Annotated in this window: 106 protein-coding genes and 1 pseudogene (1 of these 107 only partly in view); 59 read left to right on the top strand and 48 right to left on the bottom strand. The window is 61.7% G+C overall.

Going from position 1 to position 113,820, the window contains the following annotated elements; genetic code table 11:
* Positions 1-209, top strand: partial view of a tRNA1(Val) (adenine(37)-N6)-methyltransferase gene (locus ACM5SV_RS29920; protein WP_222015627.1) — the end only. 562 nt of this gene lie to the left of the window's left edge; 209 of the gene's 771 nt are visible here — the last part of the coding sequence; its start codon lies beyond the left edge, outside the window; it ends in the stop codon at positions 207-209.
* Between the two features lie 30 nt (positions 210-239).
* On the opposite strand, the gene ACM5SV_RS29915 is transcribed toward ACM5SV_RS29920, so the two are convergent.
* Positions 240-1,580, bottom strand: a complete 1,341-nt coding sequence (locus tag ACM5SV_RS29915) for an Nramp family divalent metal transporter (RefSeq protein ID WP_012756252.1) — start codon at positions 1,578-1,580, stop codon at positions 240-242.
* Positions 1,581-1,749: 169 nt separating this feature from the next.
* Here ACM5SV_RS29915 and ACM5SV_RS29910 point away from each other — a divergent pair, with 169 nt between their 5' ends.
* The 11 genes from ACM5SV_RS29910 (at position 1,750) to ACM5SV_RS29860 (ending at position 16,361) form a co-directional block, all read left to right on the top strand.
* Complete coding sequence (locus tag ACM5SV_RS29910; RefSeq protein WP_221992649.1) at positions 1,750-2,610, top strand: S49 family peptidase; 861 nt, start codon at positions 1,750-1,752, stop codon at positions 2,608-2,610.
* Positions 2,611-2,628: 18 nt separating this feature from the next.
* The gene (locus tag ACM5SV_RS29905; RefSeq protein ID WP_003556931.1) at positions 2,629-2,820 is read left to right on the top strand and encodes a membrane protein; all 192 of its coding nucleotides are present in this window, start codon (positions 2,629-2,631) and stop codon (positions 2,818-2,820) included.
* A gap of 366 nt (positions 2,821-3,186) precedes the next feature.
* The gene (locus ACM5SV_RS29900; RefSeq protein WP_017993106.1) at positions 3,187-4,143 is read left to right on the top strand and encodes a glycine--tRNA ligase subunit alpha; all 957 of its coding nucleotides are present in this window, start codon (positions 3,187-3,189) and stop codon (positions 4,141-4,143) included.
* 95 nt (positions 4,144-4,238) lie between these two features.
* The gene (locus ACM5SV_RS29895) at positions 4,239-6,062 is read left to right on the top strand and encodes a DUF2207 family protein (protein ID WP_409936792.1); all 1,824 of its coding nucleotides are present in this window, start codon (positions 4,239-4,241) and stop codon (positions 6,060-6,062) included.
* 114 nt (positions 6,063-6,176) lie between these two features.
* A complete protein-coding gene (locus ACM5SV_RS29890) occupies positions 6,177-6,728 on the top strand; it encodes a LemA family protein (protein WP_012756255.1) in 552 nt (183 codons plus the stop codon).
* Positions 6,729-6,887: 159 nt separating this feature from the next.
* Entirely contained in the window at positions 6,888-8,150 is a 1,263-nt protein-coding gene (locus ACM5SV_RS29885; RefSeq protein ID WP_222015624.1) for a 3-phosphoshikimate 1-carboxyvinyltransferase, read from the top strand.
* A 38-nt stretch (positions 8,151-8,188) separates the two neighbouring features.
* Positions 8,189-10,123: a DUF2207 domain-containing protein gene (locus ACM5SV_RS29880; RefSeq protein WP_221970907.1), complete on the top strand. Its 1,935-nt coding sequence runs from the start codon at positions 8,189-8,191 to the stop codon at positions 10,121-10,123.
* Between the two features lie 65 nt (positions 10,124-10,188).
* Positions 10,189-11,466, top strand: a complete 1,278-nt coding sequence (gene purD, locus ACM5SV_RS29875) for a phosphoribosylamine--glycine ligase (protein ID WP_221970903.1) — start codon at positions 10,189-10,191, stop codon at positions 11,464-11,466.
* A gap of 99 nt (positions 11,467-11,565) precedes the next feature.
* Positions 11,566-12,027: a plant virulence effector HPE1-like domain-containing protein gene (locus ACM5SV_RS29870; protein WP_222015622.1), complete on the top strand. Its 462-nt coding sequence runs from the start codon at positions 11,566-11,568 to the stop codon at positions 12,025-12,027.
* A 428-nt stretch (positions 12,028-12,455) separates the two neighbouring features.
* Positions 12,456-14,276 carry a methyl-accepting chemotaxis protein gene (locus ACM5SV_RS29865; protein WP_419425467.1) on the top strand — a complete coding sequence of 607 codons (1,821 nt, stop codon included), beginning with the start codon at positions 12,456-12,458 and terminating at the stop codon, positions 14,274-14,276.
* Between the two features lie 261 nt (positions 14,277-14,537).
* The gene (locus tag ACM5SV_RS29860; protein ID WP_222015617.1) at positions 14,538-16,361 is read left to right on the top strand and encodes a methyl-accepting chemotaxis protein; all 1,824 of its coding nucleotides are present in this window, start codon (positions 14,538-14,540) and stop codon (positions 16,359-16,361) included.
* A 78-nt stretch (positions 16,362-16,439) separates the two neighbouring features.
* Here the strand turns inward: ACM5SV_RS29860 and ACM5SV_RS29855 are convergent, their stop codons facing one another.
* Entirely contained in the window at positions 16,440-16,928 is a 489-nt protein-coding gene (locus ACM5SV_RS29855; protein ID WP_113545790.1) for a DUF523 domain-containing protein, read from the bottom strand.
* 58 nt (positions 16,929-16,986) lie between these two features.
* Complete coding sequence (gene glyS, locus ACM5SV_RS29850; protein WP_128407966.1) at positions 16,987-19,101, bottom strand: glycine--tRNA ligase subunit beta; 2,115 nt, start codon at positions 19,099-19,101, stop codon at positions 16,987-16,989.
* Positions 19,102-19,320: 219 nt separating this feature from the next.
* Between glyS and ACM5SV_RS29845 the strand changes: the two genes are divergently transcribed.
* The 5 genes from ACM5SV_RS29845 to ubiA all read left to right on the top strand — a co-directional run bounded on the left by ACM5SV_RS29845 (position 19,321) and on the right by ubiA (position 25,728).
* Positions 19,321-21,627: a Tex family protein gene (locus ACM5SV_RS29845; protein WP_222015614.1), complete on the top strand. Its 2,307-nt coding sequence runs from the start codon at positions 19,321-19,323 to the stop codon at positions 21,625-21,627.
* Positions 21,628-21,760: 133 nt separating this feature from the next.
* Positions 21,761-23,020 (top strand): SAM-dependent methyltransferase, encoded by a 1,260-nt coding sequence (locus tag ACM5SV_RS29840; protein ID WP_128440049.1) that lies wholly within the window; start codon positions 21,761-21,763, stop codon positions 23,018-23,020.
* A gap of 67 nt (positions 23,021-23,087) precedes the next feature.
* Positions 23,088-23,669, top strand: coding sequence for a histidine phosphatase family protein (locus ACM5SV_RS29835; protein ID WP_128407969.1), 582 nt, complete (start codon positions 23,088-23,090; stop codon positions 23,667-23,669).
* Positions 23,670-23,797: 128 nt separating this feature from the next.
* On the top strand, positions 23,798-24,610 hold the full coding sequence (locus ACM5SV_RS29830) for a MipA/OmpV family protein (RefSeq protein ID WP_017993118.1): 813 nt from the start codon (positions 23,798-23,800) through the stop codon (positions 24,608-24,610).
* Between the two features lie 158 nt (positions 24,611-24,768).
* Positions 24,769-25,728: a 4-hydroxybenzoate octaprenyltransferase gene (ubiA, locus tag ACM5SV_RS29825; protein ID WP_222015612.1), complete on the top strand. Its 960-nt coding sequence runs from the start codon at positions 24,769-24,771 to the stop codon at positions 25,726-25,728.
* Positions 25,729-25,776: 48 nt separating this feature from the next.
* Here the strand turns inward: ubiA and ACM5SV_RS29820 are convergent, their stop codons facing one another.
* A complete protein-coding gene (locus ACM5SV_RS29820) occupies positions 25,777-26,754 on the bottom strand; it encodes a threonine ammonia-lyase (protein ID WP_128407970.1) in 978 nt (325 codons plus the stop codon).
* Between the two features lie 89 nt (positions 26,755-26,843).
* On the opposite strand from ACM5SV_RS29820, the gene ACM5SV_RS29815 reads away from it, so the two are divergent.
* Positions 26,844-27,305, top strand: coding sequence for an Lrp/AsnC family transcriptional regulator (locus tag ACM5SV_RS29815; RefSeq protein ID WP_012756270.1), 462 nt, complete (start codon positions 26,844-26,846; stop codon positions 27,303-27,305).
* A 169-nt stretch (positions 27,306-27,474) separates the two neighbouring features.
* On the opposite strand, the gene ACM5SV_RS29810 is transcribed toward ACM5SV_RS29815, so the two are convergent.
* A complete protein-coding gene (locus ACM5SV_RS29810; RefSeq protein ID WP_003556960.1) occupies positions 27,475-28,041 on the bottom strand; it encodes a DUF6101 family protein in 567 nt (188 codons plus the stop codon).
* 300 nt (positions 28,042-28,341) lie between these two features.
* Between ACM5SV_RS29810 and ACM5SV_RS29805 the strand changes: the two genes are divergently transcribed.
* Positions 28,342-31,677 carry a DUF1217 domain-containing protein gene (locus ACM5SV_RS29805; protein ID WP_012756271.1) on the top strand — a complete coding sequence of 1,112 codons (3,336 nt, stop codon included), beginning with the start codon at positions 28,342-28,344 and terminating at the stop codon, positions 31,675-31,677.
* Positions 31,678-31,727: 50 nt separating this feature from the next.
* On the opposite strand, the gene ACM5SV_RS29800 is transcribed toward ACM5SV_RS29805, so the two are convergent.
* From ACM5SV_RS29800 to ACM5SV_RS29790, 3 genes are all read right to left on the bottom strand, one after another.
* Positions 31,728-33,155 (bottom strand): FAD-binding oxidoreductase, encoded by a 1,428-nt coding sequence (locus ACM5SV_RS29800; protein WP_012756272.1) that lies wholly within the window; start codon positions 33,153-33,155, stop codon positions 31,728-31,730.
* A gap of 131 nt (positions 33,156-33,286) precedes the next feature.
* Positions 33,287-34,261 carry an L-threonylcarbamoyladenylate synthase gene (locus ACM5SV_RS29795; protein ID WP_017993123.1) on the bottom strand — a complete coding sequence of 325 codons (975 nt, stop codon included), beginning with the start codon at positions 34,259-34,261 and terminating at the stop codon, positions 33,287-33,289.
* Between the two features lie 58 nt (positions 34,262-34,319).
* Positions 34,320-34,928, bottom strand: coding sequence for a DUF6656 family protein (locus ACM5SV_RS29790; protein WP_003556968.1), 609 nt, complete (start codon positions 34,926-34,928; stop codon positions 34,320-34,322).
* 47 nt (positions 34,929-34,975) lie between these two features.
* On the opposite strand from ACM5SV_RS29790, the gene ACM5SV_RS29785 reads away from it, so the two are divergent.
* The 3 genes from ACM5SV_RS29785 to ACM5SV_RS29775 all read left to right on the top strand — a co-directional run bounded on the left by ACM5SV_RS29785 (position 34,976) and on the right by ACM5SV_RS29775 (position 37,326).
* A complete protein-coding gene (locus ACM5SV_RS29785; protein WP_017993125.1) occupies positions 34,976-35,248 on the top strand; it encodes a hypothetical protein in 273 nt (90 codons plus the stop codon).
* A gap of 98 nt (positions 35,249-35,346) precedes the next feature.
* Complete coding sequence (locus tag ACM5SV_RS29780) at positions 35,347-36,591, top strand: aromatic ring-hydroxylating oxygenase subunit alpha (RefSeq protein WP_012756275.1); 1,245 nt, start codon at positions 35,347-35,349, stop codon at positions 36,589-36,591.
* Positions 36,592-36,834: 243 nt separating this feature from the next.
* On the top strand, positions 36,835-37,326 hold the full coding sequence (locus ACM5SV_RS29775) for a BA14K family protein (RefSeq protein ID WP_222015610.1): 492 nt from the start codon (positions 36,835-36,837) through the stop codon (positions 37,324-37,326).
* A 232-nt stretch (positions 37,327-37,558) separates the two neighbouring features.
* Here ACM5SV_RS29775 and ACM5SV_RS29770 read toward each other — a convergent pair whose 3' ends face one another.
* A complete protein-coding gene (locus ACM5SV_RS29770) occupies positions 37,559-38,554 on the bottom strand; it encodes a transporter (protein WP_113545797.1) in 996 nt (331 codons plus the stop codon).
* A gap of 210 nt (positions 38,555-38,764) precedes the next feature.
* Between ACM5SV_RS29770 and ACM5SV_RS29765 the strand changes: the two genes are divergently transcribed.
* Entirely contained in the window at positions 38,765-40,543 is a 1,779-nt protein-coding gene (locus tag ACM5SV_RS29765; protein ID WP_113545798.1) for an acyl-CoA dehydrogenase, read from the top strand.
* Positions 40,544-40,552: 9 nt separating this feature from the next.
* A complete protein-coding gene (locus tag ACM5SV_RS29760; protein ID WP_017993129.1) occupies positions 40,553-41,308 on the top strand; it encodes a crotonase/enoyl-CoA hydratase family protein in 756 nt (251 codons plus the stop codon).
* A 60-nt stretch (positions 41,309-41,368) separates the two neighbouring features.
* Here the strand turns inward: ACM5SV_RS29760 and ACM5SV_RS29755 are convergent, their stop codons facing one another.
* Genes ACM5SV_RS29755 through ACM5SV_RS29745 form a run of 3 tightly spaced genes read right to left on the bottom strand, consistent with a single transcriptional unit; the run spans position 41,369 to position 44,414 of the window.
* Positions 41,369-42,379 carry an MBL fold metallo-hydrolase gene (locus ACM5SV_RS29755; RefSeq protein ID WP_222015608.1) on the bottom strand — a complete coding sequence of 337 codons (1,011 nt, stop codon included), beginning with the start codon at positions 42,377-42,379 and terminating at the stop codon, positions 41,369-41,371.
* 2 nt (positions 42,380-42,381) lie between these two features.
* On the bottom strand, positions 42,382-43,632 hold the full coding sequence (locus ACM5SV_RS29750; protein ID WP_419425466.1) for a class I SAM-dependent RNA methyltransferase: 1,251 nt from the start codon (positions 43,630-43,632) through the stop codon (positions 42,382-42,384).
* Positions 43,629-44,414, bottom strand: coding sequence for a TlyA family RNA methyltransferase (locus tag ACM5SV_RS29745; protein WP_245460724.1), 786 nt, complete (start codon positions 44,412-44,414; stop codon positions 43,629-43,631). Before ACM5SV_RS29745 ends, ACM5SV_RS29750 begins: the two co-directional genes overlap by 4 nt.
* A gap of 93 nt (positions 44,415-44,507) precedes the next feature.
* Between ACM5SV_RS29745 and ACM5SV_RS29740 the strand changes: the two genes are divergently transcribed.
* Both ACM5SV_RS29740 and ACM5SV_RS29735 read left to right on the top strand, forming a co-directional pair.
* Positions 44,508-45,506, top strand: a complete 999-nt coding sequence (locus ACM5SV_RS29740; RefSeq protein ID WP_017993133.1) for a DUF4424 domain-containing protein — start codon at positions 44,508-44,510, stop codon at positions 45,504-45,506.
* A 219-nt stretch (positions 45,507-45,725) separates the two neighbouring features.
* Positions 45,726-47,660, top strand: a complete 1,935-nt coding sequence (locus ACM5SV_RS29735) for a methyl-accepting chemotaxis protein (RefSeq protein ID WP_222015606.1) — start codon at positions 45,726-45,728, stop codon at positions 47,658-47,660.
* A 264-nt stretch (positions 47,661-47,924) separates the two neighbouring features.
* Here the strand turns inward: ACM5SV_RS29735 and dxs are convergent, their stop codons facing one another.
* The 5 genes from dxs to ACM5SV_RS29710 form a co-directional block, all read right to left on the bottom strand.
* Complete coding sequence (gene dxs / locus ACM5SV_RS29730) at positions 47,925-49,841, bottom strand: 1-deoxy-D-xylulose-5-phosphate synthase (RefSeq protein ID WP_221970890.1); 1,917 nt, start codon at positions 49,839-49,841, stop codon at positions 47,925-47,927.
* 244 nt (positions 49,842-50,085) lie between these two features.
* Positions 50,086-51,009 (bottom strand): pirin family protein, encoded by a 924-nt coding sequence (locus ACM5SV_RS29725; protein ID WP_222015605.1) that lies wholly within the window; start codon positions 51,007-51,009, stop codon positions 50,086-50,088.
* 138 nt (positions 51,010-51,147) lie between these two features.
* Positions 51,148-51,915 carry an SDR family NAD(P)-dependent oxidoreductase gene (locus ACM5SV_RS29720; protein ID WP_128408043.1) on the bottom strand — a complete coding sequence of 256 codons (768 nt, stop codon included), beginning with the start codon at positions 51,913-51,915 and terminating at the stop codon, positions 51,148-51,150.
* A gap of 85 nt (positions 51,916-52,000) precedes the next feature.
* On the bottom strand, positions 52,001-52,252 hold the full coding sequence (locus ACM5SV_RS29715) for an exodeoxyribonuclease VII small subunit (RefSeq protein WP_003545921.1): 252 nt from the start codon (positions 52,250-52,252) through the stop codon (positions 52,001-52,003).
* Positions 52,253-52,254: 2 nt separating this feature from the next.
* On the bottom strand, positions 52,255-53,190 hold the full coding sequence (locus ACM5SV_RS29710; protein WP_128408042.1) for a histone deacetylase family protein: 936 nt from the start codon (positions 53,188-53,190) through the stop codon (positions 52,255-52,257).
* A 287-nt stretch (positions 53,191-53,477) separates the two neighbouring features.
* On the opposite strand from ACM5SV_RS29710, the gene ACM5SV_RS29705 reads away from it, so the two are divergent.
* Together ACM5SV_RS29705 and ACM5SV_RS29700 are read left to right on the top strand one after the other, a co-directional pair.
* A complete protein-coding gene (locus tag ACM5SV_RS29705) occupies positions 53,478-53,879 on the top strand; it encodes an acyl-CoA thioesterase (RefSeq protein ID WP_128408041.1) in 402 nt (133 codons plus the stop codon).
* Between the two features lie 730 nt (positions 53,880-54,609).
* The gene (locus tag ACM5SV_RS29700; protein ID WP_128408040.1) at positions 54,610-55,032 is read left to right on the top strand and encodes a hypothetical protein; all 423 of its coding nucleotides are present in this window, start codon (positions 54,610-54,612) and stop codon (positions 55,030-55,032) included.
* A gap of 148 nt (positions 55,033-55,180) precedes the next feature.
* Here the strand turns inward: ACM5SV_RS29700 and ACM5SV_RS29695 are convergent, their stop codons facing one another.
* Positions 55,181-55,831: a GntR family transcriptional regulator gene (locus ACM5SV_RS29695; RefSeq protein ID WP_222015604.1), complete on the bottom strand. Its 651-nt coding sequence runs from the start codon at positions 55,829-55,831 to the stop codon at positions 55,181-55,183.
* Positions 55,832-56,008: 177 nt separating this feature from the next.
* Here ACM5SV_RS29695 and ACM5SV_RS29690 point away from each other — a divergent pair, with 177 nt between their 5' ends.
* From ACM5SV_RS29690 to ACM5SV_RS29670, 5 genes are all read left to right on the top strand, one after another.
* On the top strand, positions 56,009-57,397 hold the full coding sequence (locus ACM5SV_RS29690; protein WP_128408038.1) for a malonyl-CoA decarboxylase: 1,389 nt from the start codon (positions 56,009-56,011) through the stop codon (positions 57,395-57,397).
* Entirely contained in the window at positions 57,394-58,908 is a 1,515-nt protein-coding gene (locus ACM5SV_RS29685; RefSeq protein WP_222015603.1) for a malonate--CoA ligase, read from the top strand. The genes ACM5SV_RS29690 and ACM5SV_RS29685 overlap by 4 nt, the downstream gene beginning before the upstream one ends.
* 96 nt (positions 58,909-59,004) lie before the next feature.
* Positions 59,005-60,351: an SLC13 family permease gene (locus ACM5SV_RS29680; protein ID WP_128408036.1), complete on the top strand. Its 1,347-nt coding sequence runs from the start codon at positions 59,005-59,007 to the stop codon at positions 60,349-60,351.
* A gap of 275 nt (positions 60,352-60,626) precedes the next feature.
* The gene (locus tag ACM5SV_RS29675; RefSeq protein WP_222015602.1) at positions 60,627-62,171 is read left to right on the top strand and encodes a methionine--tRNA ligase; all 1,545 of its coding nucleotides are present in this window, start codon (positions 60,627-60,629) and stop codon (positions 62,169-62,171) included.
* Between the two features lie 167 nt (positions 62,172-62,338).
* Positions 62,339-62,554 carry a hypothetical protein gene (locus ACM5SV_RS29670; RefSeq protein ID WP_113545772.1) on the top strand — a complete coding sequence of 72 codons (216 nt, stop codon included), beginning with the start codon at positions 62,339-62,341 and terminating at the stop codon, positions 62,552-62,554.
* Positions 62,555-62,705: 151 nt separating this feature from the next.
* Here ACM5SV_RS29670 and ACM5SV_RS29665 read toward each other — a convergent pair whose 3' ends face one another.
* The 6 genes from ACM5SV_RS29665 to ACM5SV_RS29640 all read right to left on the bottom strand — a co-directional run bounded on the left by ACM5SV_RS29665 (position 62,706) and on the right by ACM5SV_RS29640 (position 67,281).
* Positions 62,706-63,845, bottom strand: coding sequence for a PAS domain-containing sensor histidine kinase (locus tag ACM5SV_RS29665; protein ID WP_222015601.1), 1,140 nt, complete (start codon positions 63,843-63,845; stop codon positions 62,706-62,708).
* Positions 63,842-64,633 (bottom strand): alpha/beta fold hydrolase, encoded by a 792-nt coding sequence (locus ACM5SV_RS29660; protein ID WP_222015600.1) that lies wholly within the window; start codon positions 64,631-64,633, stop codon positions 63,842-63,844. The genes ACM5SV_RS29665 and ACM5SV_RS29660 overlap by 4 nt, the downstream gene beginning before the upstream one ends.
* Before the next feature lie 129 nt (positions 64,634-64,762).
* Positions 64,763-65,296, bottom strand: coding sequence for a GXWXG domain-containing protein (locus ACM5SV_RS29655; protein WP_222015598.1), 534 nt, complete (start codon positions 65,294-65,296; stop codon positions 64,763-64,765).
* Positions 65,297-65,410: 114 nt separating this feature from the next.
* On the bottom strand, positions 65,411-65,974 hold the full coding sequence (locus ACM5SV_RS29650; RefSeq protein WP_012756299.1) for a biotin transporter BioY: 564 nt from the start codon (positions 65,972-65,974) through the stop codon (positions 65,411-65,413).
* A 24-nt stretch (positions 65,975-65,998) separates the two neighbouring features.
* Entirely contained in the window at positions 65,999-66,607 is a 609-nt protein-coding gene (locus ACM5SV_RS29645) for an energy-coupling factor transporter transmembrane component T family protein (RefSeq protein ID WP_017993154.1), read from the bottom strand.
* A complete protein-coding gene (locus ACM5SV_RS29640) occupies positions 66,607-67,281 on the bottom strand; it encodes an energy-coupling factor ABC transporter ATP-binding protein (RefSeq protein WP_128440065.1) in 675 nt (224 codons plus the stop codon). The genes ACM5SV_RS29645 and ACM5SV_RS29640 overlap by 1 nt, the downstream gene beginning before the upstream one ends.
* 346 nt (positions 67,282-67,627) lie before the next feature.
* Between ACM5SV_RS29640 and ACM5SV_RS29635 the strand changes: the two genes are divergently transcribed.
* A complete protein-coding gene (locus tag ACM5SV_RS29635; RefSeq protein WP_419425465.1) occupies positions 67,628-68,818 on the top strand; it encodes a winged helix-turn-helix domain-containing protein in 1,191 nt (396 codons plus the stop codon).
* Between the two features lie 183 nt (positions 68,819-69,001).
* On the opposite strand, the gene ribB is transcribed toward ACM5SV_RS29635, so the two are convergent.
* The 3 genes from ribB to ACM5SV_RS29620 all read right to left on the bottom strand — a co-directional run bounded on the left by ribB (position 69,002) and on the right by ACM5SV_RS29620 (position 74,618).
* Complete coding sequence (gene ribB, locus ACM5SV_RS29630) at positions 69,002-70,105, bottom strand: 3,4-dihydroxy-2-butanone-4-phosphate synthase (RefSeq protein ID WP_012756303.1); 1,104 nt, start codon at positions 70,103-70,105, stop codon at positions 69,002-69,004.
* Between the two features lie 12 nt (positions 70,106-70,117).
* Complete coding sequence (aroC, locus tag ACM5SV_RS29625; RefSeq protein ID WP_012756304.1) at positions 70,118-71,215, bottom strand: chorismate synthase; 1,098 nt, start codon at positions 71,213-71,215, stop codon at positions 70,118-70,120.
* A 223-nt stretch (positions 71,216-71,438) separates the two neighbouring features.
* A complete protein-coding gene (locus ACM5SV_RS29620) occupies positions 71,439-74,618 on the bottom strand; it encodes an EAL domain-containing protein (RefSeq protein WP_113545769.1) in 3,180 nt (1,059 codons plus the stop codon).
* A gap of 256 nt (positions 74,619-74,874) precedes the next feature.
* On the opposite strand from ACM5SV_RS29620, the gene ACM5SV_RS29615 reads away from it, so the two are divergent.
* A complete protein-coding gene (locus tag ACM5SV_RS29615) occupies positions 74,875-75,135 on the top strand; it encodes a DUF1344 domain-containing protein (RefSeq protein ID WP_003569889.1) in 261 nt (86 codons plus the stop codon).
* A gap of 298 nt (positions 75,136-75,433) precedes the next feature.
* Here ACM5SV_RS29615 and ACM5SV_RS29610 read toward each other — a convergent pair whose 3' ends face one another.
* From ACM5SV_RS29610 to ACM5SV_RS29595, 4 genes are all read right to left on the bottom strand, one after another.
* Positions 75,434-76,024 carry a histidine phosphatase family protein gene (locus tag ACM5SV_RS29610; RefSeq protein WP_012756307.1) on the bottom strand — a complete coding sequence of 197 codons (591 nt, stop codon included), beginning with the start codon at positions 76,022-76,024 and terminating at the stop codon, positions 75,434-75,436.
* A gap of 23 nt (positions 76,025-76,047) precedes the next feature.
* Positions 76,048-76,866 carry an enoyl-ACP reductase FabI gene (fabI, locus tag ACM5SV_RS29605; protein ID WP_012756308.1) on the bottom strand — a complete coding sequence of 273 codons (819 nt, stop codon included), beginning with the start codon at positions 76,864-76,866 and terminating at the stop codon, positions 76,048-76,050.
* Between the two features lie 121 nt (positions 76,867-76,987).
* Positions 76,988-78,205 (bottom strand): J domain-containing protein, encoded by a 1,218-nt coding sequence (locus tag ACM5SV_RS29600; protein WP_222015594.1) that lies wholly within the window; start codon positions 78,203-78,205, stop codon positions 76,988-76,990.
* A 265-nt stretch (positions 78,206-78,470) separates the two neighbouring features.
* The gene (locus ACM5SV_RS29595) at positions 78,471-78,929 is read right to left on the bottom strand and encodes an RT0821/Lpp0805 family surface protein (RefSeq protein ID WP_012756310.1); all 459 of its coding nucleotides are present in this window, start codon (positions 78,927-78,929) and stop codon (positions 78,471-78,473) included.
* A 65-nt stretch (positions 78,930-78,994) separates the two neighbouring features.
* On the opposite strand from ACM5SV_RS29595, the gene pdxH reads away from it, so the two are divergent.
* Positions 78,995-79,615, top strand: a complete 621-nt coding sequence (gene pdxH, locus ACM5SV_RS29590) for a pyridoxamine 5'-phosphate oxidase (RefSeq protein WP_012756311.1) — start codon at positions 78,995-78,997, stop codon at positions 79,613-79,615.
* 5 nt (positions 79,616-79,620) lie between these two features.
* Here pdxH and ACM5SV_RS29585 read toward each other — a convergent pair whose 3' ends face one another.
* Positions 79,621-80,658, bottom strand: a complete 1,038-nt coding sequence (locus ACM5SV_RS29585) for a polysaccharide deacetylase family protein (RefSeq protein ID WP_017993160.1) — start codon at positions 80,656-80,658, stop codon at positions 79,621-79,623.
* A 250-nt stretch (positions 80,659-80,908) separates the two neighbouring features.
* On the opposite strand from ACM5SV_RS29585, the gene ACM5SV_RS29580 reads away from it, so the two are divergent.
* Both ACM5SV_RS29580 and ACM5SV_RS29575 read left to right on the top strand, forming a co-directional pair.
* Positions 80,909-82,192 (top strand): D-alanyl-D-alanine carboxypeptidase family protein, encoded by a 1,284-nt coding sequence (locus ACM5SV_RS29580; RefSeq protein ID WP_012756313.1) that lies wholly within the window; start codon positions 80,909-80,911, stop codon positions 82,190-82,192.
* Between the two features lie 83 nt (positions 82,193-82,275).
* Entirely contained in the window at positions 82,276-82,593 is a 318-nt protein-coding gene (locus ACM5SV_RS29575) for a MazG nucleotide pyrophosphohydrolase domain-containing protein (RefSeq protein WP_012756314.1), read from the top strand.
* A gap of 19 nt (positions 82,594-82,612) precedes the next feature.
* Here the strand turns inward: ACM5SV_RS29575 and maiA are convergent, their stop codons facing one another.
* From maiA to ACM5SV_RS29555, 4 genes are all read right to left on the bottom strand, one after another.
* On the bottom strand, positions 82,613-83,257 hold the full coding sequence (gene maiA / locus ACM5SV_RS29570) for a maleylacetoacetate isomerase (protein WP_222015592.1): 645 nt from the start codon (positions 83,255-83,257) through the stop codon (positions 82,613-82,615).
* Positions 83,258-83,278: 21 nt separating this feature from the next.
* Positions 83,279-83,770, bottom strand: a complete 492-nt coding sequence (locus ACM5SV_RS29565; RefSeq protein ID WP_017993163.1) for a GNAT family N-acetyltransferase — start codon at positions 83,768-83,770, stop codon at positions 83,279-83,281.
* 17 nt (positions 83,771-83,787) lie between these two features.
* Positions 83,788-85,203 carry a metalloprotease TldD gene (gene tldD, locus ACM5SV_RS29560; RefSeq protein ID WP_222015590.1) on the bottom strand — a complete coding sequence of 472 codons (1,416 nt, stop codon included), beginning with the start codon at positions 85,201-85,203 and terminating at the stop codon, positions 83,788-83,790.
* A gap of 404 nt (positions 85,204-85,607) precedes the next feature.
* On the bottom strand, positions 85,608-86,273 hold the full coding sequence (locus tag ACM5SV_RS29555) for an invasion associated locus B family protein (RefSeq protein WP_222015588.1): 666 nt from the start codon (positions 86,271-86,273) through the stop codon (positions 85,608-85,610).
* Positions 86,274-86,589: 316 nt separating this feature from the next.
* Between ACM5SV_RS29555 and coxB the strand changes: the two genes are divergently transcribed.
* The 6 genes from coxB (at position 86,590) to ACM5SV_RS29525 (ending at position 91,898) form a co-directional block, all read left to right on the top strand.
* On the top strand, positions 86,590-87,474 hold the full coding sequence (gene coxB / locus ACM5SV_RS29550) for a cytochrome c oxidase subunit II (protein ID WP_012756319.1): 885 nt from the start codon (positions 86,590-86,592) through the stop codon (positions 87,472-87,474).
* Between the two features lie 17 nt (positions 87,475-87,491).
* The gene (ctaD, locus tag ACM5SV_RS29545) at positions 87,492-89,195 is read left to right on the top strand and encodes a cytochrome c oxidase subunit I (protein WP_012756320.1); all 1,704 of its coding nucleotides are present in this window, start codon (positions 87,492-87,494) and stop codon (positions 89,193-89,195) included.
* Between the two features lie 67 nt (positions 89,196-89,262).
* Positions 89,263-90,213, top strand: a complete 951-nt coding sequence (locus tag ACM5SV_RS29540; protein ID WP_012756321.1) for a heme o synthase — start codon at positions 89,263-89,265, stop codon at positions 90,211-90,213.
* Entirely contained in the window at positions 90,213-90,353 is a 141-nt protein-coding gene (locus ACM5SV_RS29535) for a hypothetical protein (RefSeq protein ID WP_012756322.1), read from the top strand. The genes ACM5SV_RS29540 and ACM5SV_RS29535 overlap by 1 nt, the downstream gene beginning before the upstream one ends.
* On the top strand, positions 90,350-90,958 hold the full coding sequence (locus ACM5SV_RS29530) for a cytochrome c oxidase assembly protein (RefSeq protein ID WP_012756323.1): 609 nt from the start codon (positions 90,350-90,352) through the stop codon (positions 90,956-90,958). Before ACM5SV_RS29535 ends, ACM5SV_RS29530 begins: the two co-directional genes overlap by 4 nt.
* Before the next feature lie 61 nt (positions 90,959-91,019).
* Positions 91,020-91,898, top strand: a complete 879-nt coding sequence (locus ACM5SV_RS29525) for a cytochrome c oxidase subunit 3 (RefSeq protein ID WP_012756324.1) — start codon at positions 91,020-91,022, stop codon at positions 91,896-91,898.
* A gap of 494 nt (positions 91,899-92,392) precedes the next feature.
* Here ACM5SV_RS29525 and ACM5SV_RS29520 read toward each other — a convergent pair whose 3' ends face one another.
* Complete coding sequence (locus ACM5SV_RS29520; protein WP_222015586.1) at positions 92,393-93,034, bottom strand: chloramphenicol phosphotransferase CPT family protein; 642 nt, start codon at positions 93,032-93,034, stop codon at positions 92,393-92,395.
* A 235-nt stretch (positions 93,035-93,269) separates the two neighbouring features.
* Between ACM5SV_RS29520 and ACM5SV_RS29515 the strand changes: the two genes are divergently transcribed.
* From ACM5SV_RS29515 to rnhA, 5 genes are all read left to right on the top strand, one after another.
* A complete protein-coding gene (locus ACM5SV_RS29515) occupies positions 93,270-93,650 on the top strand; it encodes a DUF983 domain-containing protein (RefSeq protein ID WP_003545995.1) in 381 nt (126 codons plus the stop codon).
* Positions 93,643-94,398 carry an SURF1 family protein gene (locus ACM5SV_RS29510; protein WP_017993170.1) on the top strand — a complete coding sequence of 252 codons (756 nt, stop codon included), beginning with the start codon at positions 93,643-93,645 and terminating at the stop codon, positions 94,396-94,398. Before ACM5SV_RS29515 ends, ACM5SV_RS29510 begins: the two co-directional genes overlap by 8 nt.
* A 240-nt stretch (positions 94,399-94,638) precedes the next feature.
* Positions 94,639-95,640, top strand: a complete 1,002-nt coding sequence (gene ispH, locus ACM5SV_RS29505; RefSeq protein ID WP_011650764.1) for a 4-hydroxy-3-methylbut-2-enyl diphosphate reductase — start codon at positions 94,639-94,641, stop codon at positions 95,638-95,640.
* A 68-nt stretch (positions 95,641-95,708) separates the two neighbouring features.
* Positions 95,709-96,674: a homoserine kinase gene (locus ACM5SV_RS29500; protein ID WP_128440075.1), complete on the top strand. Its 966-nt coding sequence runs from the start codon at positions 95,709-95,711 to the stop codon at positions 96,672-96,674.
* Positions 96,671-97,126: a ribonuclease HI gene (rnhA, locus tag ACM5SV_RS29495; RefSeq protein ID WP_011650766.1), complete on the top strand. Its 456-nt coding sequence runs from the start codon at positions 96,671-96,673 to the stop codon at positions 97,124-97,126. The genes ACM5SV_RS29500 and rnhA overlap by 4 nt, the downstream gene beginning before the upstream one ends.
* 47 nt (positions 97,127-97,173) lie before the next feature.
* Here the strand turns inward: rnhA and ACM5SV_RS29490 are convergent, their stop codons facing one another.
* On the bottom strand, positions 97,174-98,067 hold the full coding sequence (locus tag ACM5SV_RS29490; RefSeq protein WP_222015584.1) for a LysR family transcriptional regulator: 894 nt from the start codon (positions 98,065-98,067) through the stop codon (positions 97,174-97,176).
* Positions 98,068-98,322: 255 nt separating this feature from the next.
* Between ACM5SV_RS29490 and ACM5SV_RS29485 the strand changes: the two genes are divergently transcribed.
* Together ACM5SV_RS29485 and ACM5SV_RS29480 are read left to right on the top strand one after the other, a co-directional pair.
* Positions 98,323-99,519: a carboxymuconolactone decarboxylase family protein gene (locus tag ACM5SV_RS29485; protein WP_222015581.1), complete on the top strand. Its 1,197-nt coding sequence runs from the start codon at positions 98,323-98,325 to the stop codon at positions 99,517-99,519.
* A gap of 25 nt (positions 99,520-99,544) precedes the next feature.
* The gene (locus ACM5SV_RS29480) at positions 99,545-100,111 is read left to right on the top strand and encodes a flavodoxin (RefSeq protein WP_222015579.1); all 567 of its coding nucleotides are present in this window, start codon (positions 99,545-99,547) and stop codon (positions 100,109-100,111) included.
* A 170-nt stretch (positions 100,112-100,281) separates the two neighbouring features.
* On the opposite strand, the gene ACM5SV_RS29475 is transcribed toward ACM5SV_RS29480, so the two are convergent.
* From ACM5SV_RS29475 to ACM5SV_RS29465, 3 genes are all read right to left on the bottom strand, one after another.
* On the bottom strand, positions 100,282-101,367 hold the full coding sequence (locus ACM5SV_RS29475) for a zinc-binding metallopeptidase family protein (protein WP_222015577.1): 1,086 nt from the start codon (positions 101,365-101,367) through the stop codon (positions 100,282-100,284).
* A gap of 149 nt (positions 101,368-101,516) precedes the next feature.
* Positions 101,517-101,708 (bottom strand): CsbD family protein, encoded by a 192-nt coding sequence (locus ACM5SV_RS29470; RefSeq protein WP_003584739.1) that lies wholly within the window; start codon positions 101,706-101,708, stop codon positions 101,517-101,519.
* A gap of 114 nt (positions 101,709-101,822) precedes the next feature.
* A complete protein-coding gene (locus tag ACM5SV_RS29465; RefSeq protein WP_012756333.1) occupies positions 101,823-102,428 on the bottom strand; it encodes a YqgE/AlgH family protein in 606 nt (201 codons plus the stop codon).
* 141 nt (positions 102,429-102,569) lie between these two features.
* On the opposite strand from ACM5SV_RS29465, the gene ACM5SV_RS29460 reads away from it, so the two are divergent.
* Complete coding sequence (locus tag ACM5SV_RS29460; RefSeq protein WP_222015575.1) at positions 102,570-103,421, top strand: protein-disulfide reductase DsbD domain-containing protein; 852 nt, start codon at positions 102,570-102,572, stop codon at positions 103,419-103,421.
* Positions 103,422-103,536: 115 nt separating this feature from the next.
* A complete protein-coding gene (locus tag ACM5SV_RS29455) occupies positions 103,537-104,022 on the top strand; it encodes a peroxiredoxin (RefSeq protein ID WP_011650769.1) in 486 nt (161 codons plus the stop codon).
* Between the two features lie 99 nt (positions 104,023-104,121).
* On the opposite strand, the gene ACM5SV_RS29450 is transcribed toward ACM5SV_RS29455, so the two are convergent.
* The 7 genes and pseudogenes from ACM5SV_RS29450 to ACM5SV_RS29420 all read right to left on the bottom strand — a co-directional run bounded on the left by ACM5SV_RS29450 (position 104,122) and on the right by ACM5SV_RS29420 (position 107,638).
* Positions 104,122-104,475 carry a DoxX family protein gene (locus ACM5SV_RS29450; RefSeq protein WP_222015573.1) on the bottom strand — a complete coding sequence of 118 codons (354 nt, stop codon included), beginning with the start codon at positions 104,473-104,475 and terminating at the stop codon, positions 104,122-104,124.
* 11 nt (positions 104,476-104,486) lie between these two features.
* Positions 104,487-104,702 carry a hypothetical protein gene (locus ACM5SV_RS29445; RefSeq protein WP_313903248.1) on the bottom strand — a complete coding sequence of 72 codons (216 nt, stop codon included), beginning with the start codon at positions 104,700-104,702 and terminating at the stop codon, positions 104,487-104,489.
* 101 nt (positions 104,703-104,803) lie between these two features.
* Positions 104,804-104,875, bottom strand: a pseudogene (locus ACM5SV_RS29440) (nuclear transport factor 2 family protein); the annotation flags it as partial.
* A gap of 143 nt (positions 104,876-105,018) precedes the next feature.
* Positions 105,019-105,753 (bottom strand): SDR family oxidoreductase, encoded by a 735-nt coding sequence (locus ACM5SV_RS29435; protein ID WP_017993175.1) that lies wholly within the window; start codon positions 105,751-105,753, stop codon positions 105,019-105,021.
* Positions 105,754-105,863: 110 nt separating this feature from the next.
* Entirely contained in the window at positions 105,864-106,451 is a 588-nt protein-coding gene (locus ACM5SV_RS29430; RefSeq protein WP_222015571.1) for a TetR/AcrR family transcriptional regulator, read from the bottom strand.
* A 132-nt stretch (positions 106,452-106,583) separates the two neighbouring features.
* Complete coding sequence (locus ACM5SV_RS29425; RefSeq protein ID WP_011650770.1) at positions 106,584-107,159, bottom strand: peroxidase-related enzyme; 576 nt, start codon at positions 107,157-107,159, stop codon at positions 106,584-106,586.
* Positions 107,156-107,638 (bottom strand): CMD domain-containing protein, encoded by a 483-nt coding sequence (locus ACM5SV_RS29420; protein ID WP_017993178.1) that lies wholly within the window; start codon positions 107,636-107,638, stop codon positions 107,156-107,158. The genes ACM5SV_RS29425 and ACM5SV_RS29420 overlap by 4 nt, the downstream gene beginning before the upstream one ends.
* Before the next feature lie 160 nt (positions 107,639-107,798).
* Here ACM5SV_RS29420 and ACM5SV_RS29415 point away from each other — a divergent pair, with 160 nt between their 5' ends.
* Genes ACM5SV_RS29415 through ACM5SV_RS29390 form a run of 6 tightly spaced genes read left to right on the top strand, consistent with a single transcriptional unit; the run spans position 107,799 to position 113,334 of the window.
* Positions 107,799-108,797: a LysR family transcriptional regulator gene (locus tag ACM5SV_RS29415; protein ID WP_017993179.1), complete on the top strand. Its 999-nt coding sequence runs from the start codon at positions 107,799-107,801 to the stop codon at positions 108,795-108,797.
* Entirely contained in the window at positions 108,794-110,284 is a 1,491-nt protein-coding gene (locus tag ACM5SV_RS29410; RefSeq protein ID WP_128407857.1) for an NAD(P)-binding domain-containing protein, read from the top strand. The genes ACM5SV_RS29415 and ACM5SV_RS29410 overlap by 4 nt, the downstream gene beginning before the upstream one ends.
* Complete coding sequence (locus ACM5SV_RS29405; RefSeq protein ID WP_017993181.1) at positions 110,277-111,017, top strand: amino acid ABC transporter ATP-binding protein; 741 nt, start codon at positions 110,277-110,279, stop codon at positions 111,015-111,017. The genes ACM5SV_RS29410 and ACM5SV_RS29405 overlap by 8 nt, the downstream gene beginning before the upstream one ends.
* Before the next feature lie 16 nt (positions 111,018-111,033).
* Positions 111,034-111,858: an amino acid ABC transporter substrate-binding protein gene (locus ACM5SV_RS29400; protein WP_012756344.1), complete on the top strand. Its 825-nt coding sequence runs from the start codon at positions 111,034-111,036 to the stop codon at positions 111,856-111,858.
* A gap of 56 nt (positions 111,859-111,914) precedes the next feature.
* Entirely contained in the window at positions 111,915-112,622 is a 708-nt protein-coding gene (locus ACM5SV_RS29395; protein ID WP_222015569.1) for an amino acid ABC transporter permease, read from the top strand.
* Between the two features lie 19 nt (positions 112,623-112,641).
* Positions 112,642-113,334, top strand: a complete 693-nt coding sequence (locus tag ACM5SV_RS29390) for an amino acid ABC transporter permease (protein ID WP_012756346.1) — start codon at positions 112,642-112,644, stop codon at positions 113,332-113,334.
* Positions 113,335-113,820: the final 486 nt, after the last annotated feature.

Below are 113,820 nucleotides of genomic sequence, written 5' to 3'. Positions count from 1 at the left end.
GCGGCCGGCGCTTCGGCGGCATCGAGATCACCGCTATCCACCCGCGTCCGGGTGAAAACGCCGTGCGGATACTGGTGACCGCGATCAAGGGATCGCGGGCGCGGCTGTCGCTGCGTGCGGCCCTCATCATGCACGAAGAGGGGAGCCACAAGTTCTCCCCCCTCGTCGATGATTTTAACAATGGCCGGGCGGCCTACGCCAGGCTTTAGACTGGCGCCACACTTTTCCTGAAAAATGCTTCAGCCGGTGACGAAGTCGAAGAGCAGCTTGACGTTCAGCCCGGCGATGACGATCGCGATCAGATACGCAACCCCACTCAGCCAGCGCGGTGCCACGAGTTCACCCATCTTGGCTTTGTTGGCGGTGAACATCACCAGCGGGAAGACGGCGAAGGAAAGCTGCAGGCTGAGCACCACCTGGGTCAGGATCAAAAGCTCTGCCGTGCCCTGGTCGCCATACCAGATGGTGACGATCGCTGCCGGCACGATGGCGATGGCCCGGGTAATCAGGCGGCGCACCCACGGCTTTAGCCGAATCTTGAGGAAGCCTTCCATGACGATCTGGCCGGCAAGCGTCGCCGTCACCGTCGAGTTGAGACCGCAGCAGAGAAGCGCGATGCCGAACAGCGTCGGCGCGATGGCGAGGCCGAGCAGCGGCGACAGCAGCGAATAGGCATCGCCGAGTTCGACGACGTCAGTCTTGCCGTGCGCATTGAAGGCGGCGGCAGCCAGGATCAGGATCGAGGCGTTGATCAGCAGCGCGAAACAGAGCGCGACGGTCGAGTCGATCGTCGCAAAGGTGAGCGCCTCCCTCTTTTCGGGAACCGTATGGCCATAGGCCCGCGTCTGCACGATACCGGAGTGGAGGTAGAGATTGTGCGGCATGACGGTCGCGCCGAGAATGCCGAGCGCCAGATAGAGCATCTCGGGATTGGTGACGATCTCCGTCGTCGGGAAGAAGCCGGTGAGGACCGCGCCCCATTGCGGGTCGGCCAGCAGTATCTGCACGCCGAAGCAGACGGCGATAACGCCGAGCAGCGCGATGATGAAGGCTTCCACCCAGCGGAAGCCGAGCTTCTGCAGGAAGAGGATCACGAAGACGTCGAGCGCGGTGATCAGCACGCCGAGTTCGAGCGGGATGCCCATCAACAGGTTGAGGCCGATCGCCGTGCCGATCACCTCGGCGATATCGGTGGCGATGATGGCGATTTCCGCAAAGGCCCAGAGCGGCAGCGAGACATATTTCGGAAAGGCGTCGCGGCAGGCCTGGGCGAGGTCGCGGCCGGAGGCGATCGCCAGGCGCGCGCAGAGCGATTGCAGCACGATCGCCATCAGGTTGGAAAGCAGAGCGACGGTGAGCAGCGCATAGCCGAATTTCGAGCCGCCGGCGAGCGAGGTCGCCCAGTTGCCGGGGTCCATATAGCCAACGGCGACCATGTAGCCCGGTCCGGCGAAGGCTGCCGCCCTTCGCCATCTCGAGCTGTGACGCCCAGTACCGACGGTGCGGTAAACATCCGACAGCGACGCTTCTCCGCGTTCGTGCCGCCAGCCGTTCTTTGCATTCGGATTGAGGGCGTCCATGCGATTTCCACCTGTTTTATCGTCAGCGCACTATGACGAATTAGAATGATAATGCAAGTCATTCGCAATAACAAATTCAAACCCGCTATTTTCAGGAACGCGGCCATTGCGTTTGCCGTTCCAGCGCATACATGGAGGCGATCGTGCGACCCGAAGCGAAGGATGGAAAATGGCCGGATTCTTGAGAAAACTGCTGCCGAAACGGTTCCGCAAGGACGGCATCACCATTCCGGTCGTCCGGCTGCAAGGGGCGATTATCAGCGGCGGCGGCCAGTTCCGACCGACCCTCAATCTCGCCAATGTCTCTCCGGTTCTGGAAAAGGCCTTCGCCATGAAGGACGCGCCGGCGATCGCCATCTCCATCAATTCGCCGGGCGGCTCGCCCGTCCAGTCGCGCCTGATCTTCACCCGCATTCGCGAGCTCGCCCGTGAGAAACAGAAGAAGGTTCTGGTCTTCGTCGAGGATGTCGCTGCCTCCGGCGGTTACATGATCGCGCTTGCCGGCGACGAGATCATTGCCGACGCCACCTCCATCGTCGGCTCGATCGGCGTCGTTTCCGGCGGTTTCGGCTTTCCCGAACTCTTGAAGAAGATCGGCGTCGAACGCCGCGTCTATACGGCGGGCGAAAACAAGGTGATCCTCGATCCCTTCCAGCCGGAAAAGGAAAAGGATATCGAGTATCTGAAGAGCCTGCAGCTCGAAATCCACCAGGTCTTCATCTCCATGGTGCGCGAACGTCGCGCCAGCAAGCTGAGGGACGATGCGACGGTATTTTCCGGCCTGTTCTGGAGCGGCACGCGCGGCCTCGAACTCGGCCTCATCGATGGCCTCGGCGACATGCGCCAGGAGTTGAAGAGGCGCTACGGCCAGAAGACCAAACTGGAGCTCGTCACCGCCGGCCGCGGCCTGTTCGGCCGCCGGATTCCAGGTGTGTCGCCGGTTTCGCTCGAGGGCGCTGCATCCGGTCTCGCGACAGGGCTTGTCGAAGCGGCGGAAGAAAGAGCATTGTGGAGCCGTTTCGGGCTTTGAAGGGAGCAAGAGAGGGGCATGCCGCAGTTAATTACTATTCTGATCCTGGTCTTCTCAGCCTGGTGGCTTTACCGCCGCTTCGTCTCCGATGCCCGCAAGCTCGCCGAAAAGTCGCGCCGTGCTGAAAAAGAGCGCCAGACCGGCGCGATCGGCACGCTGGTCAAGGACCCGGCGACGGGAGAGTACCGGCTGAAGCGCGAGGGAGAATAAGAGGCGTCGCCACTCATTTGCCCCTCATCCGGCAATGGCTCCGGGCGCTCTGCAGGTGGAAGCCCCCCTCTGCCCTGCCGGGCATCTCCCCCACAGGTGGGAGATCGGCAAGTGGCTAAGGCTTCCCCAAACAACGGAACGCCTGCGCGGAGCCGTTATGAAAGCCGGCACATTCCCCCCAGCCGATCTCCCCCTTTGTGGGGGAGATGTCCGGCAGGACAGAGGGGGGCACCCCCCACAGCACAAGAAAGAATTCCTCTTCCATATCGGCATTCGATGGCTCTCCGCCGCTGCAAAAGTCTTGACCCCCGCCGCCCTCCATGGCACCTGTCGCGCCGATAAATCCCAAGCAATCGGTGCCGTTCGATGTCAGCTATCCCAGACCATATGAACCCGAAGCGCTCCTTCCAGGCGCTGATCCTGACCCTGCATAATTACTGGGCGGACAAGGGTTGCGCGGTGCTGCAGCCCTATGACATGGAAGTCGGCGCCGGCACCTTCCACCCTGCCACCACGCTGCGCGCCCTCGGCCCCAAGCCCTGGAAGGCCGCTTACGTCCAGCCGTCGCGGCGCCCGTCCGACGGCCGCTATGGCGAAAACCCGAACCGGCTGCAGCATTATTACCAATACCAGGTCATCCTGAAGCCGAACCCTGCAAATCTGCAGGAGCTTTATCTCGGCTCGCTGGCGGCGATCGGTCTCGATCCGCTGCTGCATGACATCCGCTTCGTCGAGGATGACTGGGAAAGCCCGACGCTCGGCGCCTGGGGCCTCGGCTGGGAATGCTGGTGCGACGGCATGGAAGTCTCGCAATTCACCTATTTCCAGCAGGTCTGCGGTATCGAATGCTCGCCGGTCGCTGGCGAATTGACCTATGGTCTCGAACGGCTCGCCATGTATGTCCAGGGCGTCGACAATGTCTACGACCTGAACTTCAACGGCCGCGACGGCGACGAAAAGATCAGCTATGGCGATGTCTTCCTGCAGGCCGAGCAGGAATATTCGCGTCATAATTTCGAGTTCGCCAATACCGAGATGCTGCACCGCCATTTCGTCGATGCCGAGAAGGAATGCCGGGCGCTGCTCGATGCCGGCGCCCCCGGCGACAACGCCAACCAGCGCCTGCACAAATGCGTCTTCCCGGCCTATGACCAGTGCATCAAGGCAAGCCATGTCTTCAACCTGCTCGACGCCCGCGGCGTCATCTCGGTCACCGAGCGCCAAAGCTATATCCTGCGCGTTCGCACGCTTGCCAAGGCCTGCGGCGAAGCCTTTCTGCTGACCGACGCCGGCGGCGTCAATCTCTCGAAAGAGGCGGCGTAAAAGCCGTCTCGAAAATTTCCGTCGCTTCCGTCGCTCCGCTTCTTTTGTATTGCGCAAACCGCCCCCACATTGTCTTGTGGGTGTTGCGATCACGTATGGCTTCGGTATCTCTTTTGAAGAGCGGTATTCTTTACTTTAAACTTTTGTATGAAAATTCCGCCCCCAGGATGTTGCGCCTTTTAGCATGGCCCATCTTATGCGCCATGCTGTTCGTCCTGACTTCGTGCAGCAATTTCGACAAAGAATTCACCGTCTATTCGGCAAACACTACGATCGAAGTCTATACCGACGGCAGTGCGTTTGTGTCGGAACACTTCGACATTTTGGTAAAAAAGGCGGAAAATTACGGCGGCGTCTACGTTGATATCCCTCAACGTTTCACGGATGCGTCAGGTGGTGTTCACTGGCGCGATTTCGAACTGGCCGCAGCCCGGCGTGACGGAATCGACGAATATTATTTCAAAGAAAACAATGTGCCGGGCTATTCGGTTTACATAGGAGCGGAGCACTGCAAAAGCTGTTCTGCAGATCTGCTCACCGGTGTTACAAAGATCCAGATCGCTTACTGGCTCGGACGCCTGGTTCGTCAGGAAGGCGATCACGAGGTTCTCTTCCTGCCGGCCTATATGGGCCGCGTGCACGGCCAGGGAGCGAAAAAAACGCTTACTCTGAAGCTGCCGCCGGGCGGAACGGTACGCCCCTCGCAACAGGATCGGGCGGCGGGCTATGACATTACGCGGAGCGCACCGAATGAGATCTTGGTATCTATTCCAGTAGGTAAAGCGGATCGAAAGCTGCCGGACATCGAGATCGAATATCCCGCAGGGACCTTTGTGACCGTAACGAGCGGCGAGCGGGTGCAGTGGTGGCTTTCCGATCACTTTCTCCCATTCATAAGCATTTTGGGACCGCTCATCGCCGGTCTGTTTGTCCTCACGAGATTGGGGCAGGGCTGGCGATTGCCTGCACCTTCAATTGCTGGCGATAGCAAAAAGACGGAGAGCATCTCGCCTGCTTTAGCCGCCTATGTGTTTTGGAACTGGAAGCCGGATACTGCAAAGGCGGCCTTCATGGCGTCTGTCTGCCATCTCGCAACGAAGAGACTGCTTCGCATTTCTGGCCTTGGGGAGAATGCTGAAGCTTCGGATTTGTCTGCCAGGCAGGTGCGCAAGAAGGGCAAGGTGGCGCGCGCCAGATGGTATGGTCTTCCAGCTGTGACACGTTCGGTATTTGGTCGAATTGAAGGAGAGCGGCCCGTCAATGATCGGCGCACCGTCGTATATGCCCTGTATGGTTTCGAACGTGACTTGCACCAGATAGTCGCCGAGGAATATTGGAAAGTTAGAGGCGGCGCAGATCGAGCAGCGTTGACGACTTCGGCTACAATTCTAGTTCTTGGCATTGCCACTGCCTATTTGTCGGGCCTCTTGATTTTTTCCGCGGCCATCTGCGGGATATTGCTCATTGTTTTTCTGGTGGTAACAATGTTCCGCCATCCAGAGCGGTTTCCCGTGGCCACCGGCACCTCCGAGCAGTTCAAACAGGCGATTAGTTTGTTTGTGGGTCTTCCGGCGATACTGATTGTTGCACTTTGCTATATCGGCACGACCGAGGTGATCGGCGAACAGCAGCCATATCTGGTGGCGATCTTGCTGCACATTGCCGGCATTATCGCCGTTTTGGCGATGCTGCGCATGCCAACGTCGAAGCAGCGGCAGATCCGCAATAACATCCTCAGTTTGCACCGTTATTTCCACGGTGAGATCGATTGCCCGCCAATGTCGATCGAATGCTACGAGCACCATCTGCCCTTCGCCGTCGCGCTTGGTGTCGAGCAACGCTGGACCGAACGTTTCAACCTCTGGCGAGAGAGCGAGAAGATGGATGCCTATGCTCCGGATTGGCGAACAAGTTCTTAGACGAGCGGTATTTTCAAAGTCTGATCGAAATCAGTCAAAGAATGACTGCGCCAAGATGACTTTGTTATGCCGAATCACTAACGTGCGATCATCAAATCGGGGGAGCTCATCTGCATGTATGTGATACTCGCTATTATCGTTGTCATCGCTCTCTATCTCGTCTTCATTTACAACGGCCTGGTTCGCGCGCGACAGATGGCGGAAGAAGCCTGGTCGGGCATCGACGTCCAGCTCAAGCGCCGCGCCGACCTGATCCCGAACCTTATCGAGACGGTCAAGGGTTATGCCGCCCACGAAAAATCGACGCTCGAAGAGGTGGTTGAGCTCCGCAACAAGGCGCAGGCCGTGCCATCGGGCGATGTGGCCGGCAGGGCGCAGGCGGAAGGTCTGCTCGGCCAGGCGCTCGGCCGCGTCATCGCGCTTGCCGAGGCCTATCCGGATCTCAAGGCCAACCAGAACTTTGCCGAGCTGCAGGCCTCGCTGGAAACCATGGAAGGCGAACTGCAGATGGCGCGGCGTTATTACAATGGTGCGGCCCGCGACCTGAACGTCAAGGTCGAAAGCTTCCCGTCCAATCTCGTCGCCGGCCAGTTCGGCTTTGCCAAGCGGGAATATTTCGAAATCACCAACGAAGCCGACCGCGCCGTCCCCACCGTGAAATTCTGACGATCCGGCATTTTGCCTTTGCCAGAAAGCGATTAAGAGCAAGGGCAGATTGCGGCCGGCTTGAGCATGTCGCGCAAAACCAAAGACCTGAAGGGTGGGCCAAGCGAATCTGAAAGATCGCGACGCGCTTCAGGGTCGCCCCATGGACGGAAGAACAGCATGACACGCACAGCCAAACTCACGATCATTCCGCCGGGCAGGCCGCTTTCGGGCCGCGCCATGCCGCCCGGCTCCAAGTCGATCACCAATCGCGCGCTGCTGCTTGCCGGCCTTGCGAAGGGCACGAGCCGGCTGACCGGGGCGCTGAAGAGCGACGATACGCGTTATATGGCCGAAGCGCTGCGTGCCATGGGTGTTACGATCGACGAGCCTGACGATACCACCTTCGTCGTCACCGGCAGCGGCAGGCTACTGCCGCCGAAGGCGCCGCTCTTCCTCGGCAATGCCGGCACGGCGACACGTTTCCTGACGGCGGCTGCGGCTTTGGTCGACGGCACCGTCATCGTCGATGGCGACGAACATATGCGCAAGCGCCCGATCGGGCCGCTGGTCGAGGCGATGCGAACGCTCGGCATCGACGTGAGTGCCGAGACCGGCTGCCCGCCGGTCACCGTCAAGGGCACCGGCCGCTTCCAGGCCGACCGCATCCGCATCGATGGCGGCCTGTCCAGCCAGTATGTTTCGGCGCTGCTGATGATGGCGGCCGGCGGCGACCGGCCGATCGACATCGAACTCGTCGGCGAGGATATCGGCGCGCTCGGCTATATCGATCTGACCACGGCGGCGATGAAGGCTTTCGGCGCCAAGGTCGAGAAGACCAGCCCGGTCACATGGCGCGTCGAGCCGACCGGCTACCACGCTGCCGACTTCATCGTCGAGCCGGATGCCTCGGCCGCGACCTATCTCTGGGCCGCCGAAGTCCTCACAGGCGGCGCGATCGATCTCGGTGTTCCCTCCGACGCCTTTTCGCAGCCGGATGCGCGCGCCTATGACATGATCGCCAAATTCCCGCATCTGCCGTCGGAGATCGACGGCTCGCAGATGCAGGATGCCGTTCCCACCCTTGCCGTGCTTGCCGCCTTCAACGAGACGCCGGTTCGCTTCGTCGGCATCGCCAACCTGCGCGTCAAGGAATGCGACCGCATCCAGGCGCTCTCGACCGGCCTCAACCGCATTGTTTCAGGCCTTGCCCGCGAGGAGGGTGACGATCTGATCGTGCAGTCGGATCCCGCACTTGTGGGCCAACATCTGCCGGCGGAGATCGACAGCTTCGCCGACCACCGCATAGCTATGAGTTTCGCGCTGGCCGGCCTGAAGATCGACGGCATCACCATTCTCGATCCCGATTGCGTCGGCAAGACCTTCCCCGCCTATTGGCGGACGCTGGCCACCCTCGGCGTGACCTATCAGGACAAAGATTGACGAAACGCGCAGCCGAGGCTGCCGGCGGGGAGACAGGGATGGGGCGTCGGTTTTTCGGATTTTGCTTTGCACTGCTGTTGATGCTCGCCGCCCCGGCGGCCTTTGCCGCCGAGGTGATCGACAGTTTTGCCTCCGACATTACGCTCGAAAAAAGCGGTGCGATGACGGTGACGGAAACGATCACCGTCAATGCCGAAGGCAATCAGATCAACCACGGCATCTTCCGTGATTTCCCGCTCTATTTCACCGATGCCGCGGGTCGCCGCCGCAGCGTCGATTTCGATATGGTGTCGGTCCAGCGCGACGGCGATAACGAGCCCTGGCACACTGAATCGATATCAGGCGGCATCCGCATCTATGCCGGTTCTGCCGACGTGACCGTGACGCCGGGCCGTCATCGATACGTCTTCACCTACAGGACCAATCGCCAGATCCGCTATTTCGACGATCATGACGAACTCTATTGGAACGTCACCGGCAACGGCTGGATCTTCCCGATCCGCTCGGCCACGGCGACGGTGAAGCTGCCGCCTGATGTCGGCGCGACGGAGACGACCTTCTTCACCGGCCCTGAGGGAGCCACCGGAAAGAATGCCCGCGTCAGCGAGAGCGGCGCTGGCTTGGTCTTTTCCACCACCGCGCCGCTTGATGCCTACGAAGGCCTGACCTTTGCGATTCGCATGCCGAAGGGGTCTATCGATCCGCCGAGCGCGGATATGGAAAGCACCTGGTGGCTGAAGGACAACCGCAATTATTTCATCGGCTTCGGCGGTCTGCTCCTGGTTTTGGCATATTACACGCGCTCCTGGCTGAAGGTCGGCCGCGATCCTGCCCGTGGCGTCGTCGTGCCGCGCTGGGACGCGCCTGATGGTATCTCGCCGGCGCTGGTCAACTATATCGACAATAAGGGCTTCTCCGGCGAGGGCTGGACGGCGCTGTCCGCCACCGCGCTCAATCTTGCCGTCCGCGGTTACGTCAAGCTCGAAGACCTGAAGAATTCGATTGTCATCCAAGGCACCGGCAAGCCACTCGGCAAGGAGAAATTCCAGGCCGGCGAAATCGAATTGCTGAAGGTCGCCGGCGGCGCCGGTTCGACGCTGACGATCGACAAGGCCAATGGCGAGCGGGTGAAGTCCGTCGGCCAGGCCTTTCGCTCGGCGATCGAGAAAGAACATCGCGGCAAATATTACAATTCCAACCTCGGCTATACCGCCGGCGGCATCGTGCTCAGCGCCGCAGCCCTAGTGATCCTGTTCGTCTTCGGTTCGCTGGCGCCGGATACCATCGCGCTGATGCTGATCCCGATCGCCATTTCGGTCTTCGTTGCGGTGTTCGCCGCCGGCCTCGTCAGGTCGCTGCATCGCGGCAAGTCGCTGTTCGGTAAGATCATCGCCATCATCTCCGCCGCGATCGGCGTCTTCGTCGGCATCAGCATCCTGGCGGCCATGGTGCTGGCGCTTGCCTCGTCGCTGGTGGAACTGCACGAAACGCCGATGCTGTTTGCCGTCGGCGGCATCGTGCTGCTCAACATCCTCTATGTCTTCATCATGGGTGCACCGACCCCGCTCGGCGCCAAGATGATGGATGGCATAGACGGCCTGCGCCAATATCTGACGCTTGCCGAGAAGGACCGGATGAACACGGCCGGCGCCCCTGAAATGTCGCCACGGCATTTCGAGACGCTGCTGCCCTATGCGGTGGCGCTCGGCGTCGAAAAACCCTGGTCACGCACCTTCGAGACCTGGCTTGCTGCAGCCGCTGCCGGTGCGGCTGCAGCCTATGCGCCCGCCTGGTATGCCGGCAATTTCAACAGCGGCAGCTTTTCCGATCGTATCGGTGGGTTTTCCTCGTCCATGGCCTCGACCATCGCGTCGACGATACCCGCGCCGCCGCCCTCAAGTTCATCCTCCGGTTTTTCCGGCGGCGGCTCGTCCGGCGGCGGTGGCGGAGGTGGGGGAGGCGGGGGCTGGTAAGCTTTCCCGCTTGACCTTTCGGCCCTTGGCCCTTAACCGCCAGACAGAAAAGGAAAGGGTCGCGCATGAAGGTTCTGTTGATCGGATCGGGCGGACGCGAGCACGCGCTCGCCTGGAAGCTGGCGCAATCGCCGCTGATGAGCGAATTCTACGCCGCACCCGGCAATCCCGGCATTGCCGAACACGCCGTGCTCGTGCCGGTTGACATCGAGGATCATGAAGCGGTCGTGGCCTTCTGCAAGGACAAGGCGATCGATTTCGTCGTCGTCGGCCCGGAAGCGCCGCTGGTTGCCGGCCTCGCCGACCGGCTGCGCGCCGATGGCCTGGCGGTCTTCGGTCCCTCCGCTGCCGCAGCCCAGCTCGAGGGTTCCAAAGGTTTCACCAAGGATATCTGCGCCCGCTACGGCATTCCGACAGGCGCCTACCAGCGCTTCAACAATGGACCGAAGGCCAAAGCCTATATCCGCGCCGAGGGCGTGCCGATCGTCGTCAAGGCCGATGGTCTTGCCGCCGGCAAGGGCGTGACGGTTGCGATGACGCTCGATGAAGCTTTGGCCGCGGTCGACGACTGCTTCGAGGGCGCCTTTGGTGCTGCCGGCGCCGAAGTCGTCGTCGAAGCTTATCTCGATGGCGAGGAAGCGAGCTTCTTCTGCCTCTGCGATGGCAAACATGCGCTGCCGCTCGCAACCGCCCAGGATCACAAGCGGGTGGGCGAGGGCGATACCGGCGTCAATACCGGCGGCATGGGCGCCTATTCGCCGGCGCCTGTGATGACCGCCGAAATGGTCGAGCGCACCATGAAAGAGATCATCGAACCGACGATGCGCGGCATGGCCGAGAGTGGTCATCCTTTCTCCGGTGTCTTTTTCGCCGGGCTGATGATCACCAAGAAGGGGCCGGAGCTGATCGAATACAATGTCCGCTTCGGCGATCCCGAATGCCAGGTGATGATGATGCGGTTGAAGAGCGATCTCCTGCCGCTGCTGCTCGCCACCGCCAACGGCACGCTCGATCAGGTCAAGGCCGAATGGAACGAGGATCCGGCACTGACGGTGGTCATGGCCTCGAAGGGTTATCCGGGCGCCTACGACAAGAACACGCCGATCCTTTCCCTGCCGGACGCAGGCAAGGGCGAGAAGGTGTTTCATGCCGGCACGGGTCTGAAGGACGGCGCGCTGGTTGCGACCGGCGGCCGTGTGCTGAATGTCACCGCGTCAGGCGGCACGGTCGCCGAGGCCAAGGACCGCGCATACGCGCTGCTTGACAGGGTGAGATGGGAAAACGGCTTCTGCCGGCGCGACATCGGCTGGCGGGCGATCGAGCGCGAAACTGGCTCGGTATGAGTATAAACCGGCCCGTTCTTTAAATTTTTACCCTTTCCCCTGACGGGATGGAAACAAAGCTGCGCTAATTTGCTCCCAAGATGAGACGGAGTGGCATTGATGCGTCAGATTTTCCTCGGTGCGGCAATCCTGCTGATGGCAGGCCCTGTGATGGCGTCCTCGATAGAGGTGGTCGGCAAGACCGCGCCGCGCGCTGAAAGCAGCATCGTCACCGAAACCTGCGCCCATTGCCCGCCGCTGCAGGCCGAGCTGACCAAGAAGGACTATACGGTGCCGGAGCTGAAACCCGGCGTCCTCCAGGCGAGTGAAGTCCGCGATGTCGGCGGCGAAAAGAAGATCTATCGCACCGAAGGCTGGATGGGCGGCTCGCCGGTCGTCTTCGTCAGCAAGGCGACGCCTGAATCCATGATTGCGGCCGCGCCGCCGGCGGCGCCGGTAGACGGCATCGACATGAATGCGACGACGGCGGCCGTCATTGGCGGCGACGCCAGGCCTGTTGCAGCAGCCATGACGGAACAACCGGCAGCTCTTAACGCTTCCGAATTCAAGCTGCGTTTCTAGGAGCAACCTCCAGGAAAAGTGCGAAGCGATTTCCGTCCGGAATTGCCCAAAACAAATAAGTTCCCTGCCCCTGCCTGATCAAGGTTTCGATCGATTGGGGTCCCACCACCGGTGGACCGAATGCACCCTCGATGAGCAGCGAGGGTGCATTCTTGTTTATGCGCAATCACAAGCTGAATTATTGAAGTTGGATAGAAGAAATGCAACTTACGAAATTATTCGAGAAGTTATATTTCAATCGTCACAAGTCATGCAAATAGATGCCATGACCCGTTAAAACATAATTCAGCCATCCACTCTAATTTTACCAATCGAAAGGCCGGAGGACGCATGATTGCGCTAGCTGCGCGGGCGATATGAGACGTCCGCAGGTCGGGAGTTGCCCGATCCGGAATTGTTTCTAATTCAGCTGCTTTGCGAGGCAAATCATGAAAAAGCTCAAGATTGCGCATCAACTTTTTGCGCTGATCGGCGTCCTAATGGCTGCTTTTGCAGTCGCCACCTATTTCGAAATCCGCACCTCCGAACAATCAATTTACGACGAGCGTTTCGACATGCTGCGCACACAGGTCGAATCGGGCATCTCCGTTCTCAATACCTTCTATGAGCGCGAGAAGGCCGGCCAGATGACGCATGAGGCCGCCCAGACGGAAGCCTTCGAGATCCTGAAGCGCGTCAGCTTCCAGCCATCCGGTTACCTCTTCGGTTTCGACTACAACGTCGTTCAGCTTTTTCATCCGAGCCCGGTCAATCTCGGCAAGGACATGAGCGGCCAGGTCGACAAGACCGGCGCGAAATTCAGCCAGGCGCTGGTCGACAACGGCAAGGCCGGCGGCGGCCGCACCTTCTACTATTGGACCAAACCGGGCCAGCCGGAAGACCAGGTCTTCCTCAAGGGCGGTTATTCCAAGGCCTTCGAGCCCTGGAAGATCGTCGTCGGCACCGGCGTCTATCTCGATGACTTGCAGCAGAAGGTCAATGCGACGATCTGGAAGGCGCTGACCGCTTCGCTGATCGTCTTCGTCTGCGGCATCGCCGCCGCCGTCTTCTTCATCCGTGGCATCTCCCATCCGCTGAAGGACATCCACAATGCCCTGCAGTCGGTCGCCGAAGAGGATGTTTCGATCAGCATCCCGCATACCGGCATGAACAACGAAGTCGGCATGATGGCGAAGGCGACGCAGTCACTGCAGGAAAAGATCAGGGAGCGTCATGCGATGTCCGATCGCGAGGCGGCCCAGCAACTGGCGCTGGAAAGCGAGCGCGAAAACAATCTGCGCCAGCAGCAGGATGAAGCAACGCTCCAGGCGAGGGTGGTGGCGACGATCGGCCAGGCGCTGGAGATGATTGCCCGTGGTGATCTCACCGTCCGCTGCGCCGATCTCGGCCAGAAGTATGCCGCCCTTCGCGACAACTTCAACGATGCGCTGTCGCATCTCGAGGCCGCCATGGCCAAGGTCAGCGCCAAGGGCACCGATATCGGCACCAGCAAGGAAGAAATCCGCCGCGCCTCCAACGAACTGTCGCAGCGCACCGAGCGCCAGGCCGCCAGCCTGGAAGAGACTTCGGCCGCCCTCGACGAACTCACCGTCGCCGTCCGTCAGACGGCTGACGGCGCCCATGAGGCGAGCAAGCGTGTCCATTCGGTCAGCACCGAAGCGACCCATAGCGATGCGATCGTCACCCAGGCGATCGAGGCGATGAGCGGCATCGAGAAATCGTCGTCGGAGATCACCAAGATCATCGGCGTCATCGACGAGATCGCCTTCCAGACCAACCTGCTTGCTCTCAACGCAGGCGTCGAGGCAGCCCGTGCCGGTGAATCCGGCAAGGGTTTTGCGGTTGTCGCCCAGGAAGTGCGTGAACTTGCCCAGCGCTCTGCCGCTGCGGCCAAGGAGATCAAGGACCAGATCGCCCGCTCCTCCAGCCAGGTGGATCATGGCGTCCGTCTGGTCGGCGAGGCAGGCGAGGCGCTGAAGCGGATCTCCGACCAGATCAAGGCTGCCAACGAGATCGTCGCCAAGATCGCCCACAGCGCCTCCGAACAGGATACGACGCTGCGCTCGATCTCCTCGTCGATGAACCAGCTCGACGCCGCCACCCAGCAGAATGCCGCCATGGCCGAAGAGACCACGGCATCGGCCGAGACGCTGGCCACCGATACCGACGAGCTGATCGACCTCATCCGCGGCTTCCGCGTCAGTGCACCACAGCACCGCCAGGCCGAACCGATGCGCCGAGCCAGCTGAAAATTTGAAAACAAGCGATATTCGACCGCCGGATGAAAATCCGGCGGTTTTGCTTTGTAAGCACCCCCGGATTTTTAGGGAAATGCACGTCGCGAATAATAAAATTAAAGCTTTTTTATAGGGTGGGCATCAATTGTTACTTTACCCGGTCGCAGCATGTTTATTTTAGCAGCGGTAGACGCGTCTTCTTTTTCGGCGCGCTCGCACAGGCGGTAGAAAACCGCACCGGAATGTATTCACCCATTCCCGTTGCGAGGCGTCATGAAAAATTTGAAGATATCAAAACAGCTCATATTGCTGGTCGTCGGCCTGATGGTGGCGTTTGCAATCGCCACCTCCCTGCAGATCCGCTCCTCGGTCAATGCGATCTACAACGAACGCTATGACATGCTGCGGGCGGAGGTACAGTCTGCGGTCTCTGTTCTCAAAATCTACCAGGCAAAGGTGACTGCCGGCGAAATGACGCTGGAAGATGCCCAGAAGCAGGCCTACGCCACGGTCAATGCAATGAAATACGACCCCGATGGTTATTTCTTCGGCTATAGCTACGACATCCAGATGATGTTCCACTACGATGCCGCGAAAATCGGTCAGGTCAACAAGGGTCAGCCGGACAGCAAAGGAAAGCTCTATCGAGAAGAGCTGGTCAAGCTCGGGCAGCAGGGCGGCGGTCTCGTCGAATATTATTCCACAGCCAAACCAGGCCAGCCCGCCGGCGATTTTCGCAAGACGGCCTATGCACAGGCCTTCGATCCTTGGAAGGTCGTCGTCGTCACCGGCGTCTACATGGACGATCTCGATGCTCAGATAAACAGCACGATCCTGACCGCGCTCTCCGGCAGCATCGTCCTGTTCTTCCTTGCCATGGCCGCCGCCTACGTCGTCATCCGCGGCATATCGGGACCTCTCAACAACGTCCATGCCGCCCTGAAGGCTGTCGCCGAAGAGGATGTCTCCATTGCCATCCCGCATACCGGCATGAACAACGAAGTCGGCATGATGGCGAAGGCGACGCAGTCACTGCAGGAAAAGATCAGGGAGCGTCATGCGATGTCCGATCGCGAGGCGGCCCAGCAACTGGCGCTGGAAAGCGAGCGCGAAAACAATCTGCGCCAGCAGCAGGATGAAGCAACGCTCCAGGCGAGGGTGGTGGCGACGATCGGCCAGGCGCTGGAGATGATTGCCCGTGGTGATCTCACCGTCCGCTGCGCCGATCTCGGCCAGAAGTATGCCGCCCTTCGCGACAACTTCAACGATGCGCTGTCGCATCTCGAGGCCGCCATGGCCAAGGTCAGCGCCAAGGGCACCGATATCGGCACCAGCAAGGAAGAAATCCGCCGCGCCTCCAACGAACTGTCGCAGCGCACCGAGCGCCAGGCCGCCAGCCTGGAAGAGACTTCGGCCGCCCTCGACGAACTCACCGTCGCCGTCCGTCAGACGGCTGACGGCGCCCATGAGGCGAGCAAGCGTGTCCATTCGGTCAGCACCGAAGCGACCCATAGCGATGCGATCGTCACCCAGGCGATCGAGGCGATGAGCGGCATCGAGAAATCGTCGTCGGAGATCACCAAGATCATCGGCGTCATCGACGAGATCGCCTTCCAGACCAACCTCTTGGCGCTGAACGCCGGCGTCGAGGCAGCCCGTGCCGGTGAATCCGGCAAGGGTTTTGCGGTTGTCGCCCAGGAAGTCCGTGAACTTGCCCAGCGCTCCGCCGCTGCGGCCAAGGAGATCAAGGACCAGATCGCCCGCTCCTCCAGCCAGGTCGACCATGGCGTCCGTCTGGTCGGCGAGGCAGGCGAGGCGCTGAAGCGCATCTCCGACCAGATCAAGGCCGCCAACGAGATTGTCGCCAAGATCGCCCACAGCGCCTCCGAGCAGGATACGACGCTGCGTTCGATCTCCTCGTCGATGAACCAGCTCGACGCCGCCACCCAGCAGAACGCCGCCATGGCCGAAGAGACCACGGCATCGGCAGAGACGCTGGCCACCGATACCGACGAGCTGATCGACCTCATCCGCGGCTTCCGCGTCAGTGGCGAAAGCGCTGCCCCGGCCATGCATCAGGGTCGCCGCGCCGCATAAACGGCGCGGGGACAAAAGCGTTTTTATCACCAAATTTTTAGCGGCCGTCGGTTCTCCGGCGGCCGTGCCTTTTGAGGCTCATTGCCCGATGCGTTCGATCAGCCGCTCGATCTCGCGATCGGAAAACACTTCAACGCCGGCTGCTTTCAGCGCCGCCGCCGTCACGCCGTTGCCGGCCTGCTTGCGGCCGGAAAACGTGCCGTCATAGATGAAACCGGAGCCGCAGGACGGGCTGCCGTCGATGAGCAGCGCATAGTGGCAGCCGGCCTGCCGTGCGAGCGCCACGGCATTTTCCGCCGCCAGCAGGAACTCTTCCGTTACGTCGGCGCCCGTCAGCTCGACAACCCGCGCCGTGCCGGCCAGCACATCCTCGCCGGTCGCCGCTTCTGCGATCTCCGCCGGCGGCCGCGGCACCGTCATGCCCGCCGACATCTCCGGACAGATCGTCACCAACCGGCCTTCGGCCCGCCAACGCTCGATCGCCGGATGAAGCAACGGCTTCGCCCGCCCGTCATAGCGGACGGCCTGGCCCATGAGACAGGCGCTGACGAGAATCTTGCTCTGCATATCTGCTTGAATACAGCCGGAGCCGCGGCAATGCCAGACCGCCGATGGCGGCCGAATATTAGCCCGAGATCTTCGAGAAATCCGCAACCGTTCCCGTCGCCTCGCGGATCAGCCGCAGCAAGGCGAGACGGTTGGCGCGGATGGCGGCGTCCTCGTCGTTGACGAGCACGTCTTCGAAGAAGCGGTCGACCGGGCCGCGCAGCTTGGAGAGCGCTTCCATTGCCGAGCGGAAGTCTTCCCCGGCGACGGCGTTCGACGCATCCTTCGAGGCACTGGAGATTGCGGCGAACAATTCCTTCTCGGCATCGAGCTTCAGAAGCGCTGGCGAAACGCTGTCGGCGATCACGGTGCCCTTCTTTTCCTCAGCGGCAAGCAGCTGCGTCGCCCGCTTGGTGCCGGAAAGCAGGTTCTTGCCGTCTTCCGAGGTGATGAAGGCCGTCAGCGCTTCGACGCGGCGCGCCACCATCAGCAGGTCGTCGGCATCTGAAGTCAGCACGGCGTCGATCAGATCGTGGCGGGCGCCCTGGTCGCGCAGATAGACCTTGAGACGGTCGTGGAAGAAGGAGAGCAGGTCGCCATCCTTGGTCGTTGCCAGCAGCGGCAGGCGGATCCTTCGCTCCAGCAGGATCCTGACGACACCGAGTGCCGCACGCCGCAGGGCGAACGGATCCTTCGACCCCGTCGGCTTTTCGTCGATCGCCCAGAAACCGATCAGCGTATCGAGCTTGTCGGCAAGGGCGATGGTGATCGCCACTCTGTCCTCCGGCACGCGGTCCGACGGACCCTGGGGCTTGTAGTGGTCCTCTATCGCTGCGGCAACGGAGGCGTCCTCACCCTGCAGCACCGCATATTTGCGGCCCATCAATCCCTGCAGTTCCGGGAATTCGCCAACGGCTTCGGTGCGCAGATCGGCCTTGGCGAGCACGGCGGCGCGATCGATGAGAGCCGCGTCGGCGCCGGTGATATCAGCCAATTCCTTGGCCAGCGTGCGGATGCGCGCAACACGCGCGCCCTGTGTGCCGAGCTTGGCATGGAAGGTCACATCAAGCGCATCGAGCTTGGCCATGCGCTGGTCGAGGGGCTTCTTCAGGTCGAGGCCGAACTTTGCTGCCGAAGCTTCCAGCGTCTCGAGATCGGGCAAGTTGCCCTGGTCGCGCTTCCAGAAATGCAGCGCATCCGAAAGCCGGGCCCGCACCACCTTGCCGTTGCCGTGGACGATTTCCTTGCCGCCGTCGCTTGCCTGGATATTGGAGACGAGGATGAACTTGTTCGACAGCGTTTCGCCACCCTGCGGCCGCGTCACGAAACACTTCTGGTTGGTCTTGATCGTCAGCCGGATGATTTCGGAGGGGATCGAGAGGTAATCCTCCTCGAAGCTGCCCATCAGCACCTGCGGCCATTCGACGAGGCCGGAGACTTCCTCCAGCAGGCCTTCGTCTTCCACCAGCTCCAGCCCGTTGGCAAAGGCGATATCGCGGGCGTCGTGCAGGATGATGTCCTTGCGCCGCTCGGCATCGAGGATGACCTTGGCCTTTTCCAGGTTCGCCGCATAATCGTCGAAGCGCCGGACGGTGATCGCCTCGGGCGCGTGGAAACGATGGCCGTAGGTGATGTTGGAGGCGGTGATGCCGTCGATCTCGAAGGGGATCACGGTGGTTTCTTCATGCTCCGGGCCGAAGGTGCAGACGATCGACTGCAGCGGCCGCACCCAGCGCAGCGCGCCGGGCTTCGACGAGGCCTTGCCCCAGCGCATCGATTTCGGCCAGGGAAAATCGCGGATGATGCCGGGCATGACATCGCTGACGATCTCTTCCGTTGCGCGGCCGGGCTTGGAGATGACCGCGACGTAGAAATCGCCCTTCTTCGGATCGCTGACCACCTGCGCTTCGGAGACGGAGGAAAGGCCGGCGCCGCGCAGGAAGCCTTCGATCGCCTTCTCGTTGGCGTCGGTGCGCGGTCCCTTGCGCTCCTCGCGCACATCGGCCGAGCGCGCCGTCAGTCCGTGAATGTCGAGCGCGAGCCGCCGCGGCGTCCAATATTCGCGCGCGCCCTCGTAGGACAGACCCGCTTCGACAAGCGCATCGGTGACGAGCTTCTTCAGGTCGCCGGCAGCCTTGCGCTGCATGCGGGCCGGAATCTCTTCGGAGCGGAGTTCGAGAAGAAGGTTTGGCATGTCGAATTTCCTTGCCTCCCGCGACAGGGGAGGGATGGCATGGGCGCCGGGTCAAAACGTTGCTTCTGCTAGCAAAGAATGGCGCATCTGCACAACCGCAAAATCGCCGCCTTTCCGGCATGCTTATCCTGTGGATCGGCGCTCGGCCGTAAACTCCAACATTGCCTTGCCGCTTTTCGCCGCTATGGTCCCGCCACCTCTGACGAAACAGGAAATCCCATGGCCGCAGACCTCCGTTTTCTCGCAGCCCGCATCTCCGCCGAAATCAACGCCCGGCCCGAACAGGCCAAAGCTGCAATCGAGCTGCTCGACGAAGGCTCTACCGTGCCCTTCATCGCCCGCTACCGCAAGGAAGTGACGGGCGGGCTGGATGATACGCAGCTGCGCAATCTCGCCGAGCGGCTGGTCTATCTGCGCGAACTCGAAGCTCGGCGCGACGCGATCGTCGAATCGATCACCGGCCAGGGCAAGATGACCGACGAGCTGATGACCAAGGTCGCAGGCGCCGAAACCAAGGCCGAGCTTGAGGATCTCTATCTGCCCTACAAGCCGAAGCGCCGCACGCGCGCCGAAATCGCCCGTGAACGTGGCCTCGGCCCGCTCGCCGAGACGATCCTCGCCGACCGCGCCAGGGAACCGGCGGTATTGGCCGAAGGCTTCGTCACCGCGGATGTGCCCGATGTGAAGACGGCGCTCGAAGGCGCGCGCGACATCATCGCCGAAGGCATTGCCGAAAATGCCGACCTGCTCGGCAGGTTGCGCGCCCATATGCGCCAGGCCGCGCTGCTGAAGGCGAAAGTCGTTGATGGCAAGCAGGCGACCGGCGAGAAGTTTTCCGATTATTTCGACCATTCCGAACGCTGGGCGACCGCCCCCGGCCACCGCGCGCTCGCTATGCTGCGCGGCTGGAACGAGGAGGTGCTGACGCTGACGATCGAGGCCGACGCCGAGACGACCTCTCCGAACAAGCCGGTCGAGCGCATGATCGTGGCCGCCTACGAGATCGGTACCAGCCGTCCCGGCGACCGCTGGCTGATGGAGGTCGCGAGCTGGACCTGGCGCGTCAAGCTTTCCACGTCGCTCTCGCTCGACCTGATGCGGGAACTGCGCGAAAGGGCCGAAGAGGAGGCGATCCATGTCTTCGCCCGCAATCTCAAGGATCTGCTTTTGGCTGCACCCGCCGGCTCGCGCGCGACGATGGGTCTTGATCCCGGCATCCGCACCGGCGTCAAGGTCGCCGTCGTCGACGGCACCGGCAAGGTGGTGGCGACATCGACCGTCTATCCCTTCCAGCCGAGGAACGATGTGCGCGGCGCCCAGGTCGAGCTCGCATCGCTGATCCGCAAGCACAATGTCGAGCTGATCTCGATCGGCAACGGCACCGGCAGCCGCGAAACCGAAAAGCTGGTGGCCGACATGCTGGCCGAGTTGCCGGCGCCGAAGCCGACCAAGGTCATCGTGTCGGAAGCCGGCGCCTCGGTCTATTCCGCCTCGGCGACCGCAGCGGCTGAATTCCCCGATCTCGACGTATCACTGCGCGGCGCCGTCTCCATCGCACGCCGCCTGCAGGATCCGCTGGCAGAACTCGTCAAGATCGAGCCGAAGTCGATCGGCGTCGGCCAATATCAGCACGACGTCGACCAGCAGAAGCTGTCGCGTTCGCTCGATGCCGTGGTGGAAGACGCAGTGAATGCCGTCGGGGTCGATCTCAATACCGCGTCTGCGCCGCTGCTGTCGCGCGTCTCCGGCCTCGGCCCGTCGATCGCCGACGCCATTGTCCGCCACCGCGACAGCGAAGGCCGTTTCGAGACGCGAAAGGATCTTCTGAAGGTCGCCCGCCTCGGCGGCCGCACTTTCGAGCAGTGCGCCGGCTTCCTGCGCATTCCGAACGGCAAGGAGCCGCTCGATTCCTCCTCGGTCCACCCGGAGGCCTATGGCGTCGCCAAGAAGATCGTCGCTGCCTGCGGCCGCGATCTGCGCGCGTTGATGGGCGATAGCGCGGTGTTAAAATCGGTTGATCCGCGCCAGTTCATCGACGAGAAATTCGGCCTGCCGACGGTCAGGGACATCATTGCGGAGCTGGAAAAGCCCGGCCGCGACCCGCGTCCGAGCTTCAAGACCGCGACCTTCGCCGAGGGCGTCAACGAAATTTCCGACCTCAAGCCCGGCATGGTGCTGGAAGGCACGGTGACCAATGTTGCCGCCTTCGGCGCTTTCGTCGATATCGGCGTGCACCAGGATGGCCTGGTACATGTGTCCCAACTTGCCGATCGCTTCGTCAAGGATCCCCACGAGGTCGTCAAGGCGGGCGATGTCGTCAAGGTGCGGGTTGTCGAAGTCGACGCCAAGCGCAAGCGCATCGCTCTCTCTATGAAACGCGATGACGGTTCTTCAGCGCCGCCGCGGGGTGATTCTCGCGCGAACCAGGGTTCCCGGCCGCAGAACGAGCGCCGGCCCGCGGCCGCGAAACCCGAGAGCCAGGGCGCTTTCGGCGCGGCACTTGCCGAAGCGATGAAGCGAAAATAAGGGTTTAGCCGGCATTTCGGCAAAAATGCAACAGTTTGGCAGCGTTCTGAACAGAGTGCTAAATCCGGCGCTTGTAAGGCGAAAGAGAGCTACTAAGTTGATGTGACCATCCTGTCACATTTGCGAGGCGTCCATGGCGTCGGCATTCTTATCGATCGTCGAAAAAATCATCCGCAAGGGTTCGTTGAAACTTACCATCGCCAATGGCGAAACCCACACTATCGGCGACGGCACCGGTGAAACCGTTGTCGCCCGCCTTGCCGATCAGGAGGCCGAGGACGCCATCCGGCGCGACCCGGCCATGAAACTCGGCGAAATGTACATGCAAGGCCGGTTCATTCTCGAACAGGGCAACATTTACGATTTCCTGTCGCTCGTGAAGCAGAACACCACCAACGAGATCTTCGATTTCAAGATGGCGGCACTGCTCCTCGGCCGCATTGCCAAGCAGCAGCTGAAGAGCCGTGTGCCGGTCAATCGCAACAAGCACAATGTCGCCCACCATTACGATCTGTCGGCCAAGCTCTTCGATCTTTTCCTCGACGAGGACTGGCAATATTCCTGCGCCTATTTCGAGCCGCCGGGCATTGGTCTCGACGAGGCACAGCTCGCCAAGAAACGCCATATCGCCGCCAAGCTTCTGCTCGAGCCGAACCAGCGTATCCTGGAGATCGGCTCCGGCTGGGGCGGCATGGGCATGTACCTGACGGAGGCGACCGACAGTGCCGAGTTCACCGGCATCACACTGAGTGAGGAGCAGCTCAAGGTCTCGCGTACGCGCGCCGAAAAACGCGGCCTTGCCGACCGGGTGCGGTTCGAACTGCAGGACTACCGCACCATGACGGGCAGGAAGTTCGACCGTATCGTCTCGGTCGGCATGTTCGAACATGTCGGCATCGGCCACTACGGCAATTTCTTCCGCAAGGTATCGGATCTCCTCGACGACAACGGCGTCATGGTGCTGCATTCGATCGGCCGCCCGAAGCCGAGCTTCGGCACCAATGCGTTCATCGAGAAATACATCTTCCCGGGCGGCTACATCCCTTCCGTCGGCGAGGTCGTGCCGCCACTTGAGAAGGCCGGACTGCTGGTCAAGGATATCGAAATCCTGCCGCTGCATTATGCCTATACGCTGCGCCATTGGCGCGAGCGTTTCGTGGCGCGCAAGGCCGAAGCGGTGGCGCTTTACGACGAGCAGTTCTTCCGCATGTGGGAGTTCTATCTGGCCGGTTCCGAAATAGGGTTCCGCTGGGACGAGCTCTTCATCCTGCAGATCCAGATCGCCAAGAACCAGTTCGCCGTTCCCGACAATCGCAATTACATCGCGCGCAATGAAGCAAAGCTGAAGGAATTCGAGGCGGGGCGCGCTCCGCTCGAAAAGGTGACGTTCTGATCCCGCGGAAGTGCCGCTTCCGCTGGCGGTTTTGCCAAGGGACGGATTCTCATGAAAGGACGTGCCGATGAGCAGTGCGTTTCCCGAGATCTACCTGGTCCGCCACGGTGAAACCGAATGGAGCCTGTCCGGGCGCCATACCGGACGCAGCGATATTCCCCTGACGGCGAACGGCGAGGCCGCCGCTCGCAAGCTCGCCGACCGGCTGGCGGGCCTTGCCTTCTCCGCCGTCTGGTCGAGCCCGTCCGAGCGGGCCCGCAAGACCTGCGCGCTTGCCGGATTCGGATCGGGCGCGGTGATCAAGGACGATCTCGCCGAGTGGGACTACGGCGCTTACGAAGGCATCACCACCAAGGCGATCCTTGCCGACCGTCCCGGCTGGCAGCTCTTTCGCGACGGTTGCCCGAAGGGCGAGTTCGCCGCCGATGTCGGCGCCCGCGCAGACGCCGTCATCCATGCGCTTCGCCAAACGGCCGGCACCATCCTGATCTTCTCGAGCTCGCATTTCCTGCGTGTGCTGGCCGCCCGCTGGCTTGGCCTTCCGCCGGAAGACGGCTCCCGTTTCGTGCTCGATACGGCCAGCATCAGCGTGCTCGGCTACGAGCACGATCTGACCGAGCCGGTCATCCGCCGCTGGAACCAGAGATAGCGCTGGCATCCGTCATTTTTGCCTGTGTCATCTCGCTGCCGTGGTTAACACTGGGGTAACGAGATCAGGATAAATGTAGCGAACGCCGCCCTCCGCGGCTTTGTTTTTGCGTTTTCTGGAGTGCGGATGTGTCTCATCGATCAGTCGTATCGATCTCTCTGGCTATTGCCCTTTTCTCTGCTGGATCGGCGGTCGCCCAGGAAAGCGGCCAGCACTTCTGGTCCGGCGACTGGTACCTGAGCGTCGGCGTTGCCGGCTTCTCCGCCCCGAAATTCGAGGGCTCGTCGCATAATGAATTCAAGTTCAGCCCGCTGATCTCCGTCGGCCGCCAGGGTGCTGGCCCGCGTTTTTCCTCGCGCAACGACAATCCCTCCTTCGCCCTCATCGACAAGGGCGCCTTCCGCGCCGGCATCGTCGGCAAATTCGTGCCGTCGCGCGATGACGGCGACAGCAGCCAGCTGAAGGGCTTGAAGAAGGTCAAATGGGGGGCGGAAGCCGGCGGTTTCGTCGAAGTCTACCCGACCGATTTCCTTCGCGCCCGCGCCGAAGTCCGCCAGGGCATCCGCTCGCATGACGGCATCGTCGCCGACCTCGCGGTCGATGCCTTTACCGATATTGCGCCCGACCTGCAACTATCAGGCGGCCCGCGCGCGACATTCGCCACCAGCGGCTATTACGACGCCTACTACGGCGTCAACGCCAAGCAGGCGGCGGCAAGCGGCCTTGATCCCTATAAGCCGTCGTCCGGCATCCAGTCCTATGGCGCCGGCACGGCGCTGACATGGAAGGCGACGGAAAACCTCTCGGCAAGTTCTTTCCTCGAATATAAGCGGCTGGCGGGTCCCGCCGCCGACAGCAGCCTCGTGCGCGACCGCGGCTCGAAAAACCAGGTCCTGATCGGCGTTTCGGCGACCTATAAGTTCAATTTTTCCCTGCAGTGATTGACAGCGCCGCGGGTCATTTCAGATGCGTGGCGCTGTAACCATTTGAATTGCAGTGTAATTTCATCCCGGGATCGATTCTGATCTAGGGATGATGCAAGTGGCAGCGCAATGATCGCTTCTTGACCGGATCGGCGGCCCGCCGCTAGATGAGCGGCATGCACGATACCGGCGACTTCAACGATCGCGTCTCCGACGCACCTTCCGATAACTGGGTCTACCGGATCCTGCCGCCATGGCTTTGGCCCTATGCGCAGCTGGCGCGCTGGGATCGCCCGATCGGCTGGCAGCTCTTGATGTGGCCGTGCTTCTGGTCGGCGACACTTGCCGCCAATGCGGCGATCGGCGAGGGGCTCTATTCCGGCAGCCTGCTGGTGTCTCACCTGTACCTTTATTTCATCGGCGCGGTCGCCATGCGCGGCGCCGGCTGCACCTATAACGATCTCGTCGACCACGAGATCGATATGGAAGTGGCGCGTACGCGGTCACGTCCGCTGCCCTCCGGCCGCGTCACCCGCCGCCGGGCGAAGATCTTCATCGGCTTGCAGGCGCTGGTCGGCCTGTTCGTGCTGTTGCAGTTCAACTGGCTCAACGTCTTCCTCGGCGTGCTCTCGCTCGGGATTGTGGCATTTTATCCCTTTGCCAAACGCTTCACCGACTGGCCGCAATTCTACCTCGGGCTTGCCTTCTCCTGGGGCGCGTTGATGGGTTGGGCCGGGATTTTGGGCGGCCTCTCCTTTGCCGCCATCCTGCTCTACGCCGCCTCCGTCGCCTGGACGATCGGCTATGATACGATCTATGCGCATCAGGACAAGGAAGATGACGAGTTGATCGGCGTCCGCTCCACCGCGCGCCTATTCGGCGACAGGACGCGGCAGTGGCTGATCGGTCTTTACGGACTGACGCTGGCGCTGATGTTTATTGCTTTCGTTCTCGCCGGCGCCAATCTCATCGCCTTTCTGGGTCTGCTCGGTGCGGCCGGCATGTTCGCCTGGCAGATCGTCCGGCTCGATATCGATGATGCCGACCAGTGCCTGGCGCTCTTCAAGTCAAACAACCGCGTCGGCCTGATCATCTTCTTCGGCCTCTTCGTCTCGCTGCTGTTTGCCATTCCCTGATTGGGACGAACCGGGCGCGGGCGCCTGTCCCCAGATAGGAGGATTGGTCTAGCAGGCATTCGTGTTGTGCTTTATGGCAGATGGAAGCCATGCCTTGATCTGTTGATCCGTGAGGTTAGCACCACACAACATAGTCGCTACACGGCAGCCTTTCAGGGCAGATGCCTGCTCAAGAATAGCAGCGAGCCCGGCTGCTCCGGCTGGTTCGACGAGACGCTTCCATGTGTCATGAGCAAATCGCATTGCATCGAGAAGCTGATCGTCATCCACGAGAACGACGTCATCGATCGTGTCTTTAAGCCAGCCGACGGCCGACGGGACGGGAATCCGCACAGCAATTCCATCGGCAATCGTGCGTGCCTCCGGCGTTGAGATCACGTCACCCGCATTGTAGGACAGTGCCATGCAAGGTGCGCCCTTTGCGGCGACTGCGACGACCCTTGTTCGCGGTGATCGTGATTTGAACCAGCATCCTATTCCGGCCGCCAGAGCACCGTTGCCGAGCGGTATGAAAACGGCGTCGATATCTTCGACCTCTTCAGTCAGCTCCGCCGCAATCGTTCCTGCTCCTTCGGCAATGGCTGCGCTCGCTCCATCCTCGACGAACTGCAGCTTCCGTTCGGCGGCGTAGATTTTGGCGGCCTCCTTTGCAGCGTCAAAATCTTCTCCGGCGAGAAAGACTTCTGCCCCAAACCGGCGCATGGCTTCGATCTTCAACGGATTGGCGTTGATACTGGCGAACACGACCAGAGATCGCCCATGCCGCGCGGCATTGTAAGCAAGCCCCTGGCCGAAATTCCCGGCTGATGCCGTGACCAGAGGAGTTCTGTCTCCAACGACGTCGGCGAGAAAATACCCCGTCCCGCGCCCCTTGAAGCTGCGGATGGGATTTTCCGTTTCGTCCTTGGCGACGAGTGACAGCGCGAGCCTATCGGCACGCAACAAGTTGGTGTTCAGGAAAATCGGATCGATTTTTTTGCGTGCATCGTCGATTTTGGCGGCTGAAAGAGGTGTTTGTTTTGTCATGGGCAGATGATAGGAATTTTCGGCGCGGAAAAACCGCGCTCGTGACAAATTTATAGCGGAATTTCTGCTTATGGGCTTGGTTATACGCTGTGGATGATATTGATCGAACTATTCTGTCGATGCTGCAGGAGAATGCCGACATTCCCGGCAAGGTCATTGCTGACGCGGTCAATCTCTCACCTTCGGCCGTCGAACGGCGGATCAGCAAACTGAAGCAGGATGGGATCATCGAGAGGATCGTTGCGGTGGTCAGTCCGAAAGCCGTCGATCGCACACTGTCCGTTCTGGTTGAGCTTGAAATCCAGAACGAACATCGACACACGCTGGAGCAATTCCAGCGGTGGTTGGACCATGCGCCTGAAGTTCAGTCATGCTGGTATGTCACCGGCGACATGGACTATGTCCTGCTCGTGGCCGTCCGCAATCTTGAGGAATATAATATCTTCATTGAGCGGCTTATGGGCGAGCAACAGGCGCTCGTGCGAAAATACAAGAGCCTGATCGCACTCAAAACGGTCAAGCACGGATTGGGACTTTCCGTCCTTGAATGAGGGGATTTTTACTGGCTACGCAGTGATCCTGTCAAAATTCATCCCGCGGTGCCGATTGAGATTGAAGCGACAGTTTGCGGCCGAGTTCGACAGCGTCGCAAAACGGGCATTCCGCGACAGATGAGTGCGCAGAATGCCCGCCAATGAGCGTCCGGTGTCGCGATTTCGGTCAGTTGCGGGCGATGATTTCCTTGCCCTCGATCTTCATGGCGACGCCCAGCCGGCCGGTGGTGCGGCGCACGAGGAAGCGCGGACGGCGATTGGCGAAGTAGGAATGACGGCGGCGCGGCTTGAGATCGCTGGTGCGTAAGGCGCCGATGTGGTCTTCGAGCGGCCGGGCAACGCCGTCGGCCTCGACCATCAGCATCGGAATGCGGAAGGCTTCCGACCAACTGCGCCAGTCGGCGGCGATATCGCTGAGATCATGGGCGACGAGCAGCGGAATGCAGAGCTCCGGATCGGTGTGGTGAAGCTCCAGCGTCACGGTGACTTCGCCGTCGCCATGGTCGATGGCGCGGGCGGCGACACCTTTGAAGACGCGCTTGGGCAGCGCAATCGAGAGCGGCAGGCCGCTGGAGGGGAGGACCTTGCGCAGGACCGCGCCGCGTTCGTCTATGGTGATATTGACGTCATCCGAACAATCATGGATGGCGTAGCTGACCTGTTGGGGAAAGCGGGACGGATCGAGACGTAACGTCGTGCCAGCCCAAGCGGGCTTCATAACGGGATTGTTCATTTCATTCTACCCTTGTCTTACCTGAGAGCCGATTTCCGGTCTTCTCCTTGGGACTTTTCGTCCTCTATGGCCGACAATAGGCAGCCGCCCTTCCGTACAGCTTAAAAATTGCGGTTAAGAAAACTTTGCCTCCTCTGATGGTTATCAAAACCGAATCCGGCAGGGTTTCCGGAAGGTGAACGGTGTGGTGTGCTGGAACGATGCATCCGGAGGTAAGCCTCAGGTAAGCTTTCCGTGGCAAAATGTGCTCACCAGCATTTCGTCGTTCTTTTAGAGATTTTGCCAAAAAGGGCGCTTTTCATGATCACGGCTTCCCTCGCTTACACGATCCTGTCGCGGGATATGACGTCGAGCCTCAACAAGGTTGCGTCGCAGGCGACGGTCAAGAAGGATGCCCAATATTACGCCGACCATATCAACAAGGTCACATCCGTCGACGACTTCCTCGGCGACTACAAGCTCTACAGCTATGCGATGAAGGCCTATGGCCTCGAGGACATGACCTACGCCAAGGCCTTCATGAAGAAGGTGCTCGAGAGCGATCTCACCGATCCCAACAGCTACGCCAACAAGCTTTCCGATACACGCTACCGCGAGTTCGCCGCCGCCTTCAATTTCAACGAGCCGGCCAAGGACGTGCAGACGGACGCTCAGGAGGACGATCTCATCGGCCTCTACAAACAGTCCTTCATCGATGCCGACAAAGCCGCCAGCGCCGAGAGCAGCTATTACGGCACGGCGATCGACGGCGTGACGACCGTCGACGATCTGGTCAACAACACGCGGCTGCGCACCTATGTGCTGAAGACCTTCAAGATCGATCCGACCTATGCGTCGAAGGATTTTCTGCGGCAGGTGCTGACAAGCGATCTCAGTGACCCCACCAGCGTCGTCAATACGCAGGGCGGCGACAAGTACAAGGCGCTTGCCGCCCAGTTCGGTTTCAACGCCGACGGCACCGTCAACGGCACGGCGCAGACCGCTGCGCAGAAGGCCTCGGTCATCGAGACCTACACCCTGAATTCCCAGTCTGTCATCATCGACAATTCGGTCGGCTCGGATGTCTACTATGTCGGCAAGACGGCGGCAGACTACAACAAGGCCTATTACACGGCGAAGATCGGCACGATCACCAATGTCGACGATCTGGTCGCCGACAAGCGCCTGACATCCTACATCACGACGGCCTACAGCATGGGCGCCGACTTCACCGCCGCAGCACTGCGCACGGTGCTGACCGACCCCGGTTATGCCCAGCTGATGGGCTTTACCAATGTCTACAATGCTTTCAACTTCAAGGCTGACGGGTCGACCTCCAGCACGGCGCGCGTCCAGACGGTCGATCAGGCAAACAGTCTGCAGGCGGCCGCATCGGGCACGAAGAACTATTATACCGTCACCTCGCAGTCGAGCGGCATCACCAATGTCGACGCCCTGCTGGCTGACAATGTGCTGGCCCGCTACATTAAGGATGCCTATGGTCTCGGCACGAGTTTCAGCAATGCCGACCTGAAGAGCATCCTGACCGATTCGACCTATGCCGCGGCCCAGGGCCATGCCGATCTCAATGCCGACTTCAACTTCCAGGCGGATGGCTCGATCAACGGTTCCGTGATTCAGACTGCGGCGCAGCGGAAATCGACCACCGACAAGTCGGCGGCGAACGCAGCGCACTTCAACAGCATGATCGGCAATGTCACCAATGTCGATGACATCATGTCCGATGCTGTTGCGGTCAGCTATATCAGAAACAGCATGCAGATCGCCGATAGCGTCTCCGATGCGACGTTGAGGACTTTCCTCGTCGACCGTACGGCTGCCAGCGCCCAGGGCTACAGCGACGTTCACGATCTCTTCAATTTCAAATCGGATGGTTCGGTCCCGACCCTTTACGCCTCGCAAAGTGCGACGCAAAGTGCCAGCACCACCAGCAAGGCCAGCGATGCGGCGGTCTATTACCAGGCAACCATCGCCGGCATCTCAAACGTTGATCAGTTGCTGGCGGACCAGAAGCTGAACAATTTCGTCCGCAACGCCTTCGGCATCCCGTCGACCGTCACCGACGTCGCTCTTCGCAATATCCTGACCGATCAGAGCGGTACCGGCACCTATGCCGATGTCGCCGGCGCCTTCAACTTCAAGGCGGACGGCACGCTCGAAGACGGCTTGCAGGCGCAGACGGCCACCCAGATCAGCAGCACGAAATTTGCCGCCGAAGCGCGCACGGACGACTATTCCGCGCGGATGGCGACGATCGCCAATGTCGATGATCTGCTCGCCGATTCCGCCATCACCAATTTCCTGAAGAGCACCTACAATCTGCCTTTCGATATCTCGGACGCCGATCTGAAGAGCATCCTGACCGATGCGACGGCCGCTGCCGCCGCCGGCCATGCCGATCTCAATGCCGACTTCAACTTCGCTGCCGACGGATCGCTTCCTGTCGTCAGCTCGGTCCAGACGGCCGACCAGGCACAGACCACCAACGACAATTACGCGGCGCGTTATGACGACGAGCGCGACGAGGCGCTCGACGAGGTCGCATCCAACTACCAGAAGCTTATGGCCGACAGCAGCAGCCTGCTGAATTTCTCCGACGTCAAGAGTGTCAATGATTTCCTGCGCAGCAATTCGGCCGCCGATTTCAGCAAGAGCAATGACAATCTGCCGGATCTCTACCATGTGGCGCTGCAGGCCTTTGGCCTGACCGACCAGGACGTCCCGCGCTCGATGATGCGCAAGGTCCTGACGAGCGATGCCTATGATCCGGATGGTTATATCGCCTCGCTCAAGGATGAACGCATCACCAACCTTGCCCGCGCCTTCAACTTCGGCCCCGACGGCAAGGCGGCGTCACCTTTCCAGGCGCTTCCCGATGCGACCCTGGCCAAATACGCCACCGACTATAAGTCGCATATCACCATGCTGATGAAGGATGGACCGGTAAAGGACAAGGCAGCAAAGGATGCGACGGCCGAGGTCGACTATTTCGCCAAGGGCATGGCAAAGGTGAAGTCGCTCGACGATTTCCTGGATGACAGCCGCCTGACCGACCTGGTGCTGAAGGCGAACAACCTTGACCCCAAGGATTACGACAAGGCCACGCTGAAGAAGATCTTCACCTCCGATCCTGACGACAAGAAGAGCTACCTCAACACCAAGGCCGATGCGCGTTTCCAGGATATCGTCGCCGCCTTCAACTTCGACAAGGACGGCAATCTGACCCGCGCCAAGATCGGCACGATCCAGAACAAGGCGGCCGAGGAGCACACCCAGGAACTCTACGTCCAGCAGACGATGGAAGCCCAGCAAGGCGAAAGCAACGACGGCGTCCGCCTGGCGCTCTATTTCGCCCGCAAAGCCCCGAGCATCACCTCGATCTATTCGATCCTCGGCGACAAGGCGCTCTATCAGGTCATCACGACAGCCTACAACCTGCCGTCGCAGATATCGGGCATGGACGTCACCAAGCAGCGCGATCTCCTCAGCCGCTTCGTCAAGCTCGAGGATCTCCAGGATCCGAAGAAGGTCGACAAGCTGCTGCGCCGATTCACCGCGATGTACGACGTCCAGAACGCTGCCCAGCAGTCGCCGGCGCTGATGATCCTGACCGGCGGCGGCACGCAGCAAAGCTGATCGCCCCAACCTGCTGCACGCAGCAGGTTTGATCGCTCTGACCGTCAACCTCACGGATCGAGGCTGACAACCTTTCCCGGGTTCATGATATTGGCGGGGTCGAAGGCGCGCTTGATGCGGCGCATCAGCTCGATTTCAATCGTTGGACGGATCGCCGCCAGTTCATCCCGCTTCAGCTGGCCGATGCCGTGCTCGGCCGAGATCGAGCCGCCATGCGCCAACACCAGCCCATGTACGATGTGGTTCATCTCGCGCCAGCGAGCGATGAAGGCGGCCTTGTCGGCGCCGAGCGGCTGGGAAATATTGTAATGAATATTGCCGTCGCCCATATGGCCGAAGGCGCAGATGCGGGCGCCCGGCATCGCCGCCATGACCGCTTCTTCGGCCTCGGCCATGAAATGCGGGATCCTCGACACCGGCACGGAAACATCGTGCTTGATCGACCCACCTTCCGGCTTCTGGGCATCCGACATGCTTTCTCGCATGTGCCAGATCGCCTTCTGCTGCGCTACCGATGCGGCGATTGCGGCATCCAGCACCAGCCCGGCCTCGAAACCCTGTTCCAGCACCCCGTTCATCATCCGCTCCGCCGTCTCGGCCGAATCCGACGTCGAAATGTCGATCAGCACATACCAGGGATAGGCCGTTTCCAGCGGATCGCGCACGCCGTCGATGTGGCGTGTGGTGATCTCGACCCCGAAACGCGGCATCAGCTCGAAACCGGTCAGCGAGGCGCCGCAGAGGCTGGAGGCCAGGTTGAAGAGGGCAAGCGCATCCGTCACCGAATTCAAGCCGGCGAAGGCCACCTGATGGCCGAGCGGCTGGGGAAAGAGCTTGAGCACCGCGCCGGTGATGATGCCGAGCGTGCCCTCGGCGCCGATGAAGAGATCGCGCAGGTCGTAACCGGTATTGTCCTTTTTCAGGCGGCGTAAACCGTCCCAGATCTCGCCGGTCGGCAACACCACTTCGAGGCCCAGGCAGAGCTGGCGCATATTGCCATAGGCAAGCACGGCCGTACCGCCGGCATTGGTGGAAAGGTTGCCGCCGATGCGGCAAGAACCCTCCGAGCCGAGCGACAGCGGGAAAAGCCGCCCATGCGCCTCGGCTGCCTTCTGCACCTCGGCCAGGATGGCGCCGCCATCGGCCACCAGCACGTTCGCCACCGGATCGACATCTCGGATCTTGTTCATCCGCTCGAGCGACAGGATGATATCGGACTTGCCCTGACGCGGCGTCTGGCCGCCGACGAGGCCGGTATTGCCGGTCTGCGGCACGATCGCCGTTCCGGTCTCCGTCGCAAGCTTCATGATATCAGAGACCTCCTCGACCGAGCCGGGCTTCAGGAGGAGCGGGGAGGAGCCGTGATAAAGCCCGCGGTTTTCGATCAGATGCGGTGCAAGATCGGCCTCGCTACGCAGCGCGTATTTTTCGCCGACGATGGCAGCGAAGCGATCGAGGAGTTCGGTGGAAATGCTCATTCGGGCTCGGTCCTCCATCGTCATCTACAGCGCCGCGCGTCTTTTCAGACGCGCTTAGGACGCTGTAGCACTTTGAATTGCTGCATAATTCCTAAATCGATTCCGATTTAGGAATTATGCAGCAGGTCTTTTCAGTCGCGGGGTGCAGCTGCCCGCTGCAGCCGGTCGTTGATCGCCTCGCCCAGCCCCTCCTCGGGAATCGGCGAAAAGGCGATGCTCTGGGCGCCGCTGGCATCGGCCCGCTTCATGTAGTCGAAAAGGTTGGCCGCCGCCTCTGCCAGATCGCCGCGCGGGCTGAGATCAAGCACGATCCGTGCACTCTCCGCGCCGGAGACCGCAGCACTGCCGAAGGCAATCAGTGCCTCACCGGGTTCTACCGCCGTCGCATTGAGACGCACGGAAGCACCTGGCGCATAATGCGAGGCGAGCATGCCTGGCGCCTCGATCGCCGCCGATGCCGTTCTCGCCCGCAGCAGCGGTTGGCCTGCGACGCGCTCGATCTCGCGCGCCGCCAGTCCACCCGGGCGAAGCAGCCTCAGCCGGCCGCCCTCTGCCTTGACGATCGTCGATTCGACGCCGACGGCGCTTGGGCCCGCATCGAGGATCAATGGGATTCTTGCCCCGAGATCGGCTTCGACATGGGCGGCACTCGTGGCGCTGACCCCGCCTGAGGTGTTGGCGCTGGGGGCTGCGAGCGGCCGTCCGAAGGCGCCTATCAACGCGCCTGCGAAACCCTTCGGCACACGGATGCCGACGCTGTCGAGCCCGGCGGTCGCCAGCGAATGGATCGAACTCAGAGGCTTCAGCGGCAGTACCAGGGTCAGCGGCCCGGGCCAGAAGGCTCTGGCGAGCGCCCGTGAGACCGGGTCGAATTCGGCATGCTCTTCGGCCATGGCGAGGTCGGCCATATGGCAGATCAGCGGATTGAAGCGCGGCCGTCCTTTTGTCTCGTAGATGCGGGTGATGGCTGCAGGATTTGTGGCGTCGGCCGCCAGGCCGTAGACGGTCTCTGTCGGGATGGCGATGGCAAAGCCGTCGGCAAGGGCGGCGGAGGCCGCCTCCAGCGCTGCCTGCCTGTCTGCCGTGATATCGATCGTGCGTGCCATGTCCTGCCCGTGTTAGTCTTGGCAGTCATTAGGCTTTCCGCCGCCCGCGATCAATCGCTTAAAGCTGCCGGATGATTTCGCGCAGCTGTTCGTTGCGGGCGCCGAGCAAGAGGATGTTGCGGATCGCTGCCTGCGGATCATGGGTGCGGAAGAGCAGGCCGTTGCCGCGCACCGACCGGTCGATGGTCATCTTTTCGGCGGAGTTTTCGCCGGGTTTGATCGCGACGGCGAAATACATGCGGGAATAACCGACATCGATGCGCTCGAAGAAATTATCGTTCTCGCCGATGTCGGAATAGAAATTGGAGATGTAGAAGGCCCAGCTGACCTCTTCGTAATGGGCGAATTTCGTCCGCGCGGCGGTGACGTGGCAATAGCCGAGATGCGGGCTGTCCTCCAGCGTCCGGTGAAAGATCATCTTCGGAAACTGGATCGAGTGGTGAAAGCCGTTGATGTGCTGATGCGTCTTTTCGCCGGCCACCTGCAGCTTGCGGCCGGTCTTTGCCGCGACCTCATCATGGGTGAAATAGCGTTTTTCCTCGGCCAGCCAGTGCCGCCTCTCGCGGGGGATGCGGCCGGTGCGCAAAAACTCGGAATGCGCGGCAATCAGCTGCGGCTCTTGCAGTTTACCTGCTTCTTTCGCGTCGAAATAACGGAGTTTGGCCATGGTTCGCGTTCTTCGGTCGGTCTGAATCAGCAGCAGGATAGGACCGTATGCTTAAGGCGATGTTAAAAAACGGCCGCGGCAGCCGGATGCCTGAGGGGCAAATGCCGGCAGGTGTCGCAAACGCGACTGATATCGATATCAGGCAGCCGACCTCTTTGCGGAGCGGGTCTTTACGCCATGTCGCAATTGACGATAATTGCCCGGAGAGTCGGGCGATGTCATCGACGGGGATGGGCAGCCTTAAGCCTTGCCGCATCCTGTCGTCAATTTCGAAGCCGATGTCGCATTACAACCAAGCGGCAGGCAAGCTCGGTGCTTAAATGACGCCATGAACAATTCTCCCGAAGGAGAAGGAAGCGGGCGCGCTTCCGCCGGCCTTCCCACTCGAAGGCGGCACCGGGTGCACGAGGACATGAAGATGGATATTCGCAGCAACGTTTTGCGTCAGCTCAAGAGCCGCCGTGAGGGCTTCAGCCTCGAACAGCCGTTCTATATCGACGAGGATTATTTCCAGCTCGACATGGAGATGATCTATTATCGCGATTGGCTGTTCATCGGCCATGATTGCGAGCTGCCGAAGCCGGGCGCTTATTTCACCGTTCAGATCGGCAGCTATCCTGTCGTCATCGTCCGCGGCCGCGACAATGTCATCCGCGCCTTCCACAATAGCTGCCGCCATCGCGGCTCGCGCGTCTGCACCAAGGAGCACGGCTCCTCCGTGCGTCTCGTCTGTCCCTATCATCAATGGACCTATGATCTCGAAGGCAAGCTCGCCTTTGCTCGCCACATGGGCGATGATTTCGACAAGACCGGCTTCAACCTGAAGCCCGTCCATTGCGAGATCGTTGCAGGCTATGTCTTCATCTGCCTTGCCAACACCGCCCCGGATTTCCAGCCGGTGCGCGACAAGATCGAACCCTATGTCGCGCCGCACCGGATCAGTGAGAGCAAGGTCGCCTTCCAGAGCACGATTATCGAGAAGGGCAACTGGAAGCTTGTCTGGGAAAATAACCGCGAGTGCTATCACTGCGCCGCCAATCATCCCGAGCTCTGCCGCACCTATCCCGAAGCCCCGAGCGTCACCGGCACGGATGGCGGCGCCGACGATCCCGAGATCGCCGGCCATTGGGCGCGCTGCGAGGCCGCCGGCCTGCCGAGCAAGTTCCAGATTTCGCCGGACGGCCAGTTCCGCACCGCCCGCATGCCGCTGATCGAGGATGCCGAGAGCTACACCATGTCGGGCAAGCGCGCCGTCCAGCGCCAGCTCTCCGACGATATTTCGATCAGCCATATCGGCGCCATGCTGCTCTTCCACTACCCGACGACGTGGAACCACCTGCTCGGTGACCACGCCATCTCCTTCCGCGTGCTGCCGCTCAGCGCCAACGAGACAGCGGTGACGACCAAGTGGCTCGTCCACAAGGATGCCGTCGAAGGCGTGGATTATAATCTCGAAGAACTGACCCACGTCTGGACCGAGACCAACGATCAGGATCGCCGCATCGTCGAGGAAAACGCCTTCGGCATTCACTCGCCCGCCTATGAACCCGGCCCCTATTCCGCCTTGCACGAGGGCGGCGTCATGCAGTTCCTCGAATGGTATTCGAACTTCATGGTCAACCGTCTGCAGGGCGACCAGGCGAAAATCTCCGCCGTTGCCTGATCTCGCTAAAGCATTCGCGCAAAGACGTGCAGCGGTTTTGCGGCAGCGACATCGGAAAACTAGGACCTAAGGTGTGGCAGCGAATCTGAAAGATCGCGACGCGCTTTAGCTGCGCCGGTTAATCTCCGGTTCAGTTCAGGTTGTTTAAAAGGGAGAGCAGCCGGCCCCGGGCCGCTTTCGGAACCATTCCGGCGCGAAAGCGTTGCTAGGCAGGCGGTTATCGCTGTTGAATGGGAGAGAAGAATGTTCGGTTTGAGTAACAAGATCGCGACCGCAGTTCTGGCGGCCGCCGTGGTGCTGACGGGCTTTGCGCCGTCGCAGGCAATCCAGATGCCCACCGCCCCGCAGGTGGAAAAATCCTCCGCCGTCGAGAACGTGCAGTACCGCCGCTATTATCGCCCCGGTTACCGTCCTGGCTACCGTCCTGGCTACCGGCCTGGCTATCGTCCCGGCGCCTATTACCGGCCCGGTTATTACGGCGGCTATCGCGGCTATTCCTATTACCGCCCGGGATACCGCCGTTATAACGGCTACTGGTATCCGCTCGCCGCCTTCGGCGCCGGCGCGGTGATCGGCGGCGCTATCGTCGCGCAGCCGCGTTACGTCGAGCCTGCGCCCCGCATGGGTTCGAGCCACGTCGCCTGGTGCGCCAACCGCTACCGGTCCTATCGCGCCTACGACAACACCTTCCAGCCCTATAACGGCCCGCGCCAGCAGTGCTATTCGCCGTATTGATAAACGTGCTGTTCTCAAGAAACGTCTGCCCCTCACCCTAACCCTCTCCCCGTAAAAACGGGGAGAGGGGACGTGCCCCGCGAGAGGTTGGTGGGAACGGAGATGAGGCGGCACATCCCCTTCTCCCCGCGCGCGGGGGTCCGAAGGACGGGTCGAGACCCGTGGCTCGACCCCGGTGGTGGCGGCAGCCGGATGAGGGGCTGCGCGCCCTCAGAATGCCGGAAATTTCACCTCAAAGAATATCCACCCGCCGCAGCAGCCACCAGGCAAAGGCAATGGAAGCGACGATAAGGGCGACGGCGTATTCCGTGCCGTAATTGCCGACGGCGAAGGGCAGGTTTGCGGTGTTCATGCCGAAGAAGCCGGTCACCAGCGTCGGCGGCAGCAGGAAGGCCGTCATGATCGACAGCAGATAGAGGTGGCGGTTGGTTTCGGAGGATTGTTTCGAATCGATTTCTTCGTGCAGCAGGCGTGCCCGGTCCTGCAGCGCATAGATATCGTGGTCGACCGTTTCCAGCCGGCTCGTCAGCCGCCGCGCCACGTCGTCGAAGCCGAAGGGCATCTCGTCGTCGTCGGCCGCCGCCGCCCGGCGCATCAGCGCCAGCACGGTGCGCAGATGCCGATGCAGCCTGACCACGGTGCGCCGCACCGGCGCCAGGCGTCGGCGTTCATCGCGCTGCGCGCTGTCGTAGACGATATCCTCGATCTGGTTCAGCTCCTCGGTGAGCTCGATGACGATCGCGATCAGCGTGCGCTGGAACTCGATCACCAGCAGTTCGAAGAGATCGACCGGCCGGGAAAATTTGCCCGGATTCTTCTCGATCAGCGCCCGCGCCCGCTCGACGCTGCGCAGCGGCTGCAGCCTTGTGGTGATGAGGAAGCGGTCGGACATGGCGAAATGCAGCCAGCCGAGATTGTTGGTATCCTCGGCGAAATCGCGCTGACAGTCGACGAGCGTGCCATAGAGCATCTGCTCGTCGACGGTGATGGCCGCATGCGTGTCGCGCGTCGTCAGCGCCGATTTCGCGTCCTCCGTCAGCCCCTCCAGCGTATCGAGCAGGGCCGGCACACGGGCGTCGACAAGGTTGAGATGCAGCCAATAGAAACAATTGTCGGCGGTCAGTTCCGCCACCGTCGCACTGTTGTTCAGTCGCACCGCGGTCTTTTCTTCGGGCGAGAAGCGATAGCCCCAGACGAAACCGGGTATGTTGACGGGCAATGTGTCCATTGTTCGCCGGTCCTTTGCGAAGGCGATGTCTTCCCTTAGAGATTGTTCATGACGTCCATTTGTCCAAAGGTGCAAGAGCAAAGCACCATCTCAGGCGAATTATCGCATGGCGCCTAAGGGAAATCGAAATTGACGTTTACGTAAAAATCAATTAGCCCTTGCCTCGGAGGAGCTTTGCCGCGCGCGAGGCCGGTCTGCGGAGGAAAAACCATGTACAAGGCGCCCGTCGAGGAAATAGCGTTCACGTTGAAGCACGTAGCGGGCATGGGCGAGGCGATTTCAAAAGGGCTGCTCGGCGATCTCGGCGAAGATCTGGTCGACGCCATCCTCGCCGAAGCGGGACGTTTTGCCACAGAGGAAGTGGCGCCTCTCGCCGAAATCGGCGACCGCCAGGGCGCCCGCCTGATCGATGGCGAGGTCCGGCTGCCGGATGGCTGGCGCGATCTCTATCGCCATTGGATCGCCGGCGGCTGGAACGGCCTGACGGCGCCGGAGGCCTTCGGCGGCCAGGCCTTGCCGCATATGCTGAATGTCGCAGCACTCGAAATGTGGAATTCCGGTTCCATGGCCTTTGCGCTCGCTCCGACCCTGACGATGGGCGCCATCGAGGCGGTCAGCTCCCATGGCAGTGCTGCGCTGAAAGACACATATCTGGAGAAGATGGTCTCCGGCGAATGGACCGGCACCATGAACCTGACGGAGCCGCATGCCGGCTCCGATCTCGGCGTGCTGAAAGCCCGCGCCGAGCGCCGCGATGACGGCAGCTACCGCCTGTTCGGCCAGAAGATTTTCATCACCTGGGGTGAGCATGACGCGGCCGACAACATCATCCATCTGGTGCTCGCCCGCCTGCCGGATGCGCCGGCCGGCACACGCGGCATCTCGCTCTTCCTGGTGCCGAAATTCCTGGTGAACGACGACGGCTCGCTTGGGCCCCGCAATGATCTGTTCTGCCATTCGCTGGAGCACAAGCTCGGCATCCATGGCTCGCCGACCTGCACGATGATCTACGGCGACGGAAAATTCGGCAGTGAAAAGGGCGCTGTGGGATGGCTGGTCGGCGAGGAGAACAAGGGGCTGGCCTGCATGTTCACGATGATGAACAATGCCCGCCTTGCCGTCGGCATGCAGGGCGTGGCGATCGCGGAGGCCGCCACCCAGAAGGCGCTCGCCTATGCCAGGGAACGCACCCAGGGCAGGGCACCGCGTTCAGGCAGTGCCGGCATGAGCCCGATCGTCGAACATCCCGATGTCGCCCGCATGCTCCTCACCATGAAGGCGCTGACGCAAGGGGCGCGCGCCATCTCCTATGTCTGCGCCCATGCGATCGACATGTCGCACCGGGCAGGTGACTCCAGCCGCCACTGGCAGGAGCGCGCCGCCCTTTTGACGCCGATTGCCAAATCCTTTTCGACGGATGCCGGCGTCGACGTCGCCTCGCTCGGCATCCAGGTGCATGGCGGCATGGGTTTCATCGAGGAGACGGGTGCGGCGCGTTATCTCCGCGATGCCCGCATCGCCCCGATCTACGAGGGTACCAACGGCATCCAGGCGATCGACCTCGTCACCCGCAAGCTGCCGCTCTCCGGCGGCGATCAGGTGAAGGGCTTCATCGCCGAGCTTAGAGAGATCGCCGACGACGTCCGCCGCTCCAATCTCGATCGTTTCGGCGAGACCGCTGTCAGGCTCGACGCGGCGATCGTCGATCTCGAACAGGCGACCGCCTGGCTGATGAAGACGCTTGCCGAGAACAGCACCGCCGAGGCGCTCTCGGGTGCCACCCCCTATCAGCGCCTGTTCGGGCTGGTGCTCACCGGCTGTTATCTTGCCAAGGGTGGTCTCGCCGAGGCAGCCGATGGGGCAGGTGAAAACCGCATCGCGCTCTGCCGCTTCGCCGCCGAAAACCTGCTTGCCGAGACCGCAGCCCTGCGCGACCGCGTCGTCAATGGCGCGGCAAGCCTTGCTGCCGCCCGCATCCTGCTTGCCTGAGGAGACCTTATGACCGATCACATCATCGTCGAGCAGCCTTCTGCCTATCCCGGTGTCCAGCTGATCCGCTTCAATCGGCCGGAAAAGAAGAATGCGATCACCCGCGCCATGTACCGCATAATGGCCGATGCGCTGAATGCGGCCAATGCCGATCCCGGCATCCGCGCCACCGCTTTGCTCGGCACCGAAGGTTGCTTCTCGGCCGGTAACGACCTGAACGATTTTCTTGCTGCCGCGATGGGCGGCCGCGGCCTGGAGCAGGAAATCCTCGATTTCCTCTATGCGCTGGTGAATGCCGAAAAACCCGTCGTCTCGGGCGTCGACGGCCTGGCGATCGGCATCGGCACGACGATCCATCTCCATTGCGACCTGACCATCGCCTCCAGCCGCAGCCAGTTCCGCACACCCTTCGTCGATCTGGCGCTGGTGCCGGAGGCCGGTTCCAGCCTCGTCGCGCCGCGGCTGATGGGTCATCAGCGCGCCTTCGCCCTGCTGGCGGCCGGCGAAGCATTTTCGGCCGAGGAGGCGAGGGAAGCGGGCCTGGTCTGGAAGATCGTTGAACCTGGCGAGGTCGATTATCTGACTTTGGCTACGGCTGCAAAGCTCGCGGCCAAGCCGCCGGAAGCGCTGCGCATTGCCCGCGATCTCATCCGTGGCGATCGTGGCGAGATCATCGCCCGCATCGACGAGGAGGCCCGCTATTTCTCCGCGCGGCTGAAAAGTGCCGAGGCGCGGGCCGCCTTCGAAGCCTTCATGCGTCGCTGAGCGCCGCCTGGCATCGCTTCGCGGCGATCGACACCAACACCAGGAGCAAACGGATAGCGATTAGACCGCCGGCACATTGAATACCTCGCCGGCCCTGAGCGGCCGGAACCGTTCCGGGGGGATCTCGTGCTCGCTCATGGCGTCTTGCAACGCTCTTGCCGGCGCATCGACCGCTTCATTTGTCAGTTGGAAGGTGGCGAAGTGATGCCCGGCCACATAGGCCGCATTTGCCAACTTCATCCCGGCCACCGCCTCCTGCGGATTCTGGTGCTGCCCTTTCATGAACCATCGCGGCTCATAGGCGCCGAAGGGTAAAATGGCCAAACGAAAGCCGCCATGTTTCTGCTGTGCCGCTTTGTAATTGATGCCGTCGTGAAAGCCCGTATCTCCGACGTGATAAATTTTTCCGGCTGGAGTCGATAAAACGAACGACGCCCAGAGTGCCATCCGCCGATCGGCGGTTCCGCGAGCGGACCAATGGTGCGCAGGCTCCGCATCAATGCTTATTCCGGCGTGCGAAATGCGCTCGCCCCAGTCCACCGACGTCGTCTGCATATTGGGCACGGCGCGGCGAATGATCGTGTCATTGCCGAGTGGCGTCACGACACGCGGCCGATGCTTCGCACCCAACCGCCTGAGCGTTGCGATATCGAGATGATCATAATGATTGTGCGATACCAGCACGAGATCAATTGGCGGCAGATCATCGAAGGCGATGCCCGGTTGGACGACGCGCCTGGGTCCGGCAAAAGCGAAGGGACTCGCGCGCTCTGACCACACCGGGTCGGTGAGGATATTGAGCCCAGCGACCTGCACGAGCATTGTTGCATGACCAACCATGGTCACCCTTAGATCCTCGCCGTCTACGCGTGGATCCGGCTTGGCCGCCGGGTATGGACTTGGGACCGACTGCGGCCAGCGCTCACGTCCACCGCCGAATTGCCACCGCAGCAGATCACGGAAACCAAGGGGCTCAATACCTTCGGGATTGAAGAAATGTGTGCCGTCGAAGTGATCGGACACGGGGCCGTTATAGTAGGGGTTGCGTCTTTTGGTCTTTCCGACAGGCACGCCTATTTCTCCAGCGTCGCCACCACCTCGACATGCGAGGTCCAGAGGAACTGGTCGATCGGCGTCACCCCGGTAATGCGGTAACCGCCCTCGACGAGGATCGCGAGATCCCGCGCCAGCGTCAGCGGATTGCAGCTGACGGCCACGATCTTCTTCACGCCGGAGCGCGCGAGCTCCTGGCACTGGAACTCGGCACCGGCGCGCGGCGGGTCGAAGACGACGGCGTCATAGGGCTTGAACTCCGGCGTCATCAAAGGACGGCGAAAGAGATCGCGCTTTTCGATGGTAACCGGCTTCAGCCCTTGTGTGTTGCGCGCGGCATGATCGAGTGCTGCGAGCGCCTTTGCCTCGGCTTCGACGGCGTGCACGCGGCCGATCCGCGCCAGCCGCAGCGAAAACGTGCCGGAGCCGGCAAAGAGATCGGCGATCCGCTTCGACTTGCCGGCATGGGCTATGACCAGCTCCGCCATCGCCTCTTCCGCCGGCTTCGTCGCCTGGGTAAAGCCGCCTGGCGGCGGTGAAACCTGGACGCCGCCGAATTCGACCATCGGCTTCGACGGTTCGACGAGGATTTCGCCGTTCAGCGAAACACGGGCGATGCCGCGCAGGCTGAGCGCGGTCTCGATTGCCTTGCGCCGCTGCGGGTCGGAGAGTTTCTTCACGTCGTCGACGGAGATGTCCAGGCCGGAAAGCGTTTCGAGCACGGCGACGCGGAAGGGTTCGGCACTGGTCGCCAGCGATGCAGCAATCGCCCTGATCGCCGGCAGCCGGGCGATGATCCCTGCCGACGAGATCGGACATTCCTCGATGGCGACGATATGGTGGCTTTCGGCCTGGTTGAATCCGACCAGCATGTCCTTCTCGGTCTTTCGCGCCGCAAACACCACCCGCCGGCGTTCGCCCGGCCGGGCCGGAACGATCTCGCCGACCTCTGATGTCAGTCCCTTCGATTTCAGCGCGTCGATGACCAGTTGGCGCTTGAAGGCGCGGTAGGGCGCATCTGCCATATGTTGCAGCGTGCAGCCGCCGCAAGTGCCGTTGACGCCATCCGGACCGAAATGCCGGCAGGGCGGCTCCTGCCGGTCGGGCGAGGGCGTGGTGATCGACATGATCGTGCCCTGGCTCTTGACCCGGGCAATCGCCACCGTTTCCCCGGGCAGGGAAAAGGGCACATAAACAGGCCCGCCGGCGCTGCTGGCGATGCCGTCGCCCTGGGCGCCGAGCTTCTCGATCGTGACGGTTTCGGTGCTCACGGTTTCAATCCTGCCAGAAGGAATTCTTGATTGCCGTCGCCGCCGGAAATCGGGGAGGGGATGAGGCCGAGGCTTTTCCAGCCCATGTCCTCGACGAACCAGCGCTCCAGTTCCGCCGCGACGGCGGGAGCAGACGAGGGGTCCTTCAGCATCCCGCCCTTGCCGATCGCCTCGCGCCCGGCCTCGAACTGCGGCTTGACCAGCAGCACGGCGACGGCGCCCGGTTCGGCGATCTCAAGTGCCGGCGCAAGCGCCAGCCTCAGCGTGATGAAGGAGACGTCGGAAACGATGAATGTCGCGGGATGGCCGATATCCCCTGCCGTCAGGTTGCGGGCGTTGAGGCCTTCCCTGTTCGTCACCCGTGGATCGCTTGATATGCGCGGATGCATCTGCCCATGACCGACATCGATCGCGGTGACATGCGCAGCGCCCCGCTGCAGCAGCACCTCGGTGAAGCCGCCGGTGGAGGCACCGACATCGAGACAGTGATGGCCGGCAGGATCGAGCCGGAAATGGTCGAGTGCTGCGGCAAGCTTCAGTGCGGCGCGCGAGACATAGTCCTGCGCCGGATCGTCGATCTCGATGGCCGCGTCCGCGCCAAACAGCGCGCCGGCCTTCGTAACCACCTGGCCGCCGATCCTGACGGTGCCGCGCTGCACGGCGTCGCGGGCGCGCGAGCGGCTGGCAAAGAGGCCGAGAGAGACGAGAAGCTGGTCGAGACGTTGGGTGTTTTGATCTGACATCGGCTGTGCATGACCGGCAAAGCCGCCGGTTGCAAGCATTTTGTTCCCAAGACCGTCATTGACGCTCAAAAGCTTTCGGCGATAATCCTCCCGCGGCGATCGCGGGGCGTGCCGCAGACACGGGGGTGTTCCATGCTGAAGCTCTTCACTCTTCTTGTCGCGGCGGGGATCGCATCGCCCGCGCTCGCGAACGACACTATGGCCGAGGTCAAGACCGGCGGGCTGATCTTTGCCCAATCCGACGATGTCAGCATGGCGGAAGAGGATCTCTTCATCTCCGCTTCGGAAGTGCGTGTCGACTACGTCTTCGAGAACAGCTCCGACAAGGATGTCGAAAGCCTGGTCGCATTTCCGATGCCTGACATATCAGGTCAGGTCGACAACAATTCCGCCATCTCCGATTATGACAGCGATAATTTCCTGCATTTTTCCACCGTGCAGGACGGCAGCCCGATCACCGCCAAGCTGCAGCAGCGCGTCGTCTCGCTCGGCATCGACGTGACTGACGAGTTCACCAAGCAGGGCATTCCCGTCCTGCCCTATAGCCAGAAGACGACCAAGGCGCTTGCCAAGCTCCCCGAAACCGTCCGCAAGGACTGGATCGCCCGCGGCCTCGTCTATCCCATGGGCGCCGGCGATGCCGCCGGGGCCGATCTCGTGCCGCTCTGGACGCTGCGCTCGACCTATTGGTGGCGCACCACCTTCCCGGCAAAGAAGAAAGTCAGCGTCGCGCACCGTTACAAGCCGGCCGTCGGCGGCACCGTCGCCATCAGCTTTCTCGAAGGTGGCGAGCCGAAGGGTGAGCGCTTCGAGGAATATTCCCGCAAATACTGCCTCGACGGAGATTTCGTCAGGGTTGCCCAGCAGCGTGCGCGGGAAGCCGAGGCCGGAGGTGCCAACTATACCGAAAGCTGGATCTCCTATGTGCTGTCGACCGGCGCCAACTGGGCGGGGCCGATCAAGCGCTTCCAGCTGACGATCGACAAGGGCAAGCCCGGCAGCCTCATCAGCTTCTGCGGCAGCAATGTTCAGAAGATCGGCCCGACCACCTTCCGGATGACGGCCCAGGATTTCGATCCCGCAAAGGATTTCGACATCCTGATCCTCAATCCTCCAGAAACGGCACAATAATCCGTAGGCCCGGCCGCTGTTGCGGTGCACAAATTTAAACAAATTTAAAGCCTGGCCATATAGGTTCAGCGTGATTGTAGCGGTTCATCCAAGCCGCTCGGCGCCATGAAGGCGCAAGCGTTTCCACGCCGATCATGTTCTCAAGTTCAAACATTCCGGCGGTTGCGTCTCGTGCGACCTGCCTTTCGCCGCGTCGACTGTCGTCAGGAGAAATCACCGATGTCCGCCAAAAACATATCCTTGAACGGTAAACTTGCGGCCACGTTCGCAGCCCTCATTCTCATTTTCGTCGCCATTTCCGCTTTCGTTTATTCCAAGGCGACGGCGTCCGCGGCCGCTTCTGCTGAGCAAGAAAAGTCCGAGCTGCTCGTCAACCAGATCGACGATGCGCTGCAGGCAATGCTGGAGCAGGCCGTCAACCTGCGTGGCTTCATCCTCTTCCGCAGCGACAGCACCTATGGCGATGTCTTCACCAACCGCGAGCGCATGCTGAAGGCGATTGCCGCTGCCAAGCAGACGGCCGCCGGCGAGCCGCAGCTGGTCGAGATGATCGACGGCATGCAGAAGGCCGCCGACCTCTATTTCCACGAACTTGCCGAGCCGCAGACCAAGGCTCGCAAGGAAACCGACATGCCGATCGAAGAGGTCGTCAAGATCGGCGTCAACGCCACCAAGGGCCAGCTCGACGGGTTCCGCCAGGCCTCAGCCAAGATCAAGGCCACCGCGCGTGAAAAGTCGAACGCGCTCGCCGAGATCCGCGCCGATGCCAACAGCGATCTGAAGACGACGCTGCTTGCCGGCGGCATCCTCGCCTCGCTTGCCGCTGCCGTTCTCGCCTGGCTGATGTCGCGCACCATCGTCCGCCCGGTCGTCGGCATGACTGCGGCCATGGATCGCCTCGCCGGCGGTCAGAACGACATCGAGGTTCCCGCGACCGACCGCGGCGACGAAATCGGCCGCATGGCTCAATCCGTCCTGGTCTTCAAGCAGGCGGCGATCGAGAAGCTGCGTCTTGCCGGCGAGACCGACCGCATGCGCGACGACGCCGAACGCCAGCGCCGGGCAGGCGACGAGCAGAAGGCGCGCGAGGAAGGCGAGATCCGCTATGCAATCGACGCTCTGGCGGGCGGCCTTGCCGAGCTTGCCAATGGCGATATGGCCGGGCGTCTCCAGACGCCGTTCGCGTCGCAATATGACAGCCTGCGCAATGACTTCAACCATGCTGTCGAAAAGCTGCAGGCAGCACTGCAATCGGTCGGCCGCAACGCTTCGGCGATCAATGCCGGCGCCGGCGAAATCCGCTCGGCCGCCGACGATCTTGCCCACCGCACCGAGCAGCAGGCTGCCGCCGTCGAACAGACCGCAGCAGCGCTTGAGGAAGTGACAACAACCGTCCGCGACAGCGCCAAGCGCGCCGAGGATGTCGGCAATCTCGTCGAGCGCGCCCGCCTCGGCGCTGAAAAGTCAGGCGAGGTCGTCCGCAAGGCCGTCTCCGCCATGCAGCAGATCGAGAAGTCCTCGGGCGAAATTTCCAACATCATCGGCGTCATCGACGACATCGCCTTCCAGACCAACCTTTTGGCTCTGAACGCCGGCGTCGAAGCCGCCCGTGCCGGTGATGCCGGCAAGGGCTTTGCCGTCGTCGCCCAGGAAGTGCGCGAGCTCGCTCAGCGCTCGGCTAAGGCCGCCAAGGAGATCAAGGCGCTGATCACCACCTCGGGCGAACAAGTCGTTGCCGGCGTCGGCCTCGTCGGCGAGACCGGCAAGGCGCTGGAGGTCATCGTCTCCGAGGTGCAGGAGATCAACCACCACGTCAGCGCCATCGTCACTGCCACGCGCGAACAGTCGATCGGCCTGCAGGAGATCAACACCGCCGTCAACAACATGGACCAGGGCACGCAGCAGAACGCCGCCATGGTCGAGGAGCAGACCGCGGCAAGCCATGCGCTCGCCCAGGAGGCAAACGCTCTCGAAGAATTGCTGCGCCAGTTCAAGCTCGGCCAGGCGGCCCCGGCGCCGCGCGCAAGCGTTGCCGGCACGAGCTCCCGGCCGGTCGCCTCCCCGGCCCACGCCCTGACCCGCACCGTCGCCAAGGCCTTCGGCGGAAGACAGGCGAGTGCTGCGGCCGTGAAGGAAGACTGGACGGAGTTCTGAGAGAGCGCCCTTCTTGGGGACGTTAAATGAAGAGGGCGGTGCAGTGATGCGCCGCCTTTCTTGTTGGGCTGAGCGGCATGAGTGGGAGCAGGTGGCTGCCCCTCACCCTAACCCTCTCCCCGTAAACGGGGCGAGGGGACTTGCCCTGCAAGACGTTGGCGAGGGACAGAGAGGTCGCGGCATATTCCCTTCGCCCCGTTTACGGGGAGAAGGTGCCGGCAGGCGGATGAGGGGCCATCACACGGCACCACCCTCGCAATTCACCTATCCCGCAACCCCAACCGCAACGCCGCGCCCCAGCGCCCTGAACACCGTCGAGACGATGCCGGCGCGGTCGAGGCCGGCGTGGGCGTTCATGGCTTCGGGCTTGGCCTGTTCCATCCAGATGTCGGGCATCACAAGCGAGCGCAACTTCAGGCCGTTGTCGAGCAGGCCTTCGGTGGCGAGGAAGTGCATCACGTGGCTGCCGAAGCCGCCGATCGAGCCTTCCTCGACGGTGATCACGATCTCATGGTGGCGGGCAAGCTGGCGGATCAGATCACGGTCGAGCGGCTTGGCGAAACGCGCATCGGCGACCGTCGTCGAAAGCCCGGCGGCATCGAGATCCTCGGCGGCCAGCAGACAATCGGCAAGCCGGGTGCCGAAGGAGAGCAGCGCCACCTTGGTGCCTTCCTTGACGATGCGGCCCTTGCCGATCTGCAGGATTTCGCCGCGCGCCGGCATGTCGACGCCGACGCCTTCACCGCGCGGATAGCGGAACGAGATCGGTCCGCCATCATAGGCGACGGCCGTGCGCACCATGTGCTTGAGTTCGGCCTCGTCGGCCGCCGCCATCACCACGAAGCCGGGCAGGGTGGTGAGGAAGGCGGTGTCGAAGGAGCCGGCATGGGTCGGCCCGTCGGCGCCGACGAAGCCGGCACGGTCGATCGGGAAACGTACCGGCAAGCCCTGGATCGCCACATCGTGCACGACCTGGTCGTAGGCGCGCTGCAGGAAGGTGGAATAGAGGGCCGCGAACGGCTTGTAGCCTTCCGCTGCCAGGCCGGCGGCGAAGGTCACAGCATGCTGTTCGGCAATACCGACGTCGAAACAGCGCGACGGATAGGCCTCGGCGAGCTTGTCGAGGCCGGTGCCGTTTGGCATGGCGGCGGTGATGCCGACGATCTTGTCGTCGAGGGCGGCTTCCTGCACCAGCGCTTCGGCAAAGACGCTGGTATAGCTCGGCGCATTCGGCTTCACCCTTGCCTGGGCGCCGGTGATGACGTCGAATTTGTTGACGCCGTGATATTTATCGGCCGCGGCTTCCGCCGGCGGATAGCCCTTGCCCTTCTGGGTAACGACATGGATCAGCACCGGTCCGCGCCCATTGTCGCGCACGTTGCGCAACACGGGCAGCAGGTGGTCGAAGGAATGCCCGTCGATCGGGCCGATATGATAAAAGCCCATCTCCTCGAACATCGTGCCGCCGGTGACGTAGCCGCGCGCATGCTCGACGGCGCGGGTGATCGCCCGGTCGATATTCTTGCCGAGATAGGCCGTCAGCTTCTTGCCGAAGTCACGAAAGCCCATATAGGTGCGCCCCGAGGCAAGGCGCGCGAGATAGGCGCTCATGGCGCCCGTCGGCGGCGCGATCGACATGTCGTTGTCGTTGAGGATGACGATCAGGCGCGCATCGAGTGCGCCGGCATTGTTCAGCGCCTCATAGGCCATGCCGGCCGACATCGCCCCGTCGCCGATGACGGCGATGACGCGGCGGTCTGATTTGTCGAGGTCGGCGGCAATCGCCATGCCGAGGCCGGCCGAGATCGAGGTCGAGGAATGCGCCGCGCCGAAGGGATCATATTCGCTTTCCGCCCGGCGGGTGAAGCCGGACAGCCCGTCTTCCTGGCGCAGCGTCCGGATGCGGTCACGCCGGCCGGTGAGAATCTTGTGCGGATAACATTGATGGCCGACATCGAAGATCAGCCGATCATCAGGTGTGTCGAAGACGCTGTGGATGGCGATCGTCAATTCGACGACGCCGAGACCGGCGCCCAGATGGCCGCCGGTGCGCGACACCGCATCGATCATTTCGTCCCGGACTTCGCGGGCAAGCTGCGGCAGGTCGCGATCCTCGAGCTTGCGCAGGTCGGCGGGATAGATGACCTGGTCGAGCAGGGGGGTCTTCGGCAGTTGTGTCACGGGCGGGCGCTCTTTCTTGCTTTTCCTTGTTCCGCTTTATTCGATTAGATTGCGGCAAAACAAGTGCATTTCAGGAACCGAAGGTTTTTACCTTAGAGCATGATGCCGAAAAGTGTGAGCGGTTTTCGGATAACATCATGCTCCCACTGTTAAAGCATGGTGCCGAAAAGTGTGAGCGGTTTTCGGCGGAGATCCAGCTCTATTTCTCGATCCGATCCGGAGGATTCGGATCATCGGGATCCATTTAGCCTTCCGGCAAAGGCACGAATTCCTCTTCATCACCCGGAACGATATCGAAGCGGCCGGTGCGCCATTCCTCCTTGGCCTGTTCGATCCGCTCCTTCGAGGAGGAGACGAAATTCCACCAGATATAACGTTTCGAATTGAGCGCCGCGCCCCCGAAGAGCATCAGGTGACAGCCATCGCGGCCGGCTTCCAGCGTGATCGCATCGCCCGGCCGGAAGACCAGCAGCTGGTCGGCGGCAAAACGATCGCCTGATATGACGACCTCGCCCGACAACACATAGACGGCGCGCTCCTCATGCGCAGCGCCGAAGGGAAATTTGGCGCCGGCCTGCAGGTCGAGATCGACATAGAGCGTGTCGGAGAAAACGCCGACCGGCGATGTCATGCCTTCGAACGAACCGATGACCACACGGCCGCGCACGCCTGCCGTCTCGATCAGCGGCATGGCGGATTTTTCCGTATGGGCGAAGGCGGGATCGATCTCCTCCTTGTCGTCGGGCAGCGCCAGCCAGGTCTGCAGCCCCGACATCAGCAGCGGATGGCCACGCAGATTGTCGGGCGTGCGCTCGGAATGGACGATGCCGCGGCCGGCCGTCATCAGGTTGATATCGCCGGGACGGATGACCTTTTCGGTGCCGAGGCTGTCGCGATGGCGGATCTCGCCGTCAAACAGATAGGTGACCGTCGACAGCCCGATATGCGGATGCGGCTTGACGTCGAGCGCCTCGTCCGGCTTCAGGATCGCCGGGCCCATCCGGTCGAAGAAGATGAACGGCCCGACGAGCCGCCGCTGCCGGCTCGGCAGAGCGCGGCGCACCTGGAAACCGCCGATATCGCTGGTGCGCGGGATGATCAGGTTCTCGATCGCATCGCAGGCGAAAGCATCGCCGGGCAGGGGGTCTTTACCGGGAAAGAAGGACATGGGGATCTCCGATCGCTGCAGTGCCGAGCGTCATTGACCACAGATAGCGCCTGGAGCGCCGCGCGTCCAATCGGACGCACAAAGGACGCTCCAGCACTTGAAAGCGCGCGGCGTGTCCAATCGGATGCGCGGCGGGGCTCAGATCGCGGTAAAACCGTTGTCGACGAAGAGATGGGCGCCGTTGACGAAGCTCGACTCGTCGCTGGCCAGATAAAGGGCGGCCCGCGCGACGTCTTCGGGCTCGCCGATCCGCCCCTGCTGGGCGGCAATGGCCGCATCCGAAACATCGACGCCGAGCGCCTGCAGGTCGGCCACCTCGCGCAAGCCATGCGGCGTGCGGATGAAGCCGGGGCAGACTGCGTTGCAGCGGATGTTGCGGTCGCGGAATTCCACCGCGATGGCGCGGGCAAACATATGCACGGCACCCTTGGTCGTGTCGTAAAGCACTTCCATCGGCGTGGCGGCGACCGCCGAGATCGACGAGGTGCAGACGATCGACCCGCCGCTGCTTGCAATCATCTTCGGCAGCACGGCCTTGGTCATCAAAAACATCGAGCGCACATTGACGGCGTGCAGCCAGTCCCATTCCTCGACGGTTGTTTCGAGAAACGGTTTGATGACGATCGTCCCGGCATGATTGAAGAGCACGGTCACCGCGCCGTAACGCGCCTCGACGCCTGCGACGGCGGCATTGACGGCGGATTCGTCCGAGACATCGGCCGTCCAGCAATCGGCCTCGCCGCCGGCATCGCGGATCTGCTTCACGGTCTCTGCGGCTGCATCGCCATTGCGGTCGATGATCGCAACACGCGCGCCTTCCGCCGCAAAAAGCTTCGAGGCGGCGCCGCCCATGCCGGTCGCGCCGCCCGAGATAATGGCGACCTTGCCCTTCAATCTGTCCGACATTTCCTTGTCCCCTCATCGTTTTGGATGGGATCATAGATCGGTCCGAAGCCGATAGCCAAGCATCTTCAAAAGGGAGTTTGCTGTCTCAGGCGCCGTCGAGCGGCTCGACGCCCTGCGGCTTGCCGGCGCGGTCGAGCCGGATCTTCTCGATGCGGTTCTCGGCGGCCGAAAGCAGGGTCTCGCAATGTTTCTTCAGCGCTTCACCGCGCTCATAGATCTCGATCGATTCATCCAGCGCCACATCGCCGCGTTCCAGCCGGGCGACGATGCTTTCGAGTTCGGCAACTGCCTTTTCGAAGGAAAGGCCGGACACCTCCGGCTTGGCGCTGTCAGTCATTCTCAACCCTTCATCATTCTCAGAATATGCATGCCCGCCGATTCGGCGAGTCCCTCGAGATCATAACCGCCTTCGAGCAGGCTGACGACCCGGTTCTTCGCGTACCGGTCCGCCAGTTCCAGCACGCGCCCGGTCGCCCAGTCGAAATCCTCGCCGGTCAGATTGATCTGCGCTAAGGGGTCGCGGTGATGCGCGTCGAAGCCGGCGGAGATGATGATGAGGTCCGGCCGAAAATCGTCAAGCGCGGGCAGCACGCGCGATTTGAACGCCTCGCGAAAATGGTCGCTGCCGACATTCGGCGACAGCGGCGCATTGACGATGGTGTTGTGCGTGCCCTTCTCATCCTTGGCGCCGGTGCCGGGATAGAGCGGCATCTGATGCGTCGAGCAGAACAGCACGGAAGGATCGTCCCAGAAGATATCCTGCGTGCCGTTGCCGTGGTGCACGTCCCAGTCGACGATGGCGATGCGCTCGGCGCCATGCGTTTTCTGCGCATGCCGGGCGGCGATCGCCGCATTGTTGAAGAAGCAGAAGCCCATCGCCGTCATCTTCTCGGCATGGTGCCCCGGCGGGCGGGCGGCGACGAAGACATTGTCGGCCCGGCCGGTAAAGACGTCGTCGACCGCCGCCATTGCCCCGCCAATGCCGGTCAGCGCCGCCTGCAGGCTTTTGCTGCTGGCATAGGTATCGGCTTCGATCTGGTTGATCTCACCCTCTTCCTCGGGGATCTCTCGCATGACGGCGATCAGATGTTCTTCGGGATGGGCCAGCAGCACCGCATCCTCATTCGCCTGCGGCGCCTGCCGGCGCTCCAGCCGCTCGAAATTCGGATGTTCCAGCGCGACATTGATGGCGCGGATCCTGTCCGATCTCTCCGGATGGCCGGCGGGCGTCACATGTTCCAGGAAGATCGGGTGTTCATAAAGACGGGTGCTCATGAAGACACTCTATCGGTCGCTTATGTCATGTGCCACAGCAGATGGGGCATCGCCTGACGATTTCAACAAGTGCTCTTGCCGCGCCCTCCGACAGTTGGCCTACTACACTGTTTCATTTGCGCCGTTTCCGTCGAGCCGGTCCATTGCAGCGGCGCGGCATCTTTTAAGGTGTGCAAAGGATACTGTAACACTTTGAACTATTGTGTAATTTTATCCTTAAGCCGGTTCCGGTATAAGAAATTATGCAGTAGTGTTGCTGTGGGGAACTCAGTAGGGCAGATCTGTTGATGAGTCAGTCGAAACGCCCGGATGTGGCGGAAATACGCGTGCCGTTTCGCGATGTCGATATGAACGGCCGGATGTTTCTGGCCTCCTATATTTCCTATGCCGAATCCGTCCTTGCGAGCTTCTGGTCGTCACGGCCCGATGTCGATGACGAACCGGTCTATAGCCCCAGCAAGGTTTCCTGCATGCTCCACCGTCCGCTGCACTATGACGAGCCGGCAACCTTCACCGCCACCATCGACAAGATCGGCATGCATTCCATCGGCTTCCTCATTTCGATCGACACCGGGGAGGAGCGTGCCGCCGAGGTCGAGATCATCTGGCAGGCCCGCACCCGCGAGGACCAGTCGCCGGCTTCGCTGCCGGAGGAAACGCGCGACTGGCTTTATCGCTTTTTGGATTAGGGCGTTATGCGGGCGGCGGGATGTGCTTTCTAAAATCGATTTCGCTGCCGAGGCCGTGCGAAATTATCTAGCAGATGACACGCCTTTTCCCGCGCGGACGCAGATAGGTGATACCGACGGCGTAGCCCAGTCATCGAAGTCACTTTTCTTCCGGGCAACGAGTATTTGACGAGTAATTCGTAGAAATACTTGGGGCGCCGGCAATGCTGGTTAACTGCACGGATATCTCTCTCCCCACTGCGTCAGAGAAACGGGACGTAATTGTCGAAATACGCTTTGAGCCGGCCATAAAAGATACGATCTGGGTTCGGGGGTCACCCATCTCGATCTGGCGCCGCATGACTAATGCAGCGAAGTCATCAAGTCCGCCACTCTGGAGCGTTAGTATCGAGGCGACTCTGTCCTCACAAACGAACAGACGGAGATTCGTGTCTCGAACAACCCGTTGGTGAGGTAGTTCAGATGATAGCGGCTGAAGGCTCCAACCGTTCGACTCGGCGTTCCGTCGAGCTTCGACAAATGAACTGTCCAATTCGAAGCCCTTGAGATCGTCAGTGGCTTTGGCGGCTCCAACGCTCATAAGCACCGTTCCCGCAAGGACACACATCAAGAGATTCCTCATTCCTATCCTCGCGGCTGCGGTGGTGATTAATTCGTCGTTCGAAAGGTTCTTCCAAAGGTTTGAGCTCCATGTCAATTGTTCCAACCAATCTTCGAGAGGAGCCGTTCGGTGAAGCGAATTTCAATACTCGCTACTGCCCTGTTACTTGTGTCCGTCAGCGCTGCTTGGAGCGATGATGAGCCTCCCCGTCCCTATCAAGGTCCTCTCTTCTTCAACGGCGAGGGTTACGTCAGCACGCGCTTTATAAGCGCAATCGCACCGCTAGGTGACGGTTCTCCCATCTATGCGGGTGCCAAGCCGGGGGGCGGAAAGGTACTCGCAGTGCTGCACTCAGAGCCTGGTCCAGGAGTTCGTGCCGTTCATGTCGTTCCGAATGAAGACATCGTGGTAGTGGTGATCGCGCCGAAGCGCACCGGTCTTATAGGATGGAAGGGCTGGATCAGATTTACGGTTGTGACCGAACGCTTTCCGGACGGAAACGAGGTCTCTCGGACGTTTCCAGCCTTCCTCGAGAAAGTCGACAGCAAGTAAGCCGATTTTGGAGTTGCTCCCGGTCTGATCTCTGAAGCGACTGGATGAGCCAGAATCCGCGCAAAGCTAAATAAGGGATCGTGCAGCGGTCTTAATCTCCGTCACGGACAGCAAATCAACGCGATCCTGCTTATGTCACGCGGTCCAATCATCTGGCCGCCATGCTCGCGACCAGATCGCTGAACCTCTCGCCCTGAATGCCGACATGCGTCCGCAGCAGCCGGCGGGCCTCGTCTCCATCTCCGGCAAAGATCGCATCGACGATGGCGCAATGTTCTGAGAAGGACGTCGACAGGCGGTTGCGCACGCGCAGCTGGAGGCGGCGATAAGGCCGCAGGCGGCGGTGCAAATGCACACATTGCTCCTCAAGGAAATCGCTTCGGCCGGCTGCATAGATGGCCTTATGGAATTCCTCATTGTCGTAATAATAGGCGTCGCTGTCGCCGGCCGCAGCTGATTGCTCGCAGCGGCTGTGGGTGGCCGTGATCGCTTCCCGGGAGGCCTTGTCCAGCCGTCGTGCGGCGAGCGATCCGGCCAGGCCCTCCAATTCGGCCATAACCTCGAACATTTCATAGACGCGGTGCGGCCCCGGATCGATGACGATGGCGCCTCTGCGCGGTCGAATTTCGATGAGGCCGATCGCATCAAGCTGCATCAGCGCCTCGCGCACCGGCGTGCGGGAGACACCGAAACGCGTCGCAAGCACCATTTCGTCGAGCCGCTCACCGGGGGAGAACTCGTTGGAAAGAATTGAGTTTTCAATCTCATCACGAAGCCATCGGCCGACATTCTCGGACATTCGTCTCACTTCCTTCATACATAAACGTAATTCTTGTATACACGATCATTGATCTAGTGTACGAAGAATGGCATTCTATATACTACCGGTGAAACCCGACAATGGGAAGCAGCCGTCAAAGCAGCCCGCGAAACCAGCCGGCCCCACAGAAGAGACCAGCGAAGAGAGGAGAATGGCATGTCTGAGGCTTCCTTCTTCACCGACATGCTGCAGAGCATCACCGATCGCGGACGCCAGCTTCTGTTTTCCGGCTCGCGCGCCACGCAGGTCGCAGCCAAGGCCGATCTTCAGACACTCTGTGAAATGCTGCTATCGAGCCGGGGCGAAGCCTCGGGCATGGCGCTTGCCGCCGAGATCCTCGATCGCTGGGGGGCGCTCGAAAGCGAAGGCGCGCAGGCATTCCTCGATATGCTGCATGAAAAGTTCGGCCCCGACACGGCCAGGCTCGACCAGGCGATCGAAAACTACCGCACCGATAAAAGCTCTGCCGCGGTCATTGCTCTCCACCAGGCAGCCGAGCCGCGGCGACAGGAGCTTCTGCGCCGATTGAACCACGCGCCGAACGGCACCGCCAAGCTTGTCCGGATGCGTGAGCAGCTGCTGGCTTCCAAAGACCAATCCGAAGGTTATCACGCGCTTGACGCCGACTTCACGCATCTGTTCGGCTCCTGGTTCAATCGCGGCTTTCTGACGCTGCGGCCCATCGACTGGTCGACACCGGCCTACATCCTTGAAAAGATCATCAAATACGAAGCCGTGCACGAGATCGCCGGCTGGGAGGAGTTGCGCCGTCGTTTGGCGCCGGCCGACCGCCGATGCTTTGCCTTCTTCCACCCCCGGCTGGTTGACGAGCCGCTGGTGTTCGTCGAGGTGGCCCTCACACGATCGGTGCCGAGCGCGATCGGCGATGTGCTCGTCGAGGGCAGGGAGCAGATCAATGCCGACGAGGCGACGACGGCTGTCTTCTATTCGATCTCCAACTGCCAGGATGGCCTGCGCGGAATCTCGTTCGGCAACTTCCTGATTAAGCAGGTCGTGGAAGACCTGCGCAGAGACCTGCCCGGTCTGAAGAATTTCGTCACGCTGTCGCCCGTGCCGGGTTTTGCCCGTTGGCTTGCCAAGGCGCGCCCGGAAACGCTGACGGCGCTGGACGACCCGAACTGGCCCGACAACGAGAAGACGGCAGCCGAAGTGGAGCGCGTGTTGCTGCCGCTTGCAGCGCGCTATTTCCTGACCGAACGGACGCCGGAGGGCCGCCCCGTCGATCCTGTCGCCCGCTTCCATCTCGGCAACGGCGCTCGACTGGAAAGACTGAATTTTCTAGGCGACCGCTCGGCCAAGGCGATGCAGCAGGCCCATGGTCTGATGGTCAACTACCTCTACAAGCTCGACGATATCGTGGCCAACCACGAGGCCTTAGCGCAGCGCGGCGAAGTGATTGCCTCGCCTGCCGTCAAAAGCCTGCTCAGCCAGAACGAAGAAAGCCGCCGCGGCGGCAATGGCCAGCAAGGCTCCCGGCCATTCCAACAAATAGTGAACTCAACGCTTGGAGGAGGGCGAAAGTGAGCAACCATCTTTTCGACGCCATGCGGGCGGCTGCGCCCGGTGACGCACCGTTCATCCGGATCGATAGTACGCGCACATGGACCTATGATGACGCCTTCGCTCTTTCTGGCCGCATTGCCGGCGCGATGGACGCGCTCGGCATTCGCCCCGGCGACCGGGTGGCGGTGCAAGTCGAGAAGAGCCCCGAGGCATTGATCCTCTATCTCGCCTGTCTTCGAACCGGCGCCGTCTACCTGCCGCTCAACACCGCCTATACGCTGGCCGAGCTCGATTATTTTATCGGCGATGCGGAGCCGCGTTTGGTGGTTGTTGCGCCGGCTGCCCGGGAAGGCGTGGAGACGATCGCCAAGCCCCACGGCGCGATCGTCGAAACGCTCGATGCCGATGGCAGCGGCTCGTTGCTGGATCTGGCACGCGACGAGCCGGCCGACTTTGTCGATGCCTCGCGCGCCGCCGATGATCTGGCTGCGATCCTCTACACGTCGGGAACGACCGGACGTTCCAAGGGGGCGATGCTCACCCATGGGAACCTGCTCTCGAACGCCCTGACCTTGCGGGATTATTGGCGCGTCACATCAGGCGACCGGCTGATCCATGCCTTGCCGATCTTCCACACGCACGGGCTGTTCGTCGCCACGAATGTCACGCTGCTCGCCGGCGCCTCGATGTTTCTGCTGTCGAAATTCGACGCCGGCGAGGTCGTTTCGCTGATGCCGCAGGCAACCATGCTGATGGGCGTGCCGACCTTCTACGTGCGCCTGCTGCAAAGTCCGCGCCTCGACGAACAAGCGGTCGCCAATATCCGCCTGTTCATTTCCGGTTCGGCTCCCCTGCTTGCCGAAACCCATACCGAGTTCCAGGCGCGCACCGGTCACGCCATTCTCGAGCGCTACGGCATGACGGAAACCAATATGAACACGTCGAACCCCTATGAGGGGAAACGCATTGCCGGAACGGTCGGTTTCCCGCTGCCTGATGTGACGGTGCGCGTCACCGATCCCGCCAGCGGGCTCGTGCTGCCGCCTGAAGAAACCGGCATGATCGAGATCAAGGGGCCGAACGTCTTCAAGGGTTATTGGCGCATGCCGGAAAAGACGGCGGCCGAATTTACCGCCGACGGTTTCTTCATCAGCGGCGATCTCGGCAAGATCGACCGGGACGGCTATGTCCACATCGTCGGCCGCGGCAAGGATCTTGTGATTTCCGGTGGATACAACATCTATCCGAAAGAGGTCGAAGGCGAGATCGACCAGATCGAGGGTGTGGTCGAGAGTGCTGTGATCGGCGTGCCGCATCCCGATTTCGGAGAAGGCGTAACGGCTGTCGTCGTGCGCAAACCCGGCGCTGTCCTCGATGAAAAGACCATCGTCAGCGCCCTCCAGCAACGTCTCGCCCGCTACAAACAACCCAAGCGCATCATCTTTGCCGAGGACCTGCCGCGCAACACGATGGGCAAGGTTCAGAAAAACATCCTGCGGCAGCAATACGCCGATCTTTATACCAGGAAGTAAGACGGCTGCGCCCTCTGGGAGGAGGGTGCGCCGACATCCAGCATCAGTCTTGAACACAACAACTACGGCGCTGGAGGCGTCGGAGGGAGGGGAATCATGGGTATTGAACTACTGGCCATAGGCCTGCTGGTCGCCATGTTCATCATTGCGACGATCCAGCCAATCAACATGGGTGCGCTCGCCTTTGCCGGCGCCTTCGTGCTCGGCTCGATGGTCATCGGGATGAAAACCACCGACATTTTCGCCGGCTTTCCGAGTGACCTGTTCCTGACGCTCGTCGCCGTCACCTACCTCTTCGCCATAGCGCAGATCAACGGCACGATCGACTGGCTCGTCGAATGTGCCGTCCGTCTGGTGCGCGGGCGGATCGGCTTGATTCCCTGGGTGATGTTCCTGGTCGCCGCCATCATTACCGGTTTCGGTGCACTTGGGCCTGCTGCGGTCGCCATTCTCGCACCCGTCGCGTTGAGCTTTGCCGTGCAGTACCGCATTCACCCGGTCATGATGGGTCTGATGGTGATCCACGGCGCGCAGGCGGGCGGATTTTCGCCGATCAGCATCTATGGCGGAATCACCAACCAGATCGTTGCGAAGGCCGGCCTGCCTTTCGCGCCGACCTCGCTGTTTCTCTCCAGCTTCTTCTTCAACCTGGCGATCGCGGTGCTGGTCTTCTTCATTTTCGGCGGCGCAAAGGTGATGAAGCAGGACGCCGCATCGCTTGGCCCCTTGCCCGAACTCCATCCCGAGGGCGTATCGGCGTCGATCAGAGGTCACGGCGGCACGCCGGCAAAACCGATCAGGGAGCATGCCTATGGCACGGCGGCCGATACCGCGACGACGTTGCGCCTGAACAATGAGAGAATTACCACTTTGATCGGCCTGACGGCGCTCGGTATCGGCGCCCTGGTTTTCAAGTTCAATGTCGGCCTCGTCGCCATGACCGTGGCTGTCGCCCTGGCGCTGCTGTCACCGAAGACCCAGAAGGCGGCAATCGACAAGGTCAGCTGGTCGACCGTGCTGCTGATATCAGGCATCATCACCTATGTCGGCGTCATGGAGAAGGCCGGGACTGTCGACTACGTGGCGAACGGTATATCCAGTCTCGGCATGCCGCTGCTGGTGGCGCTCCTGCTTTGCTTTACCGGTGCCATCGTCTCGGCCTTTGCATCCTCGACCGCGCTGCTCGGCGCGATCATCCCGCTTGCCGTTCCATTCCTCCTGCAAGGACACGTCAGCGCCATCGGCGTGGTCGCGGCGATCGCGATCTCGACGACGATCGTCGATACCAGCCCATTCTCCACCAATGGCGCGCTTGTCGTCGCCAACGCGCCGGATGACAGGCGTGAGCAGGTGCTTCGACAGCTGCTGATCTATAGCGCCCTGATCGCGATCATCGGCCCGATCGTCGCCTGGTTTGTGTTCGTCGTGTCCGGGTTGGTGTGACGGCGGGCTGCGAGGAAGCATCGCTTTCCGCTGCAGGGTTCCGGATCGCTGCGGCCAACGCATCCGGATCGAAGAGTACGCTTGTCCGAAACGGCTCTTGATGCTAGGAAAATTGCATGGACAACACCCTGATCAGCACCTTTGTGATGATGATGCCGCGCTCATAAGCGTGGCGGGTTTCGTGCGTCCAGAATGCACCAGCGACCGCCCTCGAGGCGGTCTTTTCATGGGTCGATCCGTCTCGCGGGGCAAACAGCCTTCGAAAGGAAACGCCGATGAACACGATCTACATCACCACCTCGATCCCCTATGTGAATGCCGCACCGCATGTCGGCTTTGCCCTCGAACTGGTCCAGGCCGATGCCTATGCCCGCCATTTCCGGCTTCTCGGTCAGGACGTCCGCTTCCAGTGCGGAACCGATGACAACAGCCTGAAGAATGTCAGGTCGGCGGAAGCCGCGGGATTGCCCGTGAAGGACTTCGTGGACGCAAACGCCGACAGGTTCGAGCGCCTTGGCGGCCTGCTCGATATCTCCAACGAGGAATTCGTCCGCACGTCGCGCGATCCGAGGCACATCGCCTGCGTCCACGCCTTGTGGAGGGCATGCGCCGGACATGGCGACCTCTATCGCAAGGCCTATGAGGGCCTTTATTGCGTCGGTTGCGAGCAATTCTACGAGCCGTCGGAACTCGATGACGGGCGTTGCCCTGAACACGGCATTGCCCTTGAGACCATCCGCGAGGAGAACTGGTTCTTCCGTCTCTCCCGATACGGCGACCGGCTGCTAGAGCTTGTCGAGACCGGAAAGCTTCGCATCGTTCCGGCCCATCGGCGCAACGAGGTCCTTGCCCTGTTGCGGCGCGGCCTGACCGACATCAGCGTGTCGCGCAGTGCGGAGCGGGCGCGAGGCTGGGGTGTTCCCGTGCCCGATGAAGATGAGGTCGTCTACGTCTGGTTCGATGCCCTGGCGAACTATCTCACCGGTCTCAGCCACGGGTCCGATGAAATCCTCTTGCCGCGCTATTGGAACGGCGGCCAACGCATCCATGTCGTCGGCAAGGGCATCTCCAAGTTCCACGCCATCTACTGGCCGGCCATCCTGTTATCCGCAGGCCTGCCGCCGCCATCGTCGATCCTCGTGCACGGCTACGTCACGGTGGATGGCAAGAAGATCGGCAAGTCGGCCGGCAACGGCATCGATCCGGAACGCATCATCCAATCCTACGCAACGCCGGACGCCCTGCGATATTACCTGCTCCGGCATATACGCTCGGCAGACGATGGCGACTTCTCGGCCGAGCGTCTGGAAGCCGCATGGTCGGGAGAACTTGCAGGACAGCTCGGAAATCTCGCCAACCGGGTGCTTGCGCTTCTGTCCACGTCGTTCGACGGGATCGTTCCGCCCGTGCCGGACAGCGCGTTCGTGGAGGAGGCTGCCCGCCTTCCGGCGAAGGTGGCTGAAGCGTTCGATGCCTACGAGCTCCATGTCGGCCTCGCCTATATTTTCGCATTCATCGGCGAGGCGAACAGGCGGTTTACAAAACGCGCACCATGGGCGGATGCAAAAGCGCTGCTTGCCGATCTCACGCCGGAGGATCGGAAGGCGACCGCCGCCCGTCTCGGCTCCTCGTTGGCCGAGCAGGTCTACGGCCTTGCGATCATCGCCCGCTGCCTCCTGCCGTTCTTGCCAAGCTCGGCCGCAAAGCTACATTCCAGGCTGGGAATACCGTCTCCTCGCCTCTATCGGGACCCCTTGATCGTGACGGACGTCAAAGCCGCCCCACAAGCCGTGCTCTTTCCGCAAAGAGCGTCAGCTTAAAGGGGACCAGCCCGAGATCCTCTGCGCTGCAACTGAGGCAGCGCAGAGTTTTGACGTGATCCGGCATGTCATGAAAGTTTCATATTCGGGCTATTTCCGGGAGCGGGAAAATAATCTATTATTTTAGTCAGGAAACGAGATTTCCCGAAACAACGAAAGGATACTGATTGGAGACATTTTTTGTGGTTACCGTGCTCGTTGGAGGCTTCGCACTGATCTTTGCGCTGATCGCAAGGGCAGAAAGAGGCGCCACCACCCAGACCACCGCAAACACCAAGCGCAGGTGGGGCAATTCGGGAGGCGATGGAGGTGGAGGCTGGTTTGATGCCTCAGGCGACGGCGGCTGTGATGGCGGTGGCGGAGATGGTGGAGGAGGAGACTAAATCAAACTGAAATCGATAGAATGCCCGACCGCCTCAAGGCGGTTTTTTGTTGCCCGGATTTCGGGCGGGGCGAGATGCCGACCGGCTTCTGCGCCAGGCGCGCACCGACAGCAAGGAATAGCCGCTTACGCTGGCCGGCTGTGCGGCCCTATCAATCCAACGGCATTACAAAGGTGAAGCGCGTCTCCTTGTCATCGGAACTGACCGTGATCGTCCCGCCGTGGGCGCGGGCGATTTCCGAAGCGATGTGCAGACCCAGCCCCAATCCTCTTTGACTTGTGCCGGCTTCGCCTGTGAAGAAAGGCTGAAAAAGCCGTGTCATCGCGTCGCTGGAAATCGGAGCGCCGCCATTGGCGATCCAAAGCTCCAACCTTCCGTCGACAGTTGCCGCCGAGAGCCGCACGGGTTCGTCCGGTGTCCCATGGGTCAGGGCATTCCCAAGAAGATTGGACACCAGCTGGCCTATCCGGCCGCTGTCGCAGTTTATCGGCCCATCGAATTCGATAGTCACCTCAATTGCGCGGTCGAGATGACTGAAGCGAAGTTCTTCGATGACCTGCCGCAAGAGCGGCTCGAGATGCTCCGCCCGCCTCTCGAGCGTGATGCCGCCACCCAATCGTCCGCGCGCGAAGTCGAGGACGTTATCGATAAGGGCGGACATGCGAACGACGCTGCCCTGCATCAAATCGAGAACTTTAATCGCCCGATCGGTCTGCTTCTCTTTTCGCAGCATGCGCGCCGCGGCTGCAATCGAGGCAAGCGGGTTGCGCAGGTCGTGGCCGAGAACAGCGATGAACTCCTCCCGCAACTCGGCGGTTTGCTGTTCGAAGGCGAGTTTGGATTTGATGGTGGCGCCGGCAGCATCGGCGGCTGCGCGCGCGTCGACCAGGTCCCGCTCATAACGGCGACGCTCGGCAGCCTGGAACATCGTCACGCGGGTGAAAATCAGGGCGCCGTCTTCTGCACGTCTTTCCACGGCATTGGCGAGCACAGGCAGCTTTCTGCCGTCCACTGTGACAAGATCGAGGGCCACCTCGTTGAAAAACCCTTGCATGCGCAGCAAAGGCGCAAAATGGGTCTCGTAGAATATACGGCCCGAGGTGTTGAGCAGGTCGTGAAGTCGTTTGCCGAGGAGTTGCTCGGCAGGGATGCCGATCCAGGTCGACAGCGTTCTGTTGACCTTGACGATGCGCCCGTCCGGCTGCAGCGAAAGATAGCCGCATGGCGCGTTTTCGTACAAGTCCTCGAGGTCCTCAGCCGGCATGGCGACCTGCATATCGGCACCGGTCATCGGACGAACCGCCGGATTGCCGATATGACCTCGTCGGGAGCGCTGAGGTTAGGGCAGTGGCCACTCGCATTCAGCACGACCAATTGGCTGTTTGGGACCTGCCGATGGACGAATTCGCCGACCTCTTCGCAGGCGATGACATCATTCCGGCACTGAAGGATCAGCGTTCTGGCGGTGACTTCAGGAAGGTCGCTGCGATTGTCCGACGTGAATGTCACCCGTGCGAAGGCCTTGACGATCTCCGGATCGGTGCGGCAGAAGCTATTTGTCAGTTCTTCGCTGAGTTCCGGTCGATCGGGATTGCCCATGATGGCGGGCGCCATCGCGGCAGACCACCCCATATGGTTGTCGTCCAACGACGTCAGCAGTTCGTCTATATCCGCCGCGCTGAAGCCGCCGATATAGTCACCGTCGTTGATATAGCGCGGCGACGGCCCGACAAGGACCAGGCTTTCAAACAGTTCCGGTGCCTGCAGCGACGCGATGACGCCGATCATCGCGCTGACCGAGTGCCCGACGAACACCGTTTGCGTCAGGCCGAGCGCGCGGCAAATTTCCACGAGATCATCCGCATAACCCGCCAATGAAGAATATTTCCGGGCATCATAGGCCGTGAGATCGGATCGTCCTGCGCCGACATGATCGAACAGCACCGTCTTGAAGTCGGCCTCAAAAGCCGGCGCCACGAAGCGCCACATATTCTGGTCGCACCCGAATCCATGCGAAAAGATCATCGCACGCTGGCCATCGCCCCGGACTTGAACATGATTTCGATCGATGACGGTCATCTCGCCCTCTTCCCTGCTTTCATAACATGTTCCGCCTGTTTTGGATCGAGGAAAGATCAGCCCGGCAACGGTTCGATGGCTCTGTGCCGCGATTTTCCCGAGGCAGCCGCCCGGCCATTTGCGGCATGCCTAGTCCATCACTTTCCGGAGTTCGAAGAAGAATCGCCGAGGGTCGCCGCGCAGGCACATCATTCCGGCAATCCCGTCATCGTCAATCCTCCGAAAGTAGTCCACGATCGGCTGTTTGTCGTAGATCATCGCAGCCGTTTCGATGCCGTCGAGCGCCTGAAGCCGCAACGAAGCGGTCGTGCCTCTCGCTCGAAGTACCTTCTGCAGGTACGAGAACCCGTGGCGGGCGACGAGCGTCCGGCCAAGGGGCGCCATCTTGATCGCCAGCTCAACACGGAGGAAATTTGGCTCGATCGCCACGAGCCGGCCCGGTCTCCAGTTGAAGAGCAGGGCGTCCGCCCGCATGTCGGAATGGAAGCGCTTGCCAAACCAGTTGAGATTTTCGAGCACGCCGTCCAGTGGATGGCCCGACTGAATACCGACGCCGCTCCAAAGGCCGACCATGTCCTTCGGCTGGACGGGCTCCAGCGAGCGGAACCAGGCAGCCATCTCCTCCTGGTCGCCTCGCATGGTTTCTCCTTCAACGACGTTCATTGTGGAAAAATGAAAAGAAGGTTTGGAAAGTTCCCGTTCATGCGGACCGGTCGGAAGCCCAACGGCCCCCGAAGGGGCCGTTGGGGTATTCGCCAGACAAGACCGGCCTATGCGTCAGGCGCGCGACGGCAGCAGGGGATAGCCGACCATGACGGCGCGGCCAAGCAGGGCTGCGACGAAAGCCTTGATCACATCGCCGGGAATGAAGGCCATCGAGCCGACGAAGGCTTTCGTGAAGCCGAGGCCGGCGACGGTGGCGAGATAGGTGATGCCGAAGGCGTAGAGCACGACGATGCCGCCGGCCATGGCGGTGAGGAAGAAGCTCACCGTCTGCACCAGGCCAGATTGCTGATGGTTGACCAGCCGTTCGCTGAGATAGCCGGTGACGAAGGCGGCAAAGATCCAGCCGATCAGGAAGCCGGCCGTCGGCGACGCGAAGATGGCAAGCCCGCCGCGGCCGCCGGAAAGCACCGGCAGGCCGATCGCCACCAGCACCAGCACGATCAGCACGGCAATCGCGCCACGCCGGGCGCCGAGCACGACGCCGGCCATCATCACGCCGAGGGATTGGGCGGTGATCGGCACCGGAATGAAGCCGAGCGAGATCGGCGGCAGCAGGCCAAGCGCCACGATGATCGCGGCAAAGAGGGCGGTAAGAACGAGGTCGCGAGTGCTCATCATGAATTCCGTATTTATCAATCGTTAACTCACATGCCGCCGAATGCCGCGCGCGTCAATCGCCGCGGCGATATTATCCGCATCCTTAAGGGTCAAGATGATCAACGGCGCAAGCAGCGTCGTCGGCCGGACCTTCAGCCCGCGTGCCTTATGCGCCTCGCGGATCGCCTGATAACGCCCGACGATCTCAGGCACAAAACGCAGCACCAGCCCGAGCGCCAGGCCGATATCGTCGGCCTGCACCCAACCGGTGCGTTCGAGCGGGCGGGCAAGCGCCGTCACCTCGTCGATGAACTCGGTGATCGACGTCGTCGCCGTCACGGTGGCGGCAAGCAGCATTAGCGCCGTCAGCCGCAGCAGGGGCACGAGCGCTTCCTGCCAGGGATTGAAGATGAGGTTGAAGAGTGCGACGACCGCGATCGTCAGGAAGACCGGCCGCAGCCGCCGGAGCCCATCCGCAAACGGCAGGCCGATCATCCGGTAGAGAACCGCCGTCAGCAGCACGGCGATCGACAGCAAGACGAGGTTCCCGCTGATGAACAGCACGACGCCGAAGACCGTTAGCGACAACAGCTTTACCCGCGGCGAAAGCCGGTGCATCACGCTGTTGCCTTCGACATAGAGCGATTGCATCAGGCGGCGATCTCCTTGTAGCGGGCGATCGCTTCGGCAGCCGGTGCATCGGCGGCAAGCCGCCCTTCATGAAACAGCAGCACTCGCTCGAAATCGGCGATCAGCTCCAGATCATGCGTGATGATGATGGCGCTTTCCGGGAGCCCGGCGATAATCCCTTCGACCAGCGCCCGGTTCTTGAGGTCGAGCTGGTTGGTCGGTTCGTCGAGGATCAGAATGCCGGGCCCCGTCGCCAGCACCGAGCAGAGCGCCGCCACCTGCAGCTCGCCGCCGGAAAGCTCGTGCGCGCGCCGATCGGCCAGCGCCTCGGCGCCGAAGCGGGCCAGCACGCCCTCGACCTTCGCCTCGATCTCCGCCTTGCTGAAGCCACGCCGCTTCAGCCCGAAGGCGATATCGTCTTTGACGATCGGCAGGATGATCTGGTTCTGCGGCGACTGGAAGATGAAGCCGACATCGGCCACCGCAGTCTTTTCGTCGTTCGTATCGCGGCCGTTGACGGTGACGCGGCCGACCGATGGTTTGTTCAATCCGTTGATCAGCCGCGCAAACGTCGTCTTGCCCGAACCGTTCAGCCCGATGACGCCGATGCGTTTCCCACTGATGTCAAGCGTCAGCGGCTGCAGCGCCACTCGTGCCCCGAAACTGACCCCGGCGCCTTCGAAACGAATATCCAAACCAATCCCTCGCATTTTTCACCGGAGGAGATTGCCGATACCGGCCCCTCATCCGCCTGCCGGCACCAGCCGGGGTCGAGCCACTCGTCTCGACCCGTCCTTCGGACCGCCGTAAACGGGGCGAAGGGGTTAGACCGCGACCTCTCCATTCCCCACCAACCTCTCGCAGGGCACGTCCCCTCTCCCCGCGAGCGGGGAGAGCGTTAGGGTGAGGGGCAGCCATTGGCGCCAACCTGACAGCAGTGCTTCTACACGGGGAATCGAGGATGATGAAAGCGCAAATCTTGCTGTCGATATTGGGTCGATATCGGGTGGCTAGGAAGATTTTCCGGATTATGATGCAGCTATGACGAATCTGCTTTCCAATTCCGATGCCCGCCGTGTCTTCCTTGCCAAGCAGGGCCTCAGCGCCCCGCCGAACCGCGCCCTGACCAAGGCCGGCCTGCTGCAGCTCATCCATGAACTGGGTTTCGTCCAGGTGGACAGCATCCAGACAGTGGAGCGGGCGCATCATCAGATCCTGTTTTCCCGCAACCAGACCTACAGGCGCGAGCATCTGACGGCGCTGCTCGAAAAGGACGGCGCGCTGTTCGAGCACTGGACACATGACGCCTCGATCCTGCCGAGCGCCTTTTTCGTCTATTGGAAGCACAAGTTCCGCCATCAGGAGCAGGTGATCGTCGAACGCTGGCGCAAATGGCGCGGCGAGGGCTTCGAGGCGGCGTTCGCGGAGACCTATGAGCGCGTTGAGCGCGACGGCGCGATCCTGGCGCGCGACATCAAGGCCGATGGCCACGTTTCCGGCGGCTGGTGGAACTGGCATCCGAACAAGACGGCGCTCGAATATTTCTGGCACACCGGCAAGTTCGCCATCGCCGGCCGCTCGAATTTCCAGAAGATCTATGATCTGGCGGAGCGCGTCATCCCGGCCGAATTCCGCGAGCCGGAGGTGAGCCGCGAGGAATTCGTCGACTGGGCATGCCGCAGCGCGCTCACCCGGCTCGCCTTCGCCACCCATGGCGAGATATCAGCCTTCTGGAACCTGGTCTCGCCCGATGAGGCCAAGGTCTGGGTATCAGCCCATCGCGACGAACTGATCGAAGTGCTGATCGAATCGGCGCTCGGCGGCAAGGCGCGCCCATCCTGGGCCTTTGCCGATTTCCTGTCGACGCTCGACACTTACCCCGGCGCGCCGCCGCGCATCCGTGTGCTCAGCCCCTTCGACCCGATGATCCGCGACCGCAACCGCACCGAACGCCTGTTCGGCTTCTTCTACCGCATCGAGATCTTCGTGCCCGAGCCGAAGCGCGAATACGGCTATTACGTCTTCCCGCTGCTCGAAGGCGACAGGCTGATCGGCCGCATCGACATGAAGGCGGATCGGAAAAAGTCGACGCTCGATGTCAAGCGGCTCTGGCTGGAGCCGGGTGTGAAGCCGTCGGCCGGGCGGCTGGAGAGGTTGGAAGCGGAGCTGGAGCGGCTGGCGCGGTTTGCGGGTGTGGAGAAGGTCGTGTTTCTCGAGGGGTGGAGAGGATAGTCGAACTACCCTCACTCCCTCATCCCTGTGCTTGTCACAGGGATCCAGCGCACCCAAGTCCTTGGGTGCGGGAAACTCTATTCGTAGAAGCAAATGAGTCATTCACGGCGCGGACGCGCCGTGGCTGGATTCCTGTGACAAGCACAGGAATGAGGGATGGCGAGGGTCCAAGCCCACGCCCGATCAGCAGATCTCCGTCGTGCTGATCTTGATGCCGAAACCTTCGAGGCCGACATAGTGGCGCTCGCGGCTGGTGAGCAGCTTGATCGAGCTGACGCCGAGATCCTTGAGGATCTGTGCGCCGAGGCCGATTTCCAGCCATTCGCTGTCGCGCGTCTGGGCTTCGGCATGGGCTTCGCGGCCCTGGTTGCGGGCCTTGCGGCCATTATCGTGGTGGCCGACGCCGACCGAGCCTTCGCGCAGATAGACGATGACGCCGCGGCCTTGCTCGGCAATCTTCTGCATGTAGAAATCGACCGGGCTGTTCTTGCCGAAGAGATCCTCGGCGACATTTTCCGGATGCAGGCGGACCGGGATGTCGACGCCGTCGCGGATATCGCCGAAGACGACGGCGAGATGCTGCATCGGATCCCAGGGCAGCGAATAGGTATGGGCCTTGGCCTTACCGAACGGCGTCTCGATGTCGAAGCTGGTGCCGAGTTCGATCAGTGTTTCCTTGCGCTGGCGATAGGCGATCAGATCGGCGACCGAGACGAGCTTCAGCCCGTGCTGTGCGGCGAAATCGACCACCTGTGGGCCGCGCGTGACGGTGCCGTCGTCGTTGACCAGCTCGGAGATGACGCCGATCAGCGGCAGGCCGGCGAGCTTGCAGAGGTCGACGGCGGCTTCCGTATGGCCGGAGCGCATCAGTACCCCGCCTTCGCGGGAAACCAGCGGGAAGATGTGGCCGGGACGGACGAAATCGGAAGCGCCGACATTCGGATTGGCGAGGTTGCGCACCGTCAGCGTCCGGTCGTCTGCCGAGATCCCAGTCGACGTGCCGTGCTTGAAATCGACCGAGACGGTGAAGGCCGTCGTATGGGCCGAATCGTTTTCCGCCACCATGGCATTGAGGTTGAGGCGCTTGGCCTCTTCCTTCGGCATCGGCGCGCAGACGATGCCGGAGGTGTGGCGGACGATGAAGGCCATCTTCTCCGGTGTGCAATGCACGGCGGCGACGATCAGGTCGCCTTCGTTCTCGCGGTCATTGTCGTCCATGACGACGACCATCTCGCCGGCCTCGAAGGCCCGGATGGCGTCGACGACGCGCTTCTGGTCATAAGACATGGGCGAGCGCTCCTATTTCAGACGGCCGGTCTGGCCGCGGTCGCGAAGATAATGGTCGGCGACGGCGCAGGCGACCATCGCCTCGCCGATCGGCACGGCGCGGATGCCAACGCAGGGATCGTGCCGGCCCTTGGTGCGGATATCGACATTCTTGCCCTCCGCATCGATCGACTGGCGTTCGGTCAGGATCGAGGAGGTCGGCTTGACGGCGAAACGCGCCACCACCGGCTGCCCGGTGGAGATGCCGCCGAGAATACCGCCGGCATTGTTGGAAAGGAAGATCGGCGTGCCGTCATTGCCCATGCGCATCTCGTCGGCATTGTCTTCGCCTGACGTTTCGGCGGCGGCAAAACCATTGCCGATCTCGACGCCCTTGACGGCGTTGATCGACATCAGCAGCGAGGCGATATCCTGGTCGAGCTTGGCATAGATCGGCGCGCCGAGGCCGGCCGGCACACCTTCGGCAATCACTTCGATGACCGCGCCGATCGAGGAGCCCTTCTTGCGGACGCCGTCGAGATATTCCTCCCAGACCGGCACGATCGCCGCATCGGGCGAGAAGAACGGGTTCTGATCGACCTGGTCCCAGTCCCAGTTGCGGCGGTTGATCTTGTACTTGCCGATCTGCACCAGCGCGCCGCGCACGGTAACGCCTGGTACGACAAGGCGGGCGATGCCGCCGGCGGCAACCCGCGCAGCGGTCTCGCGCGCCGAGGAGCGGCCGCCGCCGCGATAGTCGCGAATGCCGTATTTGAGGTCGTAGGTATAATCGGCATGGCCGGGGCGGTATTGTTTCGCGATCTCGCCGTAATCCTTGGAGCGCTGATCGGTATTTTCGATCAGCATCGAGATCGGCGTGCCGGTGGTCGTCATCGTCTCGCCGTCGGCGTCGAGCATGACGCCTGATAGTATCTTCACCAGATCGTCCTCGCGCCGCTGCGTCACGAAGCGGGATTGGCCGGGCTTGCGCTTGTCGAGCCAGACCTGCAGGTCCTTGAGCTTGAAGCTGAGCCCCGGAGGGCAGCCGTCGACGACGCAGCCGAGCGCCGGACCATGGCTTTCGCCCCAGGTGGTTACGCGGAAGAGGTGACCGAATGTATTGTGCGACATGTGTTCCGACCGGTGGCGCGCCAAAGCCGGTCGCGCCATTGCTTGAATAGGCGCGACACTCATAGGCCAAAAAAACGCCGAGGCAAAAGCCTTTCTTTGCGCCAAACCGGCAGCTCAGGGAATGCTGTTTCCGTTCGTTGTCGGGGATGGGCGGCGCATCCGGCCGCCACTCTCTTTGCGCAGGCGGGGAGGGGGCAGGGCGAGGGCGATCGGCAGGCAGCGATCAGGACGCCAGCCGCCACCCCGTTCCGGTCGCTTCCGCGGTGAAATCGTCGAAGGAGAGCGGCTGCGAGAAGGCATAGCCTTGCAGGATGTCGCAGCCGAGATCGCGCAGCAGCGCGGCATGTGCTGCCGTCTCCACCCCTTCGGCCACCGTCTCGACGCCGAGTGAGCGGGCGATCTCGATGATCGAGCTGACCAATGCGCGCTCCTGCGAGGCATTGACGATCGGCTGCACCAGCTGGCGGTCGATCTTCAGCCGCTTCGGCTTCAGCTTCAACAGGCTGACGATCGAGGTATGGCCGGTGCCGAAATCGTCGATCTCGATATCGATGCCGAGCGCCTTGATGCGCTCGAGATTCTGCGAGACGACGTCCTCGCTCTCGTCGAGGAATATCGATTCCACCAGTTCGAAGGAGAGCTCGCCCGGACGGATATGCAGGTCGGCGAGCGATTCCAGCAGGCTGCCGTCATGCAGCCGTCGGGCCGAAACATTGACAGAGACCTTGGGCACCACAATGCCGCGCGCCGTCCAGCGCATCTTGTCGTGCAGCGCAGTTTCCAGCACGATCCGGTCGAGCATCTGCACGACATTGATCTCGTCGGCGATGCGCAGGAACTTGTCAGGCGCGAGCCACCCCTTGGAGGGGTGCTTCCAGCGCACTAGCGCCTCGACGCCGGTGAGTTCCATCGTCCGGGCGCAGAATTGCGGCTGATACCAAGCGGTGAATTCGCCATTGTCGATGCCGGCGAGGATCTCGTCGGCCGTGCGCTTGGTGTTGATGATATCGGCCTGGAGATTGTGATTGAAGAATTCGAAGCGGTTGCGGCCCGTGCTCTTGGCGCGGTAGAGCGCGATATCGGCATTGATCAGCACCTTGCGCGCATCGACATGGATGCCGTTGGCAAGCGCAATCCCGATCGACACGCCGCAGCGGCAGGAAAAACCCTGGAAATCGATCGGCTGGCGCATTTCCTCGATGATCCGCGTCGAAAGCTGCGCCATCTCCTTGTCGCCGACGTCGAGGGCGAGGATGACGAATTCGTCGCCGCCGATGCGCGCGACGATGTCGCTGCCGCGGACATTCTTGGCGAGCACCTTCGAGGCGTGTACCAGCATCGCATCGCCGGCGGCATGGCCGAGCGTGTCGTTGATGTCCTTGAAGCGGTCGAGGTCGATGTGCAGGATCGAGAATTTCTGCCGCTGCTGGCGGCCGTCATGGGTCAGACTTTCGAGCGCGATGTCGAGCTTGCGGCGGTTGGCGAGTGCGGTCAGCGGGTCGTGCAGTGAATTGTGCTCGATCCTGTTTTTGACAAGCTCGAGCTCGATATTCTTGGCGACCGCATCGTCTTTGGCGGCTTTCAGCCGGATCGTCATCAGCACGTCTTCGGTGGCGTCGAAGGCGATGCCCATGATCTTCATCTCGCTAGTCCCCGTCTGGTGGACCTTGCCGACCGAGCGCACATAGCGCACCGAGCCGTCGTCGACGATCACCCGGCAGACGAGGGTGTGCGTATCGCCGTTGTGCTTGAAGTGACGCGCGCTTTCGAGCGCCAGGCTCCTGTCCTCGGGGTGGATGCGGCTAAGCCAGATCTCCTCGGTCATGAAGCCGTTGCGCGGTGTAAGCCCATAGAGTTCGTGCATCCGCTCGTTCCAGATCGAGCCGCCGAGGCCAGGCCGCGCCTCCCATATGCCGCACTGATAGGAATTGAGCGCCAGGTCGAGCCGGCTGGAAAGCTCGGCGAGCTCGCCCTCGCGGCTCGAGAGCTCGTCAAGCGCCAGCTCCAGCTCGGCATTCTTGACCTCGCTCATATCCTTGGCCTTGCGCAGCGTGTCGGTGATCTCCGCATCGGCGGTCACGTCCCAGACGATGCCGATCGTCTTGCTGACGCCGGCTGCATCCGTATAGAAGGCGCCGACCGAGCGCAGATGGCGGATGCCGCCGTTGCCAAGCAGGATGCGGTACTGCGCCGTGCAGGCAGCGCCGGCAATGCTGCAGCTGAAGAAATGCACTTCGGCAGTTTCACGATCCTCGGGCAGGATCGCCGCCAGCCATTCGTCGAGCACCCGGCTTCCTTCTTTCGCCGCTTTGCCGTGCAGAGCCGCGGCACGGGCATCCCAGAGCAGACTGCTCGAATGATCCTCCAGCTCCCAGATGCCGATATTGGAGGATTCCAGCGCCAGGTTGAGCCGCTGCGACAGTTCCAGCAATTTTGCCTCGCGGGTCTCCAGCGCGGTGATGTTGCGATTGCGCTCGCCGAGCAACAGGGTCGCGAAGAAGATCGGCACGATGATGATGAAGCCGGCGGCAAGGATGATCAGACGCAGCTCGGTGCGGTTTTCGGGTATCGCGTTCCAGCCGCTATTAGGGACCGCGGAAAGCTCCCACTTGCCGCCGGCAAAGCCGATCTTCTGGCGCATCGGATTCTTGTCATCGATATCGGACGAACCGAAGAACGGCGGCGGCAAAGCGGCGTTGGTCGCGGCCGCCGCGCCGATATCGCGGATGGCGATCGAAAGATGGCCGAGATGCGGATAACGCTCACGGTTTTCGCGGTCGCGCGCCGGCATCAGCCCGGTCGCCTGGTAAAACATTTGCTGGTCGATGGCGACTTCGACCGCCCCCCAGATCCGCCGCTGGCCGTTCTCCTTGACGTAAACCGGGAAGAAGATGGCAAAGGCGTCGCGGCCGTCGGTGCTGATCGGGCCGTAGAAGCGCGCCGACTGGTCGCCGGCCGCGCCAGTCATCACTTGGCGAAAGAAGAGAGTTTCGCGCACGTCGCGGCCGATCCGCTCATTGCCGGATTGCGGTGGGTGGATGTCGCGGATGATGAAATCAGGCGCGACGGCGATATGAATGAAAGACGGGTTCTGGATTAGCAGCCAGTTGATCTGGCGCTCCATCTCCTCTCCGTTGGCCGCGCTGACGGAGATCAGGTTCGTCAGATCGCGCACGACGCTGAGGTCCAAATTGATCTCGGCCATCACCCGGGCGCGGATCAGGTTGGTCTCGTTTTCCGTGCGGATATGAAGTTCGCGCACATGAGACGCAGTATTGGCCCGGTCGAGCCCGAAGCCGACCATGATGACGACGAGGGCGACGAGCGACGAAACCAGAAACGAAACGCGGGTATTCTTCAACACGCGCCGCAACTGCTTGCTGTCGCTGAGCCTGGATAGCAAAATGAAACTCCCCTGTTGGCGAGCAACTGTAGGACGCGCGGGTTAATTTACGATTGCCCGCCGGCGATGCCGAAAAATCGTGTGAAGGGAAAAACCGCGGGTTAACGCGGCATCTTGATTATATTTAAAATCCTATTCATCAATTGGGCGGGAAAAGCCTTTCTTACGGGCAATTTTCGCCATATTCAGGAGCTTATCTGTGGCCAGTCATTTTTTCGTGCAGCTTATCGTGCAGCGTTTCAAAAGGATTGTCGCCATGCGTTTCGTCGTCGCCACGCTTTTGGCAACAGCAAGTTTCCTGTCACCGATGAGCGGTTTTGCCGAGAGCGCCGATGTCGAGGCGACGATCAAGAAGGTCGACACGGCCAACCTCGTGCTGACGCTCGATGACGGCAAGACCTATCAGGCGCCCGAGGAATTCAATTTCGACGGCCTCGAAGCCGGCGTGAAGGTGATCGTCTTCTACACCGAGGTCGACGGCAAACGCGTCATCAACGATCTCGACATCGTTAAATAGGCAGTTCTCTGGAGAATAATCGAGTGAGATACGCGCAGTGGCTGCCCCTCACCCCAACCTTGCCGGGGTCGAGCCACTGGTCTCGACCCGTCCTGCGGACCCCCGTAAACGGGGCTAGGGGCCGTGCCCTGCGAGAGGTAAGCGAGGAACCGAGAGGTTGCGCCTATCCACCTTCGCCCCGCGCGCGGGGAGAAGGTGGCGGCAGCCGGATGAGGGGCTGGTCCCGGCAATCTCCCTGGGCAGCACAGGCCCGAACAGCTCGTTCGCACCCCCAATCCGACCTAGCGCCCTGCAATACCTACAGCCAGACGATCGTCCGCTCCGTGGTTTCGATCCGGATGATCCGGTCCTGCGGGATGGCGCCTTCGGCAGCGGTGCTTTTCGGCAGGTCGGCGATCGCCTGGAACAGCGTGCGGATGACACCGCCATGGGTGACGCAGACCGTCGGACGATCGACCGAGTTCAGCCATGAGCCAGTGCGCCAGGAGAGAATTTCGTAGCTTTCCGCATCATCGCCGGGTGGGATGAAATCCCATTTGGAGGCATTGCGTTCCGCCACCCGCTCGCGCTGCGTCGCCTTCAGCTCCTTGATTGTCGAGCCTTCCCAGTCGCCGAAGGAAATTTCCACCAGCCTTGGATCGGTGCGATAGGCAAGCGGCGGCAAGCCCATGGCAATGCGCATGATTTCCATTGTCGCGCGCGTGCGCTGCAGCGGGCTTGCGACGAAATCGAATTGGTCGACCGTGTCGCCGAGGATCTCGGCAAGCGCGATGCCGTTCTGCCGGGCCTGTTCCAGGCCCGTGGCATTCATCGGGATATCCTTCTGACCCTGCAGGCGGCGCTCGGCATTCCAGGCGGTCTGGCCGTGTCTGATCACATAGATAAGCACGGTCTCGCATCCATATGGAGAAATCAGTCCTTGATGACGGAAATGTCGGGCGCGTCGACCGCCTTCATGCCGATGACATGATAGCCGCTGTCGGCATGGTGCACTTCGCCGGTGACGGAGCGCGACAGGTCCGACAGGAGATAGAGGCCGACATCGCCGACTTCCTCGATGGTGACGGTACGGCGCAGCGGCGCGTTATATTCGTTCCACTTCAGAATATAGCGGAAATCGCCGATGCCGGAGGCGGCAAGCGTCTTGATCGGTCCGGCCGAGACGGCATTGACGCGGATGTTCTGCGGTCCGAGGTCGACGGCGAGATACTTGACGCTGGCTTCGAGCGCGGCCTTGGCGACACCCATGACATTATAGTTTGGCATCACCTTTTCGGCGCCGTAATAGGTCAGCGTCAGCATGGCGCCGCCATCCGTCATCAGCTTCTCGGCGCGGCGTGCGACCGAGGTGAAGGAATAGACGGAGATCTGCATCGTCTTGGCGAAGTTGTCGGCCGAGGTGTCGACGTAGCGGCCGGTCAACTCGTCCTTGTCGGAAAAGCCGATCGCATGCACGAGGAAATCGATCTTGCCCCACAGCTTCTCGACGTTCGCGAAAACCTCATCGATGGTGGCTTCATCGGCGACGTCACAGTGGCCGACGAGCGTCGCGCCGATTTCGGCGGCGAGCGGCTCGACACGCTTCTTCAGCGCATCGCCCTGATAGGTAAACGCAACTTCTCCGCCGTGCGCATGAATGGCCTTGGCAATACCCCACGCAATCGAACGATTGTTGGCGACACCCATGATGACGCCGCGTTTGCCTGCCATGAGGCCGGATGCTTGAGCCATATTTCGCTCCCTAGGATTCTGATCGATCCTGCCTATGGCATAGGCCGTTAATCGGTTCAAGCTTGGCCGGGATCATCAACTGTTAGGGATCGTAATAAAGGGTGCGAATGTCATAAAAATTTCATAGGAACAGGCCTTCGCGCATGCTCCGCATGAGATCGGTGACTTTGTCGTCGGGTTTTTCCCACAAGATAATGCGCAATTCGACGACCAGATCGCCTCTGCCGCCCTCTTCGCGGGGCAATCCCTGGCTGGGAATTCTAATCGTCTTGTCCGAGCCCGACCATGCGGGGATCGTCACGTTCAGCGGCCCGCTCGGTCCTTCGATGCGCGCCTCGGTGCCGAGCACGGCATTTTCGATGCTGAGCGGCAGCACGGCGTGCAGATCGAAACCGTCGACGGTGAAGCGCGGATCGGACGCAATGCGAATGTTGATGACGGCGTCGCCGCGCTGCATGCCCGGCAGTTTGAAGCCCTGTCCCTTAAGCCGCACCTCGTGGCCGTCGGTCGTGCCTGCCGGCAATGCAAAGCCGATTTCGCGGCCCTCCGGCAGCGACGCGGTGATCCAGCCGCTCTTCAACACGTCGTCGATCGTGACCGTCGCCGTCGTCACCTCATCCGGTGCCTTGTCCAGGCCGGTATCCTTGGCGCCGGTGAAACGGCGCACCAGGTTTGTCAGGATGCTGAGCGGCAGCGACAGGTTGGCGGCGGCATTTGGCCCAACTTCGCCCGATTCCTCATCGCCCTTGACCTCGGCCTCGGCGGCATCGCCATCCATGCGCCTGCCGGGATCGGCCTGGGCGTTTTGGGTCTGTTGATTTTGCGCCTGCTGATATTGCGCCTGCTGGGCGCGAGCCTGCGCCTGGCCGCCGGCCGCAGCCCGGGCCTGGGCACCGAAAATGCGATCCACCATCTCGTCGGCGGCCTCAACGGAACCTGCCTGTTGTCTGTTGCCGTCGGCGGCAGCCTTCTGGGCGGCGCGCGCCAGCTCTTCCATCACGCGCTCGGCATTGGCCTGTGCCGCCTTGGCGCGCACGGCCGCCTCGCGGGCGGCCTGGCGCTGCTGCATGATCGTCTGTTCGTGTTTCTTGGCTTCGGCCATCCGCAGGGCATTGTCGAACAGGCTGCGTTTGCGCGGGTCTTTCAGCGTTTCATAGGCGCGGCCGATCTCGGCGAACCGGGCCGTCGCCGTCGGATCGTCCTGATTGTGGTCGGGATGGGCTGATTTGGCCATGTTGCGCCAAGCCGCCTTGATCTCGTCTACTGCCGCGTCGCGCTTGACGCCCAGAATTTTATAAGGATCGCGCATGTTAAAACCGCCGGTGTTGCGATGCGGCAAGCCTCGTCCTTGCCCGGCATCCCCGTCCAATAAAACGTGTGTAGCGCCACCCGCCACAAAGGCAGGAACAGCCACTCTCAACGCCGATCCTGCGGCGGAGTTGCTAATCACTTGTTATTTCTGGGCAGAGATGTGGGGTGTTTCGCGGTAAATGGTTAGCTCTTTGCTAAGCATTCGGCCGAAAGCGGTCGCACGTTAACCTGTTGGTGACGGCGCTGCGCGTCTTTTCGAACGCGCAAAGGGACGCTGTAATAGTTTGGGAGGATCAGCTCTCGGGCTGGAAGCTCAGAAGCTGCCAGTTGCCGCCGCCGACGAGGCAGGTCTTGCCGTAAAATTTGGCGATGCCGACATAGGAATGGCGGGTGGTGCGGAACTGGCGGCAGACCTGGCCGGACTCATTGTTCTCGACGATCGTATCGATGACGCCGGCACTGCCCGTCGATGCATTCGCCCAGGGAAGCGGCTGGCCCTCGAGCCTTTGCACGTCGGCCGAGGTCACGGCGTTGCGCACGGTCATTTCGTCGGAAAGCGTGTCGGTGCTCGGCGGGGTCTGCGGCACGGTGCCGGTTGCCACCGACCGGTCGACCTTGGCGTCACTCAAGAAATCCATACCGCCGCCGACGCAGCCGGAAAGCGACAACATCGCGGTGCCGATGACAAACAACGCGCGGCTGCGTCGCCGCAGGCCCTTTGTATGGCGAGATGACTTTGTTATGACTTCCACCCTGCATCCTGTCCAGTTATCAAAAGCTGGGCGAGTTTTGAATAATCCGGGGCATTTGAACCAATATGTCGGCAAACGAGTTAACAAGCGGTGACTTTACCGAAAGTGGCGAACCCTTCAAGCTCTTTGCCGAATGGCTGAAAGAAGCCGAGGCTTCCGAGCCCAATGACCCCAATGCGGTGGCGCTGGCAACGGTCGATGAGGATGGTCTTCCCAATGTCCGCATGGTTCTCCTGAAGGGATTCGACGATGACGGTTTCGTCTTTTACACCAATTTCGAGAGCCAGAAAGGCCGCGAAATTCTTGGCCAGAAAAAGGCTGCCATGTGCTTTCACTGGAAAAGCTTGCGTCGCCAGGTGAGGCTGCGTGGCCCCGTCGAGATCGTTACCGATGCCGAAGCGGACGACTATTTCAAGACGCGGGCGCGCGGCAGCCGCATCGGCGCCTGGGCTTCTAAGCAATCCCGTCCGCTGGAAAGCCGTTTCGCGCTGGAAAAGGCGGTGGCCGAATATACCGCGCGTTATGCCATCGGCGAGATTCCGCGCCCCGCCCACTGGTCGGGCTTCCGCATCCGGCCGACCTCGATCGAATTCTGGAAGGACCAGAAATTCCGTCTGCATGACCGTGTCGAATTCCGCCGGCCATCACCGGAAGGTGAATGGGACAAGGTCCGGATGTATCCGTAACGGGCTTATCGGCCCATCAGCTTCAGCGGTATGCCGGAGGCGAGAGCCGAGACGTAACGTCGCTTCTGGTAGAATCCGTTGAGCGAAATGCGCGGGAGATAGCCGGTCAGCTTCGCTGCCGGCAACCCGGGCTGCGTGGTGACCGCAAGGGTAAAGCCGAGATTGCGAGCGATGCGCGCCTCGCGGGCGGTCGCAGCCGCAGGCGTGCCGTAAGGATAGGCGATCGTCTCGGGACGAATACCGGTCACCGCCTCGAGGTAATCCGCCGAAGCTTGCATTTCGATTCGCGCTTCGGCTTCCGGCAGCCGGGCGAGCGCCCGATGGCTGATCGTATGGGCGCCGAGCGTTGCGAGCGGATGTGCCGCCAGCCATTGCAATTGGCCAGGGCCCATCACCAGCTCGCGGACGATATCCGTCGGCTCGATGCCGTTTTCGCGCGCTAGCAGATCGATGGCGGCAACGGCGCGCGCCTCGTCGGAGCGGTGGACGTAGGCGGCAAAGCGATCGAAGGCGTGCCATTGCTGTTGCGGACTATCGAGCACAAGGCGCTCCATGCCGCGGCCGAAATCGAAACGGATTTCGGCCGCCCGGCGCAGGAGGATCGCCAGCGTTTCCCACCAGATGCTGTGAGAGCCTTCGGCAAAACCCTTGGCGACGAATACCGTGAACGGCGCCTGATGCCGCTCGAACACCGGCAGCGCATGTTCCAGATTGTTGTTGTACCCGTCGTCAAGCGTGAAGGCCGCGAAAGGCTTTGCGCCTTCCGGCTCCGCCAGCAGCGCCGGCACCTCGGCGAGCGGCACGAAGCGATAGCCCTCTCGCCTCAGCCGCCGCAGCGCCACGTCGAGAAACCGCGGGGTGATTTCAAGATGCGCATTCGGCTCGAAGGCTTCGGCCACGTGCGGGCGGACATGATGCAGCGTGAAGACCACGCCGCGCCCGCGTGCTTCGCGCATCAGCCCGGCCGAGGCCAGCAGCCAGGAAAACTCGAGCCCGGCGCCGATCGCCAGTCGCTTGCCCAATCGCTTGAATTGTCCCGTCATGCGGCGCCCCGTCCCCTGCCTTTTCCGGAAACTAGCAAGTGCGACTTAAGCCTTGCTGAATCCCGGTTCAGCACAGGTCTTTGATTTCCTGTTAACCAAAACGATGAAAAGACTAGAAAAATGATAGGCGTTGCCTCAAAGTCGCGCCAAACTTACGGCTTCTGTCACATTACGGGACAAAACGCCGATCCTATCGCGGGCCAATGCATGAAGGGCCTGCGCATCAGGGCCAGCATATGAGGGGAAGTGCATGAGAAAGCTTTGGGCCGCTGTTTTGACCGTAACGCTTGCCGTTTCGGCGCCTCTTGCGGCTCTTGCCGGCAACGCTTCGCTAATCCTCGATGCCCGGACCGGCAAGGTTCTCGCCGCTGAAAACGCCGATACGCTGAACCATCCGGCCTCGCTGACGAAGATGATGACGCTCTATCTCACCTTCGAGGCGTTGAAACGCGGCAAGATCGCCTGGGATACCCCGATCAAGATGTCGAAATACGCCGCCTCCCGGCCGCCGACCAAGCTTGGCGTCAAGGCGGGCGGCACGATCACCGTGCGCGAGGCGGTCTATGGCATGATCGTCAAATCGGCCAATGATGCCGCCTCCGCCATGGGTGAGAAGCTCGCCGGCTCGGAAAGCGGCTTTGCCCGGGTGATGACGGCCAAAGCCCGCCAGCTCGGCATGAGCCGCACCGTCTTCGTCAACGCATCCGGCCTGCCGGACGGCCGTCAGGTGACGACGGCGCGGGATATGTCGACGCTCGCCATCGCGCTGATGAAGAACTATCCGAACGAATACCGGCTGTTTTCGACGGCCAGTTTCAATTTCCGCGGCCGGACGGTGCGCGGTCACAACAATCTCATGTACCGCTACCAGGGCATGGACGGCATCAAGACCGGTTATACCAATGCGTCCGGCTTCAACCTCGTCAGTGCCGTCAGAGACGGCAACCGCCGCGTGGTCGGCGTCGTGCTCGGCGGCCGCACTGCCCGCAGCCGCGACGCCAAGATGGCTGGTTTGCTCGACCGTTATCTCGGCCGCGCCTCGTCTTCCGGCGGCGCAAGGCTGGTGGCGAGCGTCGGGGCGAAAGAAACGGTCGAAGTCGCCTCCGCCGCTGACGCTTCCGATGTTCCGGTGCCGTTCAACGCACCGCGGCAAGTCGACGATCTCGCTGCGAAAAGCCTGGCCTATGCCGATGACGCCGTCGTGCCGTTGGAACGTCCGGTCGCGATGGACGAGATCCTGAACGCCGGCAAGACGCCGAAGACATCAGCAGAGAAGACCAATGGCGACTGGCAGATCCAGATCTCGGCCGCTCCCAGCGCCGATGCGGCGCGTGCGCTTCTCGCCCAGGCAAAGTCCGAAGCCGGCGCGCCGCTCGTGTCAGCTTCGCCCTATACCGAGGCGGTCGGGCAGGGGGCCAACAAGATCTATCGCGCCCGCTTCGTCGGCTTCGCCAGCAAGGATGCCGCCGTCTCGGCCTGCGATGCGCTCAAGCAGCGCTCCTATGACTGCATGCTGCTGCCGGATCGCGGCTGATCGCCGCCCGGAACTTTGGGCAATCCCGTTCTGGACAATTGTTGGGAATCAGCGTCTCCTCCATAAACAAAAGGAGAACGTCTATGCTGCGCCGTCTCGCCGATCAGTTCGAAACCTCGTCCGCGGCCTATGCCGCAGCCAACGGCATCGAGCGTGACCCCGACTGGTTTTTGTTGAAGCTGCAGGAGGAGGTGGGCGAACTCACCCAGGCCTGGAACCGCCTGACCGGCCGCGGGCGCCGCAGGGACCGGACGCCGGAGGAACTCGACCGCGATCTCGCCGACGAAACCGCCGACCTGCTCGGCCACATCCTGCTCTTTGCCCGCCGCAACGATATCGACCTTGCCGCCGCCATCGAGCGGAAATGGCGGTTCCAGCCGGCGCTGACGTCGAAGGGCTGATGCAATACCGCCCAATGGTTTAGGCAGGGCTACCCGTCTTCGGAAAATCCGGCTGCGCTTCCGGCCTTGCTGATCGGAAGGCGTCGAGCGTCACACACCGCTGCTCGACCGCAAGCAGCAGCGGGTAGGCTAAGAGATCATGGCCGAGACGGCGGGCATTGCTCATCTGCGGGACGAGATGCAGATCGGCCCAGCCGGGACGCTCGCCGAAACAGAAGGGCGACGGGCTTCGACGCTGCGCAAGCGTCTCTTCGAGCGCTGCAAAGCCGAGCCCCAGCCAATGCTGCAGCCAGCGTTTCACCTCCGCCTCGCCGCCGCCGAGTTCGTCGCGCAGGAACTGCCGGACACGCTGGACGGTCAAAGCGTGCATCTCCGACGCGATATGGGCGGCAAAACCTCTCGCCTCTGCGCGCAACGCGGGATCCTCGGGCAGGAGGCTCGGATCGGGATAGGTCTCTTCGATATAAGCGAGAATGGCTGACGATTGCGGCACGATATGGCCGCCGATATCGAGCGCTGGCAGTAGCCCTTGCGGATTGAGCCGGCGATACTCGCCGGGCTCTAGCGAGCTCACAGGCACATAGCGATAGGTAATGCCCTTGAGGTTGAGGGCGATCCGCACCCGTTCCCCCGCCGAATTCTGCCATCGCGAAATCAGCCGCATCATGATCTTCCCGAGGTGGAGTCAGCCGACCTTATGGCGGTAGAATTTGCTGTCCACCGCCATCAGCGGGAAGGCGCGGGGCAGGGCGCTCTTGGCAATCTCGGCAAAGCCGTTCTTTTCGTAGAAGCGATGCGCGGCGACGAACTTGTCGGTTGTGCCGAGGAAGATATCGGTCAGGCCGGCCTCCCTGGCATGGGTAAACAGGCGATCGAGGAGCCGCGCCGCCACGCCATGCTCGTGGCCGCGAACCTCAGCAGCGACGAACATCTTGCGCAGTGCCGCCTGGTTGTTGCCGATATCCTTGAGCCCGACCGTGCCGACGATGGCGCCACCCTTGACGGCGACCCAGAACTGCCCCTTGCCGGACTGATAGAAATCCGGGATGACCCTGAGATCCGGCTGCGCATCCGCGGTGATGTCGATACCGAATTCCTCGCGCTGGATCGGCAGGATCACCGAAAGCACGGCATCGGCGTCATCGGCCGTGAAGGTCCTGATTTCGATGTCCGCCATCACAGAATCCTTTTGCCTCAGGTCTGGGTGCCGCCGACCGTCACCTGATCCATGCGCAGATGCGGCTGGCCAACGCCGACGGGAACCCATTGGCCGGCCTTGCCGCAATTGCCGATGCCGGTATCGAGCTTCATGTCGTTGCCGATCATCGACACCCGCTTCATCGCATCCGGGCCGTTTCCAATCAGCATCGCGCCCTTGATCGGCGCGCCGACCTTGCCGTTTTCGATCAGATAGGCCTCGGTGCAGCCGAAGACGAACTTGCCGGAGGTGATATCCACCTGGCCGCCGCCGAACGAGACGGCATAGATGCCCTTCTTCACCGAGGCGATGATTTCCTCCGGCGTCTTGTCGCCGCCGAGCATATAGGTGTTGGTCATGCGCGGCATCGGCACATGGGAATAGCCCTGGCGGCGGCCGTTGCCGGTGGGCGCCATGCCCATCAGCCGGGCATTCTGCCGGTCCTGCATATAGCCGACGAGTTTGCCGTTTTCGATCAGCACGTTGTAGGCGGACGGCGTGCCCTCGTCATCGATGGTGATCGAGCCGCGGCGATTGTCGATCGTGCCGTCATCGACGACGGTGACGCCGGGAGCGGCGACCATCTGGCCGAGAAGGCCTGAAAAGGCCGAGGTTTTCTTGCGGTTGAAATCGCCTTCCAGCCCGTGGCCGACAGCCTCGTGCAGCATCACGCCCGGCCAGCCGGAGCCGAGAACGACGTCCATCGTGCCCGCCGGCGCATCGATCGCCTCGAGATTGACGAGCGCCTGGCGCAGCGCCTCGTCGGCGCCGTATTGCCAGCTGCCCTCGGCGATGAAATCACCGAAGCCGATGCGTCCGCCGTGGCCGTAGGAGCCGCTCTCCTGCCGATCGCCGTCGCCGACCATGACCGAGATGTTGATGCGCGTCATCGGCCTGATGTCGCGGACACGATGTCCGTCGGCGCGCAGGATGTCGACGACCTGCCAGCTTGCGGCGACCGAGGCCGTCACTTGGCGCACCTTGTCATCCTTGCCCCTGAGATAGGCGTCGATGTCCTGCAGGACCTTGACCTTCTCCTCGAAGCTCGGCTGGCCGATCGGGTTCTCGTCGCTGTAGAATTTCTTGTTGGTGCCCTGCGGTGCTGCCGCATAGGAGCCGGAATAGCCGCGCGTTACCGCGCCGACGGCATCCGCCGCCCGCTTCAGTGCCGCCACCGAGAGATCGCCGGCATGGGCATAACCTACCGCTTCGCCGGCAACAGCGCGCAGGCCGAAACCCTGTTCGGTGTTGAAGCTGCCGCCCTTCAGCCGGCCATTGTCGAAGGTCAGCGCTTCCGCCTGCGCATGCTCGATGAACAGTTCGCCGTCATCGGCACCGGACAGGGCCTCGGCCACGTGCTTGTGCATCGTCGCTTCATCGGCATCGAAAAGCGTCAGGAGATCGGTGGTCATGGTATGGCTCCAAGCATGCGTTCAGGAGTGCACTTACTCCCTAGATAGGGCTCCACATAATAAGGAGTGAAGCCCCGCCGTCGAATTATTCTTTTTTTAAAGGGATGTGAGCATTCCCATCGCTTTGCGCTGTGTGGCGACGCGGCTTTTTTACATAGTCCGCTTGGGAGCCGATTTGTTCGAGATGGCGAGCAAACAATTTCCCCTCACCCTAACCTTACCGGGGTCGAGCCACCCGTCTCGACCCGTCCTCCGGACCCCCGTAAAAACGGGGCGAAGGGACGTGCCCTGCGAGAGATGGGCGGGGAACGGAGAGGTCGCGATATGCCCCCTTCGCCCCGTTTACGGGGAGAAGGTGCCGGCAGGCGAATGAGGGGCGGACCCACGGAAGCTGCCAATTGACCTCACGGCAGAGCGTCAAAACCTTCGGCGAAGCCCTTGAGGTCGACGGGGATGCCGATGCCTTCTTCCGGGGTCTGGAAGACGATGAAGGTTGCCTGCGCGCCGCTGCGGAAGGTCTTCAGCAACTCATCCTCGAGCACGACCTCGGCGTAGCAGCCGTCGGCAAAGCAGCGGACGAAATAGGCGCGGCCGATATCCTTGCCGTCGACATTGAGCCCGAGGCCGTTCGGGAGCAGCACGCCAAGTGGTGCCAGCACGCGGAGAATCTTCGACTTGCGGTCGGCTGTTTTCAGCACGACGACGGAAAGCCCGACCTCCGGCCGATCCTCGGCGATGACGTTTTGCATCAGCGCGCATTGTTCGGTCGAAGCGCCTGCCGGTTTGTCGCAGACGACAGACCATGCGCCGTGATTGGACTTTACCGTGCCGGGCGCCGGCGGCTGCGTCTGGCCGGGCGTCACCTGTTCGACATTCGGCTTGGCGGCACTCGGCTGCTGCGGCGCCGGAGCAAGGGTCGGCGCCGGCGTGGAAGCGGGCGGCCTGGTCTGCGACGGGGCGGGTTGCTGTGCGAAAACGGGCGTTGTCGCTGCGGCCGCGATGCTGGCAGTCACGAGAAGCGACTGCGCGAGGGAACGGAAACCCATGGAAACCTCTGGATATCGAATCATTGCGGCTATTGTTGAAGCTGCCCACCAAAAATGAAAAGCCCCACCCCGTCAAAACCGGGGGACTGCGGCGGAAATTGGACCTTTGCGAAATAATGTGTCGCGCGCGGATTGGCCGGAAAGCCGATTTTTCATATGCTGATGAAAAACTTGGGATGTTTTGCCGTTCTGACCTGCCTATGCTTTGAGCAAAAATGCCGCATAGACAATTGCTCTGACCTGTTGCGGCAAATGCCAAACTGTGGTTTGAAGCGCTGAAGATGGCAAGGATTCTGCGTTCTATTTTGCAGGTCAAGCGCTCGAGGGAGATAATAAGGTGATGAAGAAGGCTTATGCAGCCCTGACCACGCTGGTCTGTCTGCTTTTTGCTTCCGGCACATATGCCGACCAGCCCATGCCGTGGCAGGCGACGCTGCAGCCGGCGGCAACGCCGATCATGCGGGAAATCCACTGGTTCGAACAATATACCCTGTGGTTTATCGTTCCGATCACGCTGTTCGTTCTGGCCCTGCTCATCGTCGTCTGTTTCAAGTTCCGCGCCAGCGCGAACCCGGTTCCCTCGAAGACGAGCCACAATACGCTGATCGAGATTGCCTGGACCGTGGGGCCGGTCCTGGTGCTTCTTCTTCTCGCCATTCCTTCATTCAACCTGCTGACGGCGCAGCTGACGCTGCCCGAAAACCCCGACGTGACGATCAAGGCGACCGCCACCCAGTGGCAGTGGAACTACGAATATGAAGGTTCGGGCGAAAACCCGCTGGCTTTCGATTCCTACCTGCTGAAGGATCAGGACCGCGCCGCCGCCGGCAAGGAAGACAAGTCGGTCTATCCGCGTCTTCTCGCCGTCGATAACGAACTGGTCCTGCCGGTCAACAAGACGGTCCGCGTTCTCGTGACTTCCGCGCCGACCGACGTCATCCATGCCTTCGCCATGCCTTCCTTCGGCGTCAAGATCGATGCCGTGCCGGGCCGCCTGAACGAGACCTGGTTCAGGGCCGAACGCGAAGGCCTGTTCTACGGCCAGTGTTCCGAGCTCTGCGGCAAGGACCATGCGTTCATGCCGATCGCCATCCGCGTCGTCTCCGAGGACAAGTACAAGCAGTGGCTGACCGCAGCCGCCAGCGACCTGCCCGGCGCCTACAAGACACTCATGGCCGCAACCGATGGTCCCGCAAAGACCGTCAACGTCGCCGAAGCACAGTAATTAAGGGGATCGGGACAATGGCTGGACCTTCCGCTCACGACGATCATTCTCATGATCACGCCGCCCATCATGACCACGCGCATGACGATCACCATGATCACGGGCACAAGCCGAGCTTTGCCAATCGCTGGCTGTTCTCGACCAACCACAAGGACATCGGCACGCTCTACCTGATCTTCGCGATCATTGCGGGCATCATCGGCGGCGCGCTGTCGGTTGCCATGCGCATGGAGCTGCAGGAGCCTGGCATCCAGATCTTCCACGGCCTGGCCTCGATGGTCTACGGCTATGAGGGTGACGCTGCGATCGACGGCGCCAAGCAGATGTTCAACATGTTCACGACCGCGCACGCGCTGATCATGATCTTCTTCATGGTCATGCCGGCGATGATCGGCGGTTTCGCCAACTGGATGGTGCCGATCATGATCGGCGCGCCCGACATGGCTTTCCCACGCCTCAACAACATCTCCTTCTGGCTGATCGTTCCCGCCTTCGCGCTGCTGCTGCTGTCGATGTTCGTCGAAGGCCCGGCAGGCGCTTATGGTACGGGCGGTGGTTGGACGATGTATCCGCCGCTGGCGACAACCGGCACGCCGGGACCGGCGGTCGACCTTGCGATCTTCGCGCTGCACATTGCCGGCGCCTCGTCGATCCTCGGTGCGATCAACTTCATCACCACGATCCTCAACATGCGCGCTCCCGGCATGACGCTGCACAAGATGCCGCTGTTTGCCTGGTCCGTGCTGATCACCGCCTTCCTGCTCTTGCTGTCGCTGCCGGTTCTGGCAGGCGGCATCACCATGCTGCTCACCGACCGTAACTTCGGCACATCCTTCTTCTCGCCGGAAGGCGGCGGCGACCCGATTCTTTACCAGCATCTGTTCTGGTTCTTCGGTCACCCCGAGGTCTACATCCTCATCCTGCCGGGCTTCGGCATGGTCAGCCACATCATCTCGACCTTCTCGAAGAAGCCGATCTTCGGCTATCTCGGCATGGCCTACGCCATGGTCGCGATCGGCGCGGTCGGCTTCGTCGTCTGGGCTCACCACATGTACACGGTCGGCCTGTCGCTCGACGCACAGCGCTACTTCGTTTTCGCGACGATGGTCATCGCCGTTCCGACGGGTGTGAAGATCTTCTCCTGGATCGCGACGATGTGGGGCGGCTCGATCTCGTTCCGCACGCCGATGCTCTGGGCGATCGGCTTCATCTTCCTGTTCACGGTCGGCGGCGTCACCGGCGTCCAGCTCGCCAATGCCGGTCTCGACCGCTCGCTGCATGACACCTATTACGTCGTGGCCCACTTCCACTACGTTCTGTCGCTCGGCGCCGTCTTTGCGATCTTCGCCGGCTGGTACTACTGGTTCCCGAAGATGACCGGCTACATGTACAACGAGCTGGTCGGCAAGCTGCATTTCTGGATCATGTTCATTGGCGTCAACCTGGTGTTTTTCCCGCAGCACTTCCTCGGTCTCGCCGGCATGCCGCGCCGCTACATCGATTATCCGGATGCCTTTGCCGGCTGGAACTACGTTTCCTCGATCGGCTCCTACATCTCGGCCTTCGGTGTGCTGATCTTCCTCTACGGCGTCTTCGAAGCCTTCGCCAAGAAGCGTGTGGCCGGCGACAATCCGTGGGGTGAGGGTGCAACGACGCTCGAATGGCAGCTGCCTTCGCCGCCGCCCTATCACCAGTGGGAACAGCTTCCGCGCATCAAGTAATTTGCGCGGACATCAGGACGCCGCTTTCGATATGGCGTCCTGATGGTAAGACATTCAGGACGGAATGATGACTGTCATCGACAATCACGAGGTGCTTGCAAAGGACGGCGAATTGTCGGAAGCGAGTGCGCGCGATTATTTCGAATTGCTGAAGCCACGAGTGATGTCGCTCGTGGTCTTCACTGCCTTTGCCGGTCTCGTGCTGGCGCCGGGCCACATCCATCCGGTCCTCGGCCTGATCGCCATCCTCTGTATCGCCGTCGGCGCCGGCGCCTCCGGCGCGCTGAACATGTGGTATGACGCCGATATCGACGCCATCATGAGCCGCACCGCCAACCGTCCGATCCCGGCCGGCCGCATCGCACCCTCCGAGGCACTCGCCTTCGGCCTGGTGCTTTCAGGCTTCTCGGTGGTGATTCTCGGCCTGGCGGTCAACTGGCTCTCGGCCGGCATCCTCGCCTTCACCATCTTCTTCTATGCCGTCGTCTACACCATGTGGCTGAAGCGCTCGACGCCGCAGAACATCGTCATCGGCGGTGCTGCCGGCGCCTTCCCGCCGATGATCGGCTGGGCCTGCGTGACCAACAGCGTGACGATCGAGAGCACCGTTCTCTTCCTCATCATCTTCCTGTGGACGCCGGCGCATTTCTGGGCGCTCGCCCTCTTCAAGATGCGCGACTACGAGGCCGTCGGCGTGCCGATGCTGCCGAACGTTGCCGGCGAACGGGTGACCAAGCATCAGATCGTCGCCTATGCGGTGCTGACCGCCGTCTGCGCGGTATTGCCGTCCTTCCTCGGTTTCGCCAGCTTCGGTTATGGCCTCGTCGCCGCCGCCCTCGGTGCGATCTTCATATACTGTTCCATCGCCGTCTGGCGCATGCCCGACGGCGATTTGAAGATGATCCCGGCGAAGAAGCTTTTCGGCTTCTCGATCTTTTATCTCTTCGCCGTGTTCTCCGCCTTGATGATCGACCGGCTGGCCTCGCTGCTGGTCTCGCATGCGGGAGGTTGGTTCTGATGGAATTGGTCAAGCTCACGGAAAAGCAGCTCAAGTCGCGCCGCAACCGCAACGTCGCCCTCGGGCTGGTGCTTGCCGGCCTCGTCGTTCTCTTCTACGTGATGGCAATCGTGAAGATCGGCGGGGGAACGGCCGGATGAGCGATAACCCCGCCGCACCGAAGAAGCAGGTCCGCAACAACGGCGCCGTCGTCATGATGTGCCTGAGCTTCGTCTTCGGCATGGGCGCGATGAGCTATGCCGCCGTGCCGCTCTACCGCATCTTCTGCCAGGTGACCGGCTATAACGGCACGACGCAGCGCGTCGACCAGGTGTCGAGCGTCGTGCTCGACCGCACGATGCGCGTCACCTTCGACGCCAATGTCGCCCCCGGGCTGCAATGGGACTTCAAGCCGGTCCAGCGCGAGGTCAATCCGAAGATCGGCGAGACCATCCAGGTCAATTTCACCGCCGAGAATCGTTCGAACGAGACCCAGCGCGGCCAGGCGGTTTTCAACGTCACGCCGGGTGAAGCCGGCGTCTATTTCAACAAGGTACAATGTTTCTGCTTTACGGAAACGGACCTGAAGCCGGGCGAGAAGCTCGACATGCCTGTCGTGTTCTACATCGATCCCGAAATCGTCAAGGCCGTGGAATCCAGGGATATCCACACGGTCACGCTGTCATATACGTTCTACCCGAAAGAGGGTCCGAAGCCGGTGGCTTCGAATGAGGGTGGAGCGGAAAAGATTGAAAAGAAACTTTGATCAAGGCTCGTTTCCGGCTATGCCGGGAGCGGAGTGAAGGAAGACATCCGGGGATAACGACATGGCCGATGCTCACCAGAAGAATCACGACTATCACATCATCGATCCGAGCCCTTGGCCGATTCTCGCCTCGCTCGGCGCCTTCATCATGGCAATCGGCGGCGTCTGCTACATGCGTTATCTCAACGGCGGCTCGTTCAAGGTCGCCGGCGCGGAGCTCGCCAATCCCTGGCTCTTCTACATCGGCTTCGCGCTGGTGCTCTACGTCATGTACGGCTGGTGGGCCGATACGGTGAAGGAAGCCCATGAGGGCGCCCACACCCGCGTCGTCTCGCTGCACCTGCGCTACGGCATGATCATGTTCATCGCTTCGGAAGTGATGTTCTTCGTCGCCTGGTTCTGGGCCTATTTCGACGCCAGCCTCTATCCGAACGAAGCGATCCAGGCCTCGCGCCTGCTCTATACCGGCGGCACTTGGCCGCCGAAGGGCATCGAAGTCCTCGATCCCTGGCATCTGCCGATCTACAACACCGTCATCCTGCTCCTGTCGGGCACGACGGTCACCTGGGCGCACCATGCGCTGCTGCACAACGACCGCAAGGGCTTGATCCAGGGCCTGACGCTGACGGTGCTGCTCGGTATTTTCTTCTCCAGCGTCCAGGCCTATGAATATGCCCACGCGCCCTTCGCCTTCAAGAATTCGATCTACGGCGCGACCTTCTTCATGGCGACCGGCTTCCACGGTTTCCACGTCCTCGTCGGCACGATCTTCCTGGCTGTCTGCCTGATCCGTGCGCTGCGCGGCGACTTCACCCCGAAACAGCATTTCGGCTTCGAGGCGGCCGCCTGGTACTGGCACTTCGTCGACGTCGTCTGGCTCTTCCTGTTCTTCTGCATCTACGTCTGGGGCGGCTGGGGCGCACCCGTCGCAGCCGGATGATCGGAACGAAACTTGAGAAAAGGCGGGCCTGGTGCCCGCCTTTTTTGTTGGTGGGATCCGCGACAGCCCGCACCTTTCCGGAGACGAGGGACGTGCCATGCGAGAGCGGGCGAGGAACGGAGAGGCTGCGGCATGTGTCCTGTTCTCCCCAGCGGGGGTCCGAAGGACGGGTTGAGACCGGTGGCTCAACCCAGGCAAAGGTGGCCCGAAGGGTCGGATGAGGGGGCCACGCGGCAGGCCCTCTCATCTCAACTATCCCGCCATGCCGACGCGAGCGCGGTCGAATCGCGCATGAATGTTGTTGGAAAGACCGGCTTCGCCGGCCCCCTCATCCGCCCTACGGGCACCTTCTCCCCGCTGGGGAGAAGAGGGAATCGAGAGGTTGCAGCATATTTCCTTCGCCCCGCGAGCGGGGAGAAGGTGCCGGCAGGCGGATGAGGGGCTGCCATCGGCAACCTCTTCGGCCGAGGTAAGGGCTCCCGCTTTTCATCGCCTCAGCGCGCGCCGGCAATCCGTTCGAACGCCGAAGGCTGGGGAATGCCGAGATCCAGCTGGTGGCGGATCGCCTCGGCGCATTCGAGCGGTGTCAGCACTGAGGTATCGACCTCCATGTCGTAGATGCCGGGCCGATGCACCTCGTCCTGCCAGCGTTGCACCGGTTCAGGAACGGGCACGTCCTCCGTGGCGGTGAGATAAAGCGTCTCGCGCCCCTCCTGGACAATGTCGCGCCGCTGCATGATCGTCTCGATCGGACAGCGCACGCCGACGAATAGCACGGGAAAGTCTTCCAGTCGCCGGGCGCAACCGCCGAGGATGCCGAGCGGCTGCGAATAGCTGTCATGGTGGCCGAGATCGGCGATGACATTGAGCCCCAGGCTGGCATGGATGGCGATCGATTCGTAGAGTGCCGCATAAAAGAACGGCACCAGTTCCTCCAGGTCCGGCCGTTCGCCGCCCGGCCGCAGTCCGATGCCCGGAAGGTAGCGCTTCGGTGTCATGGCATTGTAGCTGTCGACGCCGAGGTTGATCCACGGCCCCTCGAAGTGTTCCTGTACCGCGCGCGCGATGCTTGATTTGCCGCTCCGCGGCGCGCCGTTGAGGATAATGATCTGCACGGAATGGCTATCATTGGTCATCAGTCTTCTTCTTCTGTTTGGCGCGAATCATTACAGCGCCGCGCGACTTTTCAGACGCGGCAAGGACGCTGTAACACTTTGAATTGCTGATAGTTCCTCACATCGATTCCGATGTGAGGAACTATCAGCGGGACGAAATCACGCAGGCATTTCCCTTCGTCCTGCGAATAATTTATGGGAGAGTTAAGGCAGCATCGAAAAAGCCGCGGCCGCCAAGGCTGCCAGAAGGAATGGAATGAACGAGGACAGCGCCCATTTTCCGCCCGTCGATCCGGTGAAAACAGGCATCAAGGGCTGCTGCCCGCGCTGCGGCCAGGGCAAACTCTTCGATGGCCTGCTCGGCGTAAAGCCGCGCTGCGCCGCCTGCGGCCTCGATTATTCCTTTGCCGATTCCGGTGACGGCCCGGCCGTCTTCGTCATCCTCATCGTCGGCTTCATCGTCATCGGCATGGTGCTGTGGCTGCAGGTGAATTACGGACCGCCGATCTGGGTGCATATCCTGCTCTTCGCTCCGTTGACGATTATCCTGTCGCTGCTGACGCTGCGCTGGTTCAAGGGCATCCTGATCGCCATGCAATACCGCCATAATGCCCGCGAAGGACGCCTGAGTGACTGATATCGACCATGCCGCGCCGCGCCGCCGGCTACCGGTTTTCACCGGCATCCTGGTGCTGATCGCTCTTGCCATCCTGATTTCGCTCGGCACCTGGCAGGTGGAGCGCCTGCACTGGAAAGAGGGCCTGATCGCCGATATCGCCGCGCGCCAGGCAGCAAGCCCCGTGCCGCTTGCCGATATCGAGGCGATGGCGGCTGCAGGCGGCGATATCGAATACCGCAAGGTGACCGCCACCGGCCGCTACATCAACAACAAGGAGCGGCACTTCTTCGCCACCTGGCGCGGCCAGACCGGCTATTACATCTATACCCCGCTGGAGCTTGCCGACGGGCGCATTCTCTTCGTCAATCGCGGCTTCGTTCCCTTCGACAACAAGGAGCCGGAAATGCGCATGCAGGGCCAGCTGACGGATCAGCAGACCGTCACCGGCCTGGCGCGCGAAAAGCTTCCCGGCAAGCCTTCCTGGGTGGTGCCTGACAACGACGTCGCCAAGAACATCTTCTACTGGAAGGATCTCGACGTCATGGCCGAGAGCGTCGGGCTGGAGAAAGCGATCGTCATTCCCTTCTTCGTCGATGCCGATTCCACCCCCAATCCGGCCGGCCTGCCGATCGGCGGCGTCACCCAGGTGGATCTGCCGAACGACCATCTGCAATATGCTTTCACCTGGTACGGGCTGGCCGCCGTGCTCGTTGTCGTGGTGGCGATCTCCTGGTTTCGCAAGGGTGCCAAGGCACCTCAGCAATAGTATCACTTCAATTCTCGACCATATTGGGCTAGAGGTCCCTTAGCCCCACGCGGGACGTTGCTGTTGAAGCTGGACGTTGCCGAGTTCTCCCTCATTCCTGTGCTCGTCACAGGAATCCAGTGCGCTCAAGTCCTTGGGCGCGGTAGGTGGACTTGGATGTTGACAGTCATTCACGGCGCCGACGCGCCGTGGCTGGATTCCTGTGACGAGCACAGGAATGAGGAATTTGACGGAACAGACATGAATATTGCGGCGAAACCTCCTTTGACGATTAGGCTCTGCGGCCCGCGCGGCTTCTGCGCCGGCGTCGACCGCGCCATCCAGATCGTCGTGCTGGCGCTGAAATCCTATGGTGCGCCGGTCTATGTGCGCCACGAGATCGTCCACAATCGCTATGTCGTCGAAGGGCTGGAAGCCAAGGGCGCCGTCTTCGTCGAGGAGCTGGACGAGATCCCGGCCGAACATCGCGCCCAGCCGGTGGTCTTTTCCGCCCACGGCGTGCCGAAATCCGTGCCCGAGGATGCGGCAAGCCGCAACCTCTTCTATCTCGACGCCACCTGCCCGCTGGTCTCCAAGGTCCACAAGCAGGCGATGCGCCACAATCGCCTCGGCCGCCATGTCGTCCTCATCGGCCATGCCGGCCATCCCGAGGTGATCGGCACGATGGGTCAGCTGCCGGAGGGATCGGTCTCGCTGATCGAGACGATCGAGGATGCCGACGCCTATGTCCCCGTCGATCCCGACAATCTCGGCTATGTCACCCAGACGACGCTGTCGGTCGACGATACGGCCGGCGTCATCACCCGCCTGCACGAGCGCTTCCCGAACCTGACGGCGCCGGCAGCGGATTCGATCTGTTATGCGACGACCAACCGCCAGGAAGTGGTGAAGCAGGCAGCGCCCGGCTGCGATCTTTTCATCATCGTCGGCGCGCCGAACTCCTCCAACTCCAAGCGCCTCGTCGAAGTGGCGCTCAGGGCAGGGGCGAAGAAATCCATCCTCGTGCAGCGCGCCGCCGAGCTCGACTGGGACGAGATCGGCGCGATTTCGACGCTCGGCCTCTCGGCCGGCGCCTCGGCACCCGAGGTCATCGTCAACGAGATCATCGAGGCTTTCCGCGCCCGCTTCGACGCCCGCGTCGAACTGGCCGAAACGGTGCAGGAAACCGAAAATTTCCTCGTCAACCGCGAACTGCGCAATATCGAGCTGACGGCAGCCGACATGGCCTTCGTCAACGGTTAGATCGGCCTTTCGGCCTGGCGTCCACTCCGGCAAATCCAATATCAACAGGCATGAAGGCGAGACCTCACTTGGCAGTCTATACCGATATCGCCGAAGACGATCTGAAATGGTTCCTGACGGAATATGACGCGGGCACGCTGCTCTCCTACAAGGGCATTGCCGAAGGCGTCGAAAACTCCAACTTCCTGCTTCACACCTCCAAGGATCCGCTGATCCTGACGCTCTATGAGAAGCGGGTGGAAAAGAGCGACCTGCCTTTCTTCCTCGGTTTCATGCAGCATCTTTCCGCCCGCGGCCTGTCCTGCCCGCTGCCGCTGCCGCGCCGCGATGGCGCGCTGCTCGGCTCACTGTCCGGCCGTCCGGCGGCGCTGATCTCCTTCCTCGAAGGCATGTGGCTGAGAAAGCCGGAGGCAAAACACTGCCGCGAAGTCGGCAAGGCGCTGGCCGAGATGCATGTGGCCGGCGATGGTTTCGAGTTGAAGCGGGCGAATGCGCTGTCGATCGACGGCTGGCGGGGGCTGTGGGAAAAATCCGAAGCGCGCGCCGGCGAGGTTGAGTCCGGCCTGCAGACCGAGATCCGCAGCGAACTCGATTTCCTCTCCGCCGCCTGGCCGAGTGGCCTGCCGGCCGGCGTCATCCACGCCGACCTCTTCCCCGACAACGTCTTCTTTCTCGGCGACCAGCTCTCCGGCCTGATCGATTTCTATTTCGCCTGCAACGACCTGCTCGCCTATGACGTCTCGATCTGCCTGAATGCCTGGTGCTTCGAGAAGGACGGCGCCTACAACATCACCAAGGGCACGGCGATGCTCGAGGGTTATCAGAGCGTCCGGCCGCTGAGCGATGCCGAAATCGCAGCCCTGCCGGTGCTGTCGCGCGGGTCTGCGCTGCGCTTCTTCCTGACCCGGCTCTATGACTGGCTGACGACGCCGGAGGGCGCCATGGTCACCAAAAAGGATCCGCTCGAATATCTCCGCAAGCTGCGCTTCCACCGCCAGATCAAATCGCCCGCCGAATACGGATTGAGCCTATGAAACACGTCGATATCTTCACTGACGGCGCATGCTCCGGCAATCCCGGCCCCGGCGGCTGGGGCGCGGTGCTGCGTTATGGCGATGTCGAAAAGGAGCTTTGCGGCGGCGAGGCGGATACGACCAACAATCGCATGGAACTGCTGGCGGCGATCTCGGCGCTGTCGGCCTTGAAGAGCCCTTGCGAGGTCGATCTCTATACCGACAGCGCCTATGTCAAGGACGGCATTTCCAAGTGGATTTTCGGCTGGAAGAAAAACGGCTGGAAGACCGCTGACAAGAAGCCGGTGAAGAATGCCGAACTCTGGCAGGCGCTGGAGGCGGCCCGTGACCGCCACAAGGTGACGCTGCACTGGGTCAAGGGCCACGCCGGCCACCCGGAAAACGAACGCGCCGACGAACTCGCCCGCAAGGGCATGGAGCCTTTCAAGAAGGGCAAGGCGGTTTCGTTTTAAGTCATGCGCATTTGCCTTTGTGCGTCTCGGCGACATTGAGCGCGAAATTAACTGCGATAACGCAATGCATTCACCAGAAGCGAGAATGCGGGGGAAGCAAGCCGTCTGCTCGGATAGTAAAGGTGATATCCGGGAAATGGCGGTGACCAGTCCTCCAGCACGGGCACCAGTTTTCCTTCACGGATCAGCGGCAGCAGGTATTCGTCTGGCAGGCATGCCAGACCAAAACCGCCGAGCGCCGCATCGACGATCATCGGGACGTCGTTGCAGATGAACTGACCTTCGACACGAACATTCAGCGGCTTGCCGTCCTTTTCGAACTCCCAGGCATACAAGCCGCCAACAGTTGCAAGCCTGAGATTGATGCAGCGGTGCTGCGTCAGGTCATGCGGCGTGGCCGGTTTCGGATGCCGTGCGAAATAATCCGGCGAGGCAACGACCAGCATGCGCATTTCCGGTCCGATCTTGAGCGCGATCATATCCTTTTCGATATGCTCCCCAAGCCGGACCCCGGCGTCAAAGCGCTCGTTCACAAGATCGATCAGCCGACTGTCGACAGAGATCTCGATGTTGATATCCGGGTAGGACTGCATCAATCCCTTTACGGCAGGCATGAGGATCGTTTCTGCGGCATGCCGGATCGACGTGATGCGTATCGTGCCTCCCGGCGCATGACGCATGGCCCCAAGTGCATCCAGCCGGCTGCGGATATCATTGAACGCAGGTCGCAGCGTTTCGGCCAGCTGCTCTCCGGCCTCGGTTGGAACAACGGTGCGGGTCGTCCGCGTCAGGAGCCGGAGGCCCATGCGATCTTCCAGTCGGCGCACTGTATGGCTGAGGGACGATTGCGAGGTCCCCAGCAGCGCCGCCGCACGTGTGAAGCTTCGTTCTTCAGCGACCGTCAGGAAGGCCGCCAGGTCACCCAGTTCATCGCGCTTCATTCATGAATCCTCAATATAAGTCCATTCGGATCCTAGCATCTAGTCGGAGTAATCAGCCAGGAGTAAATTCTCCTCGACAGCCGGCGGTCTAGATCCGCCAGGAACAAGGGCCCGCGGACCAACTGCCCAGCGGAGCGGCGTCCTGGAGGCCACCCCTTTCATGAATGGCGGATATAGCCCCTTTCGGAATCCGATGCCTAATCCGGCGTGTCCTCCGATCCTATGTCGGAGCGGACAGTCAACAAGGAGATCACCATGAAAACCGTCGCCGCAAGCCTTGCCATCTCGGCATTCGCAGCCGCAGGCGCCGAAGCGCAGCAGAACCCCCGCGTCGCTCCGCCGGCCGTCTATCAGGTCGCCCCTGGCCTTGGCCATTTCACGGATGACGTTCTGTTCGGCGAGTTTTGGAAGCGCGGCGATCTGAGCCCGCGCGACCGCAGCCTGGTCACCATTTCGGTACTGATCTCAACCGGCAAGGGGCACGTCCTTGCCAACCATGTAAAGCGCGCCCTCGAAAATGGTATCGAGCCGAGGGAAGTCGGCGAGGTCGTCACGCATCTCGCATTTTATTCCGGCTGGCCCAATGCGATATCGGCTGTGACGGAGATCAAGAAGGTTTTTGACGAGCTGAAGATCGCGCCCGTGGCGGACAGCGATGACACACGCGTTCAGTTCGATGCCACAACGGAAGCCGCCCGCAGCGCGTCCGTCGACGCCGAGGTGGCGCCTACCGCGCCGGCGCTTGCCGACCTGACAAACCGGGCATTGTTCGGCGATCTGTGGCAGCGCCCGGATCTGTCGGCCCGCGATCGCAGCCTGGTTACGGTGGCCGCTCTGGTGGCGATGGGGCAGTCTGACCAACTGGCCTTCCATCTCAACCGCGCCATGGATAACGGTCTCAGCCGGCAAGAGGCAGCTGAAGCTATTACCCACGCCGGGTTCTATGCCGGTTGGCCTCGCGCCATGTCGGCAGTGCCGGTTCTCAAAACCGTCTTCGCCAGCCGTCAAGCTTCCGCCGCGAGCAATCCGGCAGAAGCAGATATCAAGGTGGTCAAACGCGGCAGCCAACCGGTAAGCGGTCCAGCCGAGCGTTTCACCGGCAAGGTCCAGGTATCGGCCGCTTACAAGGGTGATGGCGCTGCCCGCATTGGCGGTGCCACGGTTGCCTTCGAACCCGGCGCCCATACGGCCTGGCATTCGCACCCGCTCGGTCAGACGCTGTTTGTCGTTTCCGGCCGAGGTTGGGTCCAGAAGGAAGGCGGCACGGTCCAGGTCATGGAACCGGGTGACATCGTCTGGATCCCCCCGATGGTAAAACACTGGCACGGTGCGTCGGCTGATCAAGCGATGGTGCATTTTGCGGTATCGGAAGCACTCGACGGTAACAGCGTGACCTGGATGGAGAAAGTCGCTGCCGAGGACTATAGCCAAGGTCGCCAGGCCGATAATTGACCGACAAGCTGCGAGGAAAAAGCGCATGCAGAAATCGAGCGCACGCCGGCACTTTCTCACATCGCTGCCCCTGGCGGCGATCGGGCTGGCCATGACCTCCGCAGGCGCTGGGGCTCAGCAAACTCCGTCCGCGAACACGCTGGTCGCGTATTTTACCCGGACAGGCAACACACGGGTCATTGCCCTGCAGGTCCGCCGGGCACGGCAGGCCGCGCTGATTGAAGTTCAGCCGGCCGAGCCCTATCCGGAAGACTATGAGGAAACTGTTGCCCAGGCTCGCCGGGAAACCGAGCAAGGCTTTCTCCCGCCCTTGGTTCAACTGGTTGCCAACCTCGATCAGTATCGGGAGATTTTCCTGGGCTTCCCGATTTGGGGAACAACGGCACCGCCTGTTATCCGCTCATTTCTGCGGTCTCATGATCTTTCGGGCAAGATCATCCGCCCCTTCATCACTCATGGCGGTTACGGCCTTGGAAACAGCCTTGAAGTGATCAGCTCCCTGGCGCCGCGTGCTACGATCGAGCCGCCGTTCTCCTTGGAAGCGGACCAGGAACGCCGGACGATGGAACAGGTGAGGAACTGGCTGGGTTGAATAAGAATTAGCTCCACAGGGCCTGGGATGACGGAGGGTGAGGATCGGTTCCAACCCAAATTTCCCGCTGGTGCAGCGGGATAGCGGGTCGGCTTCCGTCAGGCGGGCACTCACCCGACGGTGGGATATTGCGGCGCCTCACGGCAGCGATGCGACGGCTTTCCAGTAGCTCACGCCGCCCGCTGCTGCGGCGCCGTCGCCGCGCCCTGGATCAGCCGGTGCAGATATTCGAGTTTTGCCACGACCGGCGTGGACAGCACGAAGGGGTAGGAGTCGGGCTGGCCCATGCTGCGCTGGATGGCGTTGATCGCGATGCTGAGCGGCACCCAGGCGCTGACCAACTGTTCGGCGCTTCTTGCCCTGTAGGGGATGAAATCCACCTCGCCTGATATTTCCTCATGGCCGCGCGGATCGATGGCGATGCCGAAGGCGCGCGCCGTTTCGAGCGTATCGACGATATGGAGGTAATGCGCGAAGCATTCGGCGAAATCCTCCCAGGGGTGTGATGCCGCATAGGCGCTGATGAAATCGTCCTGCCATCCCAAGGGCGCGCCGCCGGCATAGTGGGTCTGCAGGGCTGTCGCATAATCCTGCCGTTCGTCGCCGAAGACCCTGCGGAAATCGGCAAGGCCGCCCCGATCGCGCACCAGCTTGTTCCAGATGAAATGGCCGGCCTCGTGGCGGAAATGGCCGAGCAGCGTACGATAGGGTTCGTTCATCGAGTTGCGCGCCTGTTCGCGCGTCGCATCGTCGGCCTCTGCGGCGCGAATGGTGATCAGGCCTTCCTCATGGCCGGTCATAGCCGGCACGACATAGCCGTTGCTCTCTATCGAATCCTCGAGGAAATCGAAGACCAGGCCGCCTTGCGGGTCTTGCGCCCGATCCGGATGCGGCAGCTTCCAGCGCAGCAGCGAATAAAACAGATGACGCTGGGCCTGGCTGATGCGCCGCCAGCGATCGATGCCGTCCTGGGTGTCGGTGTTCGGAACCAGCCGGTTGTGGCGGCAGGCAACGCAGAATTCACTCTCGCCGTCGCCGTCCACCAGCCAGTTGCAGATATCGAGACTGGCATTGGCGCAGAAGCGAACGTCGCGGTCGGGATTGGAAACGAGCTGCCAGAGCGTCTCGTCGCGCGGTTCCAGCGCATGCATGGCGAGATCGCCGGGCAGGAAGCCGAGGCGATGGTTGCAACGCACGCATCGACGGTTGTCGAAGTGGACGACCTGATCGCAGTTGTCGCAGGCAAAAAGCTTCATTGGGTCAATCTCTGCAGAGCATGAGGGTGGCAGACTAAAAATGCCTGCCGCGCGAGGGGCGCAACAGGCATGGTGATAAAGGATGAGCGTCTACTGCGCATTCCTTAAATCGGAAGCACAGCGTCCTTTGGGCGTCTTAGTGCTGTCGCTCAGAGCCGGTCAACGGCGCCCTTGAGCTTGTCCTTGACCTTGCCGGTTGCGACCTGTCCCTTGCCCTTTGCTTCCTGGACAGCGCCCTTGGCCTGCATTTCGCGATCGTCCGCGGCCTTGCCGACGGCCTGCTTGGTCTTGCCGGCAATTTCGTTTGCCTTACCGGAAATCTTGTCGCTGGTGCTACCCATATGTGATGTCTCCTTGGTCGGCATGGGCTTCTTGTCCATGCTTGCCGAAATGAAACGTCACTCGCGGCTATTCGTTCCCGCTGCCGTCAGGTCAGCGATCGTCAGGCCAGTCTCTTAAGCGTGGCCGGCTTCGGCCGAAAGCATCGCAGCGGTCACGCCCATGCCGGCGAGCGCCCGCTCGTATTTGTCGTCGAGACTGCGGTCGAAGATCAATTCCTCATTGGCCGGGCAGGTGAGCCAGCCATTGTTGACGACTTCGCTTTCGAGCTGCCCGGCCGCCCAGGAGGAATAGCCGAGCAGCATCGTTGCCCGCGTCGGCCCATCGCCCTTGGAGATGGCGCGCACGATATCGAGCGTCGCCGTCAGGCAGATGTCGTCGCTGACGGGGATCGAGGAGTCGCTGGCATAATCGTCCGAATGCAGCACGAAGCCGCGGCCGCTTTCCACCGGGCCGCCGGTCTGGATCGGGAAGTCGCGCGCCCGCTTCGGCAGCACGATCGAATCTTCCTGCTTGATCATGTCGAGATGCAGCAGCACATCGGTGAAGGTGAGGCTTTGTGGCCGGTTGATGACGAAGCCCATGGCGCCGGCATCCGAATGCGCGCAGATGTAGATGACCGTGCGCGCAAAATTGCGGTCTTCCATGCCCGGCATGGCGATGAGGAACTGGCCATCGAAGAAGCCACGTTCCCGTCTGTTCTTCAGCGTCAATAAGGACATCGTTCCTCCTGCTGCTAGACCGCACCAAGGCCTCGACAAGAGAAACATGGGCCAATGTCACACATCAATCAACTGAAAATGAAGATTTAAATCGCCGCGACTTCTGGCGGCCAAGCGGCACATTCGGTAAACCTTTGTTCCATGATGGTTATTTCCTCAGGCCCGCGCAGGCTTTTGATCGTGGTTGTGTCAGCGGTCGCAGCCCTTCTCCCGTTTTATTCCGCCCATGCGGAAATGAGCGCCTGGGCGGACAACGAGGGCGGCCGCATGCGCCTCGTGGCGCTCGCCCCCGATGCCGCCGGCAAAATCCGCGCCGCCCTTCAGATCGAGCCGAAGCCCGGCTGGATCACCTATTGGAAAGAACCCGGCGGCAATGGCATTCCGCCCCAAATCACTGTCGCGGCGGAAAGCGGCGTCACGCTCGATGCCATCGCCTATCCCGTTCCGAAGCATTTTTTCAACGGCGCGATCGAGGATATCGCCTATGACGCGCCGGTGACGCTGCCGCTGTCGCTGACGGCGGCCGGCAAAGGCCCGGTTACGATCGATGCTGCCGCCTTCATCGGCATCTGCAAGGATATCTGCATTCCCTTCCAGGCGAATTTGCAGCTGAAGCTTGGCCCCGCCATCCAGTCGCACCCGCAAGAGGAGGGGATCCTTCAGGCCGCCGATGCGAGGCTGCCGAAGCCGCCATCGCCGGATTTCGACGTGACGGCGCATGCGATGTCGCCCGACAGGAAGTCGCTGTCGTTGACACTCGTCTTGCCGAGCGGGGGGCCGGGTGAGGGGAAGGCCGCGCCCGATATCATCGTCACCGGCCCGAGCGGTTATGCCTTCACCAAGCAGATCGGCGGCAAGCGCGACGGCGCCGCCTTCAAGGTCGATATATCAATCGGCAAGCTGCCGAAGGATTACGATATGGCAGGCAAGCAATGGAGCGTGCTGGTCATCGACGGCGAAAGGGCGATGGAGACGACGCTTGCCTTCGAATGACCGGTCTTGCCTTTCAATGATGGGCTCCTATAGTCGCCGCAGATCCGCTGCGGCGCCCGCCGCCAGGCAGAACCCCCAAAGCCTGAACCCCAAAGCCGGAACCAAGGAGAAAACCATGACCATCGCGATCGGCGACAAGCTTCCTGCCGCCACCTTCAAGGAAAAGACGGCTGACGGCCCGGTCGAAATCACCACCGATCAGCTCTTCGCCGGCAAGCGCGTCGTGCTCTTTGCCGTGCCGGGCGCCTTCACGCCCACCTGTTCGCTGAACCACCTGCCGGGTTATCTCGAAAACCGCGACACCATCCTCGGCAAGGGCGTCGACGACATCGCCGTCGTCGCCGTCAACGACTGGCACGTGATGGGCGCCTGGGCGCAATCATCCGGCGGCATGGGCAAGATCCACTTCCTCGCCGATTGGGATGCCGGTTTCACCAAGGCCGTCGGCCTCGACGCCGACCTCTCCGCCGGCGGCCTCGGCCTTCGCTCCAAGCGTTATTCGATGCTGGTGGAGGACGGCGTGGTGAAAGCCCTCAACGTCGAGGAAAGCCCCGGCCAGGCAACCGTCTCGGGCGCTGCCGCGATGCTGGAACAGCTCTGAGCGTTCACTCCTGATGGATGAAGGGGCGGCCGTTCGGTCGCCCTTTTCACTTGTGTGATCGGCTCGCTCTCGGGCGGCCCCTGCTGCCGGATGCGGGCATCATCCTGCTCGCCTCATCGTCAGAACAGCGACGAGCCCGCAAAGACCCAGCACCACGAGGGGCGGAATGGCATGAGCATATTCGCCATGGAACAGAACCGTACCCGCGGCGGCGAGCATCACCGCACTCCCGAGCAGTGAACCGTAGAGGCGCAGTGGTTTGAAGATGAGCATGACCGCGGTCGTGAATTCGCAGATGGCGGTCAGATAGTGAAAGTTTTCCGGATAACCCCACCGGGCGTAGTCCGTGGCAATTTCGGGGCTGACGAAGGTGTTGCCATAGGCGCCGAGGAGGAAGAAGGCTGCAAGCAGCCAGGCAATGACGTTTGCTGGGGACAGGTTGACGAGAGACATAGGGCGTGACCTCAATGTGATGGCGCTTGCAGCGCGAGAGTGCGGCGCGCCAAACGCCAGCCCGCCGGCGTCCGCCGTAGCCGGTCGGTATAGGTCACGCTCGCCACTGCGCCGCTCGGCAACAGACCAAGGCCCTTCGAGACGGCTGCGATTTCGTCGCCTGCGCCTTCCTGAACGTACACATTCGTCGTGTGATGGGCCTTCGCATGGCCGTCCTGGCTGGCCATATGGCAGATCGCTGCAATGCCCGTGACCGGCGCAAACCCGAAACGCTCGCGTCGAAATGTGCATCCTCGGTAAAGACGTCACCGAACCTGCCCCAGGCGTGGTTGTCGACGAGGAGCGCCCAGAGCGAGAGGATTTGGTTGATCTCGACGATGTCATCCGTCGTTGGTTTCATGTCTCATAGTCCTTGAAAGGGGATGCGGTGCGAATTCGCTATCGCGGCGAAAAGGCGGATGCCGCGTCCTCGGGACGCAACATCCCCCGTGTCGCTGAACGGTCCTGCGCAGGCCGGGTCGGCACGCGCCCGGCCGCGGGCCGTCACCAGTTGATCGGGCCATTGGTGTTGAAAAACTGGCCGGTCGGTCCGGCATCGTCAAGCAAAGCATATTTGACCGGGGCCCGAACGCCGTCTTCGATCGTGATGTAGCCGCCGCCTCTGTTCAATTCGGTCATGACATAGCCGGGGCAGACCGCGTTGACCTTGATCGGCGTATCTTTCAGCTCAAGGGCAAGCTGCACGGTCAGCATGTTGACCGCCGCCTTGGAGGCGGCATAGCCAAGCCATTTGACGTCGGGGGACGGATTGTTTGCATCGCCCGTCCACCAAAGCGAACCCACGCTGCTGGAAAGGTTGACGATGCGCCCACTCACCGCCTTGCGGATCAGCGGCAACAGTTTCTGGGTCACGATCACCATTCCGATGAAATTGACCTCATAGGATTCGCGCAGGGTTTCGATGGAGGCCATACTGGGGAAATCGTCGGTGTCGAGCAGCAGGATTCCCGCATTGTTGATCAGGATGTCGAGCCTGCCGAACCGCTCGCCGATCGATGATGCGGCAGCGTCGATCGTCTCAGGGCGATTGAGGTCGATCTCGATCGCTTCGATCGCCAATCCCTCTGCACGCAATGTTTCGGCCTTTGCTTGGCCTGCGGCAAGATCGCGTGCGCCGAGAAGGACGAAGACGCCTTCCCGGCCGAGCTGTCGAGCCGTTTCAAAACCAAGGCCGCGGGTCGCGCCGGTGACGAGCGCGATTTTTTGATCTGTGGACATTCTATCTCCCAAGCAGGCGCGCTCGCAGGGCGAGGCTGTTTGCAATGACGTTGCTCAGCAACGCATCGTGAAATTGCATGGGAAATTATGTCTGTCAACGACAAATGACACTAAGTGACATTTTGCTCGAAATGGACGATACCGGCGGCGCGATCGAAGAGATCGGCGAGTGACATTGCCGCTCCGCCATCCACCCAACTGTTTATCGATGCCCGAATGAGCGCGAAAGCCGTTCCCGCCACCGTATAGGCGACAACATCAGGGAGCGGAGACCGCCTGTCCGGCGAGGCGAGAATATGGGCGACTTCGTCGATCAGTTCGGCGATCATCTGTTCTTTTCGCGCAGAAATGCTCCTGTTGGAGCGGATCGCCGTCTCGATGGCGAGAAAGAAACGCGACTTTTCATCGAACGCCAAAAGCATCGCCCGCGCAGCAGCGAGAAGGGCGACAACCGGCGGCTCCGAGGCGAGCCGCTCCGTCAGTTCCGCACGGACGATCGTCATACCATCCTGCACCCAGCTGACGATCACATCCTCCTTTGTCGGGAAATAGCGAAGCAGGGTACGGGGCGACACGCTGACGGCGGCCGCGATGTCGGCGACCGTCGTTTCCTCGAATCCACGCTTGTGGATCAGATCCAACGCGGCCTCGAGCAACTGGGCTCGTGTGCGATCCTTCTTATCTTCCCGAAGTCCCAAGATTGTCTCCACGCTGACATGCGGCGGGCTTCTTTTGACACATCATGCCATTTGTCGTCCAGCGACAGAAATGCGCGAATGTCGCGCAAAACGACATGCGGAAAACCAAAGATCTAAAGCGTGTGACGCGCTTTAGTCCTTCATCGGCTCGCCGAGCGTATGCATCAGACGGTTCGCCCAACCGAAGATCGCCGACGAGAGGACGAGATCGAGAGCCTCCAACTCGTCGAGCCCGACGTCCGCCAGCGCTTGCGCGTCGGCCGCGACCGCCTCGGGCGGCGTGGTCGACAGTCGGGCCGAAAAGTTGAAGATTTCCTGGAGGTGCTCGTCCAGCGTCGCCTCGAGACCATCGGCGAACACGGCTTCGATGACATCCGTGCGTTTCGTCAGATTGTTGAACCGCGATGCATGGACGGCGGCGCAGTAGACGCAGCGGTTGACGACGGAGGCGGCGACTGCACCCAGTTCGCGCTCGCTGGCTGCCAGTCCGTCCTTGCCGTACATGATCAGGTTGAACAGCGGCGAGCGGACCGCGAGCGTCTCGGGGTCGTGCGCCAGGGTCAGCACATAAGGCGAGATGCCCTTGTTCGACGGCGTCGTCTGCATCGCTGCATGCTGCTCGTCGGTGGCGGTCGCGAAATCGACCGGAACGACATAGGGCTGCCAGCGCGGCACTGTGGTGGTGAAGGTGTGGACGACCTCGCTCATCGCATCTCTCCCAGCAGCTTCAGGCCGGCGAGAACCCGCACCTGGTAATTGACGAAAGCCGCAAGCTCCGCGAGCCGGACGATGTCGGCGTCGGTTACGCCGACCTGACGCAATGCCTCCACATCAGCGCGCGTGGCATCGCGCGGCGCGACCGTGAGGCGGTCGGCATGGCGAACGATCTCGGCGGTGCGCGGATCCGACACGTTCGTGTCCGGCTCGGCGAGCAAGGCTGTCGCCTGTTCGTCGGCACGGGCAACGAGCGTGTCGTAGTGACTTGCGAGCGCCGGGCTGCGGTTGTGGCGCGCCATGCGGGCGGCGAGCGCAGCCCTCAGGCCGTGCGACAACCCGCCGGGATCGTGTGGCAGAAGCACTGCGTCGTGGGCCGCTTCACTGAGGCGCAGGATCTCCTCGCGTTTCCCCATGGCTTCCGCGAGTGCGGAACCCGACCTCACAGAGGCAAGAGTTTCGATGAGTGTCAAAACAAGCTCCTCAATACGTCGCGGACATAAGCTCTAGGTAGGCCGGACCTCTCATTATGTCAAACTGGAATGATAAACAGACTTTGATGTGAATTTTTTATCTACGGCTAGTCGTCAAATGAGAATTGTCATGCTTTACTGACATGAAGGAGAGTGTTTGATGTCCATTATGCATTCTAACTCTTTCGATATCCGGCAACTTGAAGCCTTCGCAGCGGTGATGTCCGCCGGCAGTGTGACCGGGGCGGCAAGGCTGCTCGGCCGGTCGCAGCCGGCCGTAACGCGGCTCATCCAGGATCTGGAGGCCGATATCGGTTATGCGCTTTTGCATCGAAGCGGCCCGCGCATCAGCCCGACCGCGCGCGGTCTGCTGTTTCACGCCGAAGTGGAACGCCATCTCGCGAGCCTCGCCCACATCCGCGAGCGGGCGAATGCCATCGGTCTCGATGAGCCGCCGTCGCTGACGATCGCCGCCACGCCTTCACTTGCGGCCGGCGTTCTGCCCCAGGCGATCGCGGCCGTCGCGCCGGACTTGATACCGCGTCATCTCCATGTGCAGGCGCTGGCGGCCGAGAATGTCGTGCAGGCCGTGCTCGCCCGCTCGGCCGACTTCGGGATCTCAAGCCTGCCGCTGGAACATCCCGGCCTCGACGTGCACTGGATTGCCGAAGCGTCGTGTGTCGTCGCTCTCGCCGCCAACGATCCGCTCGCCAACGATGACGTGGTGCGTCTCTCCGATCTCGCCGAGCGCCGCATCATCACGCTCGCTAATCCTTACCGCCTGCGGCACCGCATCGACGAGGCCCTGGAGCGGGCGGGTGTGGCGCCGCAACGGATGATCGACGTCAACGCCTCGCTGACGGCCCTGACGATGGTCCGGGCCGGACTGGGTGTCGCCATCGTCGAGCCGGCGACGGTCTGCGGCGTTCCGCTCGAGGGGATCGTGATGCGCGTCCTCGACCACACCATCCCCTTCCTGTTCGGCGCCATCTCGCCTGCCGCGATGCCGCTGACCCCGACAGTTGCCGCCGTGATCGATGCGGCCCGCGCGGTGGCGCTCGCGATGCCCGGTTGCCGGCTGCATGACGCAGGCGGCGTCGAAGCATTGGCCGACACCGTCTACGGCGGCAGCCCGATGACCGAGGACGTGCCGTCATGAGCGACCTCTCGACGTTTCCGAACAGTCTTGAAGCGCTCGAGGCACGCCTGCGCCAGGACCTTGCCTGGCTGGAGCTGCCGGCCAAGTCATGGGTTCCGCCCCGCATCGTCGATGGCCATGGGGTCGTCGACGTTGTGATCATCGGTGCGGGCATGGCCGGGCTCGTGGCTTCCGCCATGCTGAAGCGGCTCGGCGTCGCCAACCACATCCTTCTCGATAAGGCGCCTGCAGGAAGCGAGGGGCCGTGGGTCACCTTCGCCAGGATGCGGACCCTTCGCTCCCCCAAGCAACTGACCGGGCCCGCAATGGGCCTGCCGGCCCTGACGTTTCGCGCCTACTACGAGGCGCGTCATGGCCGCGATGCCTGGACCGCGCTCGACCGGGCGCCGCGTCAGACATGGATGGATTACCTGGTCTGGTACCGGCGCGTGCTTGACCTGCCGGTACGCAATGGGGTCGCCGTCGATGCCATTCGTCCGCGCGCCGACGGCCTGCTCGACCTCGTCTGCCGTCATGATGGCCGGTCCGAAACGAAGATCGCGCGCCATGTGGTGCTGGCAACGGGCCGCGACGGTCTCGGCGGTCCCTTCGTACCGTCGATCGCCCACGGCATCGAGCGCAAGTTCTGGGCCCATACCGCCGACCCTATCGATTTCGCCGCATTGCGCGGCAAGCGGGTCGGCGTCGTCGGAGCCGGCGCCTCGGCGATGGACAACGCCGCCACCGCGCTCGAGGCAGGTGCCGCCCGGCTTGACATGTTCGTGCGCAGGACCGACCTGCCACGGATCAACAAGTTCACCGGCATCGGCAGCCAGGGCGTGGTGCATGGCTTCGCCGGTCTGCCGGATGACTGGAAGTGGCGCTTTCTCGACTACGCCATGCGCTCGCAGACGCCGCCTCCGCGCCCGAGCGTCTTGCGTGTCAGCGCATTCCCGCAGGCCCATCTTCATCTCGGAAGCCCGATCGATCGATTGCAGCAGCAAGGCGACCATACCGTTGTGACGACGCCGAAAGGCAGCTATCCCGTCGATTTCCTGATCTTCGGCACCGGCTTCAGGGTCGACCTGAAGAACCGGCCGGAACTCGCCGCCGTCGCATCCCATATCGGCCTCTGGCGCGACCGCTTTCCTGTGCCCGCGGACATGCGAAACGACGAGCTTGAAACCTCGCCCGACCTCGGAGAGGCGTTCGAGTTCCTCGAGGCCGAGCCCGGCGCTTGCCCGGCGCTGGCCCGCATTCACTGCTTCAACTTCCCGGCCACGCTCAGCCACGGCAAGCTCACGGGCGATATTCCCGCCATCAGCGAAGGTGCCGACCGGCTCGCGCGCGGCATCGTCAGGGCGCTGTTCGTCGCCGACCGCGAGCGTCATTTCGCCGATCTCCAGGCCTTCGATACGCCCGAGCTGCTCGGAGACGAGTGGGCCGACGACGAGACCGCGACGTTTTCCGACCTATCTGCCGAAAGGACACCGACCCGAAATGCTTGAGATCAAAAACCTAAAGCTGTCCTACGGAAACACCCAGGTCCTCAACGGCGTCGATCTCTCGGTGAACCGCGGCGACGTGGTGTCGATCATCGGCCCCAGCGGCACCGGCAAGACGACGTTGCTGAAGTGCATCAACTATCTGGCCAAGCCGGCCTCCGGCACGATCGCCTTCGATCAGGTCAGGATGGACTACCAGAAACCGGACAACACTGCGGTCCAGGCGATCCGGCTGCGGACGGCGATGGTCTTCCAGCAGTTCAACGTCTTCAAGAACATGACCGTCATTCAGAACGTGATGGATCCGCTCGTGGTCGTGCAACGCAAGTCGAAGGACGCGGCGCGTTCGATCGCCTTGCAGGAGCTTGAGCGGGTCGGCCTTTCGAACAAGATCGACAGCTACCCGTCCCAGCTTTCCGGCGGCCAGCTGCAGCGGACCGGCATTGCGCGTGCGCTGGCCGTGAAGCCGGATGTCATGCTCTTCGACGAACCGACGTCGTCGCTCGACCCCGAACTCGTCGGCGAGGTTTTGAAGGTGATCAGGGACGTCACGTCGTCCGGCATCACCTCGCTCCTCGTCACCCACGAGATGCAGTTCGCAAAGAACATCTCGAACCGCATCGTCTTCATGGATCGGGGCGTCGTCGCCGCTCAAGGCAGCCCTGCCGAGATCTTCGACACGCCCTCCAACCCGCGCCTTGCCCAGTTCCTGAATTCCGAACACTCCATCCAGTAAAGAAAGGATGCCTGACATGTCTTCCATCAAGTCGACTTCCCGCCGCACCTTCGGCCTCGCTGTCGCCGGCGTTGCCTTTGCCCTCGCAACCGCGGGCCTATCGCATGCCGAGGACGTGCGCACCATCAAGATCGCGACGGCTGCCGAATCCAAGCCGCTCTCCTGGGGTGCCATCGGCGTCGAGCCGCAGGGTTACGAGCCCGACGTCCTGAAGGCGATCAACGCCAAGCTGCCCCAGTACAAATTCGTCATGGAGGGTGCTGCCGACATCGCTCAGGAGACCGGCCTCGCCACCGGCAAGTACGACATCGCGACCGGCGGCTACTACCGGGCGCCCGCTCGCGAAAAGCAGTTCCTCCTTCCGGAGAGCCCGATCGGCGCCAGCCTGATCAAGATCTACAGCCGCAAGGACAGCGGCATCAACGAAATGAAGGATCTCGTCGGCAAGAAGATCGTGCCCGTGACGGCCGGCGGCGGCATCTACAAGTTCGCCACTGCCTGGCAGGAAAAGAACCCCGACTTCAAAATCGAGATCACCGCATCCAGCGCCGGCATTCCCTATCCGGATCGCCTGAAAGAGGTGGAGAACGGCAAATACGACGCGCTGGTTCTGCCGTCCAACCTCGGCGAGCAGACGGTCATCGACCAGCAGAAGCTCGACGTCAAGGCGAGCGAGCCGGTCGCGATCAACAATACCTTTGTCCTGATCCATCGCTCCGAGGAGAACAAGGCGCTCTCCGCAGACATCGACAAGGCTCTGAAGGAGCTCAAGGCCGACGGCACGCTCGCCAAGCTCTCGCAGAAATGGTTCGGCGAGGACATCACCACCTACATGAAGTAACGCCGGCCAACGATACCGGCGATCAGGCCCAAGGCCGAAACAAGGAGTGTTCCGAAGTGGACCTATCCATCATGATCCCCGAGCTGCTCAAGGCGCTGCCGCTGACGCTTGCGATCACGTTCACGGCCATGATCGTCGGCTTCCTGCTGGCCCTGATTGCGACGACGTTCCGGGTGCGCAGGATACCGATTGTCAGCCAGCTGGCCGACCTCTACGTCTCCTATGCCCGGAGCGTCCCCGTCGTGCTCCAGTTGTTCGTTGCCTTCTACGGGCTGCCGCTGGTCGTCGCTTTGTTCGAGGTCGAGGACTTCGTGTCCCCGAACGTCGCGGCGATCGTCGGTCTCAGCCTCTACCATGGAGGCTATCTTTCCGAGGTTCTGCGGCCAGCCTACCTCGCCGTGGAACGCGGCCAGCACGACGCCGCCGACAGTCTCGGATACACCTTCCTTCAGAAGATCCTTCGGGTCGTCGGACCCCAGGCGGTGCACATCGCCCTGCCAGGTTACGGCAACTCGATCATCTACCTCATCCACAACGTCGCACTCGTCATGTACATCGGCGCCGCTGATGTCATGGCGACCGCCCATCTGGTGATGGAGCGTGACTACAACCAGTACCAGTTCGAGACCTACCTTGTGCTGGCGGTGATCTATTCGCTGCTATGCCTCGTGGCATGGATCGTCGTGCGCTTTTTCGAAACGCGAAACGCAAAGTTTACGCCCAATACCGCACCGGCCAAGGCCACCATGATGGCAAGCGTCTGATCGAATAGGAGGTCATCACATGTTCGATTCCGAAGTCCTTCTTCCCGATCTCTGGGATATCCTTGGCGCCGTCCCGGTGACGCTCGCCATGGCGCTTGGAATCTTCGTCTTCTCCACGATCGTCGGCAGCCTTTTTGCGATGGTGGAATATCGGCGGGTCCCGCTGCTTCGGGAACTGGTCGTCGCCTACAAGGTCGTCTTCAAGGGCGTTCCGATGGTCATCGTGATCTTCCTCGCCTATTACGGCCTGCCGCCGACGCTGCAGTTCCTGACCTCGCTCGTCGGCATCGACTATAACGGTCACTCGACGCCGAACTGGATCACGCTGATCGTCGCCCTGACCGCCTGCGTCGCAGCGTTCCAGGCGGAAGTCGTCAAGGGCGCCCTCAACTCCTTCGACAACGGTCAGGCCGATGCGGCCTATTCCCTGGGCTACAAGCGCAGCCAGGTATTCCGCCGGGTGATGCTGCCTCAGGTCATCGTCGCGGCCATCCCGGATCTTGCCAACTCCATCATGGTGATCATGAAGGCGCTGTCGCTGGGATTTGCAATCGAGGTCGTTGACATCTTCGCGCAGTCGCAGCTGACCGCGGCGCTGAACTTCTACTATCTCGAAGCCTTCCTGATCGCGGTCGTCATCTACATGGTGATCGCCTATATCGTCACCTACGCCGCCGACCGGATGGAACGGGCTCTGAGGGTATGGGCCTAAAGCGCGTCGGGCGCTTTCTTTGATCGATGATATTCCAGATCACCAGATTTACGCTTTGCATAGCGCTGGTTGGCTGGTTGAAGGCGGGATAGCCGATGCGAGTTTGGATGGCCAGGCCGCAAACTCTTAGTTCGGGATGGCAGCAAAGCTGTCAGGACCTGAAACCCAATGAAGCTGGTCTAAGAAGGTCCTAAGCCTGTGAACAGCTCGTTCTGGCGTTTCCGTCCGCGTCCATTGCCGGCGTTCCACATTCGTATCGATATAGCGAAACTCTATCAGGCCCGATGATTGCGCTGAAATCCGAAGGTAGGTCACTGAGGGAGGGGCATGGTCGGTTTGTTGGACGCATAGATCAGCCATCGATGTCCATCCGAACAGCGCATCCCGAAGCGAACTTCGAGCGATGAAATCGGCAAGTTGCTCAATGCCTTGCAAGGCCGACGAGAATTTTTCGTCTTCCGAACGTCCTCGCGCGTTGCGAATATG

The sequence above is a fragment of the Rhizobium sp. CRRU65 genome, assembly GCF_048551595.1.
In the GTDB taxonomy this organism is placed as follows: domain Bacteria; phylum Pseudomonadota; class Alphaproteobacteria; order Rhizobiales; family Rhizobiaceae; genus Rhizobium; species Rhizobium leguminosarum_J.
This window is presented reverse-complemented; position numbering and strand designations above follow the sequence as displayed.

Excerpts from the sequence above, each read along its gene's own strand:
- ACM5SV_RS29915 (WP_012756252.1), bottom strand. The coding sequence starts at position 1,580 with ATGGACGCCCTCAATCCGAATGCAAAGAACGGCTGGCGGCACGAACGC.
- ACM5SV_RS29910 (WP_221992649.1), top strand. The coding sequence starts at position 1,750 with ATGGCCGGATTCTTGAGAAAACTGCTGCCGAAACGGTTCCGCAAGGAC.
- ACM5SV_RS29905 (WP_003556931.1), top strand. The coding sequence starts at position 2,629 with ATGCCGCAGTTAATTACTATTCTGATCCTGGTCTTCTCAGCCTGGTGG.
- ACM5SV_RS29900 (WP_017993106.1), top strand. The coding sequence starts at position 3,187 with ATGTCAGCTATCCCAGACCATATGAACCCGAAGCGCTCCTTCCAGGCG.
- ACM5SV_RS29895 (WP_409936792.1), top strand. The coding sequence starts at position 4,239 with ATGGCTTCGGTATCTCTTTTGAAGAGCGGTATTCTTTACTTTAAACTT.
- ACM5SV_RS29890 (WP_012756255.1), top strand. The coding sequence starts at position 6,177 with ATGTATGTGATACTCGCTATTATCGTTGTCATCGCTCTCTATCTCGTC.
- ACM5SV_RS29885 (WP_222015624.1), top strand. The coding sequence starts at position 6,888 with ATGACACGCACAGCCAAACTCACGATCATTCCGCCGGGCAGGCCGCTT.
- ACM5SV_RS29880 (WP_221970907.1), top strand. The coding sequence starts at position 8,189 with ATGGGGCGTCGGTTTTTCGGATTTTGCTTTGCACTGCTGTTGATGCTC.
- purD (WP_221970903.1), top strand. The coding sequence starts at position 10,189 with ATGAAGGTTCTGTTGATCGGATCGGGCGGACGCGAGCACGCGCTCGCC.
- ACM5SV_RS29870 (WP_222015622.1), top strand. The coding sequence starts at position 11,566 with ATGCGTCAGATTTTCCTCGGTGCGGCAATCCTGCTGATGGCAGGCCCT.
- ACM5SV_RS29865 (WP_419425467.1), top strand. The coding sequence starts at position 12,456 with ATGAAAAAGCTCAAGATTGCGCATCAACTTTTTGCGCTGATCGGCGTC.
- ACM5SV_RS29860 (WP_222015617.1), top strand. The coding sequence starts at position 14,538 with ATGAAAAATTTGAAGATATCAAAACAGCTCATATTGCTGGTCGTCGGC.
- ACM5SV_RS29855 (WP_113545790.1), bottom strand. The coding sequence starts at position 16,928 with ATGCAGAGCAAGATTCTCGTCAGCGCCTGTCTCATGGGCCAGGCCGTC.
- glyS (WP_128407966.1), bottom strand. The coding sequence starts at position 19,101 with ATGCCAAACCTTCTTCTCGAACTCCGCTCCGAAGAGATTCCGGCCCGC.
- ACM5SV_RS29845 (WP_222015614.1), top strand. The coding sequence starts at position 19,321 with ATGGCCGCAGACCTCCGTTTTCTCGCAGCCCGCATCTCCGCCGAAATC.
- ACM5SV_RS29840 (WP_128440049.1), top strand. The coding sequence starts at position 21,761 with ATGGCGTCGGCATTCTTATCGATCGTCGAAAAAATCATCCGCAAGGGT.
- ACM5SV_RS29835 (WP_128407969.1), top strand. The coding sequence starts at position 23,088 with ATGAGCAGTGCGTTTCCCGAGATCTACCTGGTCCGCCACGGTGAAACC.
- ubiA (WP_222015612.1), top strand. The coding sequence starts at position 24,769 with ATGCACGATACCGGCGACTTCAACGATCGCGTCTCCGACGCACCTTCC.
- ACM5SV_RS29820 (WP_128407970.1), bottom strand. The coding sequence starts at position 26,754 with ATGACAAAACAAACACCTCTTTCAGCCGCCAAAATCGACGATGCACGC.
- ACM5SV_RS29810 (WP_003556960.1), bottom strand. The coding sequence starts at position 28,041 with ATGAACAATCCCGTTATGAAGCCCGCTTGGGCTGGCACGACGTTACGT.
- ACM5SV_RS29805 (WP_012756271.1), top strand. The coding sequence starts at position 28,342 with ATGATCACGGCTTCCCTCGCTTACACGATCCTGTCGCGGGATATGACG.
- ACM5SV_RS29800 (WP_012756272.1), bottom strand. The coding sequence starts at position 33,155 with ATGAGCATTTCCACCGAACTCCTCGATCGCTTCGCTGCCATCGTCGGC.
- ACM5SV_RS29795 (WP_017993123.1), bottom strand. The coding sequence starts at position 34,261 with ATGGCACGCACGATCGATATCACGGCAGACAGGCAGGCAGCGCTGGAG.
- ACM5SV_RS29790 (WP_003556968.1), bottom strand. The coding sequence starts at position 34,928 with ATGGCCAAACTCCGTTATTTCGACGCGAAAGAAGCAGGTAAACTGCAA.
- ACM5SV_RS29785 (WP_017993125.1), top strand. The coding sequence starts at position 34,976 with ATGCTTAAGGCGATGTTAAAAAACGGCCGCGGCAGCCGGATGCCTGAG.
- ACM5SV_RS29780 (WP_012756275.1), top strand. The coding sequence starts at position 35,347 with ATGGATATTCGCAGCAACGTTTTGCGTCAGCTCAAGAGCCGCCGTGAG.
- ACM5SV_RS29775 (WP_222015610.1), top strand. The coding sequence starts at position 36,835 with ATGTTCGGTTTGAGTAACAAGATCGCGACCGCAGTTCTGGCGGCCGCC.
- ACM5SV_RS29770 (WP_113545797.1), bottom strand. The coding sequence starts at position 38,554 with ATGGACACATTGCCCGTCAACATACCCGGTTTCGTCTGGGGCTATCGC.
- ACM5SV_RS29765 (WP_113545798.1), top strand. The coding sequence starts at position 38,765 with ATGTACAAGGCGCCCGTCGAGGAAATAGCGTTCACGTTGAAGCACGTA.
- ACM5SV_RS29760 (WP_017993129.1), top strand. The coding sequence starts at position 40,553 with ATGACCGATCACATCATCGTCGAGCAGCCTTCTGCCTATCCCGGTGTC.
- ACM5SV_RS29745 (WP_245460724.1), bottom strand. The coding sequence starts at position 44,414 with ATGCTTGCAACCGGCGGCTTTGCCGGTCATGCACAGCCGATGTCAGAT.
- ACM5SV_RS29740 (WP_017993133.1), top strand. The coding sequence starts at position 44,508 with ATGCTGAAGCTCTTCACTCTTCTTGTCGCGGCGGGGATCGCATCGCCC.
- ACM5SV_RS29735 (WP_222015606.1), top strand. The coding sequence starts at position 45,726 with ATGTCCGCCAAAAACATATCCTTGAACGGTAAACTTGCGGCCACGTTC.
- ACM5SV_RS29725 (WP_222015605.1), bottom strand. The coding sequence starts at position 51,009 with ATGTCCTTCTTTCCCGGTAAAGACCCCCTGCCCGGCGATGCTTTCGCC.
- ACM5SV_RS29720 (WP_128408043.1), bottom strand. The coding sequence starts at position 51,915 with ATGTCGGACAGATTGAAGGGCAAGGTCGCCATTATCTCGGGCGGCGCG.
- ACM5SV_RS29715 (WP_003545921.1), bottom strand. The coding sequence starts at position 52,252 with ATGACTGACAGCGCCAAGCCGGAGGTGTCCGGCCTTTCCTTCGAAAAG.
- ACM5SV_RS29710 (WP_128408042.1), bottom strand. The coding sequence starts at position 53,190 with ATGAGCACCCGTCTTTATGAACACCCGATCTTCCTGGAACATGTGACG.
- ACM5SV_RS29705 (WP_128408041.1), top strand. The coding sequence starts at position 53,478 with ATGAGTCAGTCGAAACGCCCGGATGTGGCGGAAATACGCGTGCCGTTT.
- ACM5SV_RS29695 (WP_222015604.1), bottom strand. The coding sequence starts at position 55,831 with ATGTCCGAGAATGTCGGCCGATGGCTTCGTGATGAGATTGAAAACTCA.
- ACM5SV_RS29690 (WP_128408038.1), top strand. The coding sequence starts at position 56,009 with ATGTCTGAGGCTTCCTTCTTCACCGACATGCTGCAGAGCATCACCGAT.
- ACM5SV_RS29680 (WP_128408036.1), top strand. The coding sequence starts at position 59,005 with ATGGGTATTGAACTACTGGCCATAGGCCTGCTGGTCGCCATGTTCATC.
- ACM5SV_RS29675 (WP_222015602.1), top strand. The coding sequence starts at position 60,627 with ATGAACACGATCTACATCACCACCTCGATCCCCTATGTGAATGCCGCA.
- ACM5SV_RS29665 (WP_222015601.1), bottom strand. The coding sequence starts at position 63,845 with ATGACCGGTGCCGATATGCAGGTCGCCATGCCGGCTGAGGACCTCGAG.
- ACM5SV_RS29660 (WP_222015600.1), bottom strand. The coding sequence starts at position 64,633 with ATGACCGTCATCGATCGAAATCATGTTCAAGTCCGGGGCGATGGCCAG.
- ACM5SV_RS29655 (WP_222015598.1), bottom strand. The coding sequence starts at position 65,296 with ATGAACGTCGTTGAAGGAGAAACCATGCGAGGCGACCAGGAGGAGATG.
- ACM5SV_RS29650 (WP_012756299.1), bottom strand. The coding sequence starts at position 65,974 with ATGAGCACTCGCGACCTCGTTCTTACCGCCCTCTTTGCCGCGATCATC.
- ACM5SV_RS29645 (WP_017993154.1), bottom strand. The coding sequence starts at position 66,607 with ATGCAATCGCTCTATGTCGAAGGCAACAGCGTGATGCACCGGCTTTCG.
- ACM5SV_RS29635 (WP_419425465.1), top strand. The coding sequence starts at position 67,628 with ATGACGAATCTGCTTTCCAATTCCGATGCCCGCCGTGTCTTCCTTGCC.
- ribB (WP_012756303.1), bottom strand. The coding sequence starts at position 70,105 with ATGTCTTATGACCAGAAGCGCGTCGTCGACGCCATCCGGGCCTTCGAG.
- aroC (WP_012756304.1), bottom strand. The coding sequence starts at position 71,215 with ATGTCGCACAATACATTCGGTCACCTCTTCCGCGTAACCACCTGGGGC.
- ACM5SV_RS29615 (WP_003569889.1), top strand. The coding sequence starts at position 74,875 with ATGCGTTTCGTCGTCGCCACGCTTTTGGCAACAGCAAGTTTCCTGTCA.
- fabI (WP_012756308.1), bottom strand. The coding sequence starts at position 76,866 with ATGGCTCAAGCATCCGGCCTCATGGCAGGCAAACGCGGCGTCATCATG.
- pdxH (WP_012756311.1), top strand. The coding sequence starts at position 78,995 with ATGTCGGCAAACGAGTTAACAAGCGGTGACTTTACCGAAAGTGGCGAA.
- ACM5SV_RS29585 (WP_017993160.1), bottom strand. The coding sequence starts at position 80,658 with ATGACGGGACAATTCAAGCGATTGGGCAAGCGACTGGCGATCGGCGCC.
- ACM5SV_RS29580 (WP_012756313.1), top strand. The coding sequence starts at position 80,909 with ATGAGAAAGCTTTGGGCCGCTGTTTTGACCGTAACGCTTGCCGTTTCG.
- ACM5SV_RS29575 (WP_012756314.1), top strand. The coding sequence starts at position 82,276 with ATGCTGCGCCGTCTCGCCGATCAGTTCGAAACCTCGTCCGCGGCCTAT.
- maiA (WP_222015592.1), bottom strand. The coding sequence starts at position 83,257 with ATGCGGCTGATTTCGCGATGGCAGAATTCGGCGGGGGAACGGGTGCGG.
- ACM5SV_RS29565 (WP_017993163.1), bottom strand. The coding sequence starts at position 83,770 with ATGGCGGACATCGAAATCAGGACCTTCACGGCCGATGACGCCGATGCC.
- tldD (WP_222015590.1), bottom strand. The coding sequence starts at position 85,203 with ATGACCACCGATCTCCTGACGCTTTTCGATGCCGATGAAGCGACGATG.
- ACM5SV_RS29555 (WP_222015588.1), bottom strand. The coding sequence starts at position 86,273 with ATGATTCGATATCCAGAGGTTTCCATGGGTTTCCGTTCCCTCGCGCAG.
- coxB (WP_012756319.1), top strand. The coding sequence starts at position 86,590 with ATGAAGAAGGCTTATGCAGCCCTGACCACGCTGGTCTGTCTGCTTTTT.
- ctaD (WP_012756320.1), top strand. The coding sequence starts at position 87,492 with ATGGCTGGACCTTCCGCTCACGACGATCATTCTCATGATCACGCCGCC.
- ACM5SV_RS29540 (WP_012756321.1), top strand. The coding sequence starts at position 89,263 with ATGACTGTCATCGACAATCACGAGGTGCTTGCAAAGGACGGCGAATTG.
- ACM5SV_RS29535 (WP_012756322.1), top strand. The coding sequence starts at position 90,213 with ATGGAATTGGTCAAGCTCACGGAAAAGCAGCTCAAGTCGCGCCGCAAC.
- ACM5SV_RS29530 (WP_012756323.1), top strand. The coding sequence starts at position 90,350 with ATGAGCGATAACCCCGCCGCACCGAAGAAGCAGGTCCGCAACAACGGC.
- ACM5SV_RS29525 (WP_012756324.1), top strand. The coding sequence starts at position 91,020 with ATGGCCGATGCTCACCAGAAGAATCACGACTATCACATCATCGATCCG.
- ACM5SV_RS29520 (WP_222015586.1), bottom strand. The coding sequence starts at position 93,034 with ATGACCAATGATAGCCATTCCGTGCAGATCATTATCCTCAACGGCGCG.
- ACM5SV_RS29515 (WP_003545995.1), top strand. The coding sequence starts at position 93,270 with ATGAACGAGGACAGCGCCCATTTTCCGCCCGTCGATCCGGTGAAAACA.
- ispH (WP_011650764.1), top strand. The coding sequence starts at position 94,639 with ATGAATATTGCGGCGAAACCTCCTTTGACGATTAGGCTCTGCGGCCCG.
- rnhA (WP_011650766.1), top strand. The coding sequence starts at position 96,671 with ATGAAACACGTCGATATCTTCACTGACGGCGCATGCTCCGGCAATCCC.
- ACM5SV_RS29490 (WP_222015584.1), bottom strand. The coding sequence starts at position 98,067 with ATGAAGCGCGATGAACTGGGTGACCTGGCGGCCTTCCTGACGGTCGCT.
- ACM5SV_RS29485 (WP_222015581.1), top strand. The coding sequence starts at position 98,323 with ATGAAAACCGTCGCCGCAAGCCTTGCCATCTCGGCATTCGCAGCCGCA.
- ACM5SV_RS29480 (WP_222015579.1), top strand. The coding sequence starts at position 99,545 with ATGCAGAAATCGAGCGCACGCCGGCACTTTCTCACATCGCTGCCCCTG.
- ACM5SV_RS29475 (WP_222015577.1), bottom strand. The coding sequence starts at position 101,367 with ATGAAGCTTTTTGCCTGCGACAACTGCGATCAGGTCGTCCACTTCGAC.
- ACM5SV_RS29470 (WP_003584739.1), bottom strand. The coding sequence starts at position 101,708 with ATGGGTAGCACCAGCGACAAGATTTCCGGTAAGGCAAACGAAATTGCC.
- ACM5SV_RS29465 (WP_012756333.1), bottom strand. The coding sequence starts at position 102,428 with ATGTCCTTATTGACGCTGAAGAACAGACGGGAACGTGGCTTCTTCGAT.
- ACM5SV_RS29460 (WP_222015575.1), top strand. The coding sequence starts at position 102,570 with ATGATGGTTATTTCCTCAGGCCCGCGCAGGCTTTTGATCGTGGTTGTG.
- ACM5SV_RS29455 (WP_011650769.1), top strand. The coding sequence starts at position 103,537 with ATGACCATCGCGATCGGCGACAAGCTTCCTGCCGCCACCTTCAAGGAA.
- ACM5SV_RS29450 (WP_222015573.1), bottom strand. The coding sequence starts at position 104,475 with ATGTCTCTCGTCAACCTGTCCCCAGCAAACGTCATTGCCTGGCTGCTT.
- ACM5SV_RS29445 (WP_313903248.1), bottom strand. The coding sequence starts at position 104,702 with ATGGCCAGCCAGGACGGCCATGCGAAGGCCCATCACACGACGAATGTG.
- ACM5SV_RS29435 (WP_017993175.1), bottom strand. The coding sequence starts at position 105,753 with ATGTCCACAGATCAAAAAATCGCGCTCGTCACCGGCGCGACCCGCGGC.
- ACM5SV_RS29425 (WP_011650770.1), bottom strand. The coding sequence starts at position 107,159 with ATGAGCGAGGTCGTCCACACCTTCACCACCACAGTGCCGCGCTGGCAG.
- ACM5SV_RS29415 (WP_017993179.1), top strand. The coding sequence starts at position 107,799 with ATGTCCATTATGCATTCTAACTCTTTCGATATCCGGCAACTTGAAGCC.
- ACM5SV_RS29410 (WP_128407857.1), top strand. The coding sequence starts at position 108,794 with ATGAGCGACCTCTCGACGTTTCCGAACAGTCTTGAAGCGCTCGAGGCA.
- ACM5SV_RS29405 (WP_017993181.1), top strand. The coding sequence starts at position 110,277 with ATGCTTGAGATCAAAAACCTAAAGCTGTCCTACGGAAACACCCAGGTC.
- ACM5SV_RS29400 (WP_012756344.1), top strand. The coding sequence starts at position 111,034 with ATGTCTTCCATCAAGTCGACTTCCCGCCGCACCTTCGGCCTCGCTGTC.
- ACM5SV_RS29390 (WP_012756346.1), top strand. The coding sequence starts at position 112,642 with ATGTTCGATTCCGAAGTCCTTCTTCCCGATCTCTGGGATATCCTTGGC.